Origin of the sequence: Brevibacillus sedimenti (assembly GCF_020923495.1) — a bacterium.
Taxonomy (GTDB): Bacteria; Bacillota; Bacilli; order Brevibacillales; family Brevibacillaceae; genus Brevibacillus; species Brevibacillus aydinogluensis.
This window is the reverse complement of sequence record NZ_CP064048.1, coordinates 547,386-662,728: the sequence shown is the minus strand read 5'-3', so window position 1 is coordinate 662,728 and position 115,343 is coordinate 547,386. Positions and strand designations below refer to the sequence as shown.

The 115,343-nt window shown below is 58.3% G+C and carries 89 protein-coding genes, 3 pseudogenes and 1 riboswitch (1 of these 93 only partly in view); of the genes and pseudogenes, 75 read left to right on the top strand and 17 right to left on the bottom strand.

What is annotated here, in order from left to right:
* The first annotated feature begins 86 nt into the window (after positions 1-86).
* Positions 87-476: a hypothetical protein gene (locus tag IRT44_RS03170; RefSeq protein ID WP_230077440.1), complete on the top strand. Its 390-nt coding sequence runs from the start codon at positions 87-89 to the stop codon at positions 474-476.
* A 96-nt stretch (positions 477-572) separates the two neighbouring features.
* On the opposite strand, the gene IRT44_RS03165 is transcribed toward IRT44_RS03170, so the two are convergent.
* A complete protein-coding gene (locus tag IRT44_RS03165) occupies positions 573-1,040 on the bottom strand; it encodes a MarR family winged helix-turn-helix transcriptional regulator (RefSeq protein WP_171566307.1) in 468 nt (155 codons plus the stop codon).
* A gap of 238 nt (positions 1,041-1,278) precedes the next feature.
* Between IRT44_RS03165 and IRT44_RS03160 the strand changes: the two genes are divergently transcribed.
* From IRT44_RS03160 to IRT44_RS03140, 5 genes are all read left to right on the top strand, one after another.
* The gene (locus IRT44_RS03160; RefSeq protein WP_171566306.1) at positions 1,279-2,469 is read left to right on the top strand and encodes an FAD-dependent oxidoreductase; all 1,191 of its coding nucleotides are present in this window, start codon (positions 1,279-1,281) and stop codon (positions 2,467-2,469) included.
* Positions 2,470-2,506: 37 nt separating this feature from the next.
* Positions 2,507-4,609 (top strand): multicopper oxidase family protein, encoded by a 2,103-nt coding sequence (locus IRT44_RS03155; RefSeq protein ID WP_230077439.1) that lies wholly within the window; start codon positions 2,507-2,509, stop codon positions 4,607-4,609.
* A gap of 34 nt (positions 4,610-4,643) precedes the next feature.
* Positions 4,644-5,327: an MBL fold metallo-hydrolase gene (locus IRT44_RS03150; RefSeq protein ID WP_230077438.1), complete on the top strand. Its 684-nt coding sequence runs from the start codon at positions 4,644-4,646 to the stop codon at positions 5,325-5,327.
* Between the two features lie 1,390 nt (positions 5,328-6,717).
* A riboswitch (cyclic di-GMP riboswitch) is annotated at positions 6,718-6,802 on the top strand.
* Positions 6,803-7,037: 235 nt separating this feature from the next.
* The gene (locus IRT44_RS03145; RefSeq protein ID WP_171566303.1) at positions 7,038-9,296 is read left to right on the top strand and encodes a methyl-accepting chemotaxis protein; all 2,259 of its coding nucleotides are present in this window, start codon (positions 7,038-7,040) and stop codon (positions 9,294-9,296) included.
* The gene (locus IRT44_RS03140) at positions 9,293-10,453 is read left to right on the top strand and encodes an ATP-grasp domain-containing protein (protein ID WP_212132816.1); all 1,161 of its coding nucleotides are present in this window, start codon (positions 9,293-9,295) and stop codon (positions 10,451-10,453) included. The genes IRT44_RS03145 and IRT44_RS03140 overlap by 4 nt, the downstream gene beginning before the upstream one ends.
* A gap of 156 nt (positions 10,454-10,609) precedes the next feature.
* On the opposite strand, the gene IRT44_RS03135 is transcribed toward IRT44_RS03140, so the two are convergent.
* Both IRT44_RS03135 and IRT44_RS03130 read right to left on the bottom strand, forming a co-directional pair.
* Positions 10,610-11,998: a sensor histidine kinase gene (locus tag IRT44_RS03135; protein ID WP_212132817.1), complete on the bottom strand. Its 1,389-nt coding sequence runs from the start codon at positions 11,996-11,998 to the stop codon at positions 10,610-10,612.
* On the bottom strand, positions 11,991-12,659 hold the full coding sequence (locus IRT44_RS03130) for a response regulator transcription factor (RefSeq protein ID WP_171566300.1): 669 nt from the start codon (positions 12,657-12,659) through the stop codon (positions 11,991-11,993). Before IRT44_RS03130 ends, IRT44_RS03135 begins: the two co-directional genes overlap by 8 nt.
* 199 nt (positions 12,660-12,858) lie before the next feature.
* Here IRT44_RS03130 and IRT44_RS03125 point away from each other — a divergent pair, with 199 nt between their 5' ends.
* From IRT44_RS03125 to IRT44_RS03065, 13 genes are all read left to right on the top strand, one after another.
* On the top strand, positions 12,859-14,430 hold the full coding sequence (locus IRT44_RS03125) for an efflux RND transporter periplasmic adaptor subunit (protein ID WP_230077437.1): 1,572 nt from the start codon (positions 12,859-12,861) through the stop codon (positions 14,428-14,430).
* Position 14,431: 1 nt separating this feature from the next.
* Entirely contained in the window at positions 14,432-15,154 is a 723-nt protein-coding gene (locus tag IRT44_RS03120; RefSeq protein WP_171566299.1) for an ABC transporter ATP-binding protein, read from the top strand.
* The gene (locus tag IRT44_RS03115; RefSeq protein ID WP_230077436.1) at positions 15,151-16,368 is read left to right on the top strand and encodes an ABC transporter permease; all 1,218 of its coding nucleotides are present in this window, start codon (positions 15,151-15,153) and stop codon (positions 16,366-16,368) included. Before IRT44_RS03120 ends, IRT44_RS03115 begins: the two co-directional genes overlap by 4 nt.
* 454 nt (positions 16,369-16,822) lie before the next feature.
* Positions 16,823-17,059: a hypothetical protein gene (locus IRT44_RS03110; RefSeq protein WP_171566297.1), complete on the top strand. Its 237-nt coding sequence runs from the start codon at positions 16,823-16,825 to the stop codon at positions 17,057-17,059.
* Positions 17,060-17,095: 36 nt separating this feature from the next.
* Complete coding sequence (locus tag IRT44_RS03105) at positions 17,096-17,377, top strand: heterocycloanthracin/sonorensin family bacteriocin (RefSeq protein WP_171566296.1); 282 nt, start codon at positions 17,096-17,098, stop codon at positions 17,375-17,377.
* A gap of 264 nt (positions 17,378-17,641) precedes the next feature.
* Positions 17,642-19,600, top strand: coding sequence for a putative thiazole-containing bacteriocin maturation protein (locus IRT44_RS03100; RefSeq protein ID WP_230077435.1), 1,959 nt, complete (start codon positions 17,642-17,644; stop codon positions 19,598-19,600).
* Positions 19,597-21,540: a TOMM precursor leader peptide-binding protein gene (locus IRT44_RS03095; protein ID WP_171566294.1), complete on the top strand. Its 1,944-nt coding sequence runs from the start codon at positions 19,597-19,599 to the stop codon at positions 21,538-21,540. Before IRT44_RS03100 ends, IRT44_RS03095 begins: the two co-directional genes overlap by 4 nt.
* Positions 21,541-21,561: 21 nt before the next feature.
* Positions 21,562-23,139 (top strand): SagB family peptide dehydrogenase, encoded by a 1,578-nt coding sequence (locus IRT44_RS03090; RefSeq protein WP_230077434.1) that lies wholly within the window; start codon positions 21,562-21,564, stop codon positions 23,137-23,139.
* Between the two features lie 606 nt (positions 23,140-23,745).
* Positions 23,746-24,699, top strand: coding sequence for an ABC transporter permease (locus tag IRT44_RS03085; RefSeq protein ID WP_230077433.1), 954 nt, complete (start codon positions 23,746-23,748; stop codon positions 24,697-24,699).
* A complete protein-coding gene (locus tag IRT44_RS03080) occupies positions 24,689-25,639 on the top strand; it encodes an iron chelate uptake ABC transporter family permease subunit (RefSeq protein ID WP_171566291.1) in 951 nt (316 codons plus the stop codon). Before IRT44_RS03085 ends, IRT44_RS03080 begins: the two co-directional genes overlap by 11 nt.
* Positions 25,633-26,391, top strand: a complete 759-nt coding sequence (locus IRT44_RS03075; protein ID WP_230077432.1) for an iron ABC transporter ATP-binding protein — start codon at positions 25,633-25,635, stop codon at positions 26,389-26,391. The genes IRT44_RS03080 and IRT44_RS03075 overlap by 7 nt, the downstream gene beginning before the upstream one ends.
* A 187-nt stretch (positions 26,392-26,578) precedes the next feature.
* Positions 26,579-27,505, top strand: a complete 927-nt coding sequence (locus tag IRT44_RS03070; RefSeq protein WP_171566345.1) for a siderophore ABC transporter substrate-binding protein — start codon at positions 26,579-26,581, stop codon at positions 27,503-27,505.
* A 240-nt stretch (positions 27,506-27,745) separates the two neighbouring features.
* Positions 27,746-28,756 (top strand): LLM class flavin-dependent oxidoreductase, encoded by a 1,011-nt coding sequence (locus tag IRT44_RS03065; RefSeq protein WP_230077431.1) that lies wholly within the window; start codon positions 27,746-27,748, stop codon positions 28,754-28,756.
* 121 nt (positions 28,757-28,877) lie between these two features.
* Here IRT44_RS03065 and IRT44_RS03060 read toward each other — a convergent pair whose 3' ends face one another.
* Positions 28,878-29,423 carry a GbsR/MarR family transcriptional regulator gene (locus tag IRT44_RS03060; RefSeq protein ID WP_171566288.1) on the bottom strand — a complete coding sequence of 182 codons (546 nt, stop codon included), beginning with the start codon at positions 29,421-29,423 and terminating at the stop codon, positions 28,878-28,880.
* A 252-nt stretch (positions 29,424-29,675) separates the two neighbouring features.
* Here IRT44_RS03060 and proV point away from each other — a divergent pair, with 252 nt between their 5' ends.
* The 7 genes from proV (at position 29,676) to IRT44_RS03025 (ending at position 38,311) form a co-directional block, all read left to right on the top strand.
* The gene (gene proV / locus IRT44_RS03055; protein WP_230077430.1) at positions 29,676-30,905 is read left to right on the top strand and encodes a glycine betaine/L-proline ABC transporter ATP-binding protein ProV; all 1,230 of its coding nucleotides are present in this window, start codon (positions 29,676-29,678) and stop codon (positions 30,903-30,905) included.
* Positions 30,898-31,746, top strand: coding sequence for an ABC transporter permease (locus tag IRT44_RS03050; protein ID WP_230077429.1), 849 nt, complete (start codon positions 30,898-30,900; stop codon positions 31,744-31,746). Before proV ends, IRT44_RS03050 begins: the two co-directional genes overlap by 8 nt.
* Before the next feature lie 3 nt (positions 31,747-31,749).
* Positions 31,750-32,649, top strand: coding sequence for a glycine betaine ABC transporter substrate-binding protein (locus IRT44_RS03045; RefSeq protein WP_171566285.1), 900 nt, complete (start codon positions 31,750-31,752; stop codon positions 32,647-32,649).
* Between the two features lie 142 nt (positions 32,650-32,791).
* Positions 32,792-33,646, top strand: coding sequence for an SDR family oxidoreductase (locus tag IRT44_RS03040; protein WP_230077428.1), 855 nt, complete (start codon positions 32,792-32,794; stop codon positions 33,644-33,646).
* Between the two features lie 241 nt (positions 33,647-33,887).
* A complete protein-coding gene (locus IRT44_RS03035; RefSeq protein WP_230077847.1) occupies positions 33,888-36,155 on the top strand; it encodes a DEAD/DEAH box helicase in 2,268 nt (755 codons plus the stop codon).
* Complete coding sequence (locus IRT44_RS03030) at positions 36,145-37,446, top strand: ribonuclease H-like domain-containing protein (RefSeq protein WP_230077427.1); 1,302 nt, start codon at positions 36,145-36,147, stop codon at positions 37,444-37,446. Before IRT44_RS03035 ends, IRT44_RS03030 begins: the two co-directional genes overlap by 11 nt.
* A gap of 97 nt (positions 37,447-37,543) precedes the next feature.
* Entirely contained in the window at positions 37,544-38,311 is a 768-nt protein-coding gene (locus tag IRT44_RS03025; protein ID WP_171566281.1) for a MerR family transcriptional regulator, read from the top strand.
* A 162-nt stretch (positions 38,312-38,473) separates the two neighbouring features.
* Here the strand turns inward: IRT44_RS03025 and IRT44_RS03020 are convergent, their stop codons facing one another.
* The 3 genes from IRT44_RS03020 to IRT44_RS03010 form a co-directional block, all read right to left on the bottom strand.
* Positions 38,474-38,791: a hypothetical protein gene (locus IRT44_RS03020; RefSeq protein ID WP_171566280.1), complete on the bottom strand. Its 318-nt coding sequence runs from the start codon at positions 38,789-38,791 to the stop codon at positions 38,474-38,476.
* A gap of 15 nt (positions 38,792-38,806) precedes the next feature.
* Complete coding sequence (locus tag IRT44_RS03015; protein ID WP_171566279.1) at positions 38,807-39,283, bottom strand: hypothetical protein; 477 nt, start codon at positions 39,281-39,283, stop codon at positions 38,807-38,809.
* A 318-nt stretch (positions 39,284-39,601) separates the two neighbouring features.
* The gene (locus IRT44_RS03010; protein ID WP_171566278.1) at positions 39,602-40,183 is read right to left on the bottom strand and encodes a GNAT family N-acetyltransferase; all 582 of its coding nucleotides are present in this window, start codon (positions 40,181-40,183) and stop codon (positions 39,602-39,604) included.
* A gap of 168 nt (positions 40,184-40,351) precedes the next feature.
* Here IRT44_RS03010 and IRT44_RS03005 point away from each other — a divergent pair, with 168 nt between their 5' ends.
* The 35 genes and pseudogenes from IRT44_RS03005 to IRT44_RS02830 all read left to right on the top strand — a co-directional run bounded on the left by IRT44_RS03005 (position 40,352) and on the right by IRT44_RS02830 (position 88,442).
* On the top strand, positions 40,352-40,930 hold the full coding sequence (locus IRT44_RS03005; RefSeq protein WP_212132831.1) for a TetR/AcrR family transcriptional regulator: 579 nt from the start codon (positions 40,352-40,354) through the stop codon (positions 40,928-40,930).
* Positions 40,927-41,307, top strand: coding sequence for a DMT family transporter (locus IRT44_RS03000; RefSeq protein WP_171566276.1), 381 nt, complete (start codon positions 40,927-40,929; stop codon positions 41,305-41,307). Before IRT44_RS03005 ends, IRT44_RS03000 begins: the two co-directional genes overlap by 4 nt.
* Before the next feature lie 19 nt (positions 41,308-41,326).
* Positions 41,327-41,587: pseudogene (locus tag IRT44_RS02995) on the top strand (DUF5360 family protein); the annotation flags it as partial.
* A 298-nt stretch (positions 41,588-41,885) separates the two neighbouring features.
* On the top strand, positions 41,886-44,243 hold the full coding sequence (locus IRT44_RS02990; RefSeq protein ID WP_230077426.1) for a DUF7408 domain-containing protein: 2,358 nt from the start codon (positions 41,886-41,888) through the stop codon (positions 44,241-44,243).
* Positions 44,240-45,166 (top strand): ABC transporter ATP-binding protein, encoded by a 927-nt coding sequence (locus IRT44_RS02985; RefSeq protein ID WP_230077425.1) that lies wholly within the window; start codon positions 44,240-44,242, stop codon positions 45,164-45,166. The genes IRT44_RS02990 and IRT44_RS02985 overlap by 4 nt, the downstream gene beginning before the upstream one ends.
* Positions 45,163-46,053 (top strand): ABC transporter permease, encoded by an 891-nt coding sequence (locus IRT44_RS02980; protein ID WP_230077424.1) that lies wholly within the window; start codon positions 45,163-45,165, stop codon positions 46,051-46,053. The genes IRT44_RS02985 and IRT44_RS02980 overlap by 4 nt, the downstream gene beginning before the upstream one ends.
* A gap of 1,777 nt (positions 46,054-47,830) precedes the next feature.
* Complete coding sequence (locus tag IRT44_RS02970; RefSeq protein ID WP_230077422.1) at positions 47,831-48,814, top strand: AAA family ATPase; 984 nt, start codon at positions 47,831-47,833, stop codon at positions 48,812-48,814.
* Entirely contained in the window at positions 48,811-49,692 is an 882-nt protein-coding gene (locus IRT44_RS02965; RefSeq protein ID WP_171566270.1) for a DUF58 domain-containing protein, read from the top strand. The genes IRT44_RS02970 and IRT44_RS02965 overlap by 4 nt, the downstream gene beginning before the upstream one ends.
* Positions 49,693-49,711: 19 nt before the next feature.
* Complete coding sequence (locus IRT44_RS02960; protein WP_230077421.1) at positions 49,712-51,568, top strand: VWA domain-containing protein; 1,857 nt, start codon at positions 49,712-49,714, stop codon at positions 51,566-51,568.
* Positions 51,558-54,500, top strand: a complete 2,943-nt coding sequence (locus tag IRT44_RS02955) for a VWA domain-containing protein (protein WP_230077420.1) — start codon at positions 51,558-51,560, stop codon at positions 54,498-54,500. The genes IRT44_RS02960 and IRT44_RS02955 overlap by 11 nt, the downstream gene beginning before the upstream one ends.
* Positions 54,501-54,724: 224 nt before the next feature.
* Entirely contained in the window at positions 54,725-55,501 is a 777-nt protein-coding gene (locus IRT44_RS02950; RefSeq protein ID WP_230077419.1) for a prolipoprotein diacylglyceryl transferase, read from the top strand.
* Between the two features lie 3 nt (positions 55,502-55,504).
* Complete coding sequence (locus IRT44_RS02945; protein ID WP_230077418.1) at positions 55,505-56,923, top strand: radical SAM protein; 1,419 nt, start codon at positions 55,505-55,507, stop codon at positions 56,921-56,923.
* On the top strand, positions 56,916-57,185 hold the full coding sequence (locus IRT44_RS02940) for a hypothetical protein (RefSeq protein ID WP_171566265.1): 270 nt from the start codon (positions 56,916-56,918) through the stop codon (positions 57,183-57,185). The genes IRT44_RS02945 and IRT44_RS02940 overlap by 8 nt, the downstream gene beginning before the upstream one ends.
* A gap of 284 nt (positions 57,186-57,469) precedes the next feature.
* On the top strand, positions 57,470-58,318 hold the full coding sequence (locus IRT44_RS02935) for a patatin-like phospholipase family protein (protein ID WP_171566264.1): 849 nt from the start codon (positions 57,470-57,472) through the stop codon (positions 58,316-58,318).
* Between the two features lie 169 nt (positions 58,319-58,487).
* Positions 58,488-58,883, top strand: a complete 396-nt coding sequence (locus tag IRT44_RS02930; protein ID WP_171566343.1) for a hypothetical protein — start codon at positions 58,488-58,490, stop codon at positions 58,881-58,883.
* A gap of 147 nt (positions 58,884-59,030) precedes the next feature.
* Positions 59,031-59,648 carry a SurA N-terminal domain-containing protein gene (locus IRT44_RS02925; RefSeq protein ID WP_171566263.1) on the top strand — a complete coding sequence of 206 codons (618 nt, stop codon included), beginning with the start codon at positions 59,031-59,033 and terminating at the stop codon, positions 59,646-59,648.
* A 158-nt stretch (positions 59,649-59,806) separates the two neighbouring features.
* Positions 59,807-61,264, top strand: a complete 1,458-nt coding sequence (locus IRT44_RS02920) for an MDR family MFS transporter (RefSeq protein ID WP_171566262.1) — start codon at positions 59,807-59,809, stop codon at positions 61,262-61,264.
* Positions 61,265-61,424: 160 nt separating this feature from the next.
* On the top strand, positions 61,425-61,775 hold the full coding sequence (locus IRT44_RS02915; protein WP_171566261.1) for a hypothetical protein: 351 nt from the start codon (positions 61,425-61,427) through the stop codon (positions 61,773-61,775).
* Positions 61,776-62,188: 413 nt separating this feature from the next.
* Positions 62,189-63,232, top strand: coding sequence for a cytochrome c oxidase subunit II (coxB, locus tag IRT44_RS02910; RefSeq protein WP_171566260.1), 1,044 nt, complete (start codon positions 62,189-62,191; stop codon positions 63,230-63,232).
* 42 nt (positions 63,233-63,274) lie between these two features.
* Positions 63,275-65,119, top strand: a complete 1,845-nt coding sequence (gene ctaD / locus IRT44_RS02905) for a cytochrome c oxidase subunit I (protein WP_171566259.1) — start codon at positions 63,275-63,277, stop codon at positions 65,117-65,119.
* Positions 65,119-65,745: a cytochrome c oxidase subunit 3 gene (locus tag IRT44_RS02900; RefSeq protein ID WP_171566258.1), complete on the top strand. Its 627-nt coding sequence runs from the start codon at positions 65,119-65,121 to the stop codon at positions 65,743-65,745. The genes ctaD and IRT44_RS02900 overlap by 1 nt, the downstream gene beginning before the upstream one ends.
* 3 nt (positions 65,746-65,748) lie before the next feature.
* Positions 65,749-66,066 (top strand): cytochrome C oxidase subunit IV family protein, encoded by a 318-nt coding sequence (locus tag IRT44_RS02895; RefSeq protein ID WP_171566257.1) that lies wholly within the window; start codon positions 65,749-65,751, stop codon positions 66,064-66,066.
* 296 nt (positions 66,067-66,362) lie between these two features.
* Positions 66,363-67,265, top strand: a complete 903-nt coding sequence (locus IRT44_RS02890; RefSeq protein ID WP_230077417.1) for a cytochrome c oxidase assembly protein — start codon at positions 66,363-66,365, stop codon at positions 67,263-67,265.
* Between the two features lie 32 nt (positions 67,266-67,297).
* Positions 67,298-67,756 (top strand): DUF420 domain-containing protein, encoded by a 459-nt coding sequence (locus tag IRT44_RS02885; protein WP_171566255.1) that lies wholly within the window; start codon positions 67,298-67,300, stop codon positions 67,754-67,756.
* Positions 67,757-68,019: 263 nt separating this feature from the next.
* On the top strand, positions 68,020-68,955 hold the full coding sequence (gene cyoE, locus IRT44_RS02880; RefSeq protein ID WP_171566254.1) for a heme o synthase: 936 nt from the start codon (positions 68,020-68,022) through the stop codon (positions 68,953-68,955).
* A gap of 105 nt (positions 68,956-69,060) precedes the next feature.
* Positions 69,061-69,975 carry a COX15/CtaA family protein gene (locus tag IRT44_RS02875; protein ID WP_171566253.1) on the top strand — a complete coding sequence of 305 codons (915 nt, stop codon included), beginning with the start codon at positions 69,061-69,063 and terminating at the stop codon, positions 69,973-69,975.
* A gap of 220 nt (positions 69,976-70,195) precedes the next feature.
* Positions 70,196-71,442 (top strand): annotated as a pseudogene (locus IRT44_RS02870) (exonuclease SbcCD subunit D).
* The gene (locus IRT44_RS02865; RefSeq protein WP_230077416.1) at positions 71,439-75,089 is read left to right on the top strand and encodes an AAA family ATPase; all 3,651 of its coding nucleotides are present in this window, start codon (positions 71,439-71,441) and stop codon (positions 75,087-75,089) included. The pseudogene IRT44_RS02870 and the gene IRT44_RS02865 overlap by 4 nt, the downstream one beginning before the upstream one ends.
* A 101-nt stretch (positions 75,090-75,190) precedes the next feature.
* Positions 75,191-78,739, top strand: coding sequence for a helicase-exonuclease AddAB subunit AddB (gene addB, locus IRT44_RS02860; RefSeq protein WP_230077415.1), 3,549 nt, complete (start codon positions 75,191-75,193; stop codon positions 78,737-78,739).
* On the top strand, positions 78,711-82,517 hold the full coding sequence (gene addA, locus IRT44_RS02855; RefSeq protein ID WP_230077414.1) for a helicase-exonuclease AddAB subunit AddA: 3,807 nt from the start codon (positions 78,711-78,713) through the stop codon (positions 82,515-82,517). The genes addB and addA overlap by 29 nt, the downstream gene beginning before the upstream one ends.
* Before the next feature lie 380 nt (positions 82,518-82,897).
* The gene (locus IRT44_RS02850; RefSeq protein WP_171566248.1) at positions 82,898-84,310 is read left to right on the top strand and encodes a branched-chain amino acid transporter BcaP; all 1,413 of its coding nucleotides are present in this window, start codon (positions 82,898-82,900) and stop codon (positions 84,308-84,310) included.
* 329 nt (positions 84,311-84,639) lie between these two features.
* Positions 84,640-85,830: an HlyD family secretion protein gene (locus IRT44_RS02845; protein ID WP_171566247.1), complete on the top strand. Its 1,191-nt coding sequence runs from the start codon at positions 84,640-84,642 to the stop codon at positions 85,828-85,830.
* Positions 85,827-86,594, top strand: a complete 768-nt coding sequence (locus tag IRT44_RS02840; RefSeq protein ID WP_171566246.1) for an ABC transporter ATP-binding protein — start codon at positions 85,827-85,829, stop codon at positions 86,592-86,594. Before IRT44_RS02845 ends, IRT44_RS02840 begins: the two co-directional genes overlap by 4 nt.
* On the top strand, positions 86,591-87,730 hold the full coding sequence (locus IRT44_RS02835) for an ABC transporter permease (protein WP_171566245.1): 1,140 nt from the start codon (positions 86,591-86,593) through the stop codon (positions 87,728-87,730). Before IRT44_RS02840 ends, IRT44_RS02835 begins: the two co-directional genes overlap by 4 nt.
* A 43-nt stretch (positions 87,731-87,773) precedes the next feature.
* Complete coding sequence (locus tag IRT44_RS02830) at positions 87,774-88,442, top strand: TetR/AcrR family transcriptional regulator (RefSeq protein WP_171566244.1); 669 nt, start codon at positions 87,774-87,776, stop codon at positions 88,440-88,442.
* 70 nt (positions 88,443-88,512) lie between these two features.
* Here the strand turns inward: IRT44_RS02830 and IRT44_RS02825 are convergent.
* From IRT44_RS02825 to IRT44_RS02815, 3 genes and pseudogenes are all read right to left on the bottom strand, one after another.
* Positions 88,513-89,948 (bottom strand): annotated as a pseudogene (locus tag IRT44_RS02825) (sigma-54-dependent transcriptional regulator).
* Positions 89,920-91,230: a sensor histidine kinase gene (locus IRT44_RS02820; protein WP_171566241.1), complete on the bottom strand. Its 1,311-nt coding sequence runs from the start codon at positions 91,228-91,230 to the stop codon at positions 89,920-89,922. The pseudogene IRT44_RS02825 and the gene IRT44_RS02820 overlap by 29 nt, the downstream one beginning before the upstream one ends.
* Before the next feature lie 9 nt (positions 91,231-91,239).
* Entirely contained in the window at positions 91,240-92,388 is a 1,149-nt protein-coding gene (locus tag IRT44_RS02815; RefSeq protein WP_171566239.1) for an iron-containing alcohol dehydrogenase, read from the bottom strand.
* 226 nt (positions 92,389-92,614) lie between these two features.
* Here IRT44_RS02815 and adhP point away from each other — a divergent pair, with 226 nt between their 5' ends.
* A complete protein-coding gene (gene adhP, locus IRT44_RS02810) occupies positions 92,615-93,628 on the top strand; it encodes an alcohol dehydrogenase AdhP (protein WP_230077413.1) in 1,014 nt (337 codons plus the stop codon).
* 589 nt (positions 93,629-94,217) lie between these two features.
* Positions 94,218-95,117 carry a formyltetrahydrofolate deformylase gene (gene purU, locus IRT44_RS02805; RefSeq protein WP_171566235.1) on the top strand — a complete coding sequence of 300 codons (900 nt, stop codon included), beginning with the start codon at positions 94,218-94,220 and terminating at the stop codon, positions 95,115-95,117.
* A 416-nt stretch (positions 95,118-95,533) separates the two neighbouring features.
* On the opposite strand, the gene IRT44_RS02800 is transcribed toward purU, so the two are convergent.
* Positions 95,534-96,157 (bottom strand): LysE family translocator, encoded by a 624-nt coding sequence (locus tag IRT44_RS02800; protein ID WP_171566780.1) that lies wholly within the window; start codon positions 96,155-96,157, stop codon positions 95,534-95,536.
* A 149-nt stretch (positions 96,158-96,306) separates the two neighbouring features.
* Positions 96,307-97,206: a LysR family transcriptional regulator gene (locus IRT44_RS02795; RefSeq protein WP_171566781.1), complete on the bottom strand. Its 900-nt coding sequence runs from the start codon at positions 97,204-97,206 to the stop codon at positions 96,307-96,309.
* Positions 97,207-97,322: 116 nt separating this feature from the next.
* On the opposite strand from IRT44_RS02795, the gene IRT44_RS02790 reads away from it, so the two are divergent.
* Positions 97,323-97,955: an MFS transporter gene (locus IRT44_RS02790; protein ID WP_230077412.1), complete on the top strand. Its 633-nt coding sequence runs from the start codon at positions 97,323-97,325 to the stop codon at positions 97,953-97,955.
* A complete protein-coding gene (locus IRT44_RS02785) occupies positions 97,841-98,551 on the top strand; it encodes an MFS transporter (protein WP_230077411.1) in 711 nt (236 codons plus the stop codon). Before IRT44_RS02790 ends, IRT44_RS02785 begins: the two co-directional genes overlap by 115 nt.
* Positions 98,552-98,654: 103 nt before the next feature.
* Here IRT44_RS02785 and IRT44_RS02780 read toward each other — a convergent pair whose 3' ends face one another.
* The 3 genes from IRT44_RS02780 to IRT44_RS02770 all read right to left on the bottom strand — a co-directional run bounded on the left by IRT44_RS02780 (position 98,655) and on the right by IRT44_RS02770 (position 100,856).
* On the bottom strand, positions 98,655-99,338 hold the full coding sequence (locus IRT44_RS02780; protein WP_230077410.1) for an alpha/beta hydrolase: 684 nt from the start codon (positions 99,336-99,338) through the stop codon (positions 98,655-98,657).
* 144 nt (positions 99,339-99,482) lie between these two features.
* Positions 99,483-100,139, bottom strand: coding sequence for a CoA transferase subunit B (locus IRT44_RS02775; RefSeq protein ID WP_171566784.1), 657 nt, complete (start codon positions 100,137-100,139; stop codon positions 99,483-99,485).
* Positions 100,140-100,163: 24 nt separating this feature from the next.
* The gene (locus IRT44_RS02770; RefSeq protein WP_171566785.1) at positions 100,164-100,856 is read right to left on the bottom strand and encodes a CoA transferase subunit A; all 693 of its coding nucleotides are present in this window, start codon (positions 100,854-100,856) and stop codon (positions 100,164-100,166) included.
* Positions 100,857-101,152: 296 nt separating this feature from the next.
* Between IRT44_RS02770 and IRT44_RS02765 the strand changes: the two genes are divergently transcribed.
* The 5 genes from IRT44_RS02765 to IRT44_RS02745 all read left to right on the top strand — a co-directional run bounded on the left by IRT44_RS02765 (position 101,153) and on the right by IRT44_RS02745 (position 107,803).
* Positions 101,153-102,388, top strand: coding sequence for an efflux RND transporter periplasmic adaptor subunit (locus IRT44_RS02765; protein ID WP_230077409.1), 1,236 nt, complete (start codon positions 101,153-101,155; stop codon positions 102,386-102,388).
* Positions 102,381-105,641 carry an efflux RND transporter permease subunit gene (locus IRT44_RS02760; RefSeq protein ID WP_230077408.1) on the top strand — a complete coding sequence of 1,087 codons (3,261 nt, stop codon included), beginning with the start codon at positions 102,381-102,383 and terminating at the stop codon, positions 105,639-105,641. Before IRT44_RS02765 ends, IRT44_RS02760 begins: the two co-directional genes overlap by 8 nt.
* A gap of 73 nt (positions 105,642-105,714) precedes the next feature.
* Positions 105,715-106,218, top strand: a complete 504-nt coding sequence (locus tag IRT44_RS02755; protein ID WP_230077407.1) for a VanZ family protein — start codon at positions 105,715-105,717, stop codon at positions 106,216-106,218.
* A gap of 214 nt (positions 106,219-106,432) precedes the next feature.
* Positions 106,433-106,846, top strand: coding sequence for a S1 RNA-binding domain-containing protein (locus IRT44_RS02750; RefSeq protein ID WP_171566789.1), 414 nt, complete (start codon positions 106,433-106,435; stop codon positions 106,844-106,846).
* A 165-nt stretch (positions 106,847-107,011) separates the two neighbouring features.
* Positions 107,012-107,803, top strand: coding sequence for an alpha/beta hydrolase family protein (locus IRT44_RS02745; RefSeq protein WP_212132899.1), 792 nt, complete (start codon positions 107,012-107,014; stop codon positions 107,801-107,803).
* Here IRT44_RS02745 and IRT44_RS02740 read toward each other — a convergent pair.
* Together IRT44_RS02740 and IRT44_RS02735 are read right to left on the bottom strand one after the other, a co-directional pair.
* The gene (locus tag IRT44_RS02740; RefSeq protein ID WP_230077406.1) at positions 107,800-109,635 is read right to left on the bottom strand and encodes a sensor histidine kinase; all 1,836 of its coding nucleotides are present in this window, start codon (positions 109,633-109,635) and stop codon (positions 107,800-107,802) included. The two genes, IRT44_RS02745 and IRT44_RS02740, sit on opposite strands and share 4 nt — an antisense overlap.
* Before the next feature lie 16 nt (positions 109,636-109,651).
* Entirely contained in the window at positions 109,652-110,650 is a 999-nt protein-coding gene (locus IRT44_RS02735) for a BMP family ABC transporter substrate-binding protein (RefSeq protein ID WP_171566791.1), read from the bottom strand.
* Between the two features lie 229 nt (positions 110,651-110,879).
* On the opposite strand from IRT44_RS02735, the gene IRT44_RS02730 reads away from it, so the two are divergent.
* The 5 genes from IRT44_RS02730 to IRT44_RS02710 all read left to right on the top strand — a co-directional run.
* Positions 110,880-111,044 carry a hypothetical protein gene (locus IRT44_RS02730; RefSeq protein ID WP_171566792.1) on the top strand — a complete coding sequence of 55 codons (165 nt, stop codon included), beginning with the start codon at positions 110,880-110,882 and terminating at the stop codon, positions 111,042-111,044.
* 113 nt (positions 111,045-111,157) lie between these two features.
* On the top strand, positions 111,158-111,511 hold the full coding sequence (locus IRT44_RS02725) for a response regulator (RefSeq protein ID WP_171566793.1): 354 nt from the start codon (positions 111,158-111,160) through the stop codon (positions 111,509-111,511).
* A 164-nt stretch (positions 111,512-111,675) separates the two neighbouring features.
* Positions 111,676-113,604, top strand: coding sequence for a sigma-54-dependent Fis family transcriptional regulator (locus tag IRT44_RS02720; RefSeq protein ID WP_230077405.1), 1,929 nt, complete (start codon positions 111,676-111,678; stop codon positions 113,602-113,604).
* A 17-nt stretch (positions 113,605-113,621) separates the two neighbouring features.
* Complete coding sequence (locus tag IRT44_RS02715) at positions 113,622-114,443, top strand: lipoate--protein ligase family protein (protein WP_230077404.1); 822 nt, start codon at positions 113,622-113,624, stop codon at positions 114,441-114,443.
* A gap of 234 nt (positions 114,444-114,677) precedes the next feature.
* Positions 114,678-115,343, top strand: partial view of a thiamine pyrophosphate-dependent dehydrogenase E1 component subunit alpha gene (locus IRT44_RS02710; protein WP_230077403.1) — the 5' portion only. It continues 327 nt past the right edge of the window; only the first 666 of its 993 coding nucleotides appear in the window; the start codon lies at positions 114,678-114,680; its stop codon lies beyond the right edge, outside the window.

Below are 115,343 nucleotides of genomic sequence, written 5' to 3'. Positions count from 1 at the left end.
AACATCGGAATCTGCAGACGGTCATCTTAGTAGACAAGGAAGACGACATCAAACCCGTCACTATATCGTTGAAAACGGGAGACAGTATGAGCAATGTACAGCTGCGCCGTCTGCTCGACGACATCAGCTGCAGCGAGTCCAAGGAGGACAAAGTCCGGCTCATCCGGTCTCATTTTTTCTCTTTGCACGATTATCTGGATCTGTTGGAGAGCGACTGCCTGTACGGGGAAGATTACGAAGCGCTGTACGCATCGTTTGGTGACACGGAACTGGCGATCTTGTGCAAGATCATGTTCTATGAAGAGTTGCGAGGCGGGGCTGCGGACCTTTACACCATTATCCAGGGGCGGGAAGGGGCGGAGCGCGATTGGCAGAATCATTTGATCGGCTTTATGAAACGTCTTGACGCTTCGCGTATCCGGGCGATTGATGAATGGATCGGCAGCATTACGTATGAAGAGATCAGCTTTTATTGACTGCACATCGCTCGGTGTGTTGAGGCGTGCGCGCCGAGCGATGCATGAATGATCCAAAGCTTATCCATCCGCCGGTTCATCGCTTCGATGGATGTTTTATCCCTTCAACCGCTCCGTTTGCCTGGCAAGAATGTGCGCGGATCGTTCGAGGTAGTCGAGGATCAGCCGCAGTTCGTCTGCGCTGTACCGGGAATACAGCTCGGCCATGGCCTTGCCGAGCGGCGCGAAGACGTCCTGAATCGGTTGAAGGTTGCTTGGGATTGGTTCGACATAGACGACGCGCAGATCGTTGGGATCTTTTGCCCGGCGGACAAATCCCGCTTTCTCCAGGCGGTTGATCACGCTGGTGATGGCGCCTGTCGTCAGTCCCGTGAGCTCGGCCAGCTGCCCGGCGGTCGCTCTTCCCATCTCCAGCACAATATTCAGGCACTTATGATCGGTGATGTTTAACCCCAGCGATTTGGCTACGGCCTGGTGGAAAAACACGGTCTGGGTGGACAGCTTCCGGGAAGCATCTTGCAAGGAAGCGTACAGTTCCGGTTGAACCGGTTCGCGGCGATTCATGGACAATCCCCCCATCACAATTTCATCTCCGACCAAAGTCGGGGAGCAAATCGGGCTGCAGCCGGTACAAGAAGCTTCTCATTCCCCGTAATATGGATATGGAAAGCGGAGCGCATTTTGCATATATTTTAATTATTAAGATATAGGAAATCGTCCGCTTATGCAAATGTGACACCTCCGGCCTTATATCTTAATTTTTAAGATAATAACCAATGTGTTCAAGGAGGAGAATGACACGATGCGAAACAAGCGAGCGCTGATTATCGGCTGCGGAATTGCTGGACCTGCGATTGCGATCTTTTTGCGGCGGGCCGGATACGAACCGCGCATTTATGAAGCACAGCCGGATCATGATGATTACGCCGGCCTGTTTCTGAATGTGGCGCGCAACGGCATGCGCATCCTGAGCGAACTGGGCGTAGACGACCGCATTCGCAGGGAAGGCATTGAAATGCGCGTCATGAGTTTTCACAGCAGCAGCGGCAAATGGCTGGGGACGATCGGCGACCGTTCCGGAGAAGTGCAAGGGTTCACGGTGAAACGGGGATTTTTGCACAAAGTGCTGCGCGAAGCAGCCTTGCAGGAAGGCATCCCGATTGAATTCGGCAAAAGGCTTGCAAATCTGCAGATGACGGATCGGCAGGTGACCGCCTTTTTTGAAGACGGGACCTCTGCGGAAGGCGATTTGCTGGTCGGCTGCGACGGCATTCATTCCCGCACGCGCAGGCTGATATTGCCCAACGCTCCGGAACCGGATTACACGGGCCTGATCAGCTTTGGCGGCTTTGCGCGCGGCGTCGATGTTCCGCGCGAGCCCGGCACCCAGCACATGGTATTCGGGAAAAAAGCGTTTTTCGGTTATCTGGTCAAGTCGGACGGAGAAATCTACTGGTTCGGTAATCTCGATTATCCGGGCAGGCCGACGAGAAAAGAATTGATGTCCATACCACAGGCGGAGTGGCGTCAAGTGATCAGCAACCTGTACCAAGGCGAACTTCAGCCCGTTCCGGACATTATTCGCAAGACGGAAAGCGACATCGGCGTCTATCCGATCTACGACCTGATCTCCGTCTCCGCCTGGTACAGCGGACCCGCGGTACTCATCGGCGACGCGATTCATGCGACTTCGCCCAACGCCGGGCAGGGGGCTTCGCTGGCGCTTGAGGATGCCTTGATGCTCGCCAAATGCGTCCGGGACATCGGCAATCTGGGAGAGGCGTTCCGGCACTTTGAGCTGTTGCGGCGGGAACGGGTGGAGAAGATCGTCAAGTATTCGAGAAGCATTGGCCAGCGCAAACATGCGACGAATCCGGTACAAGTGTTTTTCCGCGATTTGATGCTCCCTTTCTTTCTGAAGATGGCGAGCCGTCAATCTCTCGCGTGGATGTACGATTATCGCGTGAACTGGCATGACAAGGTAACGGTATAAAGGGGCTCCTGGAGGGAGACGTAAAGGAGGCAATTTCGTGCTCGAGGCACTGTATGGTCTGGAATTTATTCTGTTGTTGGCGCTTGTGATCGTCTGGGGGCTGACCGGACTTGCGGCGAATCGTCTGAAATACGTTTCGTTTCGGCAAACCGGTGTTTCCCGGTGGAGAAAAGCGGTGCGAGTCGGCGTTTGGGCGGGCTTCATCCTGCTTTTCCTCTGGGGTGTCGTCATGACGGTAGCCTATTTCACGCTAGGCTGGTATTTCGTCATGGATCGCGTTATCGTCATGCTGCCGCTCTTGGCTCTGCCGGCTATTTTCGTGGCCAGAAGCGCTCTGCCATTCTTGAAGCAGAACACGGTCATGACGCCGAAATCTTTGGTGTTCATCGCGGCATCCATTCACACGATGGCAGCCGGGGCCCTCTTGGTGCTGTCTCTGGTAATGTTCGATATTCCATCCATCCCGGATGTGAGAGAGTCCACGCTGTACCTGGCCGTGCTGGTGGGATGCGCCGCTCTGCTGTGGTTGTACCATCGGCGGCGCGTAGAGATCATCCGGTACCGCCCCCAGGGGATTCTGGCGCGGGTATTGAGAAAAACCGCGTTGGCATCAGCGGCGGTTGTCCTGTTGGTGGCGTGGTTTCAGTGGTCGCTTGCAAACAGCAAATTTCCTGAATCCATGGCGATGATTCACCCGGAAACGTTTGAATATGGCGGAGGTTCCGAAATTTCGAGCGTTGTATCGTCAGATCATCACGGTCACCATGCCGTCATGCCGGCAGGAGGCAGCGCAGCAGCGGTGAGCGTCGCCGATTTGACAGGCCCCCGCACCGGCCAACCCGACAAACGCTTTACGCTCGTCGCGCAGAAGAAGACGATCCGGCTCGCATCGGGACACACGGTCGAAGCGTGGACATTTAACGGCCAGGTTCCGGGCCCGCAGCTGGTGGTGCACGAAGGAGATCTGGTGGAAGTCACGCTGCGGAATCAAGATATTGAACAAGGGGTTACTTTGCATTGGCACGGCGTCGATGTTCCAAACGCGGAAGACGGGGTGGCGGGATTGACCCAAGATGCCGTCATGCCCGGCGAATCCCATACGTATCGCTTTGTCGTGGAAGAGACGGGCAGCCATTGGTATCATTCCCATCAAGTTTCTTCGGTCCAGGTTGCCAAAGGGCTGTTCGGGGCCTTCATTATCCTGCCCAAGCGCAGTGATGCGAGCAGTGCCGGGAATGGTCAGACGAGCGGCGAGGAAGCCGATGTCACGGTTTTCGCTCACGACTGGGAAACGCCGGATGGAGAGACAGCGGTTCTGCATCTGCCAGCCCCCGCTCAAAGCCAAATCATAAAGCCCGGTACGAAGGTGAGGCTTCGGCTCATGAACAGCGCCAGCAATACGAAAATATTCTCGCTTCATGGGACGCCTTTCCAAGTGTCCGCGATTGACGGTTGGGACATTCACAAGCCGGGGGTGGTGACCGACCGGCGGCTGAAAATCGGGGGAGGCGGCCGGTATGATGTGACATTTACGATGCCTGAACATCCGGTAACATTGGCGCTGGATGAGAGGGAATCCCAAGCCGTTGTTGTATTCAGTAAAGACGGGCAGGGGAAAGCCGACATCCGGGCAGGAGGTGCGATCCTGGACCCGCTGGAATACGGTGCTCCCGCTCCGGCACCAATTGATGACACTGCAAAGTTTGACCGGGAATTTCTCATGGTGTTGGACCAGATCTATTTGGGGAATTACAATGGCTCCTCGAATCACTTGTGGGCCATTAACGGGGAAGTGTTTCCGCATACGCCGACGTTCGTGGTGGAGGAAGGGGACCTCGTCAAGACGCGCATCGTCAACCGGTCGTTTTCGGAGCATCCGATGCATCTGCACGGACATCATGTTGTTGTCCTAAGCCGAAACGGCAAGCCGTACAAGGGCAGTCCGCTCGTGCTTGACACTGTCCTCGTGGAACCGGGCGAAACCTACGAAGTGGCATTCCGCGCCGACAATCCGGGCATCTGGATGGATCACTGCCACATACTGGAGCATGCGGCGTTGGGGATGTCGATGCATTTGACGTATCCCAACGTGACAACGCCTTATACGGTTGGCGAGGCGTCGGGGAATCACCCGGAATAAACGATACGGACTTATGGAAAGTAGGGTGAAGCGTATGGAGATTGTCGAACTGAGCATTTCGTTTGAATTTAATGGCACAACCAATGTGATCTATCCCAGTTTGATCGTATCGGAGAATGAACTGGCTTTGGTCGATACCGGGTATCCGGGGTTTCTCCCTCTCATCGAAAGCGAGATCGCAAGAAACGGCTATGACGCGAAGAATCTCACACATATCATCATTACGCATTACGATGATGACCATATCGGCTCACTGTATGATTTTAAAGCAAAATACCCGTGGATACGGATTATCGCAAGTGAACAGGAAGCCAGGTTCATCAGCGGTGAAAGCAAAGCAGAGCGATTGATTCAGGCTGAAAACCTGCTGCAGCATTTGCCTGTGGAACAACAGGCATTTGGCAAATGGTTCATCCAGCAGTTGAAGAGTTTGAAACATGTGCCCGTTGATCACGTGGTGCGCGATGGCGGCATGCTGTTTTCCAATCAATGTAAAATCATCGCTACTCCCGGACATACTTCCGGGCACATTTCCCTGTATGTTCCCGAACTGAACAGCGTGATTACCGGTGATGCTGCGGTGAATGACAACGGTCAACTCGTCGTCGCCAATCCGCATTATTGTTTGGATCTGGAAAAAGCGGAGCAATCGTTGCGAACCATTACAAGTCTGCACGCTGCGCATTATTACTGTTACCACGGCGGAAAATTAGGCTGAGCGCTCTTTTATCGTTATGAAGGAACAGCCCCCTCAAACAAGTCGTTTGGGGGGTCAGCGTGTAGACAAAGTTCGCGGCGCATGGGAGATCGGGCCCGCTCGCTCGCTTGACGCCCAGCACAGAAGCGAATGAAGTCCGCTCCAAAACGAGACGCGGGCAGGGGACAAACATCTGGGTATTTCGAGGAAGTGAGACTTGTGTCCCCTGTTGATTCCCGCGTCTTCGTTTTTCCGCTGAGCAGGTCGTCAAAGGAGCTCGCTTGGCCCATCCCTCCACGCGATGCACATTGTCTTCCGCTTCGGTTGATGAATGGGCAGGCCTTTCGGCCTGGAAATCATTTTTTGTGGACGCTAACTCAATGAACCGTTTGTCTTCGGTCCGCCCCTTCAAACAAGTCGTTTGGGGGGTCAGCGTGTAGACAAAGTTCGCGGCGCATGGGAGATCGGGCCAGCTCGCTCGCTTGACGCCCAGCACAGAAGCGAATGAAGTCCGCTCCAAAACGAGACGCGGGCAGGGGACAAACATCTGGGTATTTCGAGGAAGTGAGACTTGTGTCCCCTGTTGATTCCCGCGTCTTCGTTTTTCCGCTGAGCAGGTCGTCAAAGGAGCTCGCTTGGCCCATCCCTCCACGCGATGCACATTGTCTTCCGCTTCGGTTGATGAATGGGCAGGCCTTTCGGCCTGGAAATCATTTTTTGTGGACGCTAACTCAATGAACCGTTTGTCTTCGGTCCGCCCCCTCAAACAAGTCGTTTGGGGGGCAGCGTGTAGACAAAGTTCGCGGCGCATGGGAGATCGGGCCAGCTCGCTCGCTTGACGCCCAGCACAGAAGCGAATGAAGTCCGCTCCAAAACGAGACGCGGGCAGGGGACAAACATCTGGGTATTTCGAGGAAGTGAGACTTGTGTCCCCTGTTGATTCCCGCGTCTTCGTTTTTCCGCTGAGCAGGTCGTCAAAGGAGCTCGCTTGGCCCATCCCTCCATGCGATGCACATTGTCTTCCGCTTCGGTTGATGAATGGGCAGGCCTTTCGGCCTGGAAATCATTTTTTGTGGACGCTAACTCAATGAACCGTTTGTCTTCGGTCCGCCCCCTCAAACAAGTCGTTTGGGGGGGGTTTTATACGCCCATCACGCCAATAAAATGTTTTTATCGAACCTCAAATCCCCATTCCATCATCTCTTCATCCCTCCTACCAAGCTCCTCTCTACCGATCAATCCTATGTGAGAAAACTCCCAAGCCGCTGGAAATTTCGCTGCAAATCCATAGGTCTATCAACTTTCGCGGTATAGGAAATATTGACCAGTAACCTAATTCGTTATATCATGAATGTGACAAAAAGACACAATATATTACAGAAACCACTAAAATCCACTAAATTTCGACAAGGTTCGTCAATGGCAAACTTATCGAAAGATAAGGACGCAAAGCCTCGGGTCTAAGTTGTCAAAACTATGATGGCCGGGTTGCCGAAACCGATGCGCTCTATTTCACTCAGTCTCAGGAATGGCGGCTATTCGGGTAACCGAATAGTCTTTTTTGTGAACATTCCAGCAAGGGAAAATGGTTCCACGGCCACCGTTATCGTCTGCTTAGTGGCAGCCGGTTTTGCCAGTCCAACCTTTCGAATGAGCGAAAGGGGGTTACAGGTTTGTTCTAGGATGCCATTTCATATCACTTCAAACCAACAGACGATCGGAGGTAGAAACATGAACGCGACGAGCAAAAAATGGGACTTCCAATGGCGCGGGTTGCGGTTGCGCAGTTTAAAAGCCCGTGTCCTCTTCTTGTTTGTGATCATTCTCGTCCTGCAATTGGGACTGTCCTCATTTGCCATCAGTTATTCCAAACAAACCATTCAGCAGGAGGAGATCAACAAAACAAGCAGCCTCCTGCAGTCCAAGATTCAGCTGATCGGGGAAGAGTTCGAAAAAATCGGGGTGGTCAGCAAGCTGGCCAACTCTTCGTACGAGAAAAAGCTGGAGGAACTGCGCGGATATCCGGATGACCTGGTCAACCAGTTGTTTGAGAGCAAGTATCGGATGAGCAACGGGTTGTACGCGTTGGACGAATATGTCGCCAAAACAAAGGCGGACATCGGGAATGCGCGGATTGAAAAAGGACCGCTGACCGTTGAGCAAAAGCGGCAGATTTTGGCGTCCGAGAGCTTCGACGGTCTGTTTGCGACGATTAAAAAGACAATTCCCGAATCGCAGTGGTACTATTTTACGACCGTTCACAAGTTCCAAAAAATTTATCCGTTCGTGGATAACAAGGAAGGCGCCTATACGACCGACAAATCCATGGCCAATGAATTTTTCCAAATCGCCGTGCCCGAAAACAACCCCAGCCGGGAGATTAAATGGACGAAGCCGTACAAGGACGAATTGGGAACAGGCATGATGGTGACGGCTTCCATCCCGATTTATGCACAGGACAAGTTCCAGGGCGTCTTCTCCATCGACATTTCCTTGACGGGTGTGGCGGACATCGCCAACTCGCTCTCGCTGGCGGACGGCATGCACGCCATGGTTGTTGATTCCTATCAAAACATCTTGACGGGCGCAGTCAAACAGGTGGAGACAAACGAACAGAATACGCTGGAAACCGATATTGAAGATCCTGCCATGAAGGCGTGGATGGTGAAGGTATTAAACGAACAGAAAGACAGCGATCTGTACACCGATCAGGACGATCTCGTGTTTGCCAACAAGATCGAAGAGACAGGGTGGTATTTGTTCCTGTGGGTTCCTGTCAAAAACATTGAAAAATTGTCCGACCAGCAGGTGATGCTCATCAGCCTGATCATCTTCATGTTCATCGTGGGGATTGTGATTGTTTTCGCATACATCTCCAAACGTCTGAACGTGCTGTCGGACGTACGCGACCGTCTGGTTGCCATCGCCTCGGGCGGCGGAGATCTGACGGGGCGCATTCAGGTATCCGGGTCAGATGAAATTCGTCAATTGGCCGACGCATTTAATGAATACCTGAACCAATTGGAGAAGATGATCGCCGACATCAAACGTTCGGCCACGACCGTTGTTGACTACTCCATTCAATTGGAGGAAAACATCGCGTCCAGTACCGAGTACATCGAGGGCATCAACCGCAAAACCAACGACGTAAGCAATGAGTCCACCAACATCTCCGCGGTGGCGCAGGAATTGAGCGCGGCGGTGGAGGAGATTGCCGCGACCACTCGGGACAACCTGTCCACGTTGGGCCATCTGGTCAATGAAATTACACAGATCAAGAACTTGTCCGAAAACTCGGAGGGCGTTGCCAACAAGGCGCTGGCCGGCATGGACAATATCGAGGTCGAAGTGAAGAAGTCGGTTGACATTGCCAAGCAGCTGGAAGACAGCATGAAACGAATCAGCGACATCGTGACGACCATGACCAGCATCAGTACACAGACCAATCTGCTCGCGTTGAACGCTTCGATTGAGGCGGCGCGGGCGGGTGAAGCCGGCAAAGGTTTCTCGGTCGTAGCCGAAGAGGTTCGCAAGCTGGCGGAAGAATCCAAGAACAGTTCGGACAATATTCACGGCATTATTGGCGAACTGCAAAACTCGCTCAGTGAGACCATCCACACGCTCAGCAAGCAGAGCGAGATTATTCTGCGGGAAAAACAAAATGTCATGTCGCTGATCGAACACATGAAAGAGATCAAAACGTCGATTGAAAGTTCCACGGAGCAGATCAAGACGTTCGAGGCGAATGTGGACGCGCAGGCTGACGGAACGGACGCTTCGTCCCAAAATCTGGGGCAGGTAACCGAAAGCATCACGGAAATGACGGCGGCTCTGATGACGATCAGCAGCAACATTCAAAATCAGACGGAGATTCAATCTGATATGAGACAGATTGCCGGTCAGATGAAAGCGACCTCCGAACAGCTCAATGAGTTGGTCAAAAAGTTTGTGGTGCGCGGCGATGCGGGTAAGGAGGAACAATCTGCATGATGATGGTGTTGGATAAGCCGTACGTATCTCTGCTCTTGTCCCAGACTCTTGCCAATGTGGGCGTACCGGCGGTGAAGTGCGGGGATATCCGCATTCCGCTGGATAAAACGCTGGAGATTTGGCAGTTGGACGAGGTGGCGGATCGTGTGCGTGATCCCGACCTTGCGCTGTTGTGCAATTCCGAGTATGCGGTGGCGTCCGTGTATCCGCTTCTGAAGGGAACACCGCTCATGGAACAGGCGGAGCTGTTTAAAAACAAGATCAAGTTTCGCGAGACCTTGCGAAAGCTGTATCCCGACTTCTTTTTCCGCGAGTGTTCCTATGAGGAGATTTTCCGACTGCCGGTGGAGACACTTCCGTTTCCACTGGTGGTCAAGCCGACAAAAGGCTTTCGCAGCGTCGGCGTTTACCTGGTGGAAAAGCCGGACGAATGGCCGGCGATGTGCAAGCAGCTGCAGGCGGACATGAGAGCGGCTAAGGAGATTTATCCCGAGTCGGTCGTGAGCGCCAGCAGCTTTATCCTGGAGGAGTGGATTCAGGGAGAGGAATACGCGGTCGATGCGTTTTACGATGCAAACGGGGAACCTGTCGTCCTGAACGTGTTCAAGCGCATGTTTGCGCACGAAGCCGACACGTCCGACCGGATTTATTTCACCGGGAAAAGCGTGCTGCTGGAGGCCCTGGCCAAAATCGAGACATTTATGAAGCAGTTGGGCCATGAAATGCAGCTCCGCCGATTCCCGATGCACTTTGAAGTGCGGATTTCCAAATCGGGCCAGCTCATTCCAATCGAGGTGAATCCGCTCCGCTTCGCCGGCCTGTGCACGACCGATCTGGGGGCGCATGCGTACGGCGTCAACGTGTACGAGTACTTCTTCCAGCAGAAGAAGCCCAAGTGGGACGAGATCATTGCGTCCCTGGACGATTCCATTTTCAGTTTCCTGTGCGCGGAGCTGCCGTTGAGCATTGACGGAAAGTCTATTGAGTCCGTGCACGACCGGAAGTTTGAAAAGAACTTCAGCGACATTCTGGAATACAGGCTCATCCCGTATGAAGAATATCCCACATTCTCCGTCGTCTTTTACCGCAGCCCTTCTCTGAAAGAGAATGAGTACCTGCTGCATTTGGATTTGGAACAGTACCTGGTCATGAAATAGCTCTTGTCGTCAGATGCGGCTAGAAACAGACGGCGTCGGGGTCCAAGCGGAATGATGACGCCGTCGTGCTGGAAAAAGCGAGGGTCCATCAGCCTGTGCTGCGTGTGTCAGCAAGGTGATGGACCCTTGTTTGTTGTTTGTGTATGCACACAGCCGTTACGTTTTGGGGGAATGCAGCGGGAGTTTGACGGTGAAGCTGCTGCCGAGTCCGGGGCTGCTCGTCACGGTGATCGTGCCGTGATGGGCTTCCACAATCCATTTGGCGATGGCCAGCCCCAGTCCTGTGCCGCCCATTTGTTTCGAGCGGTTTTTGTCGACCCGGTAAAACCGGTCAAAAATGCGGTCCTGCTCCTCTGGCGGGATGCCGATGCCGGTGTCGCGGACGGTGAGGCACATGGACGGGGGATTCGCCGTGTTGTCAACGGAGAGAGTGACCGTAATGTCTCCGCCGCTGGGAGTGTACTTGATGGCGTTATCCAGCAGGATGTACAGCAGTTGTTTGATCCGTTCATGATCACCGTACACCATCACCGTCGCTGGCGCATCCAGTCTCAGGGAGATCTTTTTCGAGGCAGCCACCGTTTGGGTGGAGCGGATCATCTGTTGGACAGCAGGGACCACGTCAGCGTACTCGCACTGCAGATCGGGGGGGCCGGAGTCGGAACGGGCCAACGTCAGCAAGTCACTCACCAGTTTGGTCATCCGTCTGACTTCATCTTTCATGTTGTCCAGAACGGTTCGTCCAACAGCGGAAAGCTGCTCGCCCTCTTCCATTTCCAATACATCCAGCGAAGACTGCAAGATGCTGAGCGGAGTCCTCAGCTCGTGCGAAGCGTCGGCGACAAACTCCCGCTGACGCTGAAAGGAACGACGAATCGGGATCATCGCCCGCTTGGACATGAAATGGCTGAGGAGGAGCGCAATCCCCAAAAACAAAATGCCCAGGACCGTCAATACGGTGAGCAGCCGTTTGAGCAAATGGTTGATAAACGAAATGTCGATACCCGTGTAGAGGATTCCCTTCATCTGTACGCCCTGAAAAATGGGGCGGCCCGTCATCATCAGTTCCAGCCGTCCGTCCGTCGGCGGCATCGGCTTGCCTCGCCGGGGCGGAGGCGGAACCGTCACGGTGCCGTGCCGGACTTCGTTGGCGGCAGGAATCCATCCCCGGACAAGCTCCAGGATCTGTGACTTGGCCCGCGGGATGAATTCATCGCCAAACAAAAGCTGTCCGTTTGCGTCCACCACATAGTAAAAGAATTGATTCCGGCTTTCCCGCATCCGGTTGAGGTTGTCGTACTCTTCCTGACTCAGCACGTCGTCTCGCAGCGCCTCTTCGATCAGCTTGACTTCCTGTTCGGTGATCATCTGCAGCTGTCTCTTTTGTTCATACGCAATCCCGATGTCGACGAGGACGTAAACGATACCAATAAACAGAGTGAGAAAGACCATGAGCAAAATGCTGTATTGGACGGTCATCCGGTTTTGCGTATGTACAAACAGATCCTTTTTCCAAAAACGGCAGCGCGAGAACCAGTCAGTCATCAAGTTTGTATCCCACCCCGCGAATGGATTGAATCATCTCCGTCTCGCCGTTGAGCTTCTTCCTGAGCAACTTGATGGTGGCGTCTATCGTTTTCATGGACACGTCGGAATTCAAGCCCCAGATGCGCTCGAAAATCACCTCTCGCGACAATACCTGTCCCTTGTTGCGTATGAGCAGTTCCAGCAGCTGGTATTCCCGCGGCGTCAGGTGAATTTCCTTTTCGCCGTCATGGACTGTGCGGTTGGTCAGATTGACGGTGATCGAATGGATCTGCACGATCTGCTCCTGAATCGGGGCAAAATTGCGGCGGGCCAACGCGCGTAAGCGGGCGAGCAGTTCCTCGATTTCAAACGGTTTTACCAGGTAGTCGTCGGCTCCGGAGTCCAGCCCCTCGATGCGATCCTGGAGCGCGTCTCGCGCAGTCAGCATCAGAATGGCGCCGTTGTATCCCTGCTGGCGCAATCGGCTGGCTACGCGCACCCCATCTTCTCCGGGCAGCATCCAGTCCAGAATCAGGATGTCAAAGTGGGCCTGCAGGGCATAGGCGAGGGCATCGTCTCCCTGTGTCACCCATTCAACCTGATAGCCTCCTTTTTTCTTCAGCATGTACGCGATCAATTCACCCAGTCGAATGTCGTCTTCGGCCAGCAAAATATTCAAAAGAGACACTCCTTGCACAAAACATGAAAAGGTGTCTGGTCTCATTCCTCTCTCCATACTACACGCTTTCAATGAAAATTGGGTGAAAAAATGGTTTCGGCATCGATCAGGAAGGCGTTTTCCTTTTCACCGTTTTTTCACCGTTGCTCCCTATAATGAGCGGGTAAGACTTGTCAGATACGTCTAGGGGGAATGCTGCGTGAGTGAGTATGCCAAGAGAAATCTGGCACTGTTCTTGCCCGGCAAAAACAGGCGACGGGTCGTGACGATCGGCTTGGTCGCTGTCCTGTTGGGCGGGGCGGGAACCTTTGCCTACCAGAAATGGGCGTCTTCGCAAAGCCCCGCCTCCGTGATGCGCGTGGAGACCGTCAAGCGGGGAAATGTAACGGAAACGGTCTTTGCATCGGGAACCGTGCAGGCCTCCAAGCGTGTTTCGCTGTCTGCTTCCAGCGGCAATGCAGTCATCAAATCGATCCGTGTGAACGTCGGCGACCGTGTCAAGGCCGGGCAAGTGCTGGCCGAGCTGGACGATTCGGAAGCCCGATTGCAGGTAAAGAATGCGGAAGCCAATCTCCTGTCCGCCAAGGCCCATTTGGCTGAAGCGACAAAGCCCAAGACCGCGGCGGAAATCAACGCGCTGCAGGCGAAGGTGAACCAGGCGAAGGCCGCACTGGACGCGGCCCAAAGCGGTTACGACGCAAAAAAGGCCGATTACGACGTGGAAAAGGCCAAAGCCAATCTGGAGAACGCGCAACGGACCTACAACACGCAAAGCGCGCTGTACACTCAGGGCATCATTTCCAAAAGCGAGTATGAGCAAGCAAAGAGCAGTCTGGATCAGGCGCAGCTGGAGTACAACAGCGCCGTGCTGGCCCGCAGCCAGACACAAGCGAAAGCCAAGAGCGAACTGGAACAGGCGCGGGCGACGTATGAAACGGCGGTGGCCGACCTGCAGGAAGCCAAAGCGGGGCCGGACTCCTCGGCTGTGCAGTCTGCACAAGCCGCAGTAGCACAGGCGGAGGCGCAGTGGCAGCAGCAGGTAAAAAACCTGCAGGACACAACCATCAAAGCGCCCATGGACGGGGTGATTGTGCAGATAAACGGAAATGTGGGGGAAAGCCCGTCCAATCCGTTCATCATCATGGATAATTCGGACGCCGGCAATCTGGAGGTGCTGGCGCACGTCAGCGAAAGCGACATCGGCAAAGTGAAGGCGGGGCTGTCGGCCAGCTTTACCACCTCATCGTATGCCGATCAACCCTTTGCCGGAAAGGTGAAGCTGGTATATCCGGAAGCGACGACCGATTCGGGGGTCACCACGTATCAGGTGCTCCTGTCCGTCGACAACAAGGACGGCCTACTGAAAACCGGCATGACCGTCAACGCGAGCATCGAAGTGGGAACGCACGAAAATGTGCTGTACGTCCCTGCAGCTGCCCTGAAAACCCAGAACGGGAAAGATGGTGTGTACCTCGCATCGGCCAAGGGTGAGGCCGGCGCTGCACAAACAGGAGGCGCAGCAGCAGGCCGGAACGCTGCCCGCTTCCGCTTCCAGCCGGTCACGATCGGTTACTTCAGCTCTGACCGGGTGGAAATCACGTCCGGTCTGCAGGAAGGGGATCAAGTGGTCCTGACCTTTGAGAACACTGCCGCCTCCGGCTCCAGCAGCAGGTCAAACGGCATGGGAGGCTTCCCGGGCTTTGGCGGGATGGGAGGCCCTGGCGGAGGACCCGGCGGAGGATTCGGCGGCGGCATGAGAGGGAATCGTTGAGATGAAACCGGTCATTCAGATGGAAGAGGTAAAGAAGACGTACGTTATCGGTGATCAGGAAATTCAAGCGCTGCGCGGGGTAAACCTGGTGATCGAGGAGGGGGATTTTGCGGCGATCATGGGTCCCTCCGGTTCCGGCAAATCGACGATGATGAATCTGATCGGCTGTCTGGACAAACCTACGTCGGGCGAACTGTACCTGGATGGTCACCCCGTGTCGCAGGCGGATGACGACGAGCTGGCCATCATTCGCAATCAAAAGATCGGCTTTGTGTTTCAACAATTTCATCTGCTCCCCCGTACCAGCGCGGTGGAAAATGTGGAACTGCCCTTGCTGTATGCGGGCGTTCCCGCGAAGGAACGGCGCGAACGAGCCGTGCAGGCGCTGGAAAGCGTGGGATTGGGCAACCGGCTGTACAACAAGCCGAACGAACTGTCAGGCGGGCAGCAGCAGCGGGTGTCGATTGCCCGGGCGCTGGTCAACAATCCCGTGCTGCTTTTGGCTGATGAACCGACAGGCGCGCTGGATACGAAAACGAGCATTGAGATCATGAGCATTTTTCAGCAGCTGCACGAGCAAGGCAAGACCATCGTGCTGGTTACACACGAACCCGACATTGCCGAACATGCCAAGCGGATCATTCGCTTTCGTGACGGACAGATCATCGCAAACGAAGCGGTTGCCCGGCAGAGACGGGCCAACCTTGAGGATGTGAAGGTATGAATTTCGCGGAAAGCCTGCGCGTCTCTTTGCGCAGTATCAAAACAAACCGATTGCGCTCGATGCTGACCATGCTCGGCATCGTGATCGGGGTTGCCGCCGTCATCGCGATGGTGGCCATCGGGGAAGGTGCTTCCGCCGACGTGGCGTCGCAAATCAACGCCTTGGGGAGCAATCTGCTCATCGTGACGCCCGGCCAGACTGCCCGGGGGCAAATCAACCTGGGTGCCGGTTCGTTAAACAGCCTGACGCTGGCAGACAGTGAAGCGCTCACGAAAAACAGTTCCATCGCAGCAGCTTCGCCCAGTGTGACGGGGCGGGCTCAGGTCGTCTGGCGAAACAAAAACTACGCCACCTCGCTCGAAGGCACCAATGAATCATATCCCCAGGTGCGGAACGTACAGGTGCAGCAGGGCCGGTTCTTTAACCGACTGGAAGTGCAGAGACAATCAAATGTAGCAGTAGTGGGTCCGGACGTGATCGCCAATTTGTTCGGCGACAGCAATGCCAGCCCGATCGGACAGACCATCCAGATCAACCGGATTCCGTTTGAAATCATCGGCATTTTGAAAAGTCAGGGCAGTACGGGAATGACCAACAATGACGACAAAGTGATCGTCCCGATTACAACAGCCATGAACCGGCTGACCGGAGGCAGGTTTGTGGGCAGCATTTACGTGTCGGCCGTCTCTGCGGAGGCGCTGCCTCAGGCGCAGTTTGACATTCAGCTGACGCTGAGAGCCCAGCACAACCTGCGGCCAAGCCAGGAAAACGACTTTCAAATCCGGTCGCAATCGGAAATTCTTAGTACAGCTGAAGAGGTGACCAGTGTAATGACCGCCCTGTTGTCCGGCATTGCCGCCATTTCGCTGGTGGTCGGGGGAATCGGGATCATGAACATCATGCTGGTTTCGGTGACGGAGCGCACGCGTGAGATCGGCATCCGCAAAGCGCTCGGAGTAAAACGCTGGGACATTCAACGGCAGTTTTTGATCGAATCCGTGACCATCAGTTTGCTGGGGGGAATCATCGGCATTCTTTTGGGTGTCGGCGCTGCTATCGGCTTGCGGCAGTTTGCCGGCATTGCCACATCAGTCAGTGTGACGCCGATGCTGTACGCGTTCCTCTCTTCCGTGCTTGTCGGCGTGATCTTCGGGGTCTACCCGGCCCGCAAAGCCGCGCGGTTGAAACCGATTGACGCATTGCGTTACGAGTAGCGCGCAGCGGGTATCATCACCCATCGAACAACCGAAAGCCACTCCTATGTATTGGAGTGGCTCAGACTGAAGACAAACCGATTGTACCGCAGGAGAAGCACGTTTCCAGGCAGAGCGACTTGTGAGCCCTACCGAGCGGAGTGGCGATTTGCGGGAGAAAGGAGCGCCACCTCTGAATGGGCTGCGTAGCCATGCGGCTTTGGCGATCCCCCGCAAATCGATGCGGAGCGTACAGTTTGTGCTTCCCTGCTGGGCGAGCACGGAGCGGATGACGGAAACGTGTTCTCCTTGCAATAGTCACCTTGTCTACACACTGAAGCCACTCCTGTGTATTGGAGTGGCTTTCGTGTTAGATAAACGCCCAATTCGATATGGGCAGGCAACCAATCTGGGAAATCGGAATATTGTGCACTGTAGCAGCAATCAGAAAGATGGTGAAAGGGGAAAGGTTTCATTGAGCAGCACACCCGTTGAAAGCCAACATGGCTATATACCTTACGACGCAGCCGTGTACGATCCGCAGTGGTATTATTGGCCGCACCCGTATCAGGTCATGTATTCGCCCTATCTGTCTTACGTGCCGGTTGTCTACCAGGCGCCGTTCTATGACGAATATCTGGACTACGTTGATTATGTTGACCCGTACGCAGGCTACTACGACGTGTACGACGCGTACGGTGACAGCTTTTGACGATGGCCGTTCCTAAATTTCCAGGTCAATTCTTGAATGGAGGTATCACAATTGGACGATTTCAAAAAGGAAATGAGAAACTTGGAAGCGGATGAATTTCATGCGAGCGAAATGGTTCCCTATGAAAATCCGGAATACGAATACGCTCAATTCAACTGCGGGCGATGTGGGGGACGCTGCCGCAACTGTTTTGCCCCGCGCTGCCGCAACTGCTTCTTCCCACGCTGCGCCAATTGCTTTTTCCCGCGCTGCTTCAACTGCTTTGTCCCACGCTGCCACAACTGCTTCTTCCCGCGGTGCGGACGGTGCTGGGGATAGCCCGAATATCGTTTTTATTATTATTGGAAAAAGAGCCGAATCCCTTCACTTGCAAGGGGTTCGGCTTCTTTTTCGGTTGGAAGCGACGGGTTCGGTTGGAAGTGACGGGCCTGTCAGGATTCGTGTCAAGGAAGCGGGCTGTCTAAAGAAGCCCTCCCCACAAAGTAGGCAAGAAGGACAAATAGCGGTACATATGATGAACACGAAATGTCATTGTGGGATGGATGCGCATAGTCAGCACGGCGAACGGGAGGGACCATGGGGATGACAGGTTTGAAGCCTTCGATGCGTCTGAAAGTGAAGGGAGATACGTTTTTTCTTCCCGATCCATCCGGCGGAGTACATGTTCGGAACAACGTCGGCTCGCTTTACATGGAAGGCAGGACGATCCTGCAGTGGATGGAAAAACTGATGCCGGTGTTGAATGGCGAGCATACGCTGGAGGAGTTGACGGACGGACTGCCGGCCCCGCACCGGAACCGGGTGTATGAGATTGCAGAGGTGCTGTACAAAAACGGTTTTGTCCGTGATGTAAGCCGGGATCGGCCGCATCAACTGCCGGAAGGGATACGCAAACGATATGCGGAGCAAATCGAATTTTTGGACAGTTTCGCGGACTCGGGTGCCTACCGCTTTCAGACGTATCGTCAGACCAGGGTGGCTGCGGCGGGCGCCGGCACGTTTTTGCTCTCGCTGGCAGCGGCATTGTTGGAGTCGGGACTGCCCAGGCTGCACGTACTGATCACGGATGAGGCGGTCACCAATCGGCAGCGGTTGGCGGAACTGGCGGAACATGCACGAAAAGAAGACCCTGAGGTATCACTGGAGGCCATTTCGCTGCAAAAAGGGGGAGTCTTCTCCTGGCGGGAGTTTGTCCAGCCGTTTGATGCGATCCTGTACGTGTCAGAAAAGGGGGATGTCGAGGAACTGTGTCTTCTTCAAGACATTTGCAAGCAGGAAAAAAAGGTGTTCCTCCCGGCCTTGTGCATCCATGAGACAGGGATGGCCGGTCCGCTGGTGCATCCGGACAGCGCGGGATGTTGGGAGTCGGCGTGGCGTCGCCTGCACCTGTCGGCAGTGCGCAAAGACCCGAAGCAGCACGCCTTTTCCTCCACCGCGGCAGCCATGCTGGCGAATGTCATGGTGTTCGAATGGTTCAAAACGGCGGCAGGCGTATTCCGGACAGAGCCGCAATTCTTTCTGTTGGACCTGGAGACGTTGGAAGGAAGCTGGCATTCGTTCCTGCCCCATCCGTTGGTGACGGGCTGTAAACCAATCGAGTGGATCAACGTTTCCGATCTGCCGCTTGAACGGGATGCCGGCAGGCGGGATACGGACGGATTGACTCCGGTTTTCAGCCGGCTCACATCGCCGGTAACCGGCATTTTGCACGTGTGGGAACCATTGGATACCCGGCAGATTCCATTGGCACAGTGCGTGGTTCAGGCTGTCGATCCGCTGGCGGAGGGGCCGGATCGCCTGCAGCCGGCAGTGGTTTGTACAGGGTTGACGCATGATGAGGCGCGGCGGGAAGCGGGGCTTGCGGGGATCGAAGCGTACGTGACGAAATTGGCTGATCGGCTGTTGTCGGCGCTCTCCGCCGAGCAGGAGGCCGACAAGATCACGCTCCAACCGGATGAATGTATCGGCATTGGGGCAGGTGAAACAGCAGCAGAAGGCGTAAGCCGGGGACTGCGGAAGTGTTTGACCGAGGCCTTGAGGAGACGATACGCAAGCGAGCAGCCGCGCATCTCTTTGCTGCAGGTGGAAACGGTCGCAGACGAGCCCTGCCGCTATTACTTGCAGGCGTTGACCACAATGCAGGAGGCGCCGCTGATCGGCTTGGGAGAGGACGTCTGCGGGTTCCCCGTGGTGTGGGTCGGCTTGAATGGCCGGTGGTATGGCAGCGTGGGGTTCCACGTGGCGTCAGCTCTGCGGCAGTCGCTGCAGCAGGCGCTGCAAAAGGCGCAGAACCAGGCGGCGCACTCCGGGATGCAGGCGGTGGAGGTTCCCGACGTGCTGCTGGCAGACAAGACGCCGCAAAGCCTGAGCATCCCGGCGTGTGAAGCGGACGATCATGTCATGGTTGTGCAGTCCGCTTTGCAGGTGCTGCGACGAAATAACAAGCGGCTGCTGGTCTGTGATCTGGCGCTGGAGCCGTTTTTGCGCGAAGGATTGGCAGGGGTGTTTGGCGTGCTGGTGCGAGAGGAGGAGTCCCGGTGAGTGCTGGTGTGGTTGTTGTTGGAGAAGGGCTGTTGGCCGCCTTCGTGAGCAGGGCATTGTCCTCTCAATACCGGATTGTTCGTCATGCCGACGTAAAAACCAGCCTGCCGGAATCGGCGGACCTCGTGCTGGTTTTGCACGATACCTGGGAGCCTGCTGTCCATAAGCAGGCTGAGGTGCTGTTTCAACCGGCCGGCATTCCCTGGCTGCGGGGATTTGCCGCATGCGGCGAAGCTGTAATTGGACCGCTGGTGCGCCCGGGGAAGCCGGGTTGCTCCCAGTGTGCGGACCTGCGGCGGATCGTGGCGAGAATAGACCGCAGCCAGATGTGGGAATGGAAACGGGCGCTGGCGGAGCAGGGAGGGATGCCGCGGGACCCGTGGGCGTCGCGGACCGGGATGCTGCAGACAGCTCACCTGCTCATCGCCGAAGCCGAACGGGTGCTGCAGGGCGGGCAGGCCCACCTGGAAGAACACGTCTGTCTGGTCAACCTGAAAACGCTGGAGAGCTCGCGTCACTTTTTTCTGCCCGACCCGCTGTGCCCGGTTTGCGGTGAACTGCCCGACGATTCACCGATGGCGGCGCAGATTTCGCTCGCACCCCGCCCCAAGCTGAGTGCCGACAGGTACCGCTGCCGTTCGCTGGATGAGCTGAAAGACGTTCTGAGCAGGGACTACCTGGATTCCCGGACGGGATTGCTCAACGGAAAACGGAACAACTACGAGGCGCCGTTTGCCGTTGTCAGCGTCAATCTGCCGCTGTTTGTGGGGGACGAATCGACGGCGGGGCGGACGCATTCCTTCGCGGAAAGCGAGTTGTTGGCGATTTTGGAGGGATTGGAGCGGTACTGCGGTTTGGAACCGCGCGGCAAACGGACGGTCGTGTACGACAGCTACCGCAACCTTGCCGATCAAGCGCTCAACCCGCTCACGGTAGGGGTGCACGCCAAGGATCAATACGCACGTCCTGATTTTCCGTACCGGCCGTTTGATCCTGACCGCCCGATCAAATGGGTGTGGGGCTACTCCTGCATGCAGGAGCGTCCGATTCTGGTTCCGGAGCTGTTGGCCTATTACAGCCTGAATTACGGGGACGGCTTCGTCTATGAGACGTCCAACGGATGCGCCTTGGGGGGAAGTCTGGAGGAAGCAATCTTCTACGGCATTTTGGAAGTGGTGGAGCGCGATTCGTTCCTGATGACCTGGTACGCCCAGCTGCCGCTTCCGCGCCTTGACCCCGATTCCCTCGACGATACAGAACTGCAATTGATGATCGAGCGTGCGAAGACGGTGGGAGGCTACGACCTGCATTTTTACAACGCGACGATGGAGAACGGCATACCAAGCGTGTGGGTGCTGGCCAAAAACAGAAAACAAACAGGAGTGAATCTCATCTGTGCGGCCGGAGCTCATCCGGACCCGGTCCGGGCGGTGAAAGGGGCGGTCCACGAACTGGCTGACATGATGGGTACAATTGACGGCAAATTTGCGGCGTTTCGGGAGAAGTATGAGCGAATGATGGACGATCCGTTTCTGGTGCAGGAGATGGAAGACCACTCCATGCTGTACGGGTTGCCGCAAGCGGAGAAGCGCCTGGCTTTTCTGCTGAATGAAGACCGCCCGCTGCACACGTTTGACGAATCATTTCCGCAGCAGAAGAAGTCGGCCGACCTGACCGATGACTTGAAGGATATGCTCCAGGCATTTCGGCGCGTAAACCTCGATGTCATCGTGGTGGACCAGACCACACCGGAGATGCGGCGAAACAGCCTGTACTGCGTAAAAGTGCTGATTCCGGGGATGCTGCCGATGACGTTCGGGTATCACCTGACCCGCCTGGAAGGGTTGGACCGGGTGCTGCGTGTCCCCATGGAGCTGGGATATGTCAGGCAGCCGTTGACACCGGATCAGCTCAATCCCCATCCGCATCCGTTTCCATAATCCCGGACGGGAGGAAGTCTTATGCGTCTGGATTCATTTTTGCACCACCTGCACGGTAACATTGACAGGCTTGAGCCGCCGGACTGGGAGGTGGATTGGAGCGACGCGCCCCTCGGGTATAAACTTTACCGCGGCCTGCCTGTCGTCCCGCTTTCGGCGGAAGTGCCGCTGACGCTGATAGGACGGGAGGTGACCGGAACGCCTGCGCTGTCCGACATCGGCCATTTTCTCTGGTATGTGTACGGGCTGACCAAGGTCAGCCAATGGGACTATCCCGGGGATGGAATGGGATGCGAAGGCGGCGTGATGCATGCGTTCCGGCGCTTTGTTCCTTCCGGCGGGGCACTGTATCCCAACGAATTGTACCTGTATTTGCGAATCATGGAACTGCCGACAGGGGTCTACCATTACGATGCTGCACATCACCGCCTGGTGCTGCTGCGGGAAGGCAATTTTGACTCCTATGTCGCCAGGGCTCTCGGCAATCGCTGTGACGTGTCGGCGTGCTTCGGCACGGTGTTTGTCTCGACGGTGTTTTGGAAAAATTTTTTTAAATACCATAACTTTTCCTACCGGCTGCAGGGGTTGGATGCCGGAGTGCTGATCGGGCAGATGCTGGAGGTGGCGAAACGATTTGGCTTTTCGGCCGGAGTGTACTTCCAGTTTCTTGACAGGGCCATTAACCATTTGCTCGGACTGTCCGAACAGGACGAGAGCGTATATGCGGTCATTCCGCTGTCAGTGGAACCGGGGATGACCTGGTTTTCTGACAGGGGGAGTGATGAGGTGATCACGGCCAGTGAATTGTGCCGGGAGTTGATGCCTGTTGCGCATGAGCACTACGTCCGATCGCAGCGGGTCCGCCCGTATCCGATGCTGGTCAGGATGAACGAAGCCTCCCTGCTGGAATCGACACGGGCGTTTGTGCAGATAGAGGGTGAGAGGCAGGAGTCCGTAAAGGGGCGGGCGGTGTTCCTGCCCGAGGCAGAGCGGTTGGTCTATGACCTGGCAGCAGCGTGCAGAGGGCGGCATTCGCCGGGGATCGACTTCGTGCTGGGCCGGGTAAGCCAGGAGCAGCTGGCCGCAATGCTGCGGGAGGCAATTGCTTCCTTCGCCTACCGAAATGATTTGGACGGCAGCAGCGCGAATCCTCACCCTCGCATCTCGCTCTATCTCTGTCTGCATCGTGTGGAAGGAATCCCGGACGGTGCCTACCGCTATGACAGCGGTGCGCATGCCTTGCAGCTGGAACGTCCCGGCGATCATCGGCTGTCGCTCCAACAGGCCATGACGCTGGACAACGTCAATCTGCTGCAAACCCCGCTATGCCTGCATCTGGCGGGGGAGCGGGATCACCTCAAAACGGCACTGGGCTACAGGGGATACCGCATTCAACAGATGGAAGCGGGCATGCTCGTGCAGCATGTGCTGTTGGCGGCAACAGCCCTCGGAATGGCGGGGCATCCGCTGCTTGGATACGATGCGGATGTGTGCGACGGGATTTATGGCATCGCCTCACGCGGCCAAACCTGCCTGATCCAGCTCCCGGTAGGTCCCTGCCGCCCTGCCGCCCGTCTGGAGGGGAGCTTGCACAGCTAGCCGCACCGATGACGGCATTCCGCGAAAAAAGACACCTGTGACCGGGTGTTTCAGACTGAAGACAAACGGTTCATTGAATAAGCGTCCATAAGAAAATGATTTCCAGGCCGGAAGGCCTGCATATTGATCAACCGAAGGTGGAGATAAAGTTCGGGCATGGAGTGATGGGCCAAGCGAGCTCCTTTGACGACCGACTCAGCATAAAAACGAAGACGCGGGGATCAACAGGGGACACAAGTCTCACTTCATCGAAACACCCAGATGTTTGTCCCCTGCCCGCGTCTCGTTTTGGAGCGGACTTCATCCGCTTCTGTGCTGGGCGTCAAGCGAGCGAGCGGGCCCGATCTCCCATGCGCCGCGACCTTTGTCTACACGCTGAGACACCTGTGACCGGGTGTCTTTTTTCATGGGAAAACGTGATATGAAATATTGGGACATACAACTCATTGATACGGCGCTTTTTTCCAAAAACGCTGTTGACAGATACCCGGAACGTGTTAGAATAGTACCTGTCATGAGAATGATAATTAATATCATTATTGGTGCCAGTGGCTTTTATCCGCGAGAAAACATCCCGAGTCGATCAGGGAAGAGTAAGGAAGCGACATGAAAAAGAGATATCTGTTTACTGCGCTTATCGCACTATCGGTTACATCCATTTTCATCGGCGTCAAGGACATCTCCCCGCTGGATCTGTTCGGCCTTCGTGAAGACCAGGCGCAGATCTTGTTGGTCAGCAGACTGCCTCGACTGATCAGCATTATCATGGCGGGCGCGAGTATGAGCATCTGCGGATTGATCATGCAGCAGCTCAGCCGCAACAAGTTTGTCTCCCCGACGACGGCGGGAACGCTGGACTCGGCCAGGCTGGGTGTGTTGGTATCCTTGCTGCTCTTTACGAGCGCAAGTCCTCTGCAAAAGATGATTGTTGCGTTTGCATTTGCGCTAATCGGAACATTCGTGTTTATGAAAATTCTTGATCGAATCAAGATGAAAGACTCCATTTTTATCCCGCTTGTGGGGCTGATGTTTGGCAACATCATTACGTCCATTTCTACCTTTTTTGCGTACAAATACGACCTGATTCAAAACATATCGTCTTGGCTCCAAGGGGATTTCTCAATGATTATGAAAGGCAGATATGAACTGCTGTACATAAGCATTCCGCTGCTCATCCTCGCGTACCTGTACGCCAACAAGTTTACCGTGGCAGGGATGGGAGAGGAATTTTCCAAAAACCTGGGGCTGAACTACAAGCAAGTGGTGAATGTCGGGTTAATCATCGTCGCTCTGGTGACGTCGTCCGTGGTATTGACGGTGGGAACGATTCCGTTCCTGGGGTTGATTATCCCAAACATCGTCAGCCTCTACTTGGGCGATCATCTGAAGAAAAGCCTTGCTCACACGGCTTTGCTGGGTGCAGTCTTCGTCCTGTTTTGCGACATACTCGGCCGGATCATTATTTATCCGTACGAGATTTCCATCAGTCTTACCGTTGGGGTCATCGGAAGCGGCATTTTTGCGTACTTGTTGATGAGGAGACAGGCACATGGGGGATAAAGCAAAAGTCGGCGCTCTGGCCGCGGTTTGTGTGATACTGGTCGGCGTATTTCTCTTTATTAAACTCGGCGGCAATTGGGACTACGTCCTGCCGAAACGGCTGGGAAAGGTTCTGGCGATTCTTTTGACGGGCGGCGCCATAGCCCTGGCGACGACCGTGTTTCAGACCGTTACGAACAACCGAATCCTGACCCCCAGCATTTTGGGTTTGGATTCGCTGTACATGCTCATCCAGACGGTCATCATTTTTCTGTTTGGCTCGAAGACCCTGACGATGATGAATCACAATGTAAACTTTCTCCTTTCCGTAGGGGTCATGATTCTGTTCTCGGGCGTGCTGTACCACGTGCTGTTTAAGCGGGAGAATCAACACATCTACTACTTGCTGTTGATCGGGTTGATCTTCGGCACCATGTTCCAGAGCATGACCACGTTCATGCAGGTGCTCATTGATCCCAATGAGTTTCTCGTCGTCCAGGACAGGATGTTCGCCAGCTTTGCCAACGTCAATACGAAGATCCTCGTCCTCGCCTGTATCGCTGTCGTGCTCGTGCTGTTCTATTTTGCGCGGTTTGTCAAATACCTGGATGTCCTGTCCCTGGGAAGAGAGCAGGCGATTAACCTGGGCGTCGAGTACGATTACGTGGTCAAACGGCTGCTCATCGTCGTCGCGGTGCTGATCTCCGTCTCCACCGCACTGGTGGGACCGATCACGTTCCTGGGGCTGCTCGTGGTCAACGTGACCTATGAGTTCTTGAAGACCTATCGTCACAAATACCTGCTGGTGGGTTCGGCACTTATCAGCATCATCGCCTTGGTCGGTGGACAATTGGTTGTGGAGCGGGTCTTTTCTTTTTCCACGCCATTGAGTGTGATTATCAATTTCGTTGGCGGCGTCTATTTTCTATATCTGCTGGTAAGGGAGAATAAGGCATGGTAGATGTGAGAAACGTCTCGAAACGGTACGGTTCGAAAAACGTGGTGGAAAATGTATCGGTCACCATCGAAAAAGGGAAGATCACGTCGTTTATCGGCCCGAACGGGGCAGGCAAGAGCACGCTGCTGTCCATGATCAGCCGGCTGATTTCCAAGGATCAGGGAGAGATATACATCGACGGCCAGGAAATTGGTCAGTGGAAAAGCGGCGAACTGGCCAAGAAAATCTCAATCCTCAAGCAGTCCAATCACATCAGTCTGCGGTTGACGATACGGGAACTGGTCTCCTTTGGACGCTTTCCCTATTCGCAGGGCAGACTTTCCGAGGAGGATTGGCGCTATGTTGATGAAGCCATCCGCTATATGGAACTGGAGGAGATCCAGCACAAATACCTGGACCAATTGAGCAGCGGGCAGCGGCAGCGGGCCTATATCGCCATGGTCATCGCCCAGAACACGGAATACATTCTCCTCGACGAGCCGCTCAACAATCTGGATATGAAGCATTCCGTCCAGATCATGAAGACCCTGAGGAAAATGGTGGACGAACTGGGCAAGACCATCGTGATCGTCATTCATGACATCAACTTTGCTTCGTGCTATTCCGACTATATCGTCGCGCTCAAGGACGGCAAAGTCATCAAGGAAGGCAGCACGAACCAGATTATTCAGCCTGACGTCTTGCGCAGCATCTATGACATGGATATTCAGATCAAGGAGATCGATCAAAACAAGATCTGTGTCTATTACGCATGAGTTACATCCCTAACGGTTTCAATTATTTGATGGTTTGACCGACGCGGGCAAAGGGTCCCCGCCTGCACATCTCCGGTGATACACATCCGCAGGGCCTGCGCCCGTGAAGTCCAGCCATCAAATTATTGAATATACACAAACAATCATAGAGGTGAGCAGAGTGACCAAGAAACTGTCTGTAATTCTCATGTCGTTACTGGCAGCCGTCCTTGTGGCTGCATGCGGATCGAACAACTCCGGTCAGCCAGCGGGGGCAGGATCGGGCGCGGCACAAAGCGCAGAACTGACGATCAAGCACGAGCTGGGCGAAACAACCGTCAAGAAAAATCCTCAGAAAGTGGTTGTCTTCGACTACGGTACGTTGGATTCGCTGGACAAACTGGGCATTGAGGTGGCGGCTCTCCCCAAAACCAATCTTCCGCCGTACCTTTCCAAATACAACGATGAGAAGTACGTCAATGCGGGCAGCCTGAAAGAACCGGACTTCGAAAAAATTAGCGAAGTGCAGCCCGATCTGATTATCATTTCCGCCCGCCAAGCCAACCTGTATGAAGAGTTTAAAAAGATTGCCCCGACCATCTACCTGGGGATAGACACGAAGCGGTACATGGAGTCTTTTGCAGAGAATGCCAAGACGATTGGAAACATCTTTGACAAACAGGCTGTTGTGGAAGAAGAACTGAAAAAACTGGATGAATCCGTCAAGAAGCTGCATGAAAAAGCAGCGGCCAGCAACAAGAATGCGCTGATCATCCTGGCCAACGACGGAAAAGTAAGTGCCTACGGACCGGGTTCCCGTTTCGGCTTGATTCACGACGAGTTTGGCTTCAGGCCGGTGGACACGAACATCGAGGACTCTACGCACGGGCAAAGCATTTCCTTTGAATACATCGTGGAGAAAAATCCCGATTACCTCTTTGTGGTGGACAGAGGGGCGGCCGTAGGCGGCCAGTCTTCGGCGAAACAAGTGGTCGAAAACGAACTGGTCAAAAACACGAAAGCCTATAAAGAAGGAAATGTGGTCTATCTCGACCCGAACTACTGGTACCTGTCCGGCGGCGGACTGATTTCTGTCGCGGAGATGGTGAAAGAGGTAGAAGCCGGTCTGAAATAGTCGTTGCGGGGATCGGCGAAGGCTGTGAACCGAGGAACATCATTATAAATATATGTATCGAGCCCCTACTTGTTTTCGCGTAATGGCGGACAGGCAGGGTTTTTTCGTTACTGCCGCAGCACGGGCGGGGAGAAGCGCCAGCTCTTTTGCCTTGCGACGCCCAAACTGCACTCGGGTACACTTGGTTTATTGCCTGTCGGAGGAAAAACGTGAAATCATAAGGGAGAGGTGAGAAGCAAGATGATTCGCTTGAGCGTACTGGACCAATCCCCGATTGCCCAGGGCAGCACGGCCCCGGAGGCGCTGTCCCAGACCGTCCGCCTGGCCCGTGAACTGGACCGCCTGGGCTTTCATCGCTTTTGGGTATCGGAACATCACCATACGCTGGGGTTGGCCGGGTCCAGCCCGGAAGTCCTGGTGGCCCATCTGGCGGCGGTCACCACAAACATGCGGATAGGTACTGGCGGCGTCATGCTGCCCCACTACAGCGCGTACAAGGTGGCGGAAACGTTTCGCGTGCTGGAAGGACTGCACCCCAACCGGATCGACCTGGGAGTAGGCCGGGCACCTGGCGGCATGCCGCTCGCCACAAGAGCACTGCAGGAGGGAAAAGTAGCGGGCATCGACCGATACCCAGAGCAGTTGGATGATCTGATCGGCTATTTGTACGACACGATTGACGAGAACCACAAGTTTCCGGGGCTGCGGGCAACGCCCATCGTCCCCACCGTGCCCCAGTTGTGGCTGCTCGGCTCCAGCGGGGAGAGCGCCAGACTGGCCGCCGAGCGGGGAGCATCGTTTGCCTTTGCCCAGTTTATCAACGGGGAAGGCGGCGAAGAGGCCATGCGGTGGTACCAGAAACATTTTCAGCCGTCCCTCGTAAACGATCGACCGCAGTCGATGGTGGCGATCTTTGTCATCTGTGCCGAGACTGAGGAAGCAGCGAATCGAATTGCTTCCAGTCTCGACCTGTCCCTCTTGCTGCTGGAAAAAGGGGGCGGCAGTCAGGGCACCCCTTCCGTCGAGGCGGCGCTTCGTTATCCCTATACGGATTATGACCGCTACCGGATTCAGGAAAACCGCAAGCGCATGATCGTGGGCACCAAGGAACAGGTGAAGGAACGAATCCTGCAGATGAGCGAGCGATACAATACAACGGAGTTTATGGTGGCCACCATTACACACGATTTTGAGGCTAAGCTGAAGTCGTATCAACTGCTGGCAGAGGCATTTGACTTGTTGCCTCGGTAGGAGCGGCTGCCGCACGCAAGCACGTATGAATCGCCACGCAAGGGCACAATGAAAGCACCCGTATTGCTGCCAGATCGCAGCAGCGCGGGTGCTTTTGTGCGATAAGCGGCTGAGGACATGCCTAGCTCATCGGTTTCTTTGGCACAAACTGGAATATCTCGTGTGTTTCAAACGAGTCGATCAAGCGGGAAAGCCAGTCGTAGTATTCCAAACCGTTCTCAATGCGTTGAATGCTTGTTTGCACGCGTTCTCTCAGCTCATCCGACAGGTCTTCGCTTTGGAGAAGGGCGTGCAGCTCCTGGAGTGATTTTTTCATCGCATGCACGTTGTATTCGGCCGCGCTTCTCCAACGGAGCGAGAACAAGTCAATGAAATTCTGGTACCAATCGAGGTTTACCTCGTAGTGATCCTTTCGTGCTCCTTTTTTCCAAATTTTTTCTACCATTTTTAATTCCATCAAGGTGCGCACACCGGTGCTCATGCTCGTCTTGCTCATGCCCATCGCTTTGCCCATTTCATCAAGCGTCATCGGCTTGTCTTGAAACAGCAGGGTTCCGTACAGCAACCCCGTGGACATGGTGATTCCGTACAGATCCATGTTTTTGGCGAGAGCTTCGATTACCCGTTCTTGAGCCCGTTGAAGGATTTCTTCATGTTTGGCATCCATAGCAAACAAAGCAGCTCCTCTATCCATTTTACCTGATTCGAATTGTACTAGGGAAACGACTAGAAGTAAATGACCACATCATACAGTATATACGAGATATTCTTAGTATATAGTAAAAAAAGTACGTAAAGTTTTTTCTGAACGCTATATAGTCCCAAATATCGCGGATTACCAAATTTGTGGCAGCCAACCTCGCTTCGCTACAATGAGGGGGAGCGATTGCGTCCGTACAAAAACGTTGGAGGTGACGTTATGCCGAAAATCAAGGTGGAAAATCTCACGAAAATCTTTGGACGTCAGCCTCATCGCGCGTTTGACTACCTGAAGCGGGGATGGTCCAAGCAGGACATCTTGAAGGAGACAGGCTTGACCGTGGGGGTCAATCAGGTCAGCTTTGAGGTGGAGGCGGGCGAGATTTTTGTCATCATGGGTCTGTCCGGCAGCGGTAAATCGACCCTGGTGCGCCTGATTAACCGGCTGATCGAACCGACGGCCGGCAGCATCCTGATCGATGGGGAAGACATCGTCCGGATGAACGCCGAACAGCTTCAGCAGGTCCGGCGGAAAAAGCTGGGCATGGTCTTTCAGAAATTTGCGCTGTTTCCCCACCGAACGGTGCTGGAAAACGTGGAATTTGGTTTGGAAGTGCAGAATATTCCCAAAAAAGAGCGGGAAGAGAAGGCGAAAAACGCCTTGGCGCTGGTCGGCCTCAGCGGCTGGGAAAACAGCTTTCCCGATCAGTTGAGCGGCGGGATGCAGCAGCGGGTCGGGCTGGCGAGAGCGCTGGCCAACGATCCGGACGTCCTCTTGATGGACGAAGCCTTTAGCGCCCTGGACCCGCTGATCCGCAAAGACATGCAGGATGAACTGCTGGAACTGCAGACGACCATGCAGAAAACGATCCTGTTTATTACCCACGATCTGGACGAAGCCTTGAAAATCGGGGATCGGATCGCGTTGATGAAAGATGGAGCGATCGTCCAGATCGGCACGCCGGAAGAGATTCTGACCAATCCGGCCAACGAGTACGTGGAGAAGTTCGTGGAAGACGTGGACCGCTCCAAAGTGCTGGCAGCGGAACACGTGATGAAGCGGGCGGAAACCATCACCCTGGACAAGGGGCCGCGGGTCGCCCTGCAGCTGATGAAAGACCGGGGCGTCTCCAGCCTGTACGTGGTGGACAAAAAGAAACGGCTGATCGGTGTGATCAAGGCGGACGCGGTCAATGCCGCCTCGCGGGAAGCGAAGACATTGGAAGACGTGATGGAACGCGAGGTGCCGACCGTCTCGGCCCATACGCTGTTAAACGAAATGTTCGACCTGGTGGCGTTTTCCGACGTCCCTGTAGCCGTCGTCGGCGAGCAGAACCGCCTGCTGGGTGTCGTCGTGAAAGGGGCGGTATTGGGTGGACTAGCCGGCAAGGTTAACCGGATAACGCCGTCCGATACAGAAGCAGAAAGGCAGGTGGTAGAGGGTGAGTGAGCTGTTTCCGAAACTGCCGCTCGATCGCTGGGTGGAGCGGCTGGTCCAGTATCTGGATGAGCATTTCGGCCTGGTTTTTGACGTGATTTCGGCCATCATTGGCAGCACGGTGGATCTGTTTGCACTGATCTTTACCAGTCTGCCCGACTGGCTGTTGATTCTCGTTTTCACACTGTTGGCCTACATGGTCGGACGGTTGCGCGTCGCCCTGTTTACGCTGATTGGCCTGCTGTTGATCGCCAATCTGGGGTATTGGGAACATTCGATGGAAACGCTGGCGCTGGTGCTTACCGCCGGGTTGATTTCGATCGTGATCGGCGTGCCCGCCGGCATCTTGTGCGCCCGCAAAGATTCGGTGCGCAACGTGGTCACGCCGCTGCTCGACTTCATGCAGACAATGCCGGCCTTTGTCTACTTGATTCCGGCCATCTTTTTCTTCGGTCTTGGCAAGGTGCCGGGTGTGATCGCGTCTGTAATCTTTGCGATGCCGCCGACGATTCGCCTGACCAATCTGGGTATTCGCCAGGTGCCGGGGGAATTGATCGAAGCCTCGGACGCATTTGGCGCCACCTCCTGGCAAAAGCTATTCAAGGTGCAGCTTCCGCTGGCCAAGACGACGATCATGGCGGGCGTCAACCAGAGCATCATGCTGGCGCTGTCCATGGTCGTGATCGCATCCATGATCGGTGCCAAGGGGCTGGGAGCCGATGTCTACCGGGCAGTCACCCAAATCAATATCGGCACCGGGTTTGAAGCGGGGCTGGCAATCGTGATTATGGCCATTTTGCTGGATCGCATCACCCAAAACATGGGGAAAAAGAAAAACCTGCGGGAGGGATAAATAATGAAAAAACGTTGGGTCAAAGGTTTGGCGGTTCTCCTCGGAATCAGCATGCTGATGGTCGGTTGTTCCTCGAAGGAGCAGACGCCGCAGGACGCCGGCGGAGGCAGTGTCGGCCAGCAGGTGGGGTACAAGATCATCGGGATCGACCCCGGTGCCGGCCTGATGAAAGCGACGGAAAAGGCCGTCGGGGAGTACGAACTGAAGGACTGGGAGCTGGTGGAAGGCTCCAGCGCGGCGATGACGGCAGCGCTCAGCGAGGCGATCAAAAACAAAAAGCCGATCATCGTGACCGGCTGGACTCCGCACTGGATGTTTTCCAAATTTGACCTGAAGTATCTGGAAGACCCCAAAGGGGTGTACGGGAAAGAAGAGCAGATTCATACGATCGTCCGCAAGGGGCTGAAGGAAGCGCACCCGAGCGCGTATGCGTTCCTGGACAACTTCACCTGGACGCCGAGCGATATGGAAAAGGTGATGCTGGCCATCTCCGAGGGCAAAAACCCGGAGGAAGCGGCAGCTGAATGGGTAAACAACAACCAGGAACTCGTCAATAAATGGGTGCAGGGCATCAAGCCGGGCAACGGCGAAACCATCACCCTGGCCTACGTCGCCTGGGATTCCGAAATCGCCAGCACCCACGTGGTGAAAAAGGTGCTGGAAGAGAAGCTGAACTACAAGGTAGAGCTGAACCAGGTGGAAGCAGGCCCGATGTGGGCCGGCGTGGCCAACGGCGACGTGGACGGCATGGTGGCGGCCTGGCTGCCGACGACGCATGCGGATTACTACGAGAAATTGGGCAAGGACGTCGAAGACCTCGGCCCCAATCTCAACGGCACGAGGATCGGTCTGGTGGTGCCGAGCTACATGGACATCACCTCGATCGAGGACCTGAAGAAGTAAGAAAGCAAACGGGACGCTCGCGCACACGCGGCGTCCTTTTTTGTCCTGGTTCATGCGAGCTGCGTGAGATATGATGAGAGAAACCAGATGATTGTGCAGTGGCTGGCCTGTTGGGCGGCACTTGCACAAAGGAGGAACGGTCATGACGATAGAGCGGGAAACACGAGCGGTCGCTCTGGTTACGGGAGCCTCCAGCGGATTTGGCCTGCACACGAGCGTTGGCTTGGCGCAGGCGGGGTATCGCGTCGTCGCCACGATGCGCAGTCCGGAAAAGCGGGATGCCCTGCTGCATACGGCCGAGGCAGCCGGCGTGCGGGAGAGCATCGACGTGCGGCGGATGGATGTCACCGACCATGCGGGTATTCGCCAAACCCTCGAAAAGATCGCCGCGGACTACGGCCGGATTGACGTGCTGGTCAACAATGCCGGATTTGCTGCCGGAGGAGTCGTCGAGGAAGTGGACGATCACACGTGGCGTGCGCAGATGGAGACCAACTTCTTCGGGACAGTCGCCGTCACCCGGGCCGTCCTGCCGCACATGAGAAGACAGCGGCGGGGGACAATCATCAACATCAGCAGCGTCAGCGGGAGGATCGCGTTCCCGGGGTTCGCCCCCTACGCCGCTACCAAGTTTGCCGTCGAGGGGTTTACCGAAGCGCTGCGACTTGAGGTCCTGCCGTTTGGCATCCACGCTGTTCTAATCGAACCGGGAGCGTACAAGACAGAGATTTGGCGCAAAGGATTTGCGACCATCCCCGCGCGAAAGGACTCCCCTTATCAGCCCATGCTGGAGGCCGTCCTGCGCATGGCCAGAAAGACGGCAGATACGGCGCCGCCCCCGCAGGAAGTGGCGGCGGCGGTGGTGAGAGCGGCGCTCGCTCCCGCGCCTCGTCTGCGTTATCCCGTGGGACGGGGGACAGCGGCGATGAATCTGTTCAGAAGCCTGCTGCCCTGGAAATGGTACGAGCGGATTGTGTTGTGGGCGCTCCGTCGGTGAGCGAAGGCGGAATACGGTCTGACCGGCCTGGTCCTGGGCGGTCCGGGGCTGGCCGTGGCGAAAAAAACGGGTGGTTTGGAACAGAACCCGCCGGGGCAAGCGCCGCCGGCGTTGTAACGCGGCGGCTTCCCCTCCCATGTCCATCCCATGAAGTGGATTTCCCGCGAGCCATTTACTTGTCGAACGTACATTCGTAGAATAGAGAAAGAAGGTGGTGTTCGACGTGAAAATCAAGCTGGACATGGCGCAGGTGTTGGAACGGTTGCGCCAGGACGAGCGCTTTGCGCGAAACATCGTGCATTGGAAAACCATCGAACCCCGCGAGGCGCAAACGGTTCCCTTTCCCCCTGACCTGGACGGGCGGATTCGGGAAACACTGACCAAACGGGGGATTTCCTCGCTGTACACCCATCAGGAGACGGCTTTTCGCCACGTGCGGGATGGAAAGCACATCGTGGCGGTGACGCCCACCGCTTCCGGCAAGAGCATGTGCTACCACCTGCCGGTGATGCAGGCGCTTGCGGAAGACCCGGAGACACGGGCGCTGTACCTGTTTCCCACGAAGGCGTTGGCCCAGGACCAGAAAAGCGAGCTGCATGAGCTGATCAACGAATCGGGACTGCCGATCAAGTCGGAAACCTACGACGGGGATACGCCCGCCCAAATCCGACAGACGATCCGCAAGGCCGGCAACATCGTGATCACCAACCCGGACATGCTGCATGCGGCCATCCTGCCTCATCACACCAAGTGGGTTTCCTTTTTTGAACATTTGCGATACGTCGTCATCGACGAACTGCATACATACAGGGGCGTGTTCGGCAGCCACGTGGCCAATGTCATCCGCCGGCTGAAGCGGATCTGCGCGTTTTACGGCAGCCGTCCGCAGTTCATCTGCACGTCGGCCACCATTGCCAACCCGCGGGAACTGGCGGAGCAGCTGACGGAAGAGCCGATGGTGCTGGTGGACAACAACGGCGCGCCCACCGGAAAAAAACACTTCCTGTTTTACAATCCGCCCGTCGTCAACCGGCAGCTGAACATCCGGCGCAGCGCCACGCTGGAAGCCCGGGACATCACGGAGCTGTTTCTGTCCAACGGGATTCAGACGATTTTGTTCGCACGCAGCCGGGTGCGGGTGGAGATCCTGCTCAAGTATCTGCAAGAGCTGGTCAAACGTAAGCTGGGGCCCAAGACGATCCAGGGCTATCGCGGCGGCTATCTGCCCAGCCAGCGGCGAGCGATCGAAAAGGGGCTGCGCCAGGGAGAGATCATGGGCGTGGTCAGCACCAACGCGCTGGAGTTGGGCGTCGACATCGGCCAGCTCCAGGCGTGCGTGATCACCGGCTATCCCGGTTCGGTCGCCAGCACCTGGCAGCAGGCGGGCCGGGCCGGGAGGCGGCAGGGGGAGTCGGTCGTCGTCCTGGTCGGCAGCTCCACGCCGCTGGACCAGTACGTGATTCAGCATCCCGAATACTTTTTTGAACGCAGCCCGGAGTCGGCCCGGATCAACCCGGACAACCTGATTATCCTCGTCGATCACATCAAATGCGCTGCCTACGAACTGCCTTTTTCCGAAGGGGACCGCTTCGGCCGGGCGGAGATCACGGAAATCCTGGAGTTTTTGACGGAAGAGCAGATTCTGCACCACGCCAAGGGCAAGTGGTTCTGGATGAACGACTCGTTTCCAGCGCACAACATCAGCCTCCGTTCGGCTTCCCAGGAAAACGTGGTGATCATCGACATCAGCGAGCGGGGCAACGAAAAGGTGATCGGGGAGATGGACCGCTTCAGTTCGCTGACGCTTCTGCACGACGAAGCGATTTACCTTCACCAGGGCGTTCAGTATCAGGTGGAGAAACTGGACTACGAAGAGAAGAAAGCGTACGTGCGGGAAGTGCAGGTGGATTACTATACGGACGCCAACCTGGCCGTCCAGCTGAAGGTGCTGGAGCAGGATCAGTCCCGTCGCGGGCCGCAGACCGAATACGCCTACGGGGAAGTGTCGGTCCACGCCATGGCGACCATTTTCAAGAAAATCAAGTTTGAGACACATGAAAACATCGGCTCCGGTCCGATCCACCTGCCGGAGGAAGAATTGCACACCAACGCGGCCTGGATCGGATTTTCCGAAGCGCTGCTGGAGGAAGTGGGGACAAGCGAAGTGGAGCGCGGGTTGGTGGGGCTGGCTCACGTGCTGCAGCACGTCGCCCCTCTGTTCGTGATGTGCGATCCGCTCGATCTGCACGTGATTCCGCAGCGCAAAGCGGTGCACTCCGGTCAGCCCACGATTTTCCTGTACGACCGCTATCCGGGCGGCATCGGATTGAGCGAGCAGGTGTACAAACAGATGGAGACGATCCTGGCCCGGGCGGAGGAGCTGATCTGTTCCTGCCCGTGCGAGTCTGGCTGCCCGTCCTGCGTCGGCGCGGCGGAAGAAGGAGGCGGCAAGGAACTGGCGCTCTCCTTGCTGCGGGTCGCCCAGGGGGGTAGCCCGCATGTCTCTTAAAGCGAAGCTGAACCGCCTCAAACCGCATCTCACCCGGGAAGCCCCCAGGCAGCCGGAGGGGGACGGGATACCCGGCGGGGCTGTCAGTTCTCCGGCGGCCTCCGATACGGCGTCGCTTCTGGAAATCCCGTACCGGGAAAAGTGGGCCGGCCTGCAGGCCAAACCGTACGTGCTCGACGGCGAGTACGTGATGGTGCGTGAGGTCCGCTACCCGGTAACGGCGCGGCATGGAGCTTACACGTTTGCCCAGCTGTACGAGACGATCGACGCCTGGGAGCGTGCGGGCATCCGCCATCCGCTGTCGGCGGCAGGCAAAACGGCGGAAGACCTGCTGTTTTTTGACACGGAGACGACCGGTCTGCACGGCGGAGCGGGCAATGCCGTCTTTTTGCTGGGACACAGCCGGTTCGAGGGAGACTGCGTCGTCGTCCGCCAGCACTTTTTGACCGCTCCTCACGCGGAGGCGGCCCTCTACCACTCGTTTCTGGAAGCGGCGCGGACAGCGACCGATCTGGTTACGTACAACGGCAAGTCATTTGACTGGCCGCAGGTCAAGACGCGGCATACGCTGCTGCGCGATCTGGTGCCCCGTCTGCCGTCGTTCGGCCATTACGACCTCTTGCACGGGGCGAGGAGGCTGTGGCGGGAGGATCTGGAGTCCTGCCGGCTGTCGCTGATCGAGCAGGAGAAGCTGGGCGTCCGGCGGGAGAACGATCTTCCCGGCTATTTGGCGCCGATCCGGTACTTTGACTATCTCACGGACAAGGACCCGGATACGATCAAGGGCGTCCTCGCCCACAACGAGATGGACGTGCTCTCCTTGATCACGCTGTACATCCGCCTCTCTTCCCTGCTGCTCGCCTGGGACAGGGAGGACGTCTCCGCGGAGGAGCGGTTCAACATCGCCCGCTGGTATGAAGCATTGGGCGACGGCGAAAGCGCCCTCCGCGCCTACCGATTGGTCGCAACTAGCGGTCATCCGCTGGGCGTGAAGGCGACAATCGCGATGGGCCACTGCTACAAGCGGAAAAAAGACTGGAAACAGGCAATGCGGTTGTGGGAAGAAGTGGTCCGATCGGGCAGCTACGTGCCGGAAGACGTCTATGTCGAGCTGGCCAAAATCTACGAGCATCATCTTAAAGACTATGAACAGGCGCTGCACTGCACACTGCGGGCGTTTGACCTGTGGAAGAAAAAAAGCAGCCTGCTGCGCCGCAAGTCCAAGGCGGAGGAAGCTGCCTACCGCAAGCGGATCGAACGGCTGGAGCAGCGGTTGGAACAGCATGCGTAAAGGAAACAATGAGGGGACAGGACCAGATGATTCCTGTTCCTTTTTTTGTTGACCCTCACGTTGCGTCAGCCATTATGATCGAGGTGGAGGTGATGACGTGCCGTACATGGTGAAGGAAGTGGCCGAACTGGCAGGTGTGAGCGTGCGGACACTCCATTATTACGACCAGATCGGGCTGCTGAAACCGGCGGCGATAACCCCGGCCGGGTATCGGCTGTACACCGACGAGGACCTGGAGAGATTGCAGCAGATTTTGTTTTTCAAAGAGCTTGGCTTTCCCCTGCAGGAGATCAAGCAGATTTTGGACAGTCCCGGATTTGACCGCGCGCAGGCGTTGAGGGACCACAAGCAGTTGCTGCTGGAAAAAAAGAAACGATTGGAAGAGATCATCCGCACCGTGGACAAAACCCTCTCTTCCATTGAAGGAGGAATCACAATGGATAAAAAGGACATGTTTGGCGGGTTTGACATGACAAAGATCAAGGAACACCAGGAGAAATATGCGGCGGAAGCGAGAGCGAAGTACGGAAGCGCGATCGTCGACGAGACGGAAAGACGAACGAACGCCTACACAGAGAGCGATTGGGCGCGCATCATGGGGGAATGGGAGAATGTTATCCGCGGGATCGTCGAGGCGATGGAAAACGGACCGGCCGATCCGCAGGTTCAGGAAGGCGTCGGAAAGCTGAGACAGCACATCACCCGCTACTACTACGAGTGCACACCGGAGATTTTCAGGGGGCTGGGTGAGCTGTACGTAGCCGACGAACGCTTTACAGCGACGTTTGACAAATACCGGGAAGGGCTGGCCGCCTTTTTGCGGGAAGCGGTCCAACTCTACTGCGACCGGCTGCAGACTAATTGACCGAAATGGGATTGTGACCTTGGCCCATAATCTAATGAAGGTGGCGAGCATCCATCTGACTGCCATCAACTTAAAGAAACCAAGTAGCCAAAAAATGGACGGAAACCTTATCGGTTTTCCGCCCATTTTTTATTTTGGGGACTTATTGGACAGCCTCTTCTGTCAATCCAAATACTTCTCGCATAGTGATACGTACTTTCCATCTGACTTGAGCCCTTCCAAAATGCTTTTCAACATTGCACTTCTTTTGGGAAGCCGCTTCTCGAACTCTGCCACAAATGTGTCCTTGTCCCACTGTGATTTGCCAGCGTGATAAAACAGCTTTTCCAGGCGTTCCAACTCGTCGGCAGTAAAGCCAGTGGCTAAGGCCAGAATCGCAAAGCTTTTATGCTCCTTGTTCACCATATCTAAGAGTAACGTAATTGCGTCGGTGGCTAGACTCAATTTTGCTTCAAGATCCTTGATTCTTTCCTCGTACATAGCACCCTCCTTGTACTATAGTAATACCCAGTCTACGAATTTTGAAATGACCCAACCAACCTGTCTCGCTGTACTCAGTGGTACTCCCAGATCATATAACACCCCGCTAACTTGATCTTGAATGATTTTGATAGAAAGGTCTTTCCAAGAAGCTATGGTCCGCAAGGTATCAGCAATATCATCGGCATATTTCCTGATAGTATCTGCTACTTTTTTACTGCCGTAATCCTCAACAAAGTCGAGCAATTTTTTTATGGCTTGCGATTCCAGCATATCTGCTAACTTCAATACCGCTTTCTGGAGTGCTGCAGTTTTGACACCCTGTGTTTCTACCTTTGGCGACACTGTGTTGACCTTCGCCACAGAAGGGTTGAGTTGTGACACCGTGTTTGTTTCTGCGGCAAAAACAGAAGTAGGTACTGCTACCGCCAAAACAGACAGAGCTAAAACAGGAGAAAAAATTCTTTTGAACAACTTCATAGACAGCTTCATAAATTTCTCCCCCCTTTTATCTTGACGACCAGCAAAGAAGTTGTAATGTCCGCTCCAAAACGCAACGCGTGCAGGGGGCAAACATCTGGTAGTTCGACGAAGTGAGATTTGTGCTCCCCTGTTTTTCCCCGCGACTTCGATTTTCCGCTAAGCAGGTCGTCAAAGGAGCTCGGTTGGCCCATCACTCCATGCTCGTACTTTATCTCCACCTTTGGTTGTAAAAAGTGCAGGCCTTCCGGCCTGGGAACGATGGTAGATTGTTTCCTTGAGGAACTCAATGGCAAAAAGTACAGTTTGTCTTCAGTCTTTTTATGGCGGCTAGACGTGTTTCTTCAGGTGCTGCGCTCGGTATTCGTCTTCCAGGATGCTCATGATGATCGAGTCGTGATACTGGTGGTTGTAGTACAAGGCTTCGCGCTGCACGCCCTCCCGCTGAAAGCCGAGTTTTTCATAGGCGCGAATGGCCCGCGAGTTGTAGGAGAAGACGTTCAGCTCAATCCGGTGCAGGTTCAAAATCCCGAATGCGTAGTCGAGCAGAAGACGCATGGCTTCCGTGCCAAGCCCCCTGCCCTGGTGTTCCTGGGAATTAATGGCGATACGGATATTGGCATTGCGGTTCACGTTGTCGATGCTCTGCAGGGCGATGTCGCCGATCACCTCGTCCGTTTCCCGCAAGGCGATCAACAGTAGGAGCGACGACGGGTCCTGCGTTTTTCCTTCGATGTATCGGTATATTTGTTCACGGGTAAAGCTTTTCTGCGTGCCGGTCAGTCTCCGCACCTCCGGGTCAAACAGCATCCGGAAATAGAGATCGGTATCGTCAAGGCCGATGGGGCGCAAGTACACCCGGTCACCCTCGAGGAACCGCACGGGCGCAGTGGGGGTGTCCTGATTGTTCATGGTAATCCTCCTTTTCTCCTAACAATAGCAAAATTGCCCATGCTTGAAAATGTGCGGGTTTGGAAAGGATTGACACTTGGCTCGCATTCCTCTTATACTGCAGGCGTGAGGAAAATGATAGAAATAAAATATTTTCCTTGGTTTCCGAGTGGAAGGAGTGGGATGCCCTTGCAGGAACGCATTGTTCAGGCGGCGATTGAAGAAATCCAGACCAGAGGCCTCAAATTTACGATGGCGGACCTCTCGCGCCGTGCGGGTGTCAGCACGAAGACACTGTACGGCCATTTTCCGTCCAAGGAAGCACTGATTGGTCATCTGATCGAACAGGAAATTCAGGACGTGCGGGACAGCATGGAAACCATCGTGAATCGGCAGGATCTGGATGTGACGGAGAAGCTGCGCCGGCTGCTGACTTATGTGCCGAGCGGGTTTGGCGGCACCGACCTGCGGTTGTGGTACGAATTGAAGCGATACTATCCCGCCCAGTGGGCACTCGTGGACGCGTGCATTCAGGAAGAGTGGGACCAGGTCCGGGCCGTTTTGGAAGAAGGGATGGGCAAAGGCGTGTTTCGCCGGGTGAACACGGACATCCTGATTCAGATGTATGTGGGCGCCTGGGAGCAGTTAATCAACCGGCAGTGGCTGACGAGAAACAACATGACTCTTGATCAGGCGCTTGACGCGGTGATCGACATCTTGCTGGGCGGAGTGGTCCGTACCCAAAAACGACAGGAGGAGAGCGTATGAGCTGGTTGTATCTGGCGTTGGCCATCTGTTTCGAGGTGGCGGGCACCACATTCATGAAGCTGTCGAACGGGCTTAGCCGGCCTGTTTTTACCGTATTGATGTTCGTGTTTTACGTCATCAGTTTTTCGTCGTTGAGCATGGCGCTCAAACAGCTTGAGGTGGGCACGGCATACGCGATCTGGTCGGGAGTGGGGACGGCGGCGATTGCCGTCATCGGCTTCCTGTTTTTCAAGGATGTGCTCACTGCGCAAAAAATCATCGCCATCGCGCTCATCATCGTCGGCTGCGTAATGCTGAATTTGAGTGGCGCGGCGCACGGGGAAAGCGCTTCGGCCGGGCCGGAAAAAGGCGTTGTGGCGGAGAGTGAGGCCAAATGAAGCGGCTGACAGGGTTTTTCTCGATCTGTTCATCTCGATCACCGGATTTGCCAGTCTGTACGCGTACCGCAGGAAAAACAGCTGCTGGCGGCCGTTGGCGCTGATCTCGCTGGTGCTGACGTCCTGTTCCGGTCTGCAGGCGATCTCCTTTTGGCTGTTCAAAGGGGATTTTGATCCGGTTTGGTGGATTCCCAACCTGTACCTGTTGATCTATCCGCAGTTCTTTCTGCCTCGTTTTTTTCGGGAGCAGCCCGTCGTATCGGCTCCGGGCAAGGCTTGATCACATCCCGTAGGGCAGCGTGAGCAGTCGGGTGCTTCGAGTCGCCATTTCACGTCCCCATACGGTATGTTCCATCCTCCGGCACCGCTTTTTGGCGGTGTCTTTTTTGCTGCCGGGCCTGCTGGTCCAGCACCTTCTTCATCACAGGGACTGGCAGCATTTTATCCTTTATTTTTACGGCGATAAGTTTGTATATTTTGACAAAGGGCAATTGATTTGAATCCAACTTGTAGCCATTTGTCGAATTCATACGTCATTACAGGTAAACGACAAATTTGTTCGCGGAGGTTATGCGGAAATGAATATGGCGAAGTCCAAGCACTGGCTGCTGCACATATGTGTCTGCCTGCTGCTGTTGGCCGGACCGCCCGACAGCCGGGCAGCAACGGTACATGCGGAATCATCTGTACAACTGGGCGTCACGCCCGGCATTCGCGGTGAGTACAAGCAAGCAGGCGTGGTCCCGGTTCAGGTGACAGTCAGCAATGGCGGAGCGGATGTGGAAGGCAGTCTGGTCGTAGCCGGAAGTAAGAATGACGACTTTTCTGTAGGGTACTACCAGCCTGTATCCGTCGCCAAAGGAGCGACCAAGCAGGTAACGATCACCGTACCGGGCAACGCGATCGACCCATTCGGATACGTGGCCCTGATTCAAGGCGATGAGATCGTGGCCCAAACGAAAATCGGCGGACGCCGGCATGGTCCGGACACGCTGTTCGTGGGCGTGCTGGCGGCCGACGTTGACACCGCCAACTTCCTTGGGGCGATGCCCCAATCGGTCTTACCCAATCCGGTGCGGGTCCTGCCGATGCAACCGGAGCAGATCCCGACTTCAAAAGTGCAGTTGGAAATGCTCGACATTCTGGTTTTGAACAATTTTGCCCTGGACGGGTTAAATGGACAGCAGGTGCAGGCGATCCGCGACTGGACAGCGGGGGGAGGCATGCTCGTGCTGGCCGGCGGTGCCCACTACAACAAGACGGCGGGGGTGCTTGCCGACCTTTCGCCGGTAGAGGTGACCGGTGTTACGAGCCTGACCGCTTTTTCCAGTCTGGCGGTGGAGAAAAACAAGCCGCTTGTGCTGGAAAAGCCGTTTACGATCAGTGCGGGACGTCTGAAAACGGGCAGCGTGGTCCATGCGGAGGGGGGCGTTCCGTTAATGGCGGTGCGTTCGCTGGGTGAGGGCAAAGTGCTGTACGTTGCCTACGACCTGTCGGAAGAGCCGGTGGCAAGCTGGAGCGGCAACAGCCGTTTCTGGGCGGAGACGCTGACCAAGGCGTTTGGCTCATCACTGCAACGAACAGAAAGAGATCCCATGGATGGCATGTGGGGATTAAACCAGGCCGCCGACCGCGTTCCCCAGCTGAAATTGCCGGACGTGAAGTGGACAGCGCTGTTTTTTGGCTGCTACGCGCTGCTGGCGGGTCCGGTCTTCTATTACCTGCTGCGCCGCAAGCGAAAGCAGGGCTACATGTGGGTGGTTGTCCCGGTGTTTGCCGTCATCACCGGCGTCGCTATTTTTTCGTACGGCGCGCTGCAGCGGGGAACTGGCGCGCTCGTGCATCAAACCGGCATCATCCACTTGCAGGGGGACGGACAGGCGCGGGCCAAGGCGGTCACGGCGCTGTTTGTGCCGACGAGCGGCGACTATGAGCTGGAAGTAAAGGGCGACGGCAAGGTGTGGCCGATTCAGCACCATTACCTCGGTGAAGCGTCGACGAAGGCGTGGGTCTCGATGCAGTCGGATCGGTCGCTCGTGCAGTTCCGCGACGTCGAGTTTTGGTCCATGCGCAAGGTGGGGATGGAGCACATCGTCACCGACGCTGGTTTGTTTGAGGCCGATCTGGTCTACGCCGACGGCACCGTCAAAGGGACGGTGACCAACAAGTCAAAGTATGCGCTGCGGGACGTCGTCATCGTCTCGGGCCGCAACGTGCAAAAGGTGCCCGAACTGGCGCCGGGATCGAGTGTCCAGGTCAACCTGCCGTTTAATCCGGCACAAATAGACAATTCTGTCTATCAGTCCAGAACCGATATTCTCCCGCCGCACGTGGACTGGTACGACCCGTATGAAACGAGTCGGGAAGGCGAGATGATCCACGATTTGGATCGAGGAAGCGGCTTCCGGCCGGCGTCACTCATGCTTTTTGGCTGGACACAGACCCTTGCGGTGGAGACGGACGTGAAGAACAGGCGGTCTCAGACGGAAAGCCTGACGTTGGTGACGCAGCCGCTGTCGCTGAAGCCCTCCACGGACGGCCATATTGTCTACCCGCCCGGAACGATTGTGCCTATCAAAACGAGCAGTTCGGTGAAGGTTGATGAACGCGACGACGGGTATATGATGCAGGCGGGCGAGATCACGCTTGACTTCCCGATCGAACTTGGGGACAAACAGGTGAAGATCACGAACATTTACCTCTACACCTGGTCGGACAGCAATACGCAGTTTGATAAACAGGTGTACAACTGGAAGACCCATAAATTTGATCCGTTCGAAAAGGCGTTTGCCAACAACACGATGACCGGGGACAAGACGCCGGTGTACCTCTCGCCCGAAGGCACGCTTCGGATCAAGTTTTCGCACCGGTATGAAGATTACCGCCACCTCGGCACCCCGGTGATCAGCGTGGAAGGAAAGGTGATGCGTCCATGATCCAGATCAATCGGCTGGTAAAGCGATACGGCAAAATGGAAGCGTTGAAAGGGCTGACGCTGGAGATTGAGAAGGGCACCGTGTTTGGCTTCGTCGGCCCGAATGGAGCCGGCAAGTCGACGACAATGTCCATTCTGGCCACCTTGCTGGAGCCGACCAGCGGCCAGGCGTACGTCGGCGGATACGAAGTGACAAAGCATCCGCGTGAAGTGCGCAAGCTGATCGGCTACATGCCTGATTTTTTCGGGGTGTACGACAATTTGACGGCGGAGGAGTACCTGGACTTCTACGGAGCCAACTACGACATTCCCGCCCAGGAGCGCCGGCAGATCATTCCGCAATTGCTGGAGCTGGTCAATCTGAGCCACAAGCGGGACGCGTATGTAGACTCGCTGTCGCGGGGGATGAAGCAGCGCCTGGGATTGGCCCGCTGCCTCGTGCACAATCCGGAAGTGCTGATCCTCGACGAACCGGCATCCGGATTGGACCCCAGGGCCCGGATCGAGCTGCGCGAGATTTTGAAGGAACTGCGCGACATGGGCAAGACCATCATCATCAGCTCGCACATTCTGCCGGAGCTGGCCGAGATGTGCGACGTGATCGGCATCATCGAGGGCGGCAGCCTGGTCGCGTGTGGCAGAGTGGACGAGATTTACCAGAAGATGCAGGAAAAGCGGGTGCTGCGCATCCGCCTGCTGGACCGCGTGGAGGAAGCGATGACCCGGCTGCGTGAAGTGCCGACCGTATCAGACGTCACGCGCGAAGGCAGCTGGGTGGTAGCCGGGTTTACGGGAAATGACGAGCAGCAGGCAGCGCTGCTGCGCGATTTGGCGGCCGCGGGACTGCCGGTGGCCGCGTTCAACGAGGAGCAGGGCAATCTGGAAGAAATCTTTTTGGAAATCACGAAGGGGGTGGGCTCATGAACCTCATGCAGCGATTGCGCAACCCTGTGCTTGTAAACGAGTGGAAACTGCGGATGCGGACGCGCCGTTCGCCGTGGATCATCGCCTTTTACCTGCTGGCGTTGGGCATGGTGACGCTGACGTTTATCTATCTGGTGACGGGAGGCCGCGGCTACTACAACATGAACAACTCGCGCGAAATGTTCATCGTGCTCTCAATCCTGCAGTTGGGGATGATTTGCTTTGTCGTGCCGGGGTTGACGGCAGGGGTGATTTCCGGCGAGCGGGAGCGTCAGACGCTGAACGTCTTGCTGACAACCAACATCAGCGCGACCAAACTGATTTTGGGCAAATGGCTGGCGTCACTCAGCTTTGTGACGTTTCTCGTGTTCTCCACTATCCCGCTGTACGCGATCGTCTTTTTGTACGGCGGCATCTCTCCCGCCCAACTGCTGAAGGTGTTCGGCTTTTACCTGGTTACCATGTTGGCATTGGGCAGCGTCGGGGTGCTGATCTCGACATTGATCAAACGGACGGGAGTCGCTACGGTGTTGAGCTATGCGGTCGTCTTCGCGTATACCGCGGGCACCGTCATCCTGGCCGAAGTAATCCGTGAGTTCATCGAGTACCAGCAGCGGCAAAACCCTGCGCCGGTGCGCACGGAGCCGCTGTTGCCTGATCTGCTGCACAGCATCAATCCGCTGGTCGGAATGCTGGGCATTTTTAACGAAGGACCTGTGCATGATCTGCGCCGGACGCTCAGCAGCCAGTTCTCGTTCGTTTTGGTTGACCCGTTCTGGCTGTACGTGCTGTTTCTGACGTTTGTCACCGCAATCTGCCTGGCGCTGGCTGTTTATCTGATCAAGCCGGTGCGCCCCCGTTTGCGAAAAGCGGCGAATAAGGAGTGATGGGTCGTGTCCATCCGGCAACAGAAGGAACAGAAGGATGAGCTGTCCGCGCTGCTCCGGCCGATCCGCAGGAGGTTGAGCGTCCAGAAGCTTGTGCTCAGGCTCACGGCGGGTGTCCTGTGGGGACTGGGGGGAAGCCTGATGGTTCTTCTCATCGCCCGCCTGGTGCCCATCCCGTACTACAAGGCGATTGCGGCCGCCATCTGCCTGCTCGCAGTGGCGGCGGGAGCGATTGTCGCCTTTATTCACCGTCCTGATGAGCGGGAGTGCGCGCTGCTGGCCGACCGTCAGGGATTGGCACAGCGGGTCGTGACGGCGCTGGAGCACCGTGAAAGTACGTCGCCGCTAGCTGTTATGCAGCGGGAGGACGCCGTACGCCGCTTGCGCGAGGCGCTGCCGCAGGTGCTGGAGAGCATCCCCGTCCTGCCAGATGCAAAACGGCCCGCGTACGCAGCGGGATGCCTGCTCTCCCTTTGTCTCCTGCTGGTTTTCTGGGCCAACCCGCAGGATGAGCGGCTGGCACAGCTGGCCCAGGAGCGGGAGGCGAAGAAAGCGGCGCAAGAGGCGGTGACGAAGCTGGAGCAGGAGGCCAAAGCCGCTGAGGGGTTGAGCGACGCGCAAAAAAAGAAGCTGGAAGAGATACTGGCGCAAGCCAAAAAGGCGCTGTCGGAGGCGGACAGTCAGACCGAACGGCTCCAGGCGCTGAAGGCAGCGGAAAAGCAGTTGGATCAATGGAAGCAGGCGGAACTGGCGAAGCAGGCGGCACTGCAGCGTTTGCAGCAGTCGCTGGCGCAGCATCAAGGACTGCGGCAGGCGGCGGCTTCTCTCAGCAAAGAGGACCGGCAGGCGCTGGTAGAAGCGCTGCGCCAGTCGGCTAAAGCGCTGGAGGCGCTGTCTGCCAAGGAGCGGCAATCTCTTGCCGAGGAGCTGCAAAAAGCGGCGGAACAGTTGGCTCAGGCCGCTGCTGACGCCGGGACGGATGACGCCGCCGCCACCGCGGCGCAATTGAAGCAGGCGGCCGAGCAGTTGGCCCATGGCAACGTGCAGTCGGCCATGGCATCACTGCAATCCGGCTTGCTGCAGGCCATGCAGCAGGTGACACAGGCGCAGCAGGGAGCGCTGCTGGCCGCACAGTCACTGGCCGTGCTGCAGCAGTCGCAGATGATGCTGGCAGCAGCCGGTTCCCCGTTCGGCAGCGCCGGCCAGACAGGGATGGGCTTTGGCGCGGGAACAGCGGGATCAGTCGGCGCGGGAACGGCAGTCCCCGCCTCCGGGTCTGCGGGGGCGAATTCCTCGGGAGCAGGCTCCCAACAAGGCCAAGGGACATCCCCAGCCGGCAGTGCAGGTGGAAACGGCCAGGCAGGCGGAGGAAGCGGTTCCGGTGCGGGTAATGGCTCCGGGAATGGAGCAGGCTCCGGCAGCGGTGCCGGGGTGGGGGGAGGTTCCGGCAAAGGTGGCGGCAAGGGCCCGGGTGCGGGTCTGGGCGCAGGCAGACATGAACTGGTGACCGTCCCATCGCCCCGCATCGGCGCAGAAGGGCCGACCGATACCGTGGGCGGTCCGCTCGGAGCCGGTCCCTCCAGTCCCGGGCCAGCACCACGACACAGGTATCGTCGGGAGCTGCCCGTCCCTATGAAGAGGTATACAGCCAATACGCTTCGTTTGTCCGCGAGAGCCTGGAACACGGGAAAATTCCGGACGATTACCAGGACGCGGTCAAAGCGTATTTCAGCAGTATCGAACCCTAAGCGAATACGTGAAGCAAGGAGACGTGGCGATGACACAACATGCAGTGGAAGAGTACCTCAGCCGGGTGGAACGGGTGAGGCAGGAGATCGGAAAAGTGCTGGTGGGGCAAAAAGACGTGGTGGAGCAGTTGCTCTGGGCGGTTTTTGCCGGCGGCCACGCGCTGCTGGAGGGCGTGCCCGGGCTGGGCAAGACGTTGTTGGTGAAGACGCTTGCGCAGGCGTTCGAACTGTCGTTTCAGCGGATTCAGTTCACCCCCGACCTGATGCCCACCGACATCACGGGGACCAACATCCTGCGCGTGGACGAAACGGGGCAGCAGTCGTTCCAGTTCCAACCAGGCCCCGTCTTCGCCCATGTCGTGCTGGCTGACGAAATCAACCGGGCTACGCCGAAGACGCAGAGCGCGCTTTTGGAGGCGATGCAGGAGCGGACCGTCTCTGCGGGCGGGAGCACGCGGCCGCTCCCGGAGCCGTTTTTCGTGCTGGCGACGCAAAACCCGCTGGAGCAGGAAGGGACCTATCCGCTGCCGGAAGCGCAGATGGACCGGTTCCTGATTAAAATCGACGTGCCGTTTCCCAGCGAGGATGAGCTGAGGGAGATCGTTTTGCGGACGACGGCGGGACAGCCGGCGTCTGTGGAAAAGGTGGCCTCCGCACGGGAGATCGCCGAGATCCAGCAGGCGGCGCGCGACATTCTGGTGGCTGATCCGGTGCTGCGATACGCGGTCAAATTGCTGCTGGCCACCCATCCCGGTGAACAGGCGGTGGAGTCGGTCAACCGGTACGTCCGTTCCGGGGCGGGACCGCGCGGCGTGCAGGCAATGGTGGCGTTGGCCAAGGTGCGCGCCCTGCTGGCCGGCCGTTTCAACCTGGCCTACGAAGACATCGACGCGGTTGCGCTGCCGGCGCTCAGGCACCGCGTGTTTCTCAACTTTGAAGGGGAAGCAAACGGCATCCGCCCTGACCGGATTATCACCGACATTCTGGCCGCGCTGGAGAAGGACAAGGCATGAGCGGGCAGTTGTTGGACCCGGCGTGGCTCAGCCGGCTGGAGCGGATGCAGGTGTTGAGCAGGCGGATGGCCAGCGGCACCCACGCGGGCAAACGACGTTCCAAACGGACAGGCAGTTCGCTGGAATTTGCCGATTACCGGCCGTACGCTCCCGGTGACGATCTGCGGCAGTTGGACTGGAACGCCTACGCCCGCTCGGGAAAGCTGTTTTTGAAAAAATTTCTCGATGAGCAGGAACTGCATGTCACGCTGTACATCGACTGCAGCCGGTCGATGGCCTACGGGGAACCCCGGAAGCTGGAACGGGCGGTGCAGTTGGCAGCCGCACTGGGCTATATCTCGCTTTGCCATCTGGACTATGTGTCGGTATACGCCTTTAACCAGAAGGTGACGGCGTCGCTGTGCAATCTGCAGGGGAAACACAAGGCGGCCCACCTGCTCTCCTTTCTCTCCGGGCTGCAGGCGGGAGGGACAGGTGACATGAACCGGGCGCTCCGCTCACCGGGCGCCGTGCGGGGCAAACCGGGCATCTCCATCGTCTTGTCCGACTTTTTGTTTGAAACGGGTTATGAAGCGGGCATCGCCTATCTGCAGGCTGCCCGGCAGGAGGTCGCGCTGGTTCAGATACTGGCGCAAGACGAACGAGAGCCGTCGTACGAGGGAGAGCGGCGGCTGATCGACAGCGAGACGCGGCAGTTTAAAGAGGTGTCTCTTACCCGGCAGCTCGTCGACCATTACAGACAGACCGTGCGGGACTATCAGGCGGAGCTGGCCAATTTCGCCTACCGGCGGGGAATCGCCTGCACAGCGGTGGAGGCGGAAGCGCCGCTGGAGCAAATGGTCTTTCGGGTGTTCCGGCAGGCAGGGTTGATTCGGTAGAGAGGAGGAGAAGGCAGTCATGCAGTGGATGGCGTTGGGCAATCTGGGATTTTTGCTGATCGTGCCGGCCATTGTCGCCCTCTACCTGCTCAAGCGGAACACGGAGGACCTGGAGGTGCCCAGCACGCTTTTGTGGCAGCGGACGCTGCAGAGCTGGGAAGCGGTGCGCCCGTGGGAAAAGTTGAAGCGCAACCTGCTGCTTCTGCTCCAACTTTTGGCCGCCGTCCTGCTGGTGCTGGCGTTGGTCCGTCCGGCCGTGCCCACGGCGGGAGCAATTGCCGACCATACCGTGCTTGTCATCGACACGTCCGGCAGCATGCTGACCAGGGAAGGGGAGCACTCCCGCTTTGAGCAGGCCCTCGATGCCGCTCGCGGCATCGTGGAACGGTTGAGCGGCGGGCAGGCGATCACACTGATCGAGGCGGGGCTGGAGCCGCGGGTTCTGGTGTCCAAGAGTACGGACAGGCAGGCGCTGCTGCAGGCACTGCAATCGCTGGCGCCTCGTCCGGGGACGAGTGATCAGCAGGCGGCCCTGTCGCTGGCCGCGGCGATCACGGCGACAGAGCCGGGCAGCGGGGTGATGTGGTTTGGCGACGGCGGGACCGCCCGCGCGGCCGAACAGGAGAGCGCCTTGGCAGTATCCGGTCCGTATCGCTTTGTGCAAGCGGGTCGGGCAAAAGAAAACGCGGCAATCGGCGCCTTTGTTACTCAGCCGGGCCAAGGCGGGACAGAAGGGCTGTTGCGGATCGACAACTACGGCAGTCAGCCCGTGCGGGGCAGGGCGACGATCTACGGCCCCGAGCAACAAGTGCTGGACGTAAGCGAGTTTGCGGTGGAGGCCGGGGCGTCCCGCACCGTTACCTTTGAACGCCTGCCCGCCGCCCCTGTCTACCGGGCGGTGATCGAACCGGAAAAGGACGGGCTGGCGGAAGACAACGAGCGGTGGAGCGTGCCATTTGCAGCCGGAAAAGGGCGGGCCGTGCTGGTCAGTCCGCAGGGAAACCGGTTTTTGCACCAGGCCCTGCAGTCAGTCGGCCGTTTGGAAGTGGAGACGCGCTCCGAGCTGCCGGATGGCACCGAGAGGGCCGACGTGTGGGTGTTTGACGGCGTGGTGCCCGACCGGCTGCCGGAGGGGAACATCCTGGTGATCGCTCCCGATCGAAAAACAGACTGGCTGCCGTACACCGGTGCAGCTGCTGTGCAGCACAGGCCGGAAACACTCCGGCCGGACGATCCGCTCGTGAAGCACGTGGATTGGCAGGACGTGCACGTGGCCCGGACCTCCGTGGTAAGCGAAATGCCGGGCATGCGGCCGCTGGTGAAGGCAGGAGACACCAACCTCGTCCTGGCCGGGTCATTGGCGGGACGAAAGGGTGTCATCGTCAACTTTGACCTGCACGATTCCGACTTTCCGCTGCGGCCGGCGTTCCCGATTTTCATGCAAAATGTGGCCTCCTGGCTGTCGTCCGCCCAGAACGTTCCGATCGGCCCCGCCGTTCCGGGAGAGACGCTGGCGATTCCGCTGACGCCGGGAGCGGAAAAACGGACGCTGACCTACCCGGACGGACGGGAGCAGGCCGTCGAGGCGCAGGGAACGACCTGGCTGTTCCGGGTTCCGGAGCAGACGGGGTTGTACCGGTTGACGGAAGAAGTCGCAGGAACGGCACAGGTCCGTTACTTTGCGGTTCACATGGACGAGGCGGAGTCGGACATCGCGCCGCGTTCGCTGACGGTTGGAAGAAGCGGGGCCGGCGAAGGAGAAGCCAAGCCGCAGGACGGACAGGCTGCCGGAAGCCGGGAGCTGACCGGGTGGCTGGCGGCGCTGGCACTGTTGGTGGTGTTTGCGGAATGGAGGGTGTATCAACGTGGGTATTGACGTGCAGCAGCCGTGGTTTCTGCTCCTGCTGATTCCCGCCGCCTGGATGATTGCTTCCTGGTGGCGCGGCCAGCGCAGGATGCCGAACAGCCGCAAGACGCTGATCGCTGCCGTGCGCGGTGCTGTCTTTCTCCTGCTGATTTTGGCGCTCGCCGGGACACAGCTTCTCCATCCGGTGCGGGCGGAGACAGTGGTGGTCGTCGTCGACCGGTCGGCGTCGATGAAAGATGACCCGAGGGTGTACGAATTCATTCGCGCCGCGGTGGAGGAGAAGCGGGCCGAAGATCAGTTCGGCGTGGTGGCTGTCGGTGCGGAAGCGGCAGTAGATCAGCCGCTGACGACCCGGCAGGACGTGCAGCCGGTCGGGGTGGAAGTGAACCGGCATGCCACCAATCTGGCCGAAGGGATCCGCCTGGCCGCCGCGATGATCCCCAGCCATGCGCGAGGCAAAATTGTACTCCTGACGGACGGATTGGCCACGCACGGCGATGCCGCGCGGGAAGCAAAGCTGGCGGCGGAACGGGGCATTGCCGTCGAAGCGGTCTCCCTGCAGCAGCCGCAGGGAGAAGAAGTGGTGCTCACGGCTGTACAGGTGCCGGAGCGGCTGTACGCAGGCGAGGAGTACGCGATCAAGGTAGACGTCGAAAGCACGACGGCCACGCGGGCGACCCTCCGCCTGTACGAGGGGAATCGGGAAGCAGGCCGGCAGACCATACAGGTGGAAAAGGGGAAAAACCGCTTCCTGTTTACGCAAAAAGCGCTGCAGGAAGGGTTTCAGCGCTACCGCGTCGAGATCGAACCGGAGCGTGACACGGTACAGACCAACAACCAGGCACACGCGTACGCGCAGGTGGCAGGCGCCCCGACCGTGCTGGTTCTGGAGGGACATCCCGGCGCGGCGAAAAACCTGGTCAGCGCGCTTGCGGCAGGCAGCATCAAGACGGACGTGAAGGACCCTTCACTTTTGCCCAAGGCGCTGGATGGATACAAGCGGTACGCGTCGATTATCCTCGCCGATGTGGAGGCCACCCAGATGAGCGACGCCGACATGGAGCGGATACGGACGGCGGTCCGCGATCTAGGCGTGGGATTGATCATGACCGGCGGTTCCAACAGCTTTGGGATGGGCGGCTGGCTGCAGACCCCGATCGAGGAAGCGCTGCCGGTCCATATGGATTTGCGCGGCAAGGAAGATCTGCCCTCACTGGGACTGGTGCTGGTGATCGACAAGTCGGGGAGCATGTCTGCGGACGCGCACGGCGTGGACAAGATGGAGCTGGCAAAAGAAGCGGCGATTCGGGCCACCACGATGCTGAACGGGCAGGATCAGATCGGCGTCATTGCGTTTGACGGGAGTCCCTGGGAAGTGGTTCCGCCCCGATCCGTCACCGACCTGGACGAAATCCATCGGCAGATCGGCGGCATTTTCGCCGACGGCGGCACGGATATATTCCCGGCGCTGCAGATGGCGTACGAGCGGATCAAGACGATGCAGACAAAGCGGAAGCACGTGATCCTGCTGACCGACGGACAGTCGGGCCGAAGCAGTGACTATCAGGCGCTCCTGCAGCAGATGGCGGGCGAAAACATCACCGTGTCCACCGTGGCCGTCGGTGATGACGCCGATACTTTGCTGCTGGAGGATATCGCCCAATGGGGAAACGGGCGCTACTACTTCGCCAAAGACGCAACGTCGGTGCCGAAAATCTTCAGTAAGGAGACAGCGCTGGCCAGCCGCACGTATATCGTGGAACAGCCGCAGGTGCCGAAGCGCACCGGAGGCGACGACTGGTCCGCGCTCCGCCAGCCCTTGCCGCCGCTGCACGCATACGTGGCGACGACGCCAAAACAGACGGCTGAACAGCTATTGACCAGCCTGGACGAGGACCCGATTCTGATCCGCTGGCAGTACGGGCTGGGACGGTCGGTCGCCTGGACCAGCGATCTGGAGGGGAAATGGGCTCCGGCATGGGTGACGTGGCCAGGCTACAGCCGAATGTGGAACGAGGTGGTGGCCTGGACGCTGCCGCAGGTCGCGACGGGCCGCTGGAAGACAGAGACCCGGTTGGACGGGACGAGCGGCGTCATAACCGTCACCGTCCCCAAAGGGGAGAAGTTGCCGCAGGAACTGGAAGCGGTGGTGGTCAACCAGGAGATGAACCGGGAGGCCGTGCGCCTGAAACCGGTGGCTCCGGGTACGCTGGAGGGCCGTTTTTCCGCCGCTGAACCGGGCAGCTATCTGATACAGATCACGGAAAAAACGAACGGACAGGTAACGGCAAGCGAAACCGCCGGGTTGACTGTCTCGTATTCGCCGGAGTACGGCCTGCCTCGGGACGGGGACAGCGAACTGAGACAATGGCTGACGGCGGGTGAAGGGAGACTGATTACCAGACCGGACGAGGTGTTTACCGGCAAGCTGCCCGCCAAGTGGGATACGCAGCCGATCGGTGAATGGCTGCTGATGCTGGCCGCCCTGCTGTGGCCGCTGGATGTCGCCAGCCGCCGTCTGCAGCTCCCGGAAGCATGGTGGACACGGCTTGCGGCCCGCTTCCGCAAGCGCGGGTCTGCCGGGAATGAAGGCCACCAGTCGGTGTTTGCCCGCTTGGGAGAAAAGCAGGAAGAGTGGAAACGAAGCCGGGCAGCCAAACATGAGGCGGAAACGGCCGACGTGGCAGGGCAGACGAGGGCCGCGACGGACAGCAGCATGTCAGCTGCAGCAGCTCCTCCCGCCGGGCATTCCGCGCAGGTATCCGGCAGCAGCGAGCAAGGGGAAGCGTTGAGCCGTTCCGCCGCCGGCAGCCGATCTGCAGGGGCTTCTGCAACGGACAGCACCGCTGCCGCGCAGACGGACAGCGGGAAAACGCCGGCAGACAAGACAGGCGAGACCTTCAATCGCCTGCTGGCCGCGAAAAAGCGAAGACAGAAATAAGGGGAAAACCGCCGTTTGGGCGGTTTTTTCCTGTTCCGGGCAGTTTCCCTTTCGGGGCAGTTTTTCTTTGCTGCTGGGATTTGTGCGCGAGTCAAGGAATCTGGTCAGCAGACGGGAACGGCACCAGCGGGTGACGGCGGATGGAAGTTTTTGTGTGTCTATGGTAATTTCTTGATATAATATCGTCTAATATGGTTGATATTGAATTTTTCAGGATGATATTCATGACCTTTCCAGTTTTTATTGACATCGGTCCGCTGCGGCTGCATCCGCACTTTGTCTTTGAAGCGCTGGCTTATTTCATCGGCTTTCGGCTCTATCTGCTGACGCGGCGCAAAGGGCGAATTCCCGTCAACCAGGCGTTTTGGGTGTTGGTCGGGGCCACGCTGGGAGCGGCTATCGGATCCAAACTACTGTTTTTGCTGGAAGATCCGGCGAGGACGCTGACCCATTGGAACGAATGGACGTATATCATGGGAGGCAAGACGATCGTGGGCGGCCTGTTGGGCGGTTTGATTGGCGTGGAGTTGACAAAACATTGGATCGGTCTGCGCCAATCCACCGGAGACGACATGGTGTTTCCCCTCATCACCGGCATGGCGATTGGCCGGATCGGCTGCTTTTTGACAGGCCTGGACGATCATACCCACGGCATCCCCACCGACTGGATCACCGGCGTGGATTTCGGCGACGGTGTGCCCAGACATCCGACCCAGTTGTACGAAATCGCTTTTCTCGGGCTGTTGGCTGTCTTTCTGCTCGCAGTCAAACGGAGGCGAAGGCTTGGCCGATGGGAACTGCCCGAAGGGGCGCTGTTTCAGTGCTTCATGTTTGGCTATCTGAGTTTCCGTTTTCTCGTCGATTTCATCAAACCGACGCCGCACGTCTACCTGGGTCTGAACAACATCCAACTGGCGTGTCTGGCCGGACTTGCCTATTACATGTCGCTCATGCGGAAGTGGCCGCGCCGAAAGAGTGTGCCGCTGCACGGAAAGGAGTAAACCATGCCGAAAAACAGACCGTATCTTTTCTACGAACTGACCAACAGCATTTGTTCCCAATGCCTGCGCAAGACAGAAGCCAAAGTCATCTTCGAGGAAGGGCGGGTCTATCTCTGGAAACACTGCCCGCGCCACGGGCGGGAAAAGGTGCTGATCTCCACCGACGTCGACTACTACAAACGCTGCCGGGAATTCCTCAAACCGGCGGAGATGCCGCAGGTGTGGAACACGCCGATTCGCTACGGCTGTCCCTACGACTGTGGGCTCTGCCCGGATCACGAACAGCACAGCTGCCTGACGCTGGTGGAAGTGACAGACCACTGCAACCTGCAGTGCCCTATCTGTTACGCGGAATCGTCTCCAAATAGGACTACCTGGCGCTCGCTTGCGGAGATTGAGCGGATGCTGGATGCGGTCGTCCGCAACGAAGGGGAGCCCGACATCGTTCAGATCAGCGGCGGCGAGCCGACGCTTCACCCGCAGTTTTTTGACATATTGGACATGGCCAAGGCGCGGCCGATTCGTCACCTGATGGTCAACACCAACGGCATTCGGATCGCGCAGGATCGGGAGTTCGTCCGGCGGCTGGCGGCATACATGCCGGGCTTTGAAATCTACCTGCAGTTTGACAGTCTGGAAAAGGAGGCGCTGATGAATCTGCGCGGCGCCGACCTGCGGGAGATTCGCCGTAAAGCCGTCGAGCATCTGAATGAGTTCAACATCTCCACCACGCTGGTGGTGACGCTAAAAAAAGGAGTGAACGACGGGGAAATCGGCAGGGTGATCCAGTACGGGCTGGAGCAGCCTGCCGTACGCGGCGTCACCTTTCAGCCGATTCAGTCGGCCGGACGGACGGAGGCGTTTGACCCCTCCCGCGACCGGCTGACGCTAAGCGAAGTGCGGCAGAAGATCATCGAACAGTCCGGCGTATTTGCGGCGGAGGACATCATCCCTGTTCCCTGTCATCCCGACTGTCTGGCGATGGGGTATGCGCTCAAGCTGAACGGAAACGTCATCCCGCTGACGGGACTGATTGATCCGCAGATTTTGCTGGAGGGCGGTCGCAACACGATCGTGTTTGAGCAGGACCAGTCACTCCAAGAACGGATCTTCCACCTGTTTTCCACCAGCCATTCACCGCAGTCATCGGCGCTGTCGCTGCGAAGTCTGCTCTGCTGTCTGCCGCAGGTGGCCCTGCCCGACTCGATCGGGTACGAAAACGTGTTTCGGGTCATCATCATGCAGTTTTTGGACGCGCACAATTTTGACGTCCGCTCGGTCAAGAAGTCGTGCGTCCACATCGTCCATCCCGACGGGCGGATCATTCCGTTTGACACCTACAACCTTTTCTATCGGGACGGAAGGGAAGAGGTGCTGAAAGCGTTACGAGACGAACGGCAAATGGAGGATAGACATGTCTGACAAGCCGGTAAATCACGCCACCGATGTGTGGATCGGGGTCGGGATCACGGCCCTGCTGCATCTGCTGTTGTTTATTTATCCGGAAGCCTTTCTGTTCATCGGGGTCAGCCAGCTCGTTTACATGCTGCCGGTAATCGTCGTGACCGCGATGGTGGTTCGCAAGCGAACCGGCATTCTTCAGGGCATGATGCTCGGGATGGGCATTACCTTTTTGTTGAATGTAGCCTGCGTCGGCTTCGTTTTCTTTCAATTTTTATCCTAGGTGGTGACCCGCGCATCGGTTTCTGCTGGTCGCGGTGAAGTAACGACTTTCTCTTGTGAGCGTTAGATGGGGAAATAAGTCCGGAGCAGCCGGGCCGAATCGTATCGAGAAAACGACAAGCACCGTCGATGGCAGACGGTGCTTTTGTTTTTTGCACAAAGTTCGTGGTCGCATGTGTGACGGTGCCCGCTCACTCTTTTGACGACCGCCTGCCCGTGCATGTCTGTGTACATCCCAGAAATACTAACGAAAAGATACCGTCTCGACGGAAGGGAGGACGCAGCATGAGCAGGTTTGGCCTGGTGCTTCAGGGAGGCGGGATGAGAGGCATCTACACGGCCGGTGTGCTGGATTGTTTTCTGGAACATGGCCTGATCGCCCCGTACGTGGTGGCCGTCTCGGCAGGCGCCTGCAATGCACTCACGTATCTGGCGCGGGAGAAAGGACTGGGCAAGTCGATCTACATTGAACACCTGTGCGACATGCGCTTTTTTTCGTGGCGCAACCTGTTCCGCTACGGCTGCATGCTGGGCTTGGACTGTCTCTTTGACGAGATCCGCAGGCACGTACGTCCATTGGCGTTTGATGTCTTTTCCCAGTCCAAGGAAAAGCTGGTGGTCGCGGCCACCAACTTCCAGACTGGGGAGAGCGTCTACTTTTCCAAAGACGAGCACAAGGAATTTCTGCTGGCGGTGCGTGCTTCCTGCAGCATTCCCCTGCTGTCGGGGGTGGTGCAGTACCAGGGGGTGACGCTGTTGGACGGCGGGCTGGCCGACCCAATCCCGATTGAAAAGTCGCTTCAGGATGGCAACGAACGGGTCATTGTCGTGCGAACAGGGACGGAAGAGTACGTCCGGCAGCCGGTCAACCTGTCCTGGCTGGGAGAGCGATTGTTTCCCCGGTACAAAAATCTGGTGCGCGTCTTGTTCGATCATCACCGCCGATACAATGAGGCACTGGCACGGATCAGGTCGCTGCGCGAGGAGAAGCGGGCTTTCGTGATTACGCCAAGCCAACCGGTTCGCATCCGTCGAGTGGAACGCAATCCGGCCGGTCTGCTGGACTTGTACAACCTGGGTTACCAGGATGCAAGCAGGGCGCTGGAGCCGCTCTTTCGCTGGATCGAATCGTGAGGAACGTCCGCAGTCGCGCGCCTCTGTTTTCCCGGCTGTCGACAGGCTCCTGATGGGAGGGGCCTGTTTTGTTGTTGCTGCTGCTCCAAGGGGCGGCGGTACAAGCAAAGCACGGCTGCTTGTCATACATAAAGAGTAGAAGAAGAGGAGGCTGGAGGAGGTGGGAGCCATGACGCCGGGGAAAAATGAGACGGACAGCGCGCAGCGGATTTATCAACGCCTGGACAAGTTTGAGGAACGGATTGACCAGCTGGAAGGAAAAATGTCCGTGGCGACCACATGGCTGGAGCGCATCGAACACCGCCTGGAGAGGATGGAGGAGGTTCGGGCCGAACTGCTGCAGGCAATCACCAAATTGCAGACGGAGCTGGAACTGAAACGGATCACGGACAAGGACTTTATCCTGAAATTGTTGGACCACGACAGAATTGACATGGAACATATTACCAAAATGATCGAGGGAGACAAGGGGAGAAAGCAGGAGCGGTTTTTGCAAATTTGGGCGGTATTGGGGCCAGTGCTTGCCTCCATCATTTCCGCTTTGTTTGCCAAGTATTTTTTATAAGATTACAAGAGTGTCACAGAATCGTCACCTTTGTGGAAAGGTTGTGGAAGCGTGTTTCCATCTTTCTTCCGCAACTGCACTCTATTATAATGACATAATGGACATAAAGGCGTAAGAAGTGCAAAGGAAGAAAGAGAGGACGACCTGATGAAAAAGTTTGATGTATCCATCCTGGCTGCCGCCGTACTGCTGCTGGCGCTGGCAGTGGTGGGTCTTTCGCAGGGAGAGTCGGAAGATCCGGCTGTCGCCAAGGTGGGAGACGTGACGATCACCGAGTCGCAATTCAGCGACGCGTTGAGACACAAGTACGGAGTACGGGTCATGGACCAATTGATTGCGGATGCGCTGATCACCCAGGAAGCGAAGCAGCAGGGCATCACGATTGACGAAGCGGAACTGAACAAACAGGTGGAGGCGCTGAAGGAGTCGCTTGGTTCGGAGGAAGCATTCCGCCAATCGTTGGAAAAGAAAGGGTACAACGAGCAGACGTTCCGGGAAGCGCTGAAAATCGTAATGCTGAAAGACAAGCTGTTTGACAAGGCGTATCCGGTGACGGAAGAGCACATCAAGGAATACTACGAAAAGAACAAGGAAAAACTGGGCAATCCCGTGCCCGCTCTGGAACAGGTGCGGGAGAAAATCAAGGATAAACTGGCGGGCCAGTTCCGTGCCAAATACGAAGACGAGTGGATAAACGGATTGGAGAAAAAGTACGGCCCGACCCTGTTCGACCCCGTATTGGCGAAGCAGAAAGCGAGCCAATAGGAACAGCGTGGGCGCGCGTGCATGGCGACCTGGGCCTCGAGATTACTGGCGGCACAGGTCGTTCGTTTTGTGTCATCGCATAGCCTAAGGCTGTCCCGCGGGCAGGTTCATGACCGGCGGGAAAAAACGCCGGCAACAGCAAGAGTGGAGGAGCTATGATGAAACGCGTGACAAACAAGCGCAATGTGACCATTGCCGTGATGATCGCCACCTTTTTGGCCGCGATCGAAGGGACGATTGTCAGCACGGCGATGCCCACTATCGTCAGCGATCTGGGAGGACTTCATCTGATCAGTTGGGTGGTGTCCATTTACCTGCTGACGTCGGCGGTCACCACCCCGATTTACGGAAAACTGGCCGACTTGTACGGACGGAAGATTGTGTTCAGCATCGGGGCCAGCCTGTTTCTGATCGGTTCGGTGCTGTCGGGGCTGTCCCAGACGATGGAACAGCTCATCTTGTTCCGCGCCTTCCAAGGGATGGGCGCTGGCGCCATTATCACCATTACCTATACGATTATCGGGGACATCTATCCGTTTGAAGAGCGGGGAAAAGTGCAGGGGTGGATGAGCGGGATCTGGGGCATCTCCGGCATCCTGGGGCCGCTGACCGGGGGCCTGTTGGTAGACTACGTCTCCTGGCACTGGATCTTTTACATGAATCTGCCGTTCGGGCTTGTGTCCATCGCGCTGATCGGGATGTATTTGCACGAGCAGATCGAAAAGAAACGGAAGCATGTCGATTATGCAGGAGTGGCGACGTTTACCTTCAGCATGACCGCGCTGCTGTACGCGCTGTTGAGCGGCGGGACGGATCACCCCTGGGATTCGCCGCTGATCATCGGACTGCTGGTCGCAGCTGCATGCGGCCTTGCACTGTTTTTCTACATCGAGAAAAAGTCGCCTGAACCGATGCTGCCGCTGCAGTTGTTCTCCATCCGTGCCATCAGCGTTGCCAATCTGGCGGGCTTTTTGCTGTCGGCTGTCTTGGTAGCCGTCTCCTTTTATCTGCCGATGTGGATTCAAGGGGTTTACGGTCAGGGCGCGACCGGCTCCGGCCTGACGCTGATTCCGATGTCGATCGGCTGGCCGCTGGGAGCGGCGTGGAGCGGCCGGCTGCTGGCCCGCATCGGGATTCGCACCACCTCGCTGATCGGGGTAATCGCCCTGATTGGAGCGACGCTCTGGCTGGCGTTCATTTCGCCAGAAACGCCGCACGTGGTGCTGTTTGTGATCACCTTTATCGTCGGGTTCGGGTTCGGCTTTGCCTTTACCTCGTTTACCGGCGCTGTCCTGTCCGTCGGTTGGAACCTGCGCGGAGCCGCGATGGCGACCAACACCTTGATCCGGACGCTGGGGCAGACGATCGGCATTGCCCTGTTCGGTCTGATGCTCAACCAGTCGGTACGAGGCATCCAGGGGACGGAGGGGATCGACGTCAACAAAATCCTCAACCCGGAGACGGCCCGACACTTGCCGGCAGACGTGCTGCAGGCGGCGCGGGAAGCGCTGGCCGGCGGGCTGCATCAGATCTTTGTCGTACTGGCGTTGTTGGCAGTCGTCGGTCTGGTGGTGACGCTGGCGTATCCGCGGCAGGAGCGGCAGGAAGCGGCGTAACAGAAGGCTTTCACAGGCGAAAAGCAGTGCCGATTGGGCGGCGACCGTTACCCCTGCGGGTGGTTTGCGCTGCAGGGCAGAGCGGCGGCTTTTCGGCGGGTTAATCGGCAGCAGCGGCGGACATACTGATGGTAGTCCAACAGAAGGAGGAAGGATGCTGGTGGCCGGTTTGCTCCTAAAGCTGTTTGTCTCCCCGGCAGTGGTCGTTCTCGCCGACGCCCTGTTCCCGGAATTGAATTACGCCTCCCTCTATCAGTCGATCGGTGTGGGATTGGTTTTTGCCATTGCCGGACATGTGCTGGAATTGTTTCTGCTGAGGCCCGGCACCTTGTGGCTGAGCACGGCGGTCGATTTTATCGCCGCCTTCCTCATCGTCAACCTGAGCGCCTTTGTCCTGCCCGGGGCACGGATCGCCCCCATTGGCGCCGGTTTTGCCGCCATCCTGCTCGGCGTGGCTGAATACCTGCAGCACCTCTGGCTGATCAGGAGCGGACGAGCGGAAAAGGCGTGACGAGCGAAGCCCTTCGGAAAAGACAAGATGTCTTTCCGAAGGGCTTTTTTGCCGATGGACGCAAAAACTTCTTGGAGGACACGCTACATCCCCTGCTTGTCAACCCATTAAAAAATAGTTTCACAAAATTGTTCATAAATTTGTTAACAGATTTATTACAAATGGCATGGGAGCTTGCAAGAAATTTTTGTATACTAAAGAGGTTACCAGTATAGGTAGGTGTAGGGAATGGCCCTGGCTCTATTTGTTTGTCGCGCTCCGGTTGCTAATACTTTTCAGCATTGGGTATTATAGTGAGGGATAGCAGCAGGCGGAGTGATGGTTGACAGACAAAGGAGTACGAATAAACATTCGGCTGCACGGCAGTTGTGGGCGGAATGTTACCAACACGAAGGAAAGAGGGGTTCAATGGTATGAAGAGTTGGCAACAGTTTTGGCGTCAGCTTTTCCTGTTTGGGTTGTTGGCGCTGACACTTACCGGTTGCGGCATCCAAGAGCTCTCCGCGCTCAAGCCGCAGGGGCCGGTTGCAGCAATGCAGTTCGATCTGATGAAGTTGTCCTTCTTCATCATGACCGGCGTCTTTATCGTTGTTATGCTGATCTTGACTTATGTCCTTATTCGTTATCGCAAGCGCCCAGGACAAGAGGGCATTCCAAAACAGGTGGAGGGCAGTCACACGCTGGAGATCATCTGGACGGCCATTCCGTTCCTGCTTCTGATCATCATGGCTATCCCGACAGTCACCACCGGTTTCGCCCTTTCCAAAGAATACGACAATAAGGAAGCGCTTCAAGTTAACGTAACCGCTCACCAGTTCTGGTGGGAGTTCGAGTATCCGGATCTCGGCGTAGCTACCGCGCAGGATCTGGTGCTGCCGGTGGGCAAAAAGATTCAATTCACCCTGAACACCGCCGACGTGATCCACGCGTTCTGGATTCCGGCGCTGGGCGGTAAAATGGACACCAACCCTGGTATGGAAAACAAAATGTGGCTGCAGGCCGACAGAACCGGAACCTTCTACGGCAAATGCGCCGAGCTGTGCGGGACGTCCCATGCTCTGATGGATTTCAAAGTGGACGTAGTGGAACAGGCCGAATTCGACGAGTGGGTACAGAGAATGAAAGCAGCGCAGACTGCCGAACCGCAGAATGCTACCGCCCGTGCCGCAGAAGGCCAAGCTATTTTCGAAAAGAGCTGTTTGGGCTGCCACGCTGTAGGCGGCAAAGGCGGAAAACTGGGGCCGAACCTTACCAACTTTGCCGACCGCATGCGCGTGGCGGGCATTAAACCGAACGAACCGCAATACCTCGCAGAGTGGCTGAAAGACCCGCAAGGCATGAAGCCGGGCAACACCATGCCAAACCTCAACCTGGATGATAATCAGGTGAATGCGCTGGTTGATTACCTGTACACGCTCAGCGTGAAGGACGAGGCACAGAACAGTAACAAACAGTAAGTGACCGTCATGAGGCAGTGACGCAAAAAAGGAGGTAAAACCGTGTCTGCACATGCTTCTCATGCACCCAAGCGGTCAGGGCTGTGGGATTGGCTCACGACAGTGGACCACAAGAAAATCGCGATCCTGTACCTGATTGCCGGCGGGATTTTCTTCCTGGCCGGCGGGATTGAGGCCCTGCTGATTCGTTTGCAATTGATGTATCCGGAGCTTAACGTCGTCGGTGCCAAGACGTTTAACGAACTGATTACCATGCACGGCACCACGATGATCTTCCTGGCGGTCATGCCAGTGATTTTCGCCCTGATGAATGCGGTTGTACCGCTGCAAATCGGTGCGCGTGACGTTGCGTTTCCGTTTGTCAACGCACTCGGTTTCTGGCTCTTTTTCTTCGGTGGCGTGCTTCTCAACACCAGTTGGTTTTTGGGCGGTGCGCCTGACGCGGGCTGGACGTCTTACACGACACTGGCCCTCAATGAATACAGCGGACGCGGGATCGACTTTTACGTGCTCGGTCTGCAAATCGCCGGTCTTGGTACCCTGATCGGTGGTATCAACTTCCTGGTGACGATCATCAACATGCGCGCGCCGGGTATGACCTTCATGCGCATGCCGCTGTTTACCTGGGCGTCCTTCGTGACCTCCGGTTTGATTCTGTTCGCATTCCCGGCGATCACCGTCGGTCTGGTACTGTTGATGTTTGACCGCTTGTTTGGGGGTAACTTCTTCAACACGGATGCCGGCGGTAACGTTCTGATCTGGCAGCATCTGTTCTGGATTTTCGGTCACCCCGAAGTGTACATCCTGATTCTGCCTGCGTTTGGTATCATTTCTGAGGTCGTAAGTACCTTCTCGAGAAAGCGTCTGTTTGGTTACAGCTCCATGGTATTCGCGACCGCGCTGATCGGTTTCCTCGGCTTCATGGTGTGGGCGCACCACATGTTCACTGTCGGTATGGGGCCGATTGCCAACATTCTGTTTGGTCTGGCGACGATGTTGATTGCGGTGCCGACCGGTATCAAAATCTTCAACTGGCTGTTCACCATGTGGGGCGGTCAAATCCGTTTCACCGCGGCAAACCTGTTCGCCGTCGGATTCATTCCGACCTTTACCATTGGCGGTATGACTGGTGTAATGCTGGCGAATCCGCCTGCTGACTACCAATACCACGACAGCTATTTCGTCGTCGCACACTTCCACTACGTAATCGTAGGGGGTCTCGTATTTGGTTTGTTTGCCGGACTCTACTACTGGTGGCCGAAAATGTTCGGCAAAATGCTGAACGAAACGCTTGGGAAATGGAACTTCTGGACATTCTTTGTCGGGTTCCACCTGACCTTCTTCCCGCAGCACTTCCTGGGTCTGATGGGGATGCCGCGCCGCGTCTACACCTTCCTGGCCGGTCAAGGTCTGGAATTGGGTAACTTTATCAGTACGATCGGCGTATTTGGCATGAGCATCGGTACGATTCTGTTCCTGGTGAACGTCGCCGTTACCGCGAAAAGCGGCAAACGCGCTCCGGCCGACCCGTGGGATGGCCGCACGCTGGAATGGTCGATTCCGTCTCCGCCGCCGGAGTACAACTTTGCGCAAACGCCGCTGGTACGCGGTCTGGACGCACTGTGGGTAGAAAAAATGGCGGGCAACAAAGGCATGACTCCGGCCGAACCGCTGGGCTCCATCCACATGCCATCCGGTTCCTTCCTGCCGTTCGTCATGTCTGTGGGACTGTTTATCGCCGGTTTCGGGTTCATGTATCACAACTACGTGGTCGTCGTCATCGGCTTGGCAATCACCTTTGCGTGCATGCTGCTGCGTTCGATCAATGACGACCCGGGCTATCACATTGAACCGGATGAGATCGAAGAGAAGGGGGTTAAGGCGTAATGGCTACACATCACGTACATGCGGTTCTGCCTGACGAACCGGAAAAAGCCACCCTGGAAGGGAAGAACAAGATCCTTGGCTTCTGGCTCTTCCTCGGCGGGGAAACCATTCTCTTCGGTTCCCTGTTCGCGACATTCATCGCTCTGCGCGATCAGAACAACGGCGGCCCTACGTCGCAAGAGCTCTTCGACATGCCGCTCGTGGCGCTTGCCACCCTGCTGCTCTTGACCAGTTCGCTCACCAGCGTGTTCGCGGTGCTGGCAATGCACAAGAAGAACCTGAAACAGCTGCAGGCCTGGCTGACCGTGACGGTCCTGCTTGGCCTTGGCTTCCTCGGTCTGGAGATTTACGAGTTTATGCACTACTACCATGAAGGACACAAGATTTCCTCCAGCGCGTTTGGTTCGGCGTTCTACACGCTGGTCGGCTTCCACGGGGGCCACGTGCTGTTCGGGATTCTCTGGATTGTCACCTTGCAGTTGGCGGCTGTGAAAAAAGGCCTGACAGTGGTGACCGCTCCGAAGTTTTACGTCGCCAGCCTGTACTGGCACTTCATCGACGTCGTGTGGGTGTTCATTTTTACCGTGGTCTATCTCATGGGTATGATCGGTGGAAAGGTGGGATAATCGATGGGAGCACATACGCACAATGAAGAAGTACGCAAACCCAAAGTGAAAAAGGAAAGCGCGAAGAACCACATTGTCGCCTTTATCGCTTCCCTCGTGCTCACCGCCCTCGCTTTCATCGCTGTCGCGTATGAGGTAGTGCCGAGCGGCTTTACCGTACCCTTTATCATCGGTCTGGCGTTTGTTCAGGCACTGTTCCAGCTGTTCTTCTGGATGCACATGGACCAAAAGGGACACGAGTTTGCGCGCATCTCGATTTTTGCCGGTGTGTTCTTCGTGCTGGCATTCGTGATCGTATTCGTGTTGTGGGTATGGGTGTAACAAATTGATACAGAAGAAAGGGCAGACGAAAAAGTCTGCCCTTTTAGCATGTAGACAAAGTCCGTGGCGCATGGGTGATCGGGCCCGCTCGCTCTCTTGACGCCCAGCAAAGAAGTGGATGATGTCCGCTCCAAAACGCGACGCGGGCAGGGGCGTGGCCGACAGTGGACGTGCTGCCAACAGCCGAATATTTGTGCGAGTTTGTTCATTTTTACAAGACCAAGAAAGCGCAAATTCGCGGTATAATGAAGTTTAAATGGAGGGCACCCTTTCTAGTAAGAAAGGAGTAGGGATACATGCATAACCACCATCAGCATCACAACGCGGCCGATACGGGGATCGGCTCGTTTTCCGATCTGTGGAATCCGGAAGTCCTGCTGATCACCCTGCTTTTGGTCATCCTGTACTTTTTGGTGACCGGACCGCTGCGCAGCCGCTTTGATGGCGCAGAGCCAGTGACCGGGAAGAAAAAGACCGTCTTTGTCCTGGCGATGGTGATCTTATACGCGGCAGCAGGCAGTCCGATCAACTACCTGGGGCACCATTACCTGTTCAGCATGCACATGCTGCAGATGGCGCTGTTGTTCATTGCGCTGCCGCCAATGATCATGCTGGGCATTCCGGGCTGGCTGTGGGCTGTCATGTTCCGCAACCGGGGGATGCAGGCCATCCTTCGTTTTTGCACCCGACCGGTGGTAGCAGCACTTCTGTTCAACAGCCTGCTTTCCTTTTATCACTTTCCGGAGGTTCTGGACTATGCGGCCCAGAACCACAACTGGATGAACGCCATTCACGCGGTGATCTTTCTTGCTGCCTTCTGCATGTGGTGGCCGATCGTGAACCCGCTTCCCGTGCAGGAGAAGCCGTTGGAAGGACTGCGGAAAGTGGCGTATCTGTTCCTCAATGGCGTCCTGATTACGCCGTCTTGTGCCCTGATCATTTTCGCGAGTGAACCGCTGTATCAAAGCTACATGAATGCGCCGCTGCTGTTTCCGAGCCATACCGCCTTTGCGGATCAGCGCCTGGGCGGCATCATCATGAAGCTGGTGCAGGAAGGAGTATACAGCTCAGTGCTGGCATACATCTTCTTCCAATGGTACAAGCAGGAGAAACAAAACGATTTGCCAATGGATCAGCAGGCGCCCATACCGCAATTGGGCGATCTGGCTGCGTCCGGCGCAGATCAGGGAAACGCATAACAGACATTAGCGGACAATTTGAGGTGTAAGTCATGTCGATCATTCTCCCGACCATCAGTACGTCTTTTATTGCCATCAGCGGCATTCTTGTCGCGTTCGGCTGGTACTACATCAGCCGCCGCCGGACGGAAACGCACATCAAGCTGATGACATGGGCGGCCATTTTCGCCACCCTTTTCTTTATCACTTACGTGTCCCGCACTGCCTTCGTGGGCAATACGCAATTTGGCGGTCCGGACAACATTCGCATCTTTTATCAAATTTTTCTGCTCTTCCACATTGTGTTGGCCACGGTGGGGGGCGTGATGGGACTGGTTACTCTTTACTACGGGTACAAAAAGCAGTACGCGAAGCACAAAAAAATCGGCCCCTGGACTTCGATAGTCTGGTTTGGCTCAGCGATCACGGGCGTAACCGTATACACCTTGCTGTACCTGATATATCCGGGCGGTGAAACAGCCGGGGTGCTGGACGTCATCTTCGGCAAATAAGCGCCTGTTGAAATTTTGTCAAGAATATCGGCGTTTTGGATTTGCTTATTCTGATACAATGACGGTAATCGCAGCGCAACCACAGTTGCGGGCGCACTCTCGCACCCCGCAGGTTGACTTGTCAGGACTTGTTTCGTTACAATGTAAGCTGATTTATTCGCCGAAACGAATATGTGTGAGAGATTCGGGCCGCCGCTTCCTCGTCAGAAGCGGTATGCCCATGTAAAGGGATGTTTGCACAAATGAGACAGGAGGTACGAAACGTGGACCAGCAAGTGACGATGCAGGAATCGCTCAATACCGATTCCGCCATGCCGCCCCAACCGGTGCAGCAGGCTACTTGGCGCGATTACGTGCAGCTCACCAAACCGGGCATCACCATGTCGAACCTGATGGCTACATTTACCGGTCTATGGCTGGCTTCCCACGGTTTTCCCGATTGGAAACTGGCACTGTTCACCATGCTCGGCACCGCCTTGGTGATCATGTCTGGTGCGGCACTGAACAACTACTACGACCGTGAGCTAGATCAAAAGATGAAACGCACCAAGGACCGCGGACTGGCGGCCGGGCGCATTCACCCCCGTCATGCGCTGCTGATCGGTATTGTGTTCCTGCTTGTTGGTCTGGTCGTGCTGGCTGTCTTTGCCAACCCGTTGGCAGCGGTGTGGGGCTTGATCGGTCATATTTTCTACGTGTTGATCTACACACCGCTCAAGCGCGTCACCACTCTGAACACCGTTATCGGCGGCGTTTCCGGTGCGGCTCCCCCGGTTATCGGCTGGGTGGCGGTCACCAACAACATGGACCCGAGCGCGTGGTTGCTGTTTTTGATTCTGTTCCTGTGGCAGCCGCCCCATTTCCTGGCGTTGGCCATGCTGAAAACGGAAGATTACCGAGCAGGCGGCATTCCGATGCTGCCAGTGGTCAAAGGGTTTGCCGAGACAAAACGGCAGATGTTCCTGTGGGGCTCCGTGCTGCTGCCGGCCTCGCTGCTGCTGTTCGTGTACGGCAACGTTGGCTACCTCTATCTGGCAGTCATGGCAGTCATGGGTGTGCTGTACATCGTATTTCTGTATCAGGGCTTCCATACCAAGGATGACTTGGCGTGGGCGCGCAAGCTGTTCGGATTTTCCATTCTGTACCTGACCGTATTCTGCGCGGCCGTCGTCGTCAGCACGATGATCGCGAACTTTTGACACTTAACGCTCACAAATGGCAACGGAACATCCCTTGCATGGCGGGGGATGTTTTACTATTGTAAAGAGGGACAACAATAATTTATTCGAGCTAGGTGTTCACAGATGGAAAAATGGCTGAAAACGCTGGCTGTCGTTGCCACGCTCGTCATGTTGGGCGTGATGATTGGCGGCTCGCTGGTAACAAAGACCGAATCGGGTTTGGGATGCGGGAACGACTGGCCGCTCTGCAACGGCAAATGGGTCCCGGAATACACGTTGGAATCGTTGATTGAATACATGCACCGGTTTGTCACAGGGATTGCCGGCATCGTGGTCGGGGTGTTTTCCGTGATGGCATGGCGTCACTACCGGGGCAACCGGGAAGTGCGCAACCTGGCCATTTTTGGCGTGTTCTTTATCGTCCTGGAGTCCATATTGGGCGCATCCGCGGTGATCTGGCCGCAGTCGTCCGGGGTGCTCGCGCTGCATTTTGGATTCTCCCTGCTGGCCTTCACCGGTGTCTTTTTGTTAAGCCTGTTTGTGCTGCAGCGGGACAAGCGGGAAAAATGGGTGCAGATGCCCGTCTCCAAGGGATTTCGCAATTACATCTGGGGTGTGACCGCGTACGCCTATGGCGTCGTTTATCTGGGCGCCTATGTTCGCCATACGGGTTCCAGCATGGGATGCAGTGACTGGCCTCTCTGCCAGGGCAGGCTGATTCCCGACTTGGTGGGTCAGACCGGCATTCACTTCGCACACCGGGCGGCTGCTGCCGTGCTGTTCCTGCTGGTCCTGGGCGCCATGATCTACGCCGTTCGCCATTTCAAGGAGAAGCGGCACGACCTGTACGTGGCGAGCATCCTGGCCTTCGTGCTGACGGCGCTGCAGATCCTGAGCGGCGGGTTGGTCGTGCTGTTCCAACTGCATTTGTACGCGACCTTGTTCCACTCGCTGGTCATTACCTGTCTGTTTGGCGTCATCAGTTACATGTGCGTGCAGTCGCTCAAACAGCCGCACAAGTCCACTGTTCGTCACTGACAAGTGAAAACGAGCGAAGCCGCCATTCGGCCGTATGCCGAGTGTGCGGCTTTTTGCTTGTGAGGCGATGATTTCCGCTCTGGTCGGAAAAATCCCTCCTTACCGCAGGAACCGGCGGACGGAGATGCCTGGCAAACAGTCACAGCAGCTTTTTCTTGCCGCGTCCTGCTTTGCTTTTGTTACAATAAAAGCAAACACATGATCGGGAAAGGGTGAAAGCATGCGCATTTTACATACGGCCGACTGGCATTTTGGGCGGCAGTTGGAAGGACGCGACCGACGCGCGGAGCAGGCTGCGTTTGTGGACGAGCTGTGCCGGATCGCGGACGAGCGGGAAGTCCACCTGGTGCTGGTCGCCGGAGACGTGTACGATTCGGTCAATCCGCCGGCCTGGGCGGAAGAGCTGTTTTACGAAGCGCTGGAGCGGTTGTCCGCGGGGGAAGGCGCGGCGTGATCGTCATTGCCGGGAACCATGACCAGCCGGAGCGTGTACGCGCGGCCGCACCGCTCGCCTCCAAGCACGGGATCGTCCTGCTCGGCCTGCCCAAGGAAGCGCCGCTTTTGTCCGGGCCGGAGGCATCGCCACAGCGCGTGCGCGTCGTGGACGGAGGGCCGTCGTGGCTGGAGCTGGCTGTGCCGGATGTCGACCATCACGCGGTCGTGTTGGCTTTGCCGTATCCGTCGGAATCGCGGCTGAAAGAGCTGGTGAGCGAGACGTTCACGCCGGAGCAGATGCAGCTCGCCTTTTCCGAGCGGATTCAGACGCTGTTTGCCGAGTTGGCCGGCCGGTTTCGCGAGGATACCGTCAATCTGGTGATGAGCCATCTCTTTGTCATGGGCGGCAAGGAAACCGAATCGGAGCGGCCGATTCAGATCGGCGGGGCGCTGACCGTTTCACCGGATGCCTTCCCGCCGCAGGCCCATTACGTGGCGCTTGGCCACCTGCACCGCCTGCAAAAACTGGGGGAGCGCCCCCTGATCCGCTACAGCGGTTCGCCGCTGGCGTACAGTTTTTCCGAAGCCGGCCAAAGCAAGGCTGTCGTACTGGTGGAGATCGTTCCAGGCGGAGAAGTGCGGGAAGAGATCGTCTACCTGCAAAGCGGCAAGCCGCTCGCCCGCTGGAAGGCGACGGAGGGCATCGCCCAGGTGGAACGCTGGCTGGAAGAAGGACGAGACGCGGGCGCATGGATCGATCTGGAACTGCACGTGTCAGAAGTGATCGATCCCGCCGAATTTCAGCGGCTGCGCAAACTGAGCGACGATTTTGTCAGCATTCGGCGCGTGGTGGTGCAGAGCGAGCGGGAACAAGCGCAGGAAGAAACGCGGACCGAGCTGGCGGAATTGCAGCCTGACCAGCTTTTTCGCCGCTTTTTCGAGCGCAGGCGGGGCGCGCAGCCTGACGAGCGGCTGGTCGAACTCTTTCTCCGCCTGCTGACGGAAGAATCCAGGGAGGAGGAGACGGGATGAAGCCGATACGCTTGAAGCTGGCCGGCCTGCACAGCTATCGGGAGATGCAGGAAGTGGATTTTGAGACGCTCTGCGAGGCCGGATTGTTCGGGATCTTCGGCCCGACCGGGAGCGGCAAATCGACGATTCTCGATGCCATCACGCTGGCCCTGTACGGACAGGTCGTCCGGCAGGGAGGGGGCAGCCATCCCAAGGATGTGCTGAACCAACTGGAGCAGCGGGTGTTCGTCTCGTTTACCTTTGAACTGGGCAAAGCGGGCGAACGGCGGCGGTACACGATCGAGCGGGAATTTGGCCTGGACAAGAAGGGCAAACGTCGTCCCCCGGAGGTGCGGCTTATCCAATGCGGTCAAACGCCGGACGAACAGGACGTGGTGCTGGAGTCCAGAGCGAAGGAGGCCACAGCGGCCGTCGAGGAATTGATCGGCCTGACGCTGCAGGACTTTACCCGCGCCGTGGTGCTGCCGCAGGGGCAGTTTTCCCGCTTTTTGACGTTGAAGGGCAGCGAGCGAAACGAGATGCTGCAGCGGATGTTTCATTTACATATCTACGGAGAAAAGCTGAATGAACGTGTGCGCGCCGCGCTGGAGAAGACGCGGGCAAGGCTGCACGAGCTGCAGTTGGAGGCGGCGTCCTTGGGCGATGCCGGCCCGACAGCGCTGCAAGCGGCCCGGGAAGCGCTGGAGGAAGCGGCCCGACAGGAGCAGGTCTACGCGGAACAAAAGCAGGAGCTGGCTGAGAAAATAAAGGAAATGGAACAGCTCTACCAGTGGCAGCAGGAGCTTGAGCGCGTGCGGCAACGGCTGGACACGCTGATGGCCCGGCAGACGGAAGCGGATGAGTGGAAGGCCCGGATCGCCGAATGGGAGGCCAGCGTGCGCCTCTGGCCGCTGGTGCAGCAGTGGGAGCGGCTGGAGGCAGAGTGGACAGAAGCGGCGCAGAAGCTGGAGCAGAGCCGCCGCGAACAAGAAACTGCCCGGCAGGCACACGAAGCAGCCGAGAGCGAGTACCAGCGCTGCCAGAGCGCGCTCATGCAGGAAGAGCCGCTCTTGATCGAACAAAAAAGCAGGCTGATTCAGGCCGCGGAGTGGGAGACAGAGCTGGCGGCGCTGCGAGACGAGTTAACCGTTCTGGAGCGGGAGCAGCGGGCGGTAAGCGAGCAGTTGGCCGGGACAACACGACAGTTGGCCGAGGTGGAAGCGGCACTTGAAGACGGAGAACGCGAGTGGCAGCAGCTGACCGAACAGCTGGCTGCGGCTGTCGTGACGCCGGAGTGGCGCGATCGCTTGACGGCAGCGCGGGAGGCCAAACAGCACTGGGAACGGGAGATCAACGCGCGTCGCGAGCTGGAGGCCGAGCTTTCCAGCGTGGAACGGGAGCAGCAGGAGGCAGCTGCCGAGGCAGAGAGACTGCGCGCCAGCTGGGAAGCAAGCGCGGCTCGGCTGGCTGAGGTGCGCAAACAGCTGGACGTGCAACACGCACAGCCGCTGATGTCGGACGCGGAATGGGAGCATGCCCGCGATACGCTGGGGCAGATCAAGCAGCTGGGACGCCAATGGCGGGACCTGCTTCAGCAGCTGGCCGGCTGGCAGGAGAAGTGGCAGGCCGCTGTGCGGGAAGGCGAACAAGCTGAAGCCCGTTGTCGTAATCTGGAGGCGGCGTGGCAGAAGGAGGACGTGCGTCTCGCCCAACTGCAGACGGAGCGTGACCGGCTTCGCGAGGAATGGGAGCAGTGGCAGGAAGCAAACATGGCTCGCCTGCTCCGCGAGCGTTTGGCGGAGGGCGAACCCTGTCCGGTCTGCGGTTCGGCGCACCATCCCCGGGCGGTGTCCGGCAGTGCCGACAGCGCAAACGGCGAACAGGAGGGCCGTGAACTGCGCGAGCGGGCAAAAGCTGTGGAGGAGGCGCTCCGGGAAGCGGAGCGGCAGCTCAGGACCGCCTATGAAGCGCTGCAGGCGGCCAAGGCAGAGCACAGTGCCGTGAAACAGCGCCAGGACGTGCTGCGGGAAGAGCGGGAAGCGCTGGAACAGCGAATCACTGCCGTCCGGCAGGAGTGCGCAAGCTACGGCGACAAGTGGAAAGCGGGCAGCATCGAGGAACTGCTGGAAGCCTATCAGCGGGAAGACGCCGCGCTGCGGGAGCAGGCCGCTCGCCGGGAACAGCTTGCAGCCGAGCGGGAACGGCTGCAGCAGCAGGCGGATGCGCTGCGTGAACAGGAGGCGGAAGAGCGCCGCCGCTACGAACGGATCACCGTGCTGACGGAGCAGCTTCACCGCAAGCAGGCGGAGATGCGGGAGCGCATGCAAGCGGCCGATTTCCGGGTCGCCCAGGCAAGAGAAGCGCTCGATGCGAAGCGGGGCGACCTGCCGGTGGAGGAGATCGAGCGGCAGTTTGCGGAGATTGGCCGAAAAGACCGGGAAACGAACCGGCTGCAGCAGATTCGCTCCGAACAGGAAGCGCAGATGCAGCAACTGCGCAGCCGCCGGGAAGCGGCTGCATCGGCACGCGCGGAACTGCTGGCCCGGGAAGCTACCCTGCGTGAACGGCATGACGACCGAAACCGGCTGTGGGAGCAAAAACAGGCCCAGTGGCAGGAGCGAACCGGCGGCACGCCGGCCAGCGAGCGGCTCACTCTCATAGAGCGGTCCCTGTCGGCGCTGCGCGAGGCGCTCACGGCGGCGGAAGAGCGGCGCAGACAGACTGCAGAGGCGAGGGAGCGGGTGCAGAGCGATCTGGTCAAGCATTCGGAGATGTACGCCGTGCTTACCCGGCAGCGGGCAGAGGCTGCGGAAGAACTGCAGCGCGCGCTCATGGAGAGCGGCATCGGCACGGCCGAACGCGTCAGGGAACTGTACGGGGAAAAGGAACTGCTGCCCCAGTACCAGGAGCGGCTTGCCGCCTTTGAAAGCGAATGGGCCCGTCTCCGCTACGACGAAGAGCGGCTCGTGCAGGCGCTGGACGGCCGTACGGTCAGCAGCGAGGACTGGCAGGCGGCAAAGCAGGCCTGGGACGAGTGGGAACAGGCGTATCACACAGCCAAAGAACAGGTGGCGGTCGCCCGGCAGGCGTATGCCTCCATCGAGGAGAACCACGGCAAGTGGCAGGAACTGCAAAAGCTGCTGGAGGCGGAGACGGACGAGCTGAGCAGGCTGGAGGAATTGAAAAAGCTGTTGGAAGGAAAAGCGTTTGTCCAGTTTATCGCGGAAGAGAAGCTGGCCTCGATTGCCCGCGACGCCTCCCATCACCTGAAGCGGATGACCAAGAACCGCTACGCGCTGGAGATCGGCGACGAAGGCGAATTCGTGCTGCGCGACGAAGGAGCCGGAGGCCTGCGGCGTCCCGTCAGTACACTGTCGGGCGGGGAGACGTTCCTGACGTCGCTCGCGCTGGCGCTGGCGCTTTCGATGGAAATCCAGATGCGCGGCGGCCGCCTGGAGTTCTTTTTCCTGGACGAAGGGTTCGGGACGCTGGACCCCGAGCTGCTGGAAGTGGTGATGGACGCGCTGGAACGCCTGCGCATGGACGACTTTACCATCGGCGTGATCAGCCACGTGCCGGAGATTCGCGTGCGCGTGCCGCGCCGTTTGATCGTGACGCCGGCTGAACCGCTGGGTGAAGGCAGCAAAATCAGCATGGAAGTGGAATAAACGCGGCGGCACATGTAACGGTGCAGCCGTGGGAGCCAGGTGGGCAGGCATGTATGGCGCCCCTGGCTCGCTGCGAGGAATAGCGAAGAGGAGGGAAACGGATGGCGGTCCAATTTGTCCTGGGCCGGGCGGGAACCGGAAAGACGCGGACGATTCTGGAGCGGATCAGCCGGCGTTTGCAGGATGATCCGCTGGGCTCGCCGATCATCTTGCTGGTGCCTGAGCAGGCCAGTTTTCAGGCGGAGCAGACACTGGCCACCCTGTCCGGGCTGGGCGGCGTGATTGGCACGCAGGTTCTCAGCTTTGGCCGGTTGGCCCACCGCCTGCAGCAGGAACTGGGCGATTTGACGCTGATGCAGGTGGACGACCTGGGCAAGCACATGGTGCTGCGCCTGATGCTGGAACGGTACAAGGATCAGCTGCAGGTGTTTGGCCGTTCCGCCCTGCAGCCCGGTTTTGCGGCGCAGTTGGGACGGCTGATCAGCGAGTGCAAGTCGTACGGGGTAACCTTTGAACATACGGAAAATCTGGAGTGGGGGAGCGCTACACTCAACCAGAAGATACATGACCTGCGCCTGATCATGGGTGCGTACGAAGCCTACCTGGCTGAAGGGTACTGCGATGCCGACGACATTCTCAACCGCGTGGCGGCAAAGGTGAGCGAATCGGCCTACATCCGCCAAGCGGAGGTGTATTTTGACGGCTTCAGCGGGTTTACCAATCAGGAGCTGCGGCTGATCGAACAGATGATGATCCATGCCAAGCGGGTGACGATCGCTCTCTGTCTCGATCCGGCCGAGCGGGATGCGTCCCTGGATGAACTGGGCCTGTTTCATCCCACGCTGCGGACGTACCGGGCGCTGGAGACGATGGCGCGAGAAGCGGGTGTCGCCGTGGAGCAGCCCGTCCTGTTGACGGAACCTGTCCGCTTTGCTCACAGTCCGTGGCTCAAGCAGCTTGAAGCCCGCTACTTTGAATGGGGCGATCCGGAAGCGCCGCCCGCCCCTGCCCGTGCGGACGAAGTGGTGCTGCTCTCTGCCGCCAACCGGCGTGCCGAAGTGGAGGCGGTGGCACTGCAAATCCTCGCGCTGGCTCGGGACGAAGGATATCGTTGGCGGGACATGGCCATCCTGCTCCGGGAGATCGGGACGTATGCCGATGAGGTGGCCACCGTCTTTACCGATTACGGCATCCCCTTTTTCCTGGACAAGAAGCGGACTGTGATGCACCACCCGCTGGTGGAACTGGTCCGCTCCGCCTTGGAGGTAATCGCCGGGAAGTGGCGGTACGAGGCGGTATTTCGCTGTTTCAAGACCGACCTGATCAGTCCGGAGCCGCAAGCGGAAGAAGGGGCAGGCGCAGAAGCAGGGACGGATGCAGAAAAAGCAGGGACGGACGCAGAAGAAGCAGTGCGGCGCCAGATTGACGCATTGGAAAATTACGTGTTGGCGCACGGTGTATACGGCTCCCACTGGGCACAGGAGGCCCCCTGGCGCTTCGGCGGACCGGCGGGGGCGGACGAAGACGCCGAGGCAGACGGCCTGCGGCGCCGTTACGCTGCACCGCTGCTGCGGTTTGAGGCGGAGCTGAAGCGGGCGGAAAAGGAGAACGTGCGGGAGATGACGGCTGCCCTGTATCGCTTTCTCACCGCGTTGGACGTTCCAGAGAAGCTGGAGAGTTGGCAGCGGACGGCGGAAGAGGCTGGTGATCTGGAGGAAGCCCAGGTGCACGGCCAGGTCTGGAACGGCCTGATGAACCTGCTGGACCAGGTGGTGGAGGTGATGGGCGACGAGCAGATGGAGATCGCCATGTACGCCCGCGTCCTCGACAGCGGCCTGGAAAGCATTGAACTGGGGCTGGTGCCGCCTGCGCTGGATCAGGTGCTGGTCGGGTCGATGGAGCGATCCCGCCAGCCGGACGTCAAGGCGCTGTTTCTGCTCGGCGTCAACGAGGGCGTGATCCCGCTCAAGCCGAAGGAAGAAGGCATCCTGGACGAGGCGGAGCGGGAGCGGCTGGCCGAGCTGGGGGTGGAATTGGCGCCAAGCGCAAGACAGCGGCTGATGGCCGAACCGTTCCTGCTGTATCAGGCGATGACGCGCCCCTCCCTGCGTCTGGCGCTGAGCTGCGCCCTGGCTGACGAGGAGGGCAAGGCGCTGCTGCCGTCATCTGTCTTTTCGCGCGTGAAAGAGGTGCTTCCCGAGGCGCCTCACCGCTTTTTCCACAACGAGCCGACCGGGGAGGCGGAGGCGGACGCCTTTTTGCTCGGCAACCCGCGCCGCCTGTTTCGCCATCTGCTGACGCTTTTGCGGGGTATGAAAAAGAGCAGCGCCCTGCCTGTCTTTTGGTGGGAAGTATACGACTGGTTTATCCGCTGCTCGCCCGATGCAAAACGGGAAGGCTGGCTGCTTTCCGGCCTGCGTTACACCAACCGGGCGGCGCCGCTCGACGGTAAGACCAGCCGGGCGCTGTACGGCGAGCGGCTGAGAATGAGCGTCTCCCGCCTGGAGCGCTTCCAGTCCTGTCCGTTTTCCCACTTTTCCTCGCACGGCCTGCGCTTGGGCGAGCGGCGGCTGTACAAGCTGGAGCGGTTTGACGTGGGTGAGTTGTTCCACGCCTCGCTGAAGCGGGCCGTAGAAAAGATGAACGAAGAACACCTGGAGTGGGGACGGCTGACTGAGGCCGACAGCATGCAACTCGCCAGCGCGGTGGTGGACGAGCTGGTGCCGGCGACGCGGAGCAGCATCCTGACCCGGACGGCGCGGTACCGCTTCCTCTCCGGCAAACTGAAGCGTGCCGTGGGCCGGGCGATCTACGTGCTGGGAGAACACGCCAAGCGCAGCCGGTTTGCTCCGGTGGGACTGGAGGTGGCGTTCGGGCCGGGCGGTGACCTGCCGGGACTGGCGCTGAAGCTGGCAAACGGGGCGGAAATGCTGCTCGTCGGACGCATCGACCGCGTGGACCAGTCACTGGATGACGAAGTGCCGTATCTGCGCGTGATCGACTACAAGTCCGGCCCCAAGCAGCTCCAGCTCTCCGACGTGTGGAACGGGCTCAATCTGCAGCTGCTGGTCTACCTGGACGTCGTGGTGTCCAACGCGGAGGCCTGGCTGGGGAAAAAGGCGGAACCGGCGGGGGTCTTTTACTACCAGGTGGCTGATCCGTTCGTCACTGCCAAGCGGCTGCTGACGCCCGACGAGGCTGCCCGGGAGCGGGCAAAAAAGCTGCGCATGAAGGGGCTGATGCTGGCCGACCCGGAACTTGCACGGATGATGGATGCTTACGTGGAGCAGGGGCCGTCGGAACTGCTGCCGTTTGAACTGAAAAAGGACGGCACCCTCTCGGCGCGTTCATCCGTTGCCACGCCGGAGCAGTTCCAGGCGCTGCAGCAGTACGTGCGGGAGACGGTGGAAGCGATTGGGCAGCGCATGATCGACGGCGAGATCCAGATCGCCCCGTATGTACAGGGGACCGTGTCCGCCTGCCAGTTTTGCGCGTACAAACCGGTCTGCCAGTTTGACGCGGAATCCGCCGGGGAAATGCGCCAACTCCCCAAATGGAACAACAAACAGGTGTGGAGCATGCTGGCCGGCCCACAGCAAACGGGTAAAGGAGGAAACGACGATGTCACAGCAGCAAGTGGCCAAGCCTGAGCAGTGGACGGAAGAGCAGTGGCGGGCGATTACGCGGCGCGGCCGCAACCTGCTGGTGGCGGCGGCAGCCGGTTCCGGGAAGACGTCGGTCCTGGTGGAACGGATCATCCGGCGAATCATGGATGAAAGCGATCCGGTCGGGGTGGACCAACTGCTGGTGGTCACCTTTACCAATGCGGCCGCCGCAGAGATGCGGCACCGCATCGGCGATGCCCTGCGCAAGGCGCTGAAGACACAGCCCCACTCCGCCCATCTGCGGCGGCAGTTGGCGCTGCTGCAGCGGGCGACGATCACCACGCTTCACTCCTTCTGTCTGTCGCTCCTGCGCCAGTATTACTACCTGGTGGAACTGGACCCGGATTTTCGCATTGCCGACCAGATGGAAGCCGAACTGCTGCGCCAGGACGTGCTGGACGAGCAGATGGAGGAGTGGTACGAACGAGATGCAGAGTTTCAGGCGTTGGCCGACCTGATCCTTGACGGCCAGGATGACACGCCGCTGGCAGCGCTTATCGTCAGGCTGCATGAGTTTTCCCGCAGCCATCCCGAGCCCGAGCGCTGGCTGGACGAGGCGGCGGGAATGTTTGAAGCGGCTGATCCCGGCGGGTTGGACAGTTTGGCCTGGACCAAAAGCGTCCTCCAGTCGCTGGCGTTGGAGCTTAGGGCGTTGGAAGGAAAAATTCGGCGGGCAGCTGTCCTCGCCGCGTCCCCGGACGGCCCCCAGGCCTACATGCCGCTCCTGGAGGCCGAGGCGGATGCACTGGCCCGGGCTGCTGCCGCCTGCCGTCAGGGATGGGAAGCGGCGGAGTCGGCAGTGCGTGCCGTATCGTTTGGAAGGCTGCCTTCGGTGAAGGAGGCGGCCCCCGAGGTCAAAGAACAGGTGCAGGACCTGCGCAACGAGGTGAAAAAGACGCTGGGCGAGCTTACGGAACAGTATTTTGCCATGTCAGCAGCGCAATATCTGGAAGATTTGCGCCAGCTCGCTCCGCACATGCGGACGCTCGCTCGGCTCGTCTGCGAGTTTGAAGCGGCATTTCAGCGGGAAAAGCGGGCCCGCTCGCTGGTCGATTTCAGCGACCTGGAGCATCTCGCGCTGCAGGTGCTGACGGAGCGGACGGAGGACGGCCAGACAATTCCTTCCGCCGTCTCCCGCCAACTGCGCGACCAGTTTGTCGAGGTGTTGGTGGACGAGTACCAGGATATCAATCTGGTGCAGGAGACGATTCTGCGGATGGTCTCCCGCGACGCCGAGACACACGGGGCGGCCAACCGATTTATGGTAGGCGACGTGAAGCAGAGCATTTACCGCTTCCGGCTGGCGGAGCCGAAGCTGTTTCTCGACAAGTACCTGACGTATGCGACGGAAGAGGACGAATCCGGATCAATCGGCGAATGTCCCGGCGAACGAATCGACCTGGCGGCCAACTTCCGCAGCCGGCGGGAGGTGGTGGACGCGGTCAACTTCCTGTTCCGGCAGATCATGTCGCCGGGAGTGGGAGAGATCGACTACGACCGTTCCGCCGAACTCATCTGCCGGGCCGCCTACCCGGAATCTGAACCGGAGCGGTTGCGGCCGGAGGTTCATCTGATCGATCGGGCCGCCCCCGAAGAGTCAGAGGATCAGGCTGAGGCCGAGGAGACCGGTCTGCCCCCTGCGGGAGAGGCGGCAGAAGAGGCCAGCACGGCCCAGTTGGAAGCAAGGCTGATTGCCAGGCGGATTCGCCGCTGGATGGAGCCGGGCGAGGGAGAGGCACCGCTGTTGGTCTACGATAAAAAAGAGGGCGGGCTGCGTCCTCTGGCCTACCGGGACATCGTGATCCTGCTGCGGGCTGTCTCCGGCTGGGGCGAGGCGATGATGGAAGAGCTGCGGGCCGCCGGCATTCCCGTCTACGCGGAGCAGAGCGAGGGGTACTTTGACGCGACCGAGGTGGAAGTGATGCTCTCGCTGCTGCGCGTGATCGACAACCCGCTGCAGGATATTCCGCTTGCCGCCGTGCTCCGCTCTCCGCTCGTCGGTCTGCGCGAAGAGCAGCTGGCTCACATCCGCATCAGCTATCCGGCGGGGCCGTTTTATCAGGCGGTGCACCGCTATGTGGAAGAACAGCCGGCTACATGCGAGTGGGAAGAAAAACTGCACCGCTTTTTCCGCAGCCTGAAGCGGTGGCGGACCCAGGCGCGGCGGGAACCGCTGGCCGAACTGATCGCCGCGCTCTACAGGGAGACCGGCTATCTGGACTACGTCGCCGCCCTGGAAAACGGACAGCAGCGGCAGGCCAACCTGCGCGCGCTGTACGACCGCGCCCGGCAGTACGAAGCGGGCTCGTATCGGGGACTGTTCCGCTTTCTTCGCTTTGTCGACAGACTGCGGGAGGCGGGCAGCGACATGGGCGAAGCCCGAACGATCGGGGAGAGCGAAGACGTCGTGAGGATCATGACGATTCACAAGAGCAAGGGGCTGGAGTTTCCCGTTGTCTTTGTCGCCGGGATGGGCAAAATGTTTAACACCATGGATGTAAAAAGTTCGTTTCTCCTGCACAAGGATCTCGGATTTGGACCGATGGCGGTGGAGCCGCAACTGCAGGTCCGCTATCCCAGTCTGGCGGCACTGGGCATCCGGCAGCAGATGCGGCGGGAGATGCTGGCCGAAGAGATGCGGGTGCTGTACGTCGCCCTGACGCGGGCGCGGGAAAAGCTGGTGCTGGTGGGCACGGCCAAGGATCTGGGGAAAAGCGTAACCGCCTGGGGACGACAGGGGGATGGCGAACGGCTGCATGACGAAGACTTGATTCAGGCCAAGGGCTACCTGGATTGGGTGGGCCGCGCGCTGCTCAGACATCCTCAGGCTGCGCCGCTCAGGGACTACCCGCGTGAACGCGGCGGTGAGCCGGTGTCGGTCCGCACGGTGCCGGACGATTCCAGCTGGTCGTTTCATTTTTATCTGGCGGATCGGCTGCAGGCGGAGTCGGACGCTCAGGCGGAGGGACATTCTGTCTGGGAGCGGCTGACCCGACGCGAACCGATTCCCGAGCGTCCGGCCGACGACACGCTGCGCACGCTGATCGAACGCCGACTGGGCTGGAGCGATCCCCATTCGTCCGCATCCCGGTTGGCCGCCAAGTGGACGGTCAGCGAACTGAAGCAGCGAGCCAAAACGGGCAGTGGTTTTCCCTATCTGCTGCCGTCGATTGCGGAGAAACCGCGCTTTCTCGCCGAAGACGCACGCCATCGCCTGACCAGCGCCGAACTGGGGACGCTAACTCACCTGGTCCTGCAGCAGCTTGACCTGCGCCGACCACTTGATGAGCCGGACATCCGGCAGCAGATCGATTCGCTGGTGCTGCGCCGCTTTTTGACCGAGGAGCAGGCGGAGGCAGTAAACGCACGCGACCTTGCCCGCTTTTTTGCTTCTCCGTTGGGAACGCGAATGAAACAGGCAGCCAAGGTCTATCGTGAACTGCCTTTTACGATGGCGCTGCCTGCCAATGAGGTAGATCCGGAGATCGGGGACGACGAGCACGTCATCGTCCAAGGCGTGATCGACTGTCTGCTGGAGGAGGAGAACGGCAGACTGGTCCTGATCGATTTCAAGACGGACCGGATCGCGGCAGAGCCGTCGCCTGCGGTTATCGCCGAGATGAAACGGCGGTACGAAGCGCAAATCCGTCTCTACGTCCGCGCCGTAGAACAGATTCTCAAGACGCGCAAGGTAGCGGAGAGTTATCTGTATCTGCTGGCGGGCGGGGTTGAGGTGCTTGTCGAACCCGACAGCCGACATTAAGCCGACATTAAGCCGACATCAATAGAATCACCATCCGGTTTCCAATAGGAAGCCGGATGTATTTTTTTACCTAGAAACCATTACCTGTATATGTGCAAAGCATTGTCGGCACGCTACAAATAGGGATCCCGGAACGTTTCTCCAGAAAGACGCATCTTGCAACGGCCTGATTCGGAAGGGACTAACTGTCTGTCGGCGGCCGTTTTTGTTTATAGCAAAAAAATCTTTTAACGATAACAAAAATATAATTCTGATTTTAATATTGTTCTGATAAATATGACAATGTATAATGAGAGGCGTTTCCGGTGCGGACACCGGTTTTTAGGCGGCAGGCACATCTTATGTAAATGAGAACACAATCATCGGGGGTTATACGGAAAATGGACATTAGTCAATTCTTACGCAAAAAATCGATCTCCCAGATGCTGGAGCAGACGGAAAGCAAGCACGGCTCGCTGCGCAAAACACTGGGAGCATTTGATCTCACCATGCTGGGCATCGGGGCCATTATCGGCACCGGGGTCTTTGTACTGACAGGTGTGGCCGCCGCGAAATACGCTGGTCCCGCGTTGGTGCTTTCCTTTGTCCTGGCGGGGCTGGCCTGTGTGTTTGCCGCGCTTTGTTACGCTGAGTTTGCCTCTACCGTACCCGTTTCCGGAAGCGCATACACGTACAGCTATGCCGCTTTTGGCGAACTGGTCGCGTGGATTCTCGGTTGGGATTTGATCCTGGAGTACGGCGTAGCGTCCGCCGCCGTCGCGAGCGGTTGGTCCGGATACGCACAGGGGCTGTTGGCCGGATTCGACATATATCTGCCCACTGCACTGACCAGCGCGTACGACCCGGCCAAGGGGACGATCATCGACCTGCCCGCCGTCCTGATCACCGGCGTTATCACCGCCCTGCTCATGATGGGCACACGCGAATCAGCGAGATTTAACAACCTGATGGTGTTTATCAAAGTGGCCGTCATCCTGCTGTTTTTGGTTGTGGGGGTCGGCTACGTGAAGCCGGACAATTGGTCGCCCTTCATGCCGTTCGGCTTCGCGGGAGTGGCCACGGGAGCGGCGACGGTCTTCTTTGCCTTCATCGGCTTTGACGCCGTCTCGACCGCAGCAGAGGAAGTGCGGAATCCTCAACGCAACATGCCGATTGGCATCATCGCCTCCCTGCTGATCTGTACGTTTCTGTACATTGCGGTCTCACTTGTGCTGACCGGGATCGTGCCGTTCGATCAGCTGAACGTGAAAAACCCGGTTGCCTTTGCGATGCAGTTTGTGCAGCAGGATTGGGTGGCCGGATTCATCTCCTTGGGCGCGATCACGGGCATTACCACTGTGCTGCTGGTGATGATGTACGGGCAAACCCGGCTGTTTTTTGCGATGAGCCGCGACGGACTGCTGCCTGGTGTCTTTTCCCGCGTCAATGAAAAGCGGCAGGTTCCCCGTCAAAGCACGATGATCGTGGGCGCCCTCGTCGCCCTGTTCAGCGGTCTTTTGCCGCTGCACAAGCTGGCCGAACTGACCAACATCGGTACGCTGTTTGCCTTTATCGTCGTCTCTGCAGGTGTGATGGTGCTGCGCAAGACCAATCCCGGCCTGCGGCGAGCGTTCCGCGTGCCGATGGTGCCGCTGGTGCCCATCCTGGCGATTCTGTTTTGCGGATATTTGATTTACAGTCTGCCTTCCAGCACCAAGATCGGATTTTTGCTCTGGCTGGTTGTCGGAGCCGTCGTCTACCTGGCGTACGGCAGACGTCACAGCAAGCTGGCCCGAGATACAAGCGAGGGGTAATACGGGAACAAACGGAGACGAGCAGGCATGCTGAAGCGGGCAGCCTGCTCGTTTTCTTGCGCGTTCGGGGGTGGCAATCGTGGGGACGGGCGGACCGCCCCGGCATGCTGGCAAATATTTGCCGCCGGCCAGGGTTTTTTTTACAAGCGTCTTTACATGGAGGCGGGAGCATACATATAATGTACATAACACAAAAGTGAGTAATCACTCACTATAATCATCATCACTGGTATCGTCAAAATGGACTACGCTTGCATCAGGCACCAGAAAGTTTTTTTGACAGCAAAATGAGTGAGTGCTCACATCGACAAATTGGTCGAGGTGGTCTTATGTATCGTCGTTTTCTGTTGTTCTGTCTGGCCGGCTCGCTCGCGGCGCTGCCGGGGTGCACATGGTTTCAGCCGCGCGAATGGCCGCTCTCCGGCACGATTGAAGCGGTGGAACTGCCTGTTGTCGCCGAAGTGGGGGGACTGCTGACGGCCGTCAAGGTGGACGACGGCGCCGTCGTGAAAAAGGGACAGGTGCTGGCGGAGATCGACAAGCGCAGCTATCAGGCGAGCGTGCGCGAAGCGGAGGCGGTGCTGGCCCAGGCCCAGGCACGGCTGGAAGAAGCCCAGGCGGGCAGCCGCGACTCGACCATCCGCCGAGGTATCGCCGCCGTAGACCAGGCGGACGCCGCCATCCGGCTGGCAGAGGCGCGTCAAAAACAGGCAGAAGCCGGGCTGAACCGGGCCAAAGAACTGGTGGACCAGGTCGCCTCGCAGCTGGAAGGGGCAAAGCAGACGCTCGCCTACCAGGAGAACCGCTTGCGGGAAGCGGCCCGGTTGTACGAGCGGGGAGCGATTGCGAAACAGGAGTACGAAGCGAAGCAGGAGGCGGTCAATCAGGCCCGGACACAGGTAAACCAGTTGGCCGCTCAACTGGAGGCGGCCCGCTCCCAGTACGCTGCCGCCCGGGAAGACGTCGCCGCCGCTGTCGCCCAGACCGGCACGGCGCAGGCGCAGCGGGCGGGTGCGCAGGCCGAGCTTGACCAATTGAAAGAGGGGAGCACCGATTACGCGATTCGCGCCCTGCTGGCGGCCAGGGATCAGGCCCAGGCGCGTCTGGAGCAGGCCCGGCTGCAGTTGGAGAAGGCGGTGATCACCGCGCCGGAGGACGGTGTCGTGCTGCGTTCCTCCGTGACCCAAGGGGAAGTGGCAAAACCGGGAGCGACGCTGTTTACGATGAGGAAGGGCGATCATCTGGAGCTGAAGGTGTACATCCCGGAAGCGGAGCTGGGCCGCGTGCGTCCGGGCGAGACGGTGGGCATACAGGTGGACGCGTATCCGGGCGAGACGTTTCGCGGCGTGATCAGCGCAGTCGCCGACAAGGCGGAGTTTACCCCGAAAAACGTGCAGACCCCGGATGAGCGGACCAAGCTGGTGTTTGCCGTGACGATCCGCATCAGCGAAGGGCTCGACAAGCTGAAACCGGGCATGCCCGCCGATGTGCTGCTGCCCGGCAAGGAGGACGCGCAATGAACTACGCCATCCAATGCGAGCAGTTGACCAAGCGCTTTCAGGATCGCGTCGCCGTCAACAGCCTGACGCTGTCCGTTCCCACCGGCTCCATCTACGGCTTTCTCGGCCCCAACGGCTCGGGCAAATCGACCACGATCCGGATGCTCTGCGGCCTGATAAACCCCACGTCCGGACGGGGAACGGTGCTCGGCTATGACGTGATGACGCAGAGCGAGGAGATCAAGCAGCGCATCGGCTACATGTCGCAAAAGTTCAGCCTGTACGAAGATCTCACGGTGGAGGAGAACCTCGACTTCTACGCCGGAGTGTACCGTCTGGGCAGAGAGGAGCGCAGGCGGCGCAAAGCAGAGCTGATTGAAATGGCCGGGCTGACCGGGCGGGAGCGGCAGTTGGCCGGCTCCCTCTCCGGAGGCTGGAAGCAGCGGCTGGCCCTGTCCTGCGCCCTGCTGCACCAGCCGGAGCTGCTGATTCTGGACGAACCGACCGCGGGCGTCGATCCGGTCTCCCGCCGCATCTTCTGGGAGGTGATCCACGACCTGGCGAAGCAGGGGATGACCGTGCTGGTCACCACCCACTACATGGACGAAGCGCAGACCTGCGACTGGATCGGCTTCATTTTCTTCGGCAACCTGCTGGCCCAGGGAACCCCGCAGGAGCTGATCGAGCGGATGGGCGCAAACAACCTGGAGGACGTCTTTGTCACCCTGGTCAAGGAGGAGGAAGCCCGGCAGGCAGCCGCGGGCAGAGGGGAGGAACGCAGATGAAGCGGTTTTCCTGGGCGCGGTACTGGTCGGTGGTGAAAAAGGAAGTGATCCAGATCAGGCGGGATCGGCCCAGCCTTGCCATCGCGCTGGCGATGCCGCTGATGATGCTGTTTTTGTTCGGCTACGCCGTCAATACGGACGTCAACGACATCAAGACGGTCGTGTGGGATCAAAGCGCCTCGCCCTACAGCCGGGAACTGGCGGCCAACCTGGAAAACACGCGGGTGTTTCAGGTGGTCGCCCACGTCGGCGGGTATGCGCAGATCGAAGCGATGCTGGACGACGGCAGCGCGGACGTGGCCTTGGTCATCCCGCCCGACTACGCCCGCAAGCGCGACCGCGGCGAACCGGCAGCGGTGCAGATGCTGATCGACGGCTCCGATCCCAACATCGCCCGGACTGCCTTGTCCAACGCGCAGCTGATCGTGCAGAACCGGGCCGTCACCCTGGTGCAGGAGCGGATGGAAAAAGAGGGGATGGGCCGCTTCGAACCAAGCATCGAACTGGACGCGCGCGTGCTGTTCAATCCCAACATGGAGAGCATCGTGTTCAACATTCCCGGCCTGATCGGCCTGATCATGCAGAACGTGACGATGATCCTGACCGCATTTTCGCTGGTGCGGGAAAAAGAGCGGGGAACGATGGAGCAGCTGATCGTCACCCCGATCCGGCCGCTGGAGCTTTTGCTCGGCAAAATCACGCCCTACGTCTGCATCGGCTTCTTCTCGTTTTGCCTCGTCCTGCTCTTGGGAAGCTGGTGGTTCGGCGTTCCGGTGAAAGGCAGCGTGCCGCTTCTGATCGCCTTGTCGGTGCTGTTTTTGGTCACCACGCTGACGCTCGGCATTTTCATCTCCACGGTGTCCCGTACCCAACTGCAGGCGATGCAGATCGCGTTTGCCTTCATTTTGCCCAGCGTGCTGCTGTCCGGGTTCATGTTCCCGCGCGAAACGATGCCGCTCGTGATACAATGGTTAGGCGGGATTGTCCCCTTGACTTATTTTTTGGAAATTCTCAGGGGTATCTTTTTAAAAGGGGTAGACCTGTCCGCCCTGTGGCAGGACACGTTGGGAATGGCAGTGTTTTTCCTGCTGATCCTGACGGTCGCCATGCTGCGGTTCCGCAAGAAGATCGAGTGACACGGCGCATGTGAAGCTCGGATGGAGGAGCGTTTGCAAGGATATGAGCCGATCGTTTGAAGAAAGCCTGATGCAGTTTGTCGAGGAATTGAAAGACGAGAGCGAAATGACGGAGAAGCAGCGCCGCATCCTGCAGGCGTCGCTCAAGCTGTTTGCCGCCAAAGGGTTTCATGCCAGCTCGACAGCTGAAATCGCCAAAGAGGCGGGAGTGGCGGAGGGCACCATCTTCCGCCACTACAAGTCCAAAAAAGACCTGTTGCTGGCCCTGGTGGCCCCTGTGCTGGTCAAGTTTGCCGCCCCGTTCATTTTGAAGGACGTGCGCGTCATTTTTCAGGAGCAGGCGAAAAAGCCGCTGGCCGAGGTGCTCACCGAGCTGTACCGGAACCGGCTGGAATTGATTGGGGCCAATGAAAAGCACGTCCGGATTCTCCTGCAGGAGGCGTTTTTCCACGAGGAAATCCGCGAAGCGATGCTATCGACGGTCTTTCAGGAGATGAAGCGGCTGGCGGCGAAACTGATCGAGGAGCGCAAGGAAGCAGGCGAACTGCGCCCACTGCCGACGGAGGCGGTGTTTCGCATGATGCTCTCTTCGCTGCTTGGGATGATCCTGTTCAAGCACGTGACGGAGCCGGAGGAATACGCCAAGCGCTCCGAAGAGGAACAGATCGCCCTCACCGTGGACATGCTCCTGTACGGTATCGCCAACCGCTAGACGGTTCGCCACGCGGGAAGACGACTCCAGGAAAAAGGCCGCACGTTGCGGGAGGCGGTGAAGCGCAGCGCTAGTCTTTTTCGTTCAGGATGTAGCGCAGCGTTCGTTTGGAGATGCCCAGCTTTTTGCTTAACAGCTCCCGGTCTCCGCTGGTTTCGGCCAGCCCTTTGGCAATCACCTGGCGGCCTATCTCCGTCTCCAGCCTCCTGATTCTGCCCAGCAGTTGGACAAAGTCAATCTCGTCCACCGAACCGATTTGCCCGATGACATTCTGTACAAACCGGACCGCTTCCTGTTCGATCGCATGGTGAACAGCAGGCGGTCCGGCTGTTTTGTCCCGGGGGGTGCCCGCACCGCTCACGATCGGCTGCGGCAGGTGTTCCGGCTTCAAGACGGCGCAGTCGTGGATGGCGACCGCCTGGTTGACCACGTTGATGAGCTGGCGGACGTTGCCCGGCCATTCATAGTGCTGCAGCAGCGTCATCGCTTCCGGATCGACCCGGCAGGCGCCGCCAAACTTCTTTTCCAGGAAGGCGTGCACAATGGCCGGGATGTCGTTTGGCCTCTCGCGCAAGGGGGAATGGTCAGCTTTACTCCTTCCAGGCGGTACAGCAGGTCGGCGCGAAACCGGGACGATTCCGCCTCCTGTTCCAGATTCCGGTTGGTGGCAGCGATAAACCGGACGTTGCACTTCAGCGTCTGCTCGCCGCCCACCCGCATGTACTCGCCTGTCTCGATGACCCGCAGCAGCTTCACCTGGATGAGCGGGGGGGCTTCTCCGATCTCGTCGAGAAACAGCGTCCCGTTATTGGCCAGTTCGAAGATGCCTTTGCGCTCTTTGACCGCACCGGTGAACGCTCCCTTTTCATGGCCGAACAGTTCACTTTCCAGCAGGGACTCCGGGATTGCGCCGCAGTTGATCCCGACGAAGGGATGCTGCGAACGGGCGCTGACTCCGTGCAGAAAGCGGGCCATCAGTTCCTTGCCGGTGCCCGTTTCGCCTTCGATCAGCACGTTGATCGCCTTTTTGGCCAGCTTGTCCGCGACGGACAGGACTTTTGCCATCGGGCTGCCGGCCGTGTAGATGATGCCGAAGCGGGCAGCCGTCTCGGCCAGTTCATCGGAGAGGCCGCCGGGCTTGTCCCAGACGGAGAAGATCACCTGTTCCAGACTGTCCAGATCGTCAAACGGCTTTTCCAGATAGTCTCGCGCTCCCGATTGGATGGCGGTCACCGCCGACTTGATCGTGCTGTAGCCGGTCATGATGATGACCTCGCAGGCGGGCTGTCGCGCCTTGATGGCGGAGAGCAGCTCCAGTCCGTTGGCATCGGGCAGCTTCAAATCAATCAGCGCCAGGTGAAACGGGAAATCGCCGGCCAAAAGCTGCCGGACCGCTTTTCCCGAGTGGGCGACCGTCACGTCGCACTGCTTGGCTTTGAGAAAATAAGAGAAAAAGGACGTAACCTCCACTTCGTCGTCAACGACTAGCACCTGTTTCGGATTCATCAGCACTCTCCTCATCTGTGTAAATGGGCAGCAAGAGCGTAAACGTACTGTACTCCCCTCGCACGCTCTCGGCGGTCAGCGTTCCGCCGTGCGACTCGGCAATCCCCAGACTGACGGACAGACCCAGTCCGGTTCCCTTTGTTTGTTCCTTGGTCGTAAAGAAAGGATGGAAGATCTGCGGCAAATGCTCTGCGTCAATGCCTGCGCCGTTGTCGCGAACGGACATGCCGACGTAGACGCCGTCGTCCGTTTCCTGGCGAAAGGTTGTGATGACAATCTCGGGGCTGGATGCGCCGTGCAGCGCGTCGCGGGCGTTCAACAGCAAATTGATGATGATCTGCTCGATCTGGTGCCGGCTTCCCCAGACAGCCAGCGGCTCGTCCGCCAGCCGCTTCGTGATGCAAATGCCGGACACGGTAAGCTGGTAGCCGATCAGGCCGAGCACGACTTCGACCAGGTCGTTGATGAACAGACGCTCAAACTGGTACTCCTCCTGCCGGGAAAAGGTCAGCAGGTTTTGAATGATCTTCTTGCAGCGGACGCTGCACTGAAACACGTCCTGCAGCATTTGCCGCTGCGGCTCGGTGTGCGTCTCCCTCAGCAGTAGCTGGACGTTCCCCAAAATGGCGGTAAGCGGACTGTTCAGTTCGTGCGCCACTCCGGCGGCCATTTCGCCGATGGCGGCCAGCTTGGCTGATTGGATCAGCCGGGCTTCGATCTGCACTTTCTCACTGACGTCTTTAAACAGGAGGATGTTTTCCACGGACACCCCGACGTGTTCGGCAATTTGCTGAAAGAGGAGGAGATGCTCTCCGTCGTCTTGCGGCTGTTGCTGATGAAGCAGGGTGATAAAGCCAAACGGTTTGTTCAGCCGGCTTTGCAGCGCGACGGAGGTGAAGCGGCAGCCGGGGTGTTCGGTCTGAAACAGGCGGTCCAGCGCGCTCGTGGAGACGGACTCTCCCCGTTTCAATGATTGGGTCAGGGTGCGAACCCGCCAATCCGCCCCGTTTCGCTTTGCAACATAGGCGGAGAGGGACGTTCCCTCCACCAGCGTGAGCGCGAACAGGTCAAACGGGATCAGCCGGGACAACTGCTCCGCCAGATAGGCGCTGACTTCGCTCCAGTCCGCATCAATCTTGATTTTCGTCAAGCAGTTGATGACTTCCAGCTGACGGTTCTTTTTCTTCATTTCGTCCACGACAAGGTTCAGTTCGCGGTAGTAGCTTTTGCGCGAGGATTGGATGCCGGTCAATTTCTCCAGGATTTCTTGTTTGTGATGCATGGCGTCCTCCTACAATGCATTGCAAAACAGCATGTGCACGTCTTCTTCCGTCATGTCGCGGGGGTTGGTGGCCATACAGACGTCGCGGACGGCGTTGCGGCTCAACACCGGGATGTGCTCCGGCTGCAGCCCCAGCGTGGACAGGTGGTCGGGGATGCCGAGATCGCTCGCCAGTTCCTTGACCGCTTTCATCGCCAGGCGGGAAGCGTCGGACAGGCTTAATCCGGAGACGTTTTCGCCCAGGGCTTCCGCCATCTTTTTGTACTTTTCCGGGGCGGCTAGGAAGTTGTACTCCAGCACGTAGGGCAGCAGCACGGCGTTGACCTCCCCGTGCGGCAGGTCCAGCAGCCCGCCCAACTGGTGGGACATCGCGTGGACGGCTCCCAGGATCGCGTTGGAAAAGGCAAGCCCCGCCTGCAGACTGGCCATCGCCATGCCCTGCTTTGCCTCGGCATTGTACCGGCTGGCTGCCGACGGGCGCAGGTGCTGGGCGATCAGCCGCATCGCCTGCAGCGAGAGGACTTCCGTCAGCGGCGTGGCGGCCAGCGAGACGTACGACTCGATCGCGTGCGTCAGCGCGTCCATTCCCGTGTTGGCCGTCAGCTGCTTGTCCTTGGTCATCAGTGTCTGCGGGTCGATGATGGCGATGTCGGGGATCAGTGATTTGGAGATGATCGTCATCTTGACCTTGCGCTTGGAATCTACGATGATCGAAAATTGCGACACTTCCGAGCCGGAACCGGCCGTCGTCGGCACCATGACCATGGGCGGCAGGGGACGCGTGATTTTGTCTACACCTTCGTATTCAAGGATGCTGCCGCCGTTCGACGCGAGCAGGGCAATCGCCTTGGCTGCGTCCATGGCGCTTCCGCCGCCGATGCCGACAATCGCGTTGCACCCGTGGCGAAGGTATTCGGCTACGCCGGCGTGCACCTCTTCGTCTTTCGGGTTGGAGGTGAGGTTCGTCCAGAGGTGCCACTCCAGTCTGCTCTGCTTCAGGTAACGGATCGCCTGCTCTGCCCATCCGGCGTTTACCACGCCCGGGTCGCTGACGAGAAACACGTTTTTTGCCCCCAGCCGAATCAGACTTTCGCCGACTTGGCTGATCGACTGGTTGCCAAAGATAATTTCCGGCGTCATGAATTTGGAGATTTGCATGGGAACACCTCCTGTCAGGTTCTATTGTAAACAGGGGCGGCTCGCTTCCCAAGGACAAAATTACGGCCCGCGGGCCGATTTTTTGGCAGATGGCCGAAAAATTGTCCCGACAGCATTGTAATAGGTTGAATTATCCTAATATTTGTTCATTTTTTGAGCTTGGTATGCTTTTTGCTGAAATGGAGCGGTACAAGCACGTAATTCATGTTTCAAAGGAGGAGAACAGATGAAAGCAGCAGTTGTCAATCACTTTCGCGAAAAGCTGGAGGTAAAGGATGTGCCGATCCCCGAGATCGGGTTTGGCGAGGTGCTGGTTCGGATCAAGGCGTGCGGGGTCTGCCACACCGACTTGCATGCGGCGCACGGAGACTGGCCGGTCAAACCGAAGCTGCCGCTGATCCCCGGACACGAAGGCGTCGGGGTCGTGGAGAAGGTAGGCGAAGGGGTAACCTCGTTGAAGCCGGGAGACCGCGTCGGGATTCCCTGGCTGTATTCTGCGTGCGGTGAGTGCGAGTACTGTCTGACGGGATGGGAGACGTTGTGCAAGAAACAGCTGAACGGCGGGTACTCCGTTGACGGCGGTTATGCGGAATACTGCAAGGCGCCTGCCGCGTATGTGGCTCGCATCCCTAACGGCCTGAGCGACGTGGAGGCCGCCCCAATTCTGTGCGCCGGCGTGACGACGTACAAGGCGCTGAAAGTGGCCGACATCAAGCCGGGGGAATGGGTGGCCATCTACGGCATCGGCGGATTGGGCCATCTGGCGCTCCAGTATGCCAAAGCGATGGGGTACAACGTGGCGGCAGTCGACATCAACGATGAAAAGCTGACCTTGGCCAAAGAACTGGGGGCCGACCTGACAGTCAACGGGGCCAAGACAGATCCGGTCGCGGAGATTACCGAAAAAATCGGCGGGGCGCACGCCGCGATCAGCGTTGCTGTCACGCGCAAGGCGTTTGAACAGGCGTACCGTTCGGTGCGGCGCGGCGGATCGCTGGTCGTGGTCGGACTGCCCAACGACGAGCTGCCTGTCCCGATTTTTGACACCGTGCTGAACGGCGTTTCTGTGAAAGGTTCTATTGTCGGGACCCGCAAGGACATGCAGGAGGCGCTAGACTTCGCTGCGCGCGGTAAAGTAAAGGCGATCATTGAGACGCAGCCGCTGGAAAAGATCAACGAAGTATTTGAACGGATGGAAAAGGGACAGATCAACGGCCGTGTCGTGCTGACCCTGGAATAATCAGCTCGTCTCGGGCAAAAAGGCACCGCGCGCCGGAGCTCTATAAGCATTGCAGCACCGCTTTCTGAAAGCGGTTCCAGACTGAAGACAAACGGTTCCTTGAGTAAACGCCCACAAGAAATGATTTCCAGACCGAAAGGCCTGCCTATTCATCAACCGAAGCGAAAAGACAATGTGCATCGCATGGCGGGATGGGCCAAGCGAGCTCCTTTGACGACCGACTCAGCGGAAAAACGAAGACGCGGGAATCAACAGGGGACACAAGTCTCACTTCATCGAAACACCCAGATGTTTGTCCCCTGCCCGCGTCTCGTTTTGGAGCGGACTTCATCCGCTTCTGTGCTGGGCGTCAAACGAGCGAGCGGGCCCGCTCTCCCATGCGCCGCGGACTTTGTCTACACGCTGAGCACCGCTTTCTGAAATCGGTTCATACCCGGATTGGGGAAACACAGATTGATCGGGCAAATAAACTTGATTGCATGGCTGTCCTCCTCTGACGAAAAGATAGGGATGGAAACGACAAAAATGGATGATATGATGATATCATGACTAGATCATCCTGACGTTCATTATTGGAGGAGAGAGATCCATGCTTCGTTTGTCAGAGAGAGAATGGCAGGCGTACCGGCAGAAAAACAAGGACCGGGCGCGCATGCTGATTTCATGTCCGGACCGGGCCGGGATTGTGGCGGCCGTGTCCACCTTCCTGTTTGAACAGGGGGCCAACATCGTTCAGTCCGACCAGTACACGACCGATCCGGAAACGGGCCGCTTTTTCATGCGGATTGAATTTGACGTGGTCAATCTGGAGGAGCGCTGCGAGGCGATCAAGCAGGCGTTCCGGCCGGTGGCGGAGAGCTACGGCATGGATTGGTCGCTGGTGGAGGCGAAGAAGCGGAAGCGCATGGCCATCTTCGTCTCCAAAGAGGACCACTGCCTGTTGGAGCTGTTGTGGCTCTGGAAGTCGGGCGCTCTGCACGCCGACATCGAGGTCGTGGTGAGCAACCACCCCGACATGCGGGAGACCGTGGAGTCGTTCGGGATTCCGTACCGCCATATCCCGGTGACGAAGGAGCGCAAGGCGGAGGCGGAAGAGGAGCAGTTGGCCGCGCTGGGCAGCGGCGTGGACGTAATCGTCCTGGCCCGCTACATGCAGATTCTGTCGCCCCGCTTTTTGCAGGAGTATCCGATGCGGATTATCAACATCCACCACTCGTTCCTGCCTGCCTTCATCGGGGCCAAGCCGTACGAGCAGGCTTACCGCCGCGGCGTCAAACTGATCGGCGCCACCGCCCACTACGTCACCGAGGAGCTGGACGCCGGCCCGATTATCGAGCAGGATGTGCTGCGGGTGACGCACGAGCAGGACGTGGAGGCGCTAAAACAGTTGGGCCGCCAGGTGGAGCGGACCGTGCTGGCGCGCGCTGTCGGCTGGCATCTGGAGGACCGGGTGCTGGTCTACGGCAACAAGACAATCGTGTTTCCGTAAAAGTGGAGCCCTTCCTAAATGGAAGGGCTCTCAGACTGAAGACAAACTGTATTTTTATCATTGAGGTTCCGTAAAGAAACGATTTTCTATCGTTACCAGGCCGAAAGGCCTGCACATTAATCAACCGAAGGTGGAGAAAAATACATGGTATGGAGTGATGGGCCAAGCGAGCTCCTTTGACGACCTGCCCAGCGGAAAAACAAAAGACGCGGGGAAAACAGGGGGCACAAGTCTCACTTCCTCTAAATACCCAGATGTTTGCCCCCTGCCCGCGTCGCGTTTTGAAGTGGACACTGCCACCTGCTTTGCTGGTCGTCAAGAGAGCGAGCGGGCCCTATCACCCATGCGCCACGGACTTTGTATACACGCTGAGAGCCCTTCCTAAATGGAAGGGCTCTTTGCCGTTGAGGGATCATTTACGGGCGCTTTTCCAGGGCCAGCGTGACGCCGAACGCCACCAGCGCAAGGCCGGTGATTCCTTGGATGGCCCGCTGTGTGGACGCTTTTTTCATCCAGGCGCGCAGCCGGTCAATGAACCGGACGTACAGGAAAAACCATGCGACCGTAAGCAGTGTGTAAGTCAAACCCAAGGCGAGGAATTGCAGAAACGCGTAGCTGCCGGGCGTTACAAACTGCGGAAGGAATGTCAGGAAGAAGACAGCCACTTTCGGATTGAGCACATTGGTCAAAAATCCCTGCAGAAAGGGGGATTTGTTCTGATGCTTGGCATCTGGCTGCTCAACAGCCGCGGTTTTCTGATTCCGAAGCGACCACAACGACGTAATTCCCAGGTAGAGAAGGTAGACGGCCCCGACGTACTTGATGATGGAAAAGAGAAACGCGGACTTCACCAGGATCGCCGATATGCCGCAGACAACGGCCAGCGTGTGGATCAGCAGTCCGGACGTGCTGCCCAGAACCGTTTTCATCCCGCCTGAACGGCCGTGGAAAACAGTGTTTTGCGTCACCACGCCGGTATCGGGGCCAGGCAGAATGATCAGCAGGATCGACATAAGCACGAACAACGCATAATGTTCCATTGGAATCCCCCCAGTTTAAGCAGACATGTTGCGGCGACCAATCATTTTGCATTGTATCCATTGTAACAATAACAACGAATCAATCAACTCTTTTTAATAATCAATCAATTCTTTTTTTGATTGGGACGACGGCGACTCGCCTCTCATCCTCACGTCTGCATGCAGGGCGGCAGGATCATCTCCAGAAACCGGGCGGCCGCAGGGCGCAGGGCATCATCCTCCTCGCGGGTGCAGATGTAGATCGGCCGTTTGATCGTCACACCGTCGACCAGCACTCGCCCCACTTCGCCTCGTTCCACCAGTTCACGGACGGACGGTTCCGGTGCCAGCATCGAGCCGTACCCCGCCCTGACGGACTGGATGGATTCGAACAGGCCGTGGTATTCAAGGCCCGCTTTCGGCGGAGCGACGCCGTGCTCGCGGCAGAGGGAAAACAGCCTCTCCCGCGTGGAACTGCCCTTTTCCCGCAGCAAAAACGGCTCCCGCATCAGCGCTGCCAATGAAACCGTCCGGCCGGCAAACGGATGACCGGCGGGGACGATAAACCAAAAGGCCACATCCGTAATGTGCCGACGCCGGATGGGCAGGTGTTCGTCCCACGACTCGTTGGTGACCACGGCCAGGTCCGCCTGACAGCGGAGCAGACGTTCCAGCGACTGCTTCGAGTTTCCGGCGCGGATTTCCACGTCCGCCTGCGGGTGCTGCTGTTTGTAGGCGGCCAGCCATTTGGGCAGGAGGTAATGGGAGGGGAGAAAAGTGGACGCCACCCGCAGCTTTCCCCGCTTGCCCTGTTTGATCTCCTCCAATTGGGACTCGATCTCCCGTTCCCAGTCAAAAATCCGCCGGGCTTTCTCATACAAAAAACGTCCTTCGGGAGTGAGCGCAATGCCTCGTCCCTGCGGCGTGAGCAGCTTGATGTCGAGATCCCGTTCCAGTTTGCGGATGTGCGCGGTCACGGCCGGCTGGCTGATGGAGAGCGCATCGGCCGCGCCGGTCACGCTGCCCCGTGCCGCCACTTCCACGAAGATGCGCAGCGCGTGAAGGTTCATGATTTTCCTCCATTCATAAGGATTGCTTATGAGTCGGGTGCCAATATGTATTGGATTTTTGCCAGTCTCCTTTGTAGTGTAAAGCATATAGATTTGTTCCGGCAAAGGAGATTGCGATGGAAGGCAAACACGGCAAGACACAGGTTATGGCACTGGCTCTCGTGACAGCGATGTGCGTGCTCGGTGATTCCGTGCTGTACGTGGCGCTTCCGCTCTATTGGCGGGAGGCGGGACTGGACGCGCTCTGGCAGGTAGGTGTGCTGCTCTCGGTCAACCGGCTGGTGCGGGTGCCGCTGGGGCCGTTGATCGGCAAATGGTATGAGCGGACAGGCGGCCGGTCGGGGTTGGCGATCGCCGTGTTCCTGGCGTTCGTGACGACAGCCTCGTACGGGTTTCAGGGATTTTGGCTGTGGCTTTTGATGCGCTGTCTCTGGGGAGCGGCCTGGACCTTCTTGCGGTTGGGTGCCTATTCGTTGATCGTCAGCGTCTCCGACGACGGGAATCGCGGCCATTTCATGGGGCTGTACAACGGACTGTTCCGGCTGGGCAGCCTGGTCGGCATGCTGGCCGGCCCGCTGCTGGTCGCCTGGGTGGGCTTGCGGACGACGTCCTTTTTGCTGGCGGGGTGTCGCTGGTGGCGTTTGTCCTCGTTTTTGCCTTCATCCCCGCATCCTTTACCGGACAGAGCGGCGATGCGTCCGCCGCAGCGGTGCGGCCGCAGCTTTGCTGGACGGGGAGTGTCGCGCTGACCATGGCCTCGGGAATGTTTGTCGCCATGTGCTACCAAGGCATACTGGTTTCCACACTGAGCCGCTTGATCGATCTTCGGCAGCCGTTTGCGGTGATCGGCGGGATGGTGGTGGGCTCGGCCGTCGTCGCCGGCGTGGTGCAGGGAGCCCGCTGGGTCTGGGAACCGTGGGCGGCGCCGTGGTTCGGCAGGTGGTCGGACCGCTGCGGACGGCGGCGGATGCTGGTCGGGGCGGTGCTGGCGGCTGCGGTGTTGTTCGGCCTCACAGCAGTGCCGCTGCCCTTTGCGCTCTGGTTGGGCGTGCTTTTGGGGATACAGCTTACCGGCACGGTGCTCACTACCGTGATGGACACGCTGGCGGCAGACGAAGCGTCCCGGCAGGCCAACGGCGCGCAGCTGCTGACGTGTTACTCGGTGGTGACCGATCTCGGCGCCGCCGCTGGACCGCTGCTCGCGTTTTGGGCAGACGGCTGGTTCGGCCTGAACGGACTGTACGCAGGAACTGCCGCCTTCCTGCTGGCGATGGCGGCCGCCTGGTCCGGGCGGGCGGGGCAGGCGCATGCGGCCGGAGAGAACAAGCCGGAGAAAACAAGATAGTGGATTGAATCGCCAACCGATTGGACGGCCATTTGCCATTTCTCGTACGTTCCGCTTCTTCCGGTTTCGCACAGGGCTTGCTCGGATTCACCGTCCGCGCTGTTTACTTACGCCGAGCCGTGTTCCCGAATTGCGTCCAGGATGCGGGCGATCGCGTCGTCGCGGTCCGGACTGTGCAGCAGCATGTGGCCGGAGTTGTCGTACCAATAGATGCGGGCGCCTGCCTCGGGGCAACGCTATTGGCCAGATGCTCCGCGCTGGATGGCCGCACGGTATCGTCCCGTCTCGACTGCAGCAGCACGTACGGGACGCGGATGTCGGGCAAGAGCGGCTTTGTCTCTTTCAGCAAGCGGCGAAATTGCAGCATGCTGCGCAGCGGAATGTTAACCAGGCCGTTGATGTAGCGGCGGGAATGGGTGGAGAAATCGTCGCGCAGATTGCGCAGGGCCTGCCGCACCTCCCAGTAATGGTACGGGGAATTGATCGTAACCAACAGGCGGACGGGATGACGGTGGGCGACGTGAATGGCGAGCAGGCCGCCCATGGAAAAGCCGATGACAACAATCGGGTCGGCACGCATGGCCAGCCGTTTGTACGCTTCATCGGCGGAGCGCAGCCAGTCGTGCCGGGTGCTTTTGGCCAGCTGCCGTCGGCCCAAGCCGTGTCCTTCCAGGGTGGGGCACTCCACATGGTAGCCCGCTTCACGCAGTGTCTTCGCCAGCGGCATCACATCCCGGATATCGCCGGCAAAACCGTGCAGGACGAGGCAGCCAAGCGTATTGGACATGGTGAATCTCCTCTCGGTCAAGATTGTTTACTCCTTGTATTATAAACGGTTTCCCGGGCGGGAAGCGATTCAGCACCAAACAAAAAACCGGCTCCGTCCTTTGAGAAGGGACGAGGCCGGTTTGTTTTCACACGGGTGTTTTCTTCATGGCGTGATTGTTTTCAAGTCGGGGGAGACGATGAGTTTTGGCTGCGTGCACGCCTGAATGTCTTCCGGCGTGTAGCCTTCCGCCACCTCTTTCAGCACCAGGCCGTCCGGGGTGACGTCCAGCACGGCGCGGTCGGTGATGATCCGGTTCACCACCCGTTTGCCGGTCAGCGGCAGGGCGCATTCGTTCAAAATTTTCGGATCACCGTGTTTGTTGACGTGCTCCATGATGACGACGATCCGCTTTGCACCGTGGACCAGGTCCATCGCGCCGCCCATGCCCTTGACCATTTTGCCGGGGATCATCCAGTTGGCCAGGTCGCCTGCGGCAGAGACTTCCATCGCGCCGAGGATGGCCAGGTCAATGTGGCCGCCGCGGATCATCGCAAACGACTCCGCGCTGGAAAAGTAGGCGGCGCCGGGTATGGCGGTGACCGTCTCCTTGCCGGCGTTAATCAGGTCGGGGTCGATTTCGTCTTCCGTCGGATAGGGACCGATGCCGAGCAGGCCGTTCTCCGACTGGAGCACGACTGTTTTGCCCTCCGGAATGTAGTTGGCGACGAGGGTGGGCATGCCGATCCCCAGGTTCACATAAAAGCCGTCCTCGATTTCCTGGGCGGCGCGCATCGCAATCTGTTCACGCGTAAGAGCCATCACTGCATCCTCCTTTTGCTGGAATTACTGCCGCACCGTGCGTCGTTCGATCCGTTTTTCAAACGACGGAGCCTGGATCAAACGCTGCACGTAGATGCTGGGGGTGTGAATCTGATCGGGGTCCAGCTCACCTGTCTCGACGATTTCTTCCACTTCGACGATGGTGATTCTCCCGGCGGCGGCCATCATCGGATTGAAGTTGCGGGCCGTCTTGCGGTAGACGAGGTTGCCCATCTTATCCGCCTTCCATGCCTTGATCAGGGCGAAGTCGCCGGTGATGGCGTGTTCCAGCAGGTACTCCTTGCCGTTGAACACGCGGGTTTCCCTTCCCTCGGCGATCGGGGTGCCGACGCCGGCAGGTGTGTAGAATGCGGGAATGCCGGCCCCGCCGGCCCGGAGACGTTCAGCCAGCGTTCCCTGCGGCGTCAGTTCCACTTCCAGTTCTCCTGAGAGGAACTGCCGCTCAAACTCCTTGTTTTCCCCCACGTAGGACGAGATCATTTTCTTAATCTGCTTTTCCTTGAGCAGAAGACCAAGCCCCCAGTCGTCGACGCCGCAGTTGTTGGAGACGACGGTGAGGTCCTTCACGCCCTTGTCGCGAAGTGCGATGATCAGGTTCTCCGGGATGCCCACCAGACCGAAACCGCCGACCAGCAAGGTGGCACCGTCGTGGATGTCTTGCACGATTTCCGCATAGGACGAGTAGATCTTTGCCATGAAGCTCACTCCCACCATTCGAAATATTGAGAAAAAGCGACGCGTGAAAGCGCTGACAAAATCGGGCTACCTCCATCTTACCAGAAGTGGCGATCGGCTGAAAAGAAGGGGGGAATTCCGCCTGTTTGCCCAAGAGGACAAGGCGCGGTGGCAGACGTAAAGTAAAGAATCGTAAAAATCGACAGAAAAGTGGCGCAAGTAGAATCCTTTCGGTAAAATTATTTTGTACTAATTGTCCCATTTTCTGTTTATGTTTCATGTTTCGACATATCGAGTCCGGGGTAGGGGTTGATGGAATGAAGAAATGGATCGGGCTTTCCCTCGCTGCCCTGCTGATTGCCGGGTGCGAAAAACTGGAGAAAAGCGTGGAAAACCTGAAGCGCCTGCAAGAAGAAAGCGTGATCAAGGTGAAGACGGTGAAAGCCTACACGGTCGAACAGCATGACGGCATGACCCAGGAGATCGCCGGTGTGGTGGCCCCGCTCAAGGAACTGCCGCTTTCGTTTGGCCGATCGGGCCGGATTGCCAATATTTTTGTAAAAAAGGGCAGTGTGGTCAAGCAGGGAGAGACATTGGCCACACTCGACACGTCCGTGTGGCAGCAGGAGGTGAACGCGGCCCAGGGGCAGGTGGCCAGTGCCGCCATTCGTCGGGCAAAGGCGTTGCAGGGGCCGGAGCAGCACGAGGTGGAGGCGCAGAAGATACAGCTTGAAAAGGCCAGGCAGACGGCTGCCCAGGCGGCGGAAGAGCACGCGCGCGGAAAGCTGCTTTACGCCAACGGCGCCATTTCCAAAGAGGAGCTGGACAGCCTGGCTCTCCGCGAGCGACAGGCGAAACTGGACCTGGAGGAGAAGCAGATCCGCTACGACAATCTGCTGAAGGGAGCGGACAAGCTGGACGTGGAAGAGGCCAACGCCGAAGTGCAGCAGGCCAGAGTACAGTTGGAGCGGGCCCGGCAAGAGGCGGCGGACGCCGTGTTGAAGGCGCCGTTTTCGGGCGTGGTGGCGTCGATATCGCAGGCGGAGTCGGAGCAGACGGGGCCGGGCAGCGAGGTGATGCGCCTGGTGGACACCTCAGGCTGGCTGGTCAAGCTGCAGGTGACCGGTGAGCAAATCAGCAATTTTGCCGTGGGCAAAACGGTGACGGTAAAAGCGCCGGACGGTACGGAGACGGAGGGGACAGTCAGCTTCGTGGCGCCGGTGATCGACGCCGGAACCGGCACGTATCCGGTAGAGGTGACAATCAGCGGCCGGGAGCACGTCTGGAAAGGGGGTATGACCGTCACCTGCCGCTATCAGGTGAAGCCGAGCGGGGGAGTGCTGGTGCCCGCGAGCAGTGTCGGCATCTCCGAAGAATCCCACTACGTCATGGTGATCGAGGAGAACACGGTCAGGAAAACACCCGTCAAGGTGGGCAATGTGTACGGCCCCCATTATGAAGTCCTGGAAGGGCTGAAGCCGGGCGATATGATCGTCAGTTCCGGACTCTCCTATGTGGCGGACGGTGAGGTGGTGAAAGTGGCCGATGAGTAAACGCACTTACACTTCGACGTTGCCGACGCTGGCCGGGCTGCTGGCGCTCGTCTGCTGCCTGCTGACTGTCGGCGCCCTTTCCAGGATGGATGTCGCGCTGTTTCCCGACCGCCCCCTGCCGGAGTACGTCATTGCCCTGGAGGCTCCCGGCATGTCGGCGGAAGCCGTGGACGAGTCTGTGACCCGTCCCGTGGAGAATGCAGTCCGCGAACTGGACGCCGGGGTGCACATCAGCGCCGAATCCCGATCGGGAGGGGCGACGCTCACAGTCAAGACGGCGGGACGGCCGGCCAGCTCCTACAAAGGCCGATTGGAGCAGAAACTGCAAGAGACGACAGCGCGGTTGCCGATAAGCGGCTGGCGTCTCAGCCAGGCCAACCTGGCCGACAATCAGATCGGCCGTTATCTGCTGCACGGTGCGGACGTGCAGGCACTGGCCGACGCGGCCCGCTACGCGGTGCATGACAAACTGGCCTCCATCCCGGGCGTAGCCCGCGTGGAGGTGGAGGACCACAGCGTCCGGGAAGAGGTGGAGCTGGTGTTTCGCCCCTCCATGCTGCTAACCTACGGCCTGACTCCGGGGGATGTGCTGGGACAGCTGCGCGGCGTCGGCGCGGACGAGCAGGTGGGCGCTGTCGGAACCGGCGGTGAGCGGACCGCTTTCCAGTGGAAGGGCCAACTGTCAGGCCCACAGGAGCTGGCCCAAAAGCTGATCGCCACGGAGAAGGGATACGTGCCGCTGAAAGAACTGGCCGAGGTGCGCGATTTGCGGGGGAGCAGAGGGGAAGAGGTGACACTCTATCACGGCGAACCGGCGGTGGGGATCAGCGTCTTCGCGACGGAAGCGGCCCAGGTTCCCGCCATCCGGGCCAAAGTGGCGCAGGCCGTGGCTGAGTGGAACGAACAGGCAGCGGGCAGGTACACGCTGGATCTGGTGGAAGACCGGTCACAGGCGTTGACGGCGGCGCTGCGCGACATCGGCTGGCTTGTGGCCGTGGCCGGGTTGGGGGCGGCAGTGATGCTTGGCGTATGGCTCCGCAGTGCGATGGCCGCCCTGCTGATGCTGTACGCGGCATGTCTGTCGCTGGGAGCGCTGTTGGGCGGCATGTGGCTGATTGGTGTGCCGCTGACGTTGACCTCGCTCGGCCCGACAGCCGTCTTTGCTCTGCTGTACGTCGGGGCGGCAGCGGCGTTGATCCATCGGCTGGCCGGAGCGGGGCAGCTGTCGCCGGTGCTCGGCCTGCGCGAGGCATGGTCTCTGCTGAAGCCGCTGCTGCTGGCTGTCGTCGTCTGTGCCGCCGGCTGGTGCGTGCTGATGGTGACCGACTTTGTCAAAGCAGCCGACCTGCCTCTTTTATATGACGCACTGCCGGTTCTTACGCTGGGGACGTTGACCATGCTTCTGGTGTACGGGTTTATCGTGCCGGTGCAGGCCGCTCAATGGCTGACCGGCGGCGCGGCCGCTGGACCGGCCGCAGAGCGGAAGCATTTGGCGGGCAGCCTGCTGGGCGGCAGGGTGGGCCGCTTCCTGAAGAACCGGTGGGAGCGCTCTGTCAACCAGGGCTTTCTGCCGTACGGGATTACCGTGGCCCTCTCGCTGTTGGCCGTCGTGCTGTTGGACGCCTTTGTCCTGACCGAACCGTACGGGGATATCGACGGACAGGAGAAGACGCTGTCGCTGGAGATGGTCAAGGGCAGCACGCTGGATGAGGCGATTCAAGCCGCCCGGGTGGCGGAAGAGCGTCTTTCCGGACTGGAAGAAGTGCGCGACCTGTACACGACAGCCAGTCGGGAGCGGCTTACCTTTCATCTGAAACTGATTGACAAGAGCCGCTGGACCCGGACGCCGACGGAACTGGAAAAAGAGCTGGACAAACGACTGCGGGAGATCCCCGGCACCGATCCGTTTGCCGTCGTGCTTTCAGAGGACCAGAAGACGAGGTTGGAATTTTATGTAAAAGGGCCGTCCCTGCACACAGTCCGGGAGATCGCCTCCCAGACGGTCGCCTACCTGCAGGAGCTGCGGTGGACGGACAAAGACGGGCGGGAGATCATCACCGACGAGCGCATCGGCGAAGGCGATATGGGGACGTATATCGCCATTCGCCCCAGACCGGAGATGCTCGTCCGCTACCGCGTGACGGAGGAGGAGATCAAGCGGCAGTTGGCCACCTATCTTGGAAAGCAGCAGGCCGGAACCCTGTACGGAGACAACGGGGCGGTACCGGTAACCGCCCGCTTTCCCGACAAGTGGATGGAGCATCCCGACCAGGTGAAACAGATCCTGATTCGCACGCCGCAGGGAGCCGTCCGTCTGGGTGACCTGACGGAATGGACAATTGTCGATGAACCGCCCGTCTATCGCCGCGTGGACGGCATGTACGTAATCAAATTGAGCAGTGCCGTTTCCATGCAAGATCGAATCAGGAGCTTGTCATATGTGATCCCTGACAACATGAAGGAGATATTCACGATTCCGGAAGGATACGAGATCCTCAATGCAAGCGAATGGGACAAGCTGGAAGAAGCGGAAGCAAACAAAAAGGATACGGCCGGACGGTTGCTGGCAGTAGCCGTGGCGGCGGCCGCAGTGCTTCTGTGCAGTCTGCTTCTTTACCGGCGGATGCGGCACGGGATGGTGGCGCTCGCGCTGCTGCCCGTTTTGGCCGGAGGGGTGACGGTCGGGCTGCTCTGGCTGGATCGGCCGCTCAACCTGATGGGCGTGTACGGCATCGCTGCCGTCTGTGCCGTGATGACACAGCAGGCGTTGATCCATCTGGACGAATTGTTCCGCGCGGACGCCGCTCCCTCCGTCCTCAAAGGGATTCGTGTCGGGACAGTCCGGGCGATCCGGCCGCTGGTGTGCGTTTTGGCGGCGACGGCTGCCGCCTGTCTGCCGCTGGCTGCCGGGTGGATGGAAGGCGCCGCCCTTCACGCCTCGTTTGCTGTCGCGCTGATGACGGGTCTGCTCCTGGCCGCCTACGCCGTTCTCGTCCTTGTGCCGGCGATGCAGCACGCCACTGAGCAGAGGTTGGCCAATCGCGCCGGATTGTCACTGGCGGAACTGCGCAGCCGGCTGCATGCCTGGTGGGAAAATGAACAGGTCCGCCGCCGGGATGCGCGCATGCGACAACGGCAGGAAAAAGAGCAGGTGGCAAAGGGGGAGGAGGCCGTCCCCGTACGGGACAGGCACGAGCTGACCGAGGAGGATTTTCAACCGCTGCCGGTGACAGCGCGCGACGCCCATTCGTGACATTTTGCAGGCGTGCGACGAGCGGATTCCTGGTACAATGAAAGCGGAACATTCCCGCGAAAGGAAGAAGAGCGTGAAGACATTCATGCGGCTGTTGGACGTGCTGCTGCTGGTCGCCATATTGGCCGGCTTGTACGTTTCGTCGTCCCAGCCTTACTACAAACAAGACATGCGCGGAACCATTTCCCGCTTCATTGACGAACAAGCGGTGGGCGAACGTCTGAAGGACGTGTCGTTTCGCTACGGAAAACAGGAGATCAGCGTAGAGGCAAGCGGCATAGACGGGTTTATTGAATTTTTTCTCCGCAAAGGAACCCATTTTGCCACATTTGCCCTGCTCGCCCTGATCGGGTACCGCGTGCTGCACCGCTTCGCACCGTTTGCGGTCGCACTGCCGTGGAGCGCATTTTTGGCGCTGGCGGTGGCAGTGCTGGACGAGTGGCATCAAACTTTTACCCCGGACAGGACGGGACAGGTGGCTGACGTGGTGCTGGATGCCAGCGGCGCGTGCACGATGCTGCTGCTGATCGTGCTTGCGCGGGCGTGGCCCGGACAAAAACGGCGTGATAAAAGATGAGCAGCTCATCCATCCTAATACAGGGGGATCGGACACGCACCCAGGCGTCCTTCCCTGCATCTTTTTCCATCGTTTTTCACCTCTGCCGGCCGGTGTGCTTCGGCAAAAGATTAGGCTTTTCAGTATTTGAATTTCTCTGTTATACTTATGAAATGAGGCTTCTGGTAGAGGTTCTCTTACATTTTTGGGAAATGATAAAAGGAGTGCAAACTGAATGGCAGTACAAGTGGGAAGCATCATCGAGGGAAAAGTGACAGCGATTAAACCGTTTGGGATGTTCGTAGCAGTCAGCGAAACCGAGCAGGGGCTGGTCCACATTTCCCAAGTAGCAAACGGTTTTGTTAAGGACATTAACGATCACTTTTCCGTGGGAGATCAGGTGAAGGTAAAAGTACTCTCCATTGATGATGCAGGCAAAATCTCGCTTTCGGTTCGCGCTGCACTGCCTGCGCCGGAGCGCAGCGAACGCGACGAGCGCCGTGGCGGTGGCTATCGCGGAGGAGACCGCGGAGGAAACGCAAGACGTGACAGCTCTGCTTCCTTCGAGGACAAACTGAAGCGTTGGCTGAAGCACAGCGAAGAGAACCTTGCTACCATCAACAAAAAGAACGCAAAACGCGGCTATTAAGCCTTGTTGATACTGGTTTGACATATCGGGAAGAAGGACCGGTTACCGTCCCTTCTTCCCTTTTTGCATTTTCGCCATGCCCATCCAGGCGTAGGAGGCAAAACGGGGCATCTTAATGCAAGACGAAGGAGACGAGGAGGAGTCCGTGTGCAAACAGGAGGCAACATGGCGTGCGCGCCGTTCCTGGAGCTGAAGCCCGAACTGCCGGTCCAGCCGGGCGTCCGGCTGTACACCGTCACCTATCTCAGCCAGGGATTGCGCGTCAAAGCGCTTCTGGCTGTTCCTGATGCAGAAGCGGCGGAACTTCCGGCGCTGCTCTACTGCCGTGGCGGCATCAAGGGCGTCGGGAAGGTGAGGCCTGAGCGGATCAGCCAATTGGCGTCGTTTGGATACGTGGTGCTGGCTCCGCACTACCGCGGAAACGAAGGAGGCGAGGGACGGGACGAGTTCGGCGGCGAGGACCGGCACGATGTGTTCGCCGCCTACGAGCTGCTGCGGGCGATGCCGGGCGTGGATCGGACGCGGATCAGCGTCTACGGGTTTTCCCGCGGCGGGATCATGTCGCTCTTGGCAGCGATCGAGTGTCCCGGGATTCGCGCGGCGGTGGTGTGGGGAGGGGTCAGCGACCTGTTTCTCACCTACGAGGAGCGAGTTGACCTGCGGCGCATGCTTCGCCGCGTCGTCGGCCACCCGCGCAAGCAGCCGGAGGCGTACCGCTGGCGGTCGCCCGTCTACCGGGCGGCGGAGATTGCCTGCCCCGTGCTGATCATCCACGGGACAGAAGACCAAAACGTGGGAGTGGAGCACGCCATTCGCCTGGCGGACGCGTTGCAGCGGTGCGGCAAACCCTGTGAGCTGTGGCTGGTGGACGGAGCCAGCCACCTGTTCCAGGGAGAGCGGATGGAGACGTACACCCGGCGGATGTTTGCCTGGCTGGACAGCGTTGCCCGGGATTAAGCGCTGCCCTCGAGGGCGCGCGGCTGGATCGGGAGGGAAATGACGATTTCCGTGCCTTCTCCCACTTTGCTGAAGATGCGCATGTCTCCGCCGTGGTTTTCCACCATGCGCCGGGTGATCGGCAGACCCAGTCCGGTGCCGTCTTCCTTGAGCGAGAAAAACGGGTCGAATATCCGGTTCAGATGCTCTGGCGGGATGCCTTCGCCGGTGTCGCGGATGTGGATGTTCACATAATTCTCGTCCACCCGGTTTTCCACGGTGAGGACGCCGCCCTGCCGCATCGCTTCGATGCTGTTTTTCATCAGGTTGAGCAAAATCTGTTTCAGCTGTTCCACGTCCACCGGCATGCGTGTCTCCTTGTCGCAGAGGTCGACGATTTCGATGCCGTGCAGCGTCGCTTCCGCCTTGATCAGCGGAAGAATTGAGTCCAGCACCTGGGCCAGCGCCACTACCCGGTAGTTGGGCTGTGACGGCTTGGAGAGCATCAGCAGTTCCGTCACGATTTTGTTGACCCGCTCGATCTCCTGCAGGATGAGCGGCAGGTAGTGGCGGTCGCGCTCCTCGTCGGGGAGGCGCTGCTGGAGCAGTTGAATAAAGCCGTAGATGACGGTCAACGGGTTGCGGATTTCGTGGGCGGCACCGGCCGCCAACTGGCCGACCATGGCCAGCTTTTCCGACTGGTGCAGGTACGCCTGCACCTTTTCCTGTTCCGTGATGTCGGTAAAGGTGACCATCCACCCTGCCTCCCGGTTGTGCTGGTTTCGCAGCGGCACGTAGGAGACCAGCGCGGTGAACGAACTGCCATCCTGCTTGTACAGGGTGATCTTCCGGTTTTCAAACCACGGCGCCTCGTCCGTATCCGGCGATTGTTCCCAGACGGAGGGATCGTCGGTCTGCGGAAAGTAGTTCTTGTCCAGCTGTACCAGTTCGTTCGCCTTTTGATTGATGTGCACCCAGGCAGAGTGATAGTGGCGAGTGATGACCCCGACCGGCAGCGAGTTCAGGATCTGCTCGCGCACGTTTTTCTCCTCTTCCAGTACCAGGCGGCGGGCTTCATCCTGCTGAAACAGGCGGGCGATGTTTCTCGACATCCGGTTGAACTCCTGGGCCAGCTCGTAAAACTCATCCCGGGTGCTGTAGATGATCTGCTGCCCGAACGTGCCTTTGGACACTTTGCGCACCTGCTGGATCAGCGATTGGATCGGCCGGAGCAGCTCCTTGCGGAAGTAGAACGTGCAGAACAGTCCAAACAGAATGGCGGCCACGGAGACTGAATAGGTGAGGATGAGGGAGACTTTCAGGCTCTCGTTGGTCCGCTGAAACTCCTTGTTCGTCTGGAATTCCAGCCGGTTGAGCGAAAAGGTGAGCTGCTTTTCCAACTTGTCGATGTGCGGCTGCACTTCCTGGGTGAGGACGTAGCTGACCGCCTCCACGTTGTTGGCTTTCAGCAACGGGTTGATTTTGTTCAAGAACAGAAAATCCAGTTCACTAATAGATTCAATGATGGCAAACAAGTCGCTGTTGGTGTCTGTCTTGGGGATGGATTCGAAGCGCGACGTGTCAATCAGGTTGGTGTAGTACTCGTCCAGATAGGACGGCTCTCGGGTGATGGTGTACATTTTCAGCGCATACGTTTTCATGTACATCTGGTTTTTGATGTCAAGCAGGCTGCTCGCCTGCGGCAGCACGTTTTGCGTCAGGTGTGTCTCGTCCGTGGTGACTTTGGTCATCTGGTAGCTGAACAACGTTGTGACACAGCCGATCAGAAGCATCATGACAAGGTAACTGAGCATCATTTTTTTCTGAAACCCTAAGTTTCGAAACGGAGACATGTAGATAATCCTCCACCTATTGCTGGCGATGATGAGTAAGGCGTTCAAATTCCTGCTGCATTTCGGCGCGTACCTCCGGCGGCACCATCGGGCCAAACGTGCTTAACCGATTTACGCCCTCGGCCAGACCGTAGGTGACCGTACCGGAAGGAAGCGTGCCGGCGGTGTACTGGGCCATCAGGGTTCGGTAGCACTGCCGGACGTCCTGAATCAACGAGGCGAGCACGTGGTTGGGGGCGATGTAGCGCTGGTCGGCAATGTAGCCAATGGCGTAGATGTTGGCCCGCTGCGCTTCCGTGATGACCGCCAGATTGTAGCTGTCGCCGGTCGTGTAGATCACGTCCACACCTTTGGCAATCATGCTTTTGGCGGCCCGGGTGGCACCCTCCACGTCGTTGAAATCAGGCACTTTCTCGACGATTAGCTGCGTGCGCGAATTTGTGTTTCTGACCCCCTCCTGGAAACCTTCCAACTGCTTGTACTCGGTCGGTTTGTCCGTCAGGATATAGCCGACTTTGCGGGTCTTGGACATGGTGGCGGCCAGTTTCCCGACGAGATAGCCGGCCGGTTTCATATCGTAGCAGATGGTCGTCTGGTTGGGGTGGACCGCTTCCCCGTTAAAGGAGATGAAACGCGTCTCCGGGTAGAGGGGAGCGATCTGGGTGAACGGCTCGGAAAAAATGACACCGTGACCGAAGATCAGATCATAGCCGTTGGAGGCGTACTGCTGCGTCACGGCGGTAATCTGTTCCGGCTTCAGATTGCTGGCGACTTCCAGGGAAAACCCGTACGTTTTCTTCAATTCCGTCAGGCTCTCCAGCGCACTGCTGTTCCAACCCTGGTCGTACGTGGGCCCTTCCAAAAGGAGCGCCACCCGCAGCTTGTGCTTGGCATTCCCAGTTTGGTTGAACTGCTGCAGGTGTGTCATGCTGGTCATAAACTGGCTGGTGATCAACAGGAGCAGGGCGATGACCAGACCCACGAACAGGGCGGAAAACGGCTGCAGTTTGGGCATGACTCGATCCTCCCTAAAAAACAAACGTAATTGAACACACTTCTACAACATAGGCCAAAAATCCTCCGTTTGGAAAAAAAGAGAAGGGACGGAGCAAAATGGTGCAGGTGTGGCGATGCGCATGTCCTGCCGGGTAAAACATGCGGCGGGGAATGGGGCGCGGCCGCTCGGGGAACGATAACGGGGAGCGCCGATGACACCGGCAATACGTTGGGCAAAGGAGGATATCATGGAAAAGGAGATTGTGGAAATTCCCCAGGTGGACATCCCGGACGAGTTCACGCAGGTGGAAATACCGGAGATCGGCGAGACGACGCCCCATCCGAAACCGGACAGCCCGTTGGCCACTGCGGGAGAGGCGGAACAGCCGATCGGTTTTACCACCGGTCGATAACGGACATGACGGGCAGTTCGACAAAAACAGCCAATTTCTTTCGTGGACAAGTCTCGCGTTTTTTGTAAAAGTAAAAAGAGAAAGTGCGAGACGGTTCAAGGGGGAAAAAGTGCGTGGCCCGTTTGTTGATTGTGGACGACGCGGCGTTTATGAGGCGGATGCTGGCCGACATGGTCGGCGACGTGCATGAGGTGTGCGGGGAAGCCGCCAACGGGATAGAAGCGATTGCCAAGTACAAGGAACTGAAACCGGACATCGTCACCATGGACATCAGTATGCCCGAGATGCAGGGCATCGAGGCGATGCGGGAGATTCTGGCGTACGACAGGGAGGCACGGGTGCTGATCTGCTCTGCGATCGGCCACCGTCAGAAAGTGCTGGAAGCGATGAAGTCAGGCGCGCGGGACTTTCTCGTCAAGCCGTTTCAAAAAGAACAGGTGATGGATGCAATTTCGCGACTGCTGTAAGGAGATACGGCCGCCTTTCGTAGAGAAGTCGGCCGTTTTTGAGTGGCTCGGTGCTGTTCGGTTCTCACCTTCGCTTCTAACTGGATAACTTCTTGAAAAAACAGAAAATTCAATATATTGTTAAGGCAGCGGGACAGAATTGAGGAGCGGAGGGTGGAGGATGCATGATTGAGGAAAGCGTTTCGCTCAGCATGTGGAAACGTTTTGTTCAAGAAGGCGTATTGGACTCGGCGCGACTCAACAAACGAATCTCGGAATCGTGGCATCGTTGCAAGATCGGGAAAGTCAATCCGTACGAAGGAAAAGGGAGGAAGGTCCTGAAGGGGGAAGCCTGGGAACTGCAAAAGGAAAAAAACCGCCGCCTTCTGGAGTTGACCTTGCCGCAGATCAGCAGGCTGTCTCCGTTTATTCGCGATGTCGGGATGATTGCCCTGGTGATCGATCCGGAGGGCTACGTGCTCAGCATGCAGGGAGAACAGCGAACGCTTCAGGAGGCGCACGCCATCAATTTTCGGGAAGGTGTGCGCTGGACGGAGGACGAGGTGGGCACCAATGCGATCGGCACGGCGCTCATGGCGGGCGAGCCGATCATGGTCAACGGTACGGAACACTACTCCGTCGCGTCTCACTCCTGGAGCTGTTCGGCGGCACCGATCCGGGACGGAAACGGAACCTTGATCGGGGTGGTGGATGTTTCCGCTCCGTTGGCCCGCAGCCATCCCCAGATGATGGCCACGGTCTCTTCGCTGGCTTTCTTGATCGAGCAGGAGTGGATGAAAGAGCGGCAGCGGGATGACCTGGAATTGATGCGGTTGGCGGTGGAGGAGCCGGACGAAGAAGAGCGCCTCTGGGTGGTCTGCAATCAGGATCAGCGGGTGGTGTACGCCAGCCGCAGCGTCCGGCAGGCGATGCGCGGCTGGGCTGAAGCGCCCCGTGAACAGGTGCGGGAATCCGGCTTTCGGGAAGGCATTCAGATTCCCCTGTACTCGCTCAGGCACGGAGGGCTGATCGGTTACCGGATCGAACTGCTCCGCAGCGAGTCCCGGGTCCATCTGCACGGGACAGGCCGTGCCGTCTCCGGGCTCCTGCAGCAGGCAACCGACAGTGCCATCACCGGGTTCCAGCAGCAGGCAACCGGCCGTGCCGTTTCCCGAGTTCGGTTTCGCGGAGAGGCAGGCACGAGCCGCGCCTTTCAGTTTACCCTGCGCGAAGTCGAACGGATTGCCCCATCGGACGGCACCGTTGTCATTTACGGAGAAAGCGGCACGGGAAAGGAATTGATCGCCCGGGCGATTCACGACAGCAGTCCGCGGGCGGAGGGGCCGTTTGTGGCGGTGAACTGCGGAGCGGTGCCGCGCGAGCTGATGGAAAGCGAATTGTTCGGGTACGCCGAGGGCGCCTTTACCGGAGCCAGGCGCCGCGGTTACAGCGGGAAGATTGTTCAGGCGGACGGCGGCACGTTGTTTTTGGATGAGATCGGCGAGATACCGCATGCGATGCAGGTGGCGCTGTTGCGGGTGCTGCAGGAACGAAAGGTCACCCCGATCGGAAGTGCGGAGGAGATTTCGGTGAACGTTCGCGTCATCGCCGCCACGCACCGCAACCTGCGTCAACTGGTGAAGGAAGGAGCGTTTCGGGAGGATTTGTATTACCGGCTGCACGTGCTGCCGATCACGGTTCCGCCGCTGCGGGAGCGAAAAGAAGACATCCCGTCTCTGATCCGTCACTATTGCAGTCAGAACGGCTTCGCGCTGGAACTGCCGGCAGATGTGATGGAGGTATTGCTTGCCTATGACTGGCCGGGGAATATCCGGGAACTGTTCAACGTGCTGGAACGGATGAGGGTGTCGCCGCGCGAAGAATGGAAGCGCTTTCTTTTAGAGGCGGTGCAGCCGGAATGTTCTCCGGGTCTGCCACCGCAATCCGCAGCGCCATCCCCTTCCCCTCGTCCGCTCACGTATCGGGAGCAGTTGGAGCGAAACGCGATCGTCCGGGCGTTGGAAAAGAGCAACGGGAGCGCTTCCGTGGCGGCGGAGATGCTGGGGATTCCGCGCAGCACGTTTTACCGGAAGCTGAAAAAATATCAGTTGTAGGCGCAAGGAGGAACCTAATGAATGACATGCCTGTCATCCGCATGCTGAACACGGCCGCATCCATCCAGACCGGAGACGTTTTAATCCCGTTTGGCATCGACGAAGCATACGCCCGGCTGGCGGCGCGGGAAACAGAAGCGGTGCCGCCGCTGGTCCATCTCTGGAGGCACCGGCGGGCGATGGTGCTGGGAGCGCAGGACGCCAAGCTGCCGAATGCAGCGCTGGCCGTCCGACTGCTGCGGGAGCGGGGGTGCCAGACGGCTGTCAGACACTCGGGCGGAGCGGCGGTTCCGCTCGACGGCGGGGTGGTGAACCTGTCTTTGGTCATGCAGGCGCCTGCCCATGATCTCACCCCCGAACCGCATTTCGAGCGCATGGCGGCCTTGATTCGAGCGGTCCTTGGCACGACGGGACAGCGGGTGCAAACAGGCGAAGTGGAGGGAGCCTACTGTCCCGGTTCGTACGATCTTAGCATCGACGGTCTCAAATTTTGCGGGATTGCCCAGAGGCGGCTCTCGCGCGCTGTCATCGTGCAGGCGTTTGTTCTGACGGAAGGGAGCGGCTGCTCGTACGGTGAAGCGGCGCGAGACTTTTACCGGATGGCTGGAAAAGGTGCACCGGCAGACGCCTTTCCCCGTGTGGTGCCGGAGCGCATGGCCAGCCTGAGCGAACTGGGCATGAGCGGGGGCGTAGACGCATTTGTCGGGCGGGTGCGGGACGTGCTGGCAGGGCTGGGAACGGTGGAGGAGATGAGCGCCTGCCCCGCCTCGCTGGAAGCAGACGCGAAACGGTCGCTTGCCTCGTTGAAGGAGCGAAACGGCAACGTCGGTTTGTTGTGAACCGGCGTTTTTTTATGTCCGCACGCGCACAGCGCATGAGACAAAACGGGACGATTTGGGAATGTGTCTCATCCGGTGCCGCTCGCTGCGGACGCGGGGATATGCGGAATAGGGAAAAATCCGCATCCGATTGCTGTTTGCACGAGACGTAAACGGCTGGCACGGTGGTTGCAATTCAGACAGGAGGCAAGAGCGGTTTTTGCTGCCGACAAATCACGATGGGAGGCGTAAGCGATGAAAGCGACACAAGCGGAAGCACAGGTACTGTCCCGCGAACAGGCGAGATGGATGTACCGCAAGATGGTGGAGATCCGGAAGTTTGAAGACGCGGTTCACCTGCTGTTCGGGCAGGGCAAACTGCCGGGTTTCGTTCATCTGTACGCGGGAGAAGAGGCGATCGCGGTAGGAGTTGGCGCCCATTTGAACCAGCAGGACAGCATTACCAGCACGCACCGCGGCCACGGTCACTGCATCGCCAAGGAATGTGACCTGAACGGCATGATGGCGGAGCTGTACGGCAAAGCCACCGGCCTGTGCAAAGGGAAGGGCGGCTCGATGCACATCGCCGATCTGGACAAAGGCATGCTCGGCGCAAATGGAATCGTCGGAGGCGGATTCCCGCTCGCCTGCGGAGCGGCGCTGACGGCCAAGCTGAAAAAGAGCGGCGCGGTCAGCGTCTGTTTCTTCGGAGACGGGGCCAACAATCAGGGAACGTTTCATGAAGGACTGAACCTGGCGGCCATCTGGAAGCTGCCGGTCGTCTTCGTGGCGGAAAACAACGGATATGCAGAGGCCACCCCGTTCACATACGCCTCAAGCTGCACCCGTATCGCTGATCGTGCAAGCGGTTACAACATGCCCGGCGTGGTCGTTGACGGCAAGGATGTGCTGGCTGTCTAC

Coding starts and splice junctions, on each gene's coding strand:
- IRT44_RS03170 (WP_230077440.1), top strand. CDS start 87: ATGAGCAATGTACAGCTGCGCCGTCTGCTCGACGACATCAGCTGCAGC.
- IRT44_RS03165 (WP_171566307.1), bottom strand. CDS start 1,040: ATGAATCGCCGCGAACCGGTTCAACCGGAACTGTACGCTTCCTTGCAA.
- IRT44_RS03160 (WP_171566306.1), top strand. CDS start 1,279: ATGCGAAACAAGCGAGCGCTGATTATCGGCTGCGGAATTGCTGGACCT.
- IRT44_RS03150 (WP_230077438.1), top strand. CDS start 4,644: ATGGAGATTGTCGAACTGAGCATTTCGTTTGAATTTAATGGCACAACC.
- IRT44_RS03145 (WP_171566303.1), top strand. CDS start 7,038: ATGAACGCGACGAGCAAAAAATGGGACTTCCAATGGCGCGGGTTGCGG.
- IRT44_RS03140 (WP_212132816.1), top strand. CDS start 9,293: ATGATGATGGTGTTGGATAAGCCGTACGTATCTCTGCTCTTGTCCCAG.
- IRT44_RS03135 (WP_212132817.1), bottom strand. CDS start 11,998: ATGACTGACTGGTTCTCGCGCTGCCGTTTTTGGAAAAAGGATCTGTTT.
- IRT44_RS03120 (WP_171566299.1), top strand. CDS start 14,432: ATGAAACCGGTCATTCAGATGGAAGAGGTAAAGAAGACGTACGTTATC.
- IRT44_RS03115 (WP_230077436.1), top strand. CDS start 15,151: ATGAATTTCGCGGAAAGCCTGCGCGTCTCTTTGCGCAGTATCAAAACA.
- IRT44_RS03105 (WP_171566296.1), top strand. CDS start 17,096: ATGGAGGTATCACAATTGGACGATTTCAAAAAGGAAATGAGAAACTTG.
- IRT44_RS03100 (WP_230077435.1), top strand. CDS start 17,642: ATGACAGGTTTGAAGCCTTCGATGCGTCTGAAAGTGAAGGGAGATACG.
- IRT44_RS03090 (WP_230077434.1), top strand. CDS start 21,562: ATGCGTCTGGATTCATTTTTGCACCACCTGCACGGTAACATTGACAGG.
- IRT44_RS03085 (WP_230077433.1), top strand. CDS start 23,746: ATGAAAAAGAGATATCTGTTTACTGCGCTTATCGCACTATCGGTTACA.
- IRT44_RS03080 (WP_171566291.1), top strand. CDS start 24,689: ATGGGGGATAAAGCAAAAGTCGGCGCTCTGGCCGCGGTTTGTGTGATA.
- IRT44_RS03075 (WP_230077432.1), top strand. CDS start 25,633: ATGGTAGATGTGAGAAACGTCTCGAAACGGTACGGTTCGAAAAACGTG.
- IRT44_RS03070 (WP_171566345.1), top strand. CDS start 26,579: ATGTCGTTACTGGCAGCCGTCCTTGTGGCTGCATGCGGATCGAACAAC.
- IRT44_RS03065 (WP_230077431.1), top strand. CDS start 27,746: ATGATTCGCTTGAGCGTACTGGACCAATCCCCGATTGCCCAGGGCAGC.
- IRT44_RS03060 (WP_171566288.1), bottom strand. CDS start 29,423: ATGGATGCCAAACATGAAGAAATCCTTCAACGGGCTCAAGAACGGGTA.
- proV (WP_230077430.1), top strand. CDS start 29,676: ATGCCGAAAATCAAGGTGGAAAATCTCACGAAAATCTTTGGACGTCAG.
- IRT44_RS03045 (WP_171566285.1), top strand. CDS start 31,750: ATGAAAAAACGTTGGGTCAAAGGTTTGGCGGTTCTCCTCGGAATCAGC.
- IRT44_RS03040 (WP_230077428.1), top strand. CDS start 32,792: ATGACGATAGAGCGGGAAACACGAGCGGTCGCTCTGGTTACGGGAGCC.
- IRT44_RS03035 (WP_230077847.1), top strand. CDS start 33,888: ATGGCGCAGGTGTTGGAACGGTTGCGCCAGGACGAGCGCTTTGCGCGA.
- IRT44_RS03030 (WP_230077427.1), top strand. CDS start 36,145: ATGTCTCTTAAAGCGAAGCTGAACCGCCTCAAACCGCATCTCACCCGG.
- IRT44_RS03020 (WP_171566280.1), bottom strand. CDS start 38,791: ATGTACGAGGAAAGAATCAAGGATCTTGAAGCAAAATTGAGTCTAGCC.
- IRT44_RS03015 (WP_171566279.1), bottom strand. CDS start 39,283: ATGAAGCTGTCTATGAAGTTGTTCAAAAGAATTTTTTCTCCTGTTTTA.
- IRT44_RS03010 (WP_171566278.1), bottom strand. CDS start 40,183: ATGAACAATCAGGACACCCCCACTGCGCCCGTGCGGTTCCTCGAGGGT.
- IRT44_RS03000 (WP_171566276.1), top strand. CDS start 40,927: ATGAGCTGGTTGTATCTGGCGTTGGCCATCTGTTTCGAGGTGGCGGGC.
- IRT44_RS02990 (WP_230077426.1), top strand. CDS start 41,886: ATGAATATGGCGAAGTCCAAGCACTGGCTGCTGCACATATGTGTCTGC.
- IRT44_RS02985 (WP_230077425.1), top strand. CDS start 44,240: ATGATCCAGATCAATCGGCTGGTAAAGCGATACGGCAAAATGGAAGCG.
- IRT44_RS02980 (WP_230077424.1), top strand. CDS start 45,163: ATGAACCTCATGCAGCGATTGCGCAACCCTGTGCTTGTAAACGAGTGG.
- IRT44_RS02970 (WP_230077422.1), top strand. CDS start 47,831: ATGACACAACATGCAGTGGAAGAGTACCTCAGCCGGGTGGAACGGGTG.
- IRT44_RS02965 (WP_171566270.1), top strand. CDS start 48,811: ATGAGCGGGCAGTTGTTGGACCCGGCGTGGCTCAGCCGGCTGGAGCGG.
- IRT44_RS02960 (WP_230077421.1), top strand. CDS start 49,712: ATGCAGTGGATGGCGTTGGGCAATCTGGGATTTTTGCTGATCGTGCCG.
- IRT44_RS02950 (WP_230077419.1), top strand. CDS start 54,725: ATGACCTTTCCAGTTTTTATTGACATCGGTCCGCTGCGGCTGCATCCG.
- IRT44_RS02945 (WP_230077418.1), top strand. CDS start 55,505: ATGCCGAAAAACAGACCGTATCTTTTCTACGAACTGACCAACAGCATT.
- IRT44_RS02940 (WP_171566265.1), top strand. CDS start 56,916: ATGTCTGACAAGCCGGTAAATCACGCCACCGATGTGTGGATCGGGGTC.
- IRT44_RS02935 (WP_171566264.1), top strand. CDS start 57,470: ATGAGCAGGTTTGGCCTGGTGCTTCAGGGAGGCGGGATGAGAGGCATC.
- IRT44_RS02930 (WP_171566343.1), top strand. CDS start 58,488: ATGACGCCGGGGAAAAATGAGACGGACAGCGCGCAGCGGATTTATCAA.
- IRT44_RS02925 (WP_171566263.1), top strand. CDS start 59,031: ATGAAAAAGTTTGATGTATCCATCCTGGCTGCCGCCGTACTGCTGCTG.
- IRT44_RS02920 (WP_171566262.1), top strand. CDS start 59,807: ATGAAACGCGTGACAAACAAGCGCAATGTGACCATTGCCGTGATGATC.
- coxB (WP_171566260.1), top strand. CDS start 62,189: ATGAAGAGTTGGCAACAGTTTTGGCGTCAGCTTTTCCTGTTTGGGTTG.
- IRT44_RS02900 (WP_171566258.1), top strand. CDS start 65,119: ATGGCTACACATCACGTACATGCGGTTCTGCCTGACGAACCGGAAAAA.
- IRT44_RS02895 (WP_171566257.1), top strand. CDS start 65,749: ATGGGAGCACATACGCACAATGAAGAAGTACGCAAACCCAAAGTGAAA.
- IRT44_RS02890 (WP_230077417.1), top strand. CDS start 66,363: ATGCATAACCACCATCAGCATCACAACGCGGCCGATACGGGGATCGGC.
- IRT44_RS02885 (WP_171566255.1), top strand. CDS start 67,298: ATGTCGATCATTCTCCCGACCATCAGTACGTCTTTTATTGCCATCAGC.
- IRT44_RS02875 (WP_171566253.1), top strand. CDS start 69,061: ATGGAAAAATGGCTGAAAACGCTGGCTGTCGTTGCCACGCTCGTCATG.
- IRT44_RS02865 (WP_230077416.1), top strand. CDS start 71,439: ATGAAGCCGATACGCTTGAAGCTGGCCGGCCTGCACAGCTATCGGGAG.
- addB (WP_230077415.1), top strand. CDS start 75,191: ATGGCGGTCCAATTTGTCCTGGGCCGGGCGGGAACCGGAAAGACGCGG.
- addA (WP_230077414.1), top strand. CDS start 78,711: ATGTCACAGCAGCAAGTGGCCAAGCCTGAGCAGTGGACGGAAGAGCAG.
- IRT44_RS02850 (WP_171566248.1), top strand. CDS start 82,898: ATGGACATTAGTCAATTCTTACGCAAAAAATCGATCTCCCAGATGCTG.
- IRT44_RS02845 (WP_171566247.1), top strand. CDS start 84,640: ATGTATCGTCGTTTTCTGTTGTTCTGTCTGGCCGGCTCGCTCGCGGCG.
- IRT44_RS02840 (WP_171566246.1), top strand. CDS start 85,827: ATGAACTACGCCATCCAATGCGAGCAGTTGACCAAGCGCTTTCAGGAT.
- IRT44_RS02835 (WP_171566245.1), top strand. CDS start 86,591: ATGAAGCGGTTTTCCTGGGCGCGGTACTGGTCGGTGGTGAAAAAGGAA.
- IRT44_RS02830 (WP_171566244.1), top strand. CDS start 87,774: ATGAGCCGATCGTTTGAAGAAAGCCTGATGCAGTTTGTCGAGGAATTG.
- IRT44_RS02820 (WP_171566241.1), bottom strand. CDS start 91,230: ATGCATCACAAACAAGAAATCCTGGAGAAATTGACCGGCATCCAATCC.
- IRT44_RS02815 (WP_171566239.1), bottom strand. CDS start 92,388: ATGCAAATCTCCAAATTCATGACGCCGGAAATTATCTTTGGCAACCAG.
- adhP (WP_230077413.1), top strand. CDS start 92,615: ATGAAAGCAGCAGTTGTCAATCACTTTCGCGAAAAGCTGGAGGTAAAG.
- purU (WP_171566235.1), top strand. CDS start 94,218: ATGCTTCGTTTGTCAGAGAGAGAATGGCAGGCGTACCGGCAGAAAAAC.
- IRT44_RS02800 (WP_171566780.1), bottom strand. CDS start 96,157: ATGGAACATTATGCGTTGTTCGTGCTTATGTCGATCCTGCTGATCATT.
- IRT44_RS02795 (WP_171566781.1), bottom strand. CDS start 97,206: ATGAACCTTCACGCGCTGCGCATCTTCGTGGAAGTGGCGGCACGGGGC.
- IRT44_RS02790 (WP_230077412.1), top strand. CDS start 97,323: ATGGAAGGCAAACACGGCAAGACACAGGTTATGGCACTGGCTCTCGTG.
- IRT44_RS02780 (WP_230077410.1), bottom strand. CDS start 99,338: ATGTCCAATACGCTTGGCTGCCTCGTCCTGCACGGTTTTGCCGGCGAT.
- IRT44_RS02775 (WP_171566784.1), bottom strand. CDS start 100,139: ATGGCTCTTACGCGTGAACAGATTGCGATGCGCGCCGCCCAGGAAATC.
- IRT44_RS02770 (WP_171566785.1), bottom strand. CDS start 100,856: ATGGCAAAGATCTACTCGTCCTATGCGGAAATCGTGCAAGACATCCAC.
- IRT44_RS02765 (WP_230077409.1), top strand. CDS start 101,153: ATGAAGAAATGGATCGGGCTTTCCCTCGCTGCCCTGCTGATTGCCGGG.
- IRT44_RS02760 (WP_230077408.1), top strand. CDS start 102,381: ATGAGTAAACGCACTTACACTTCGACGTTGCCGACGCTGGCCGGGCTG.
- IRT44_RS02750 (WP_171566789.1), top strand. CDS start 106,433: ATGGCAGTACAAGTGGGAAGCATCATCGAGGGAAAAGTGACAGCGATT.
- IRT44_RS02745 (WP_212132899.1), top strand. CDS start 107,012: ATGGCGTGCGCGCCGTTCCTGGAGCTGAAGCCCGAACTGCCGGTCCAG.
- IRT44_RS02740 (WP_230077406.1), bottom strand. CDS start 109,635: ATGTCTCCGTTTCGAAACTTAGGGTTTCAGAAAAAAATGATGCTCAGT.
- IRT44_RS02735 (WP_171566791.1), bottom strand. CDS start 110,650: ATGCCCAAACTGCAGCCGTTTTCCGCCCTGTTCGTGGGTCTGGTCATC.
- IRT44_RS02730 (WP_171566792.1), top strand. CDS start 110,880: ATGGAAAAGGAGATTGTGGAAATTCCCCAGGTGGACATCCCGGACGAG.
- IRT44_RS02720 (WP_230077405.1), top strand. CDS start 111,676: ATGATTGAGGAAAGCGTTTCGCTCAGCATGTGGAAACGTTTTGTTCAA.
- IRT44_RS02715 (WP_230077404.1), top strand. CDS start 113,622: ATGAATGACATGCCTGTCATCCGCATGCTGAACACGGCCGCATCCATC.